The 115,343-nt window shown below is 36.7% G+C and carries 105 protein-coding genes and 1 pseudogene (2 of these 106 running past the window's edge); 54 read left to right on the forward strand and 52 right to left on the reverse strand.

Annotation, left to right across the window (positions count from 1 at the left end; all coding sequences use genetic code 11):
* Positions 1-2,357, reverse strand: partial view of a PKD domain-containing protein gene (locus TYM08_RS16385; RefSeq protein ID WP_422380227.1) — the 5' portion only. Its footprint begins 1,711 nt before the window's first position; only the first 2,357 of its 4,068 coding nucleotides appear in the window; its start codon is at positions 2,355-2,357; its stop codon lies off the left edge, out of view.
* A 268-nt stretch (positions 2,358-2,625) separates the two neighbouring features.
* Here TYM08_RS16385 and TYM08_RS16390 point away from each other — a divergent pair, with 268 nt between their 5' ends.
* Positions 2,626-4,401: a SulP family inorganic anion transporter gene (locus TYM08_RS16390; RefSeq protein WP_422380228.1), complete on the forward strand. Its 1,776-nt coding sequence runs from the start codon at positions 2,626-2,628 to the stop codon at positions 4,399-4,401.
* Between the two features lie 374 nt (positions 4,402-4,775).
* Here the strand turns inward: TYM08_RS16390 and TYM08_RS16395 are convergent, their stop codons facing one another.
* Together TYM08_RS16395 and smrA are read right to left on the reverse strand one after the other, a co-directional pair.
* Complete coding sequence (locus tag TYM08_RS16395; protein ID WP_422380229.1) at positions 4,776-5,057, reverse strand: antibiotic biosynthesis monooxygenase family protein; 282 nt, start codon at positions 5,055-5,057, stop codon at positions 4,776-4,778.
* A gap of 2 nt (positions 5,058-5,059) precedes the next feature.
* Complete coding sequence (smrA, locus tag TYM08_RS16400; protein ID WP_422380230.1) at positions 5,060-5,644, reverse strand: DNA endonuclease SmrA; 585 nt, start codon at positions 5,642-5,644, stop codon at positions 5,060-5,062.
* A gap of 68 nt (positions 5,645-5,712) precedes the next feature.
* Between smrA and dtd the strand changes: the two genes are divergently transcribed.
* The 6 genes from dtd (at position 5,713) to TYM08_RS16430 (ending at position 10,227) form a co-directional block, all read left to right on the forward strand.
* A complete protein-coding gene (dtd, locus tag TYM08_RS16405; RefSeq protein ID WP_422380231.1) occupies positions 5,713-6,150 on the forward strand; it encodes a D-aminoacyl-tRNA deacylase in 438 nt (145 codons plus the stop codon).
* 79 nt (positions 6,151-6,229) lie between these two features.
* Positions 6,230-6,778, forward strand: coding sequence for a hypothetical protein (locus TYM08_RS16410; RefSeq protein ID WP_422380232.1), 549 nt, complete (start codon positions 6,230-6,232; stop codon positions 6,776-6,778).
* Between the two features lie 75 nt (positions 6,779-6,853).
* A complete protein-coding gene (locus TYM08_RS16415) occupies positions 6,854-7,297 on the forward strand; it encodes a YaiI/YqxD family protein (protein WP_422380233.1) in 444 nt (147 codons plus the stop codon).
* 277 nt (positions 7,298-7,574) lie between these two features.
* On the forward strand, positions 7,575-9,692 hold the full coding sequence (locus tag TYM08_RS16420; RefSeq protein WP_422380234.1) for a hypothetical protein: 2,118 nt from the start codon (positions 7,575-7,577) through the stop codon (positions 9,690-9,692).
* A gap of 169 nt (positions 9,693-9,861) precedes the next feature.
* The gene (locus tag TYM08_RS16425) at positions 9,862-9,987 is read left to right on the forward strand and encodes a hypothetical protein (RefSeq protein WP_422380235.1); all 126 of its coding nucleotides are present in this window, start codon (positions 9,862-9,864) and stop codon (positions 9,985-9,987) included.
* Positions 9,988-10,059: 72 nt separating this feature from the next.
* A complete protein-coding gene (locus TYM08_RS16430; RefSeq protein ID WP_422380236.1) occupies positions 10,060-10,227 on the forward strand; it encodes an SEC-C metal-binding domain-containing protein in 168 nt (55 codons plus the stop codon).
* A gap of 203 nt (positions 10,228-10,430) precedes the next feature.
* Here TYM08_RS16430 and TYM08_RS16435 read toward each other — a convergent pair whose 3' ends face one another.
* From TYM08_RS16435 to TYM08_RS16465, 7 genes are all read right to left on the reverse strand, one after another.
* A complete protein-coding gene (locus TYM08_RS16435) occupies positions 10,431-11,525 on the reverse strand; it encodes an ABC transporter permease (protein WP_422380237.1) in 1,095 nt (364 codons plus the stop codon).
* A 32-nt stretch (positions 11,526-11,557) separates the two neighbouring features.
* The gene (locus TYM08_RS16440) at positions 11,558-12,502 is read right to left on the reverse strand and encodes an ABC transporter ATP-binding protein (protein WP_422380238.1); all 945 of its coding nucleotides are present in this window, start codon (positions 12,500-12,502) and stop codon (positions 11,558-11,560) included.
* 13 nt (positions 12,503-12,515) lie between these two features.
* Positions 12,516-13,496, reverse strand: coding sequence for an HlyD family secretion protein (locus TYM08_RS16445; protein ID WP_422380239.1), 981 nt, complete (start codon positions 13,494-13,496; stop codon positions 12,516-12,518).
* Entirely contained in the window at positions 13,489-14,163 is a 675-nt protein-coding gene (locus tag TYM08_RS16450) for a TetR/AcrR family transcriptional regulator (RefSeq protein WP_422380240.1), read from the reverse strand. Before TYM08_RS16450 ends, TYM08_RS16445 begins: the two co-directional genes overlap by 8 nt.
* 271 nt (positions 14,164-14,434) lie before the next feature.
* On the reverse strand, positions 14,435-14,725 hold the full coding sequence (locus TYM08_RS16455) for a hypothetical protein (RefSeq protein ID WP_422380241.1): 291 nt from the start codon (positions 14,723-14,725) through the stop codon (positions 14,435-14,437).
* Positions 14,726-15,028: 303 nt separating this feature from the next.
* On the reverse strand, positions 15,029-16,369 hold the full coding sequence (ltrA, locus tag TYM08_RS16460) for a group II intron reverse transcriptase/maturase (RefSeq protein ID WP_422379593.1): 1,341 nt from the start codon (positions 16,367-16,369) through the stop codon (positions 15,029-15,031).
* 825 nt (positions 16,370-17,194) lie between these two features.
* Entirely contained in the window at positions 17,195-17,857 is a 663-nt protein-coding gene (locus TYM08_RS16465; RefSeq protein WP_422380242.1) for a hypothetical protein, read from the reverse strand.
* 151 nt (positions 17,858-18,008) lie between these two features.
* Here TYM08_RS16465 and TYM08_RS16470 point away from each other — a divergent pair, with 151 nt between their 5' ends.
* The 3 genes from TYM08_RS16470 (at position 18,009) to TYM08_RS16480 (ending at position 21,620) form a co-directional block, all read left to right on the forward strand.
* Complete coding sequence (locus TYM08_RS16470; protein WP_422380243.1) at positions 18,009-19,223, forward strand: helix-turn-helix domain-containing protein; 1,215 nt, start codon at positions 18,009-18,011, stop codon at positions 19,221-19,223.
* Between the two features lie 212 nt (positions 19,224-19,435).
* Entirely contained in the window at positions 19,436-19,789 is a 354-nt protein-coding gene (locus tag TYM08_RS16475; protein WP_422382843.1) for a sensor histidine kinase, read from the forward strand.
* A 544-nt stretch (positions 19,790-20,333) separates the two neighbouring features.
* The gene (locus TYM08_RS16480) at positions 20,334-21,620 is read left to right on the forward strand and encodes a PAS domain-containing protein (RefSeq protein WP_422380244.1); all 1,287 of its coding nucleotides are present in this window, start codon (positions 20,334-20,336) and stop codon (positions 21,618-21,620) included.
* A 548-nt stretch (positions 21,621-22,168) separates the two neighbouring features.
* Here TYM08_RS16480 and TYM08_RS16485 read toward each other — a convergent pair.
* The 3 genes from TYM08_RS16485 to TYM08_RS16495 all read right to left on the reverse strand — a co-directional run bounded on the left by TYM08_RS16485 (position 22,169) and on the right by TYM08_RS16495 (position 23,785).
* On the reverse strand, positions 22,169-22,459 hold the full coding sequence (locus TYM08_RS16485) for a hypothetical protein (protein WP_422380241.1): 291 nt from the start codon (positions 22,457-22,459) through the stop codon (positions 22,169-22,171).
* Between the two features lie 382 nt (positions 22,460-22,841).
* A complete protein-coding gene (locus TYM08_RS16490) occupies positions 22,842-23,411 on the reverse strand; it encodes an HD domain-containing protein (protein WP_422380245.1) in 570 nt (189 codons plus the stop codon).
* Between the two features lie 29 nt (positions 23,412-23,440).
* Positions 23,441-23,785 carry a hypothetical protein gene (locus TYM08_RS16495; protein WP_422380246.1) on the reverse strand — a complete coding sequence of 115 codons (345 nt, stop codon included), beginning with the start codon at positions 23,783-23,785 and terminating at the stop codon, positions 23,441-23,443.
* Positions 23,786-24,189: 404 nt separating this feature from the next.
* Here TYM08_RS16495 and TYM08_RS16500 point away from each other — a divergent pair, with 404 nt between their 5' ends.
* Positions 24,190-24,456, forward strand: a complete 267-nt coding sequence (locus TYM08_RS16500; protein ID WP_422380247.1) for a hypothetical protein — start codon at positions 24,190-24,192, stop codon at positions 24,454-24,456.
* Entirely contained in the window at positions 24,392-26,179 is a 1,788-nt protein-coding gene (locus TYM08_RS16505; RefSeq protein WP_422380248.1) for an NACHT domain-containing protein, read from the forward strand. The genes TYM08_RS16500 and TYM08_RS16505 overlap by 65 nt, the downstream gene beginning before the upstream one ends.
* Positions 26,180-26,508: 329 nt before the next feature.
* Here the strand turns inward: TYM08_RS16505 and TYM08_RS16510 are convergent, their stop codons facing one another.
* The 3 genes from TYM08_RS16510 to TYM08_RS16520 form a co-directional block, all read right to left on the reverse strand.
* Complete coding sequence (locus TYM08_RS16510) at positions 26,509-26,889, reverse strand: hypothetical protein (RefSeq protein ID WP_422380249.1); 381 nt, start codon at positions 26,887-26,889, stop codon at positions 26,509-26,511.
* Between the two features lie 1,349 nt (positions 26,890-28,238).
* Entirely contained in the window at positions 28,239-29,525 is a 1,287-nt protein-coding gene (locus TYM08_RS16515; RefSeq protein ID WP_422380250.1) for a DUF1552 domain-containing protein, read from the reverse strand.
* Positions 29,526-29,537: 12 nt separating this feature from the next.
* Positions 29,538-33,263 (reverse strand): PKD domain-containing protein, encoded by a 3,726-nt coding sequence (locus TYM08_RS16520; protein WP_422380251.1) that lies wholly within the window; start codon positions 33,261-33,263, stop codon positions 29,538-29,540.
* A 268-nt stretch (positions 33,264-33,531) separates the two neighbouring features.
* Between TYM08_RS16520 and TYM08_RS16525 the strand changes: the two genes are divergently transcribed.
* Complete coding sequence (locus TYM08_RS16525) at positions 33,532-34,503, forward strand: IS1595 family transposase (RefSeq protein ID WP_422380252.1); 972 nt, start codon at positions 33,532-33,534, stop codon at positions 34,501-34,503.
* A gap of 156 nt (positions 34,504-34,659) precedes the next feature.
* On the opposite strand, the gene TYM08_RS16530 is transcribed toward TYM08_RS16525, so the two are convergent.
* The 10 genes and pseudogenes from TYM08_RS16530 to can all read right to left on the reverse strand — a co-directional run bounded on the left by TYM08_RS16530 (position 34,660) and on the right by can (position 49,207).
* Positions 34,660-36,396, reverse strand: a complete 1,737-nt coding sequence (locus TYM08_RS16530; protein ID WP_422380253.1) for a hypothetical protein — start codon at positions 36,394-36,396, stop codon at positions 34,660-34,662.
* A 411-nt stretch (positions 36,397-36,807) separates the two neighbouring features.
* Positions 36,808-40,206 carry a hypothetical protein gene (locus TYM08_RS16535; protein ID WP_422380254.1) on the reverse strand — a complete coding sequence of 1,133 codons (3,399 nt, stop codon included), beginning with the start codon at positions 40,204-40,206 and terminating at the stop codon, positions 36,808-36,810.
* Positions 40,207-40,719: 513 nt separating this feature from the next.
* Entirely contained in the window at positions 40,720-41,766 is a 1,047-nt protein-coding gene (rsgA, locus tag TYM08_RS16540; protein ID WP_422380255.1) for a ribosome small subunit-dependent GTPase A, read from the reverse strand.
* 2 nt (positions 41,767-41,768) lie between these two features.
* Positions 41,769-42,899: a mechanosensitive ion channel family protein gene (locus TYM08_RS16545; RefSeq protein WP_422380256.1), complete on the reverse strand. Its 1,131-nt coding sequence runs from the start codon at positions 42,897-42,899 to the stop codon at positions 41,769-41,771.
* Positions 42,900-43,023: 124 nt separating this feature from the next.
* Complete coding sequence (locus TYM08_RS16550; RefSeq protein ID WP_422380257.1) at positions 43,024-43,875, reverse strand: TolB family protein; 852 nt, start codon at positions 43,873-43,875, stop codon at positions 43,024-43,026.
* A gap of 89 nt (positions 43,876-43,964) precedes the next feature.
* Positions 43,965-44,935: pseudogene (locus TYM08_RS16555) on the reverse strand (HPP family protein).
* Between the two features lie 105 nt (positions 44,936-45,040).
* Positions 45,041-46,975 (reverse strand): hypothetical protein, encoded by a 1,935-nt coding sequence (locus TYM08_RS16560; protein WP_422380258.1) that lies wholly within the window; start codon positions 46,973-46,975, stop codon positions 45,041-45,043.
* 104 nt (positions 46,976-47,079) lie between these two features.
* Positions 47,080-47,793, reverse strand: coding sequence for a YebC/PmpR family DNA-binding transcriptional regulator (locus TYM08_RS16565; protein ID WP_422380259.1), 714 nt, complete (start codon positions 47,791-47,793; stop codon positions 47,080-47,082).
* Positions 47,794-47,808: 15 nt separating this feature from the next.
* On the reverse strand, positions 47,809-48,558 hold the full coding sequence (panB, locus tag TYM08_RS16570) for a 3-methyl-2-oxobutanoate hydroxymethyltransferase (RefSeq protein ID WP_422380260.1): 750 nt from the start codon (positions 48,556-48,558) through the stop codon (positions 47,809-47,811).
* Positions 48,539-49,207 (reverse strand): carbonate dehydratase, encoded by a 669-nt coding sequence (gene can, locus TYM08_RS16575; protein WP_422380261.1) that lies wholly within the window; start codon positions 49,205-49,207, stop codon positions 48,539-48,541. Before can ends, panB begins: the two co-directional genes overlap by 20 nt.
* Positions 49,208-49,392: 185 nt before the next feature.
* On the opposite strand from can, the gene TYM08_RS16580 reads away from it, so the two are divergent.
* The 8 genes from TYM08_RS16580 to rpoS all read left to right on the forward strand — a co-directional run bounded on the left by TYM08_RS16580 (position 49,393) and on the right by rpoS (position 55,759).
* Positions 49,393-49,671 (forward strand): FtsB family cell division protein, encoded by a 279-nt coding sequence (locus TYM08_RS16580; RefSeq protein ID WP_422380262.1) that lies wholly within the window; start codon positions 49,393-49,395, stop codon positions 49,669-49,671.
* The gene (gene ispD / locus TYM08_RS16585) at positions 49,664-50,350 is read left to right on the forward strand and encodes a 2-C-methyl-D-erythritol 4-phosphate cytidylyltransferase (RefSeq protein WP_422380263.1); all 687 of its coding nucleotides are present in this window, start codon (positions 49,664-49,666) and stop codon (positions 50,348-50,350) included. The genes TYM08_RS16580 and ispD overlap by 8 nt, the downstream gene beginning before the upstream one ends.
* 90 nt (positions 50,351-50,440) lie before the next feature.
* Positions 50,441-50,926, forward strand: a complete 486-nt coding sequence (ispF, locus tag TYM08_RS16590) for a 2-C-methyl-D-erythritol 2,4-cyclodiphosphate synthase (protein ID WP_422380264.1) — start codon at positions 50,441-50,443, stop codon at positions 50,924-50,926.
* Positions 50,927-51,976 (forward strand): tRNA pseudouridine(13) synthase TruD, encoded by a 1,050-nt coding sequence (gene truD / locus TYM08_RS16595; RefSeq protein ID WP_422380265.1) that lies wholly within the window; start codon positions 50,927-50,929, stop codon positions 51,974-51,976.
* Positions 51,969-52,673 carry a protein-L-isoaspartate(D-aspartate) O-methyltransferase gene (locus tag TYM08_RS16600; protein WP_422380266.1) on the forward strand — a complete coding sequence of 235 codons (705 nt, stop codon included), beginning with the start codon at positions 51,969-51,971 and terminating at the stop codon, positions 52,671-52,673. Before truD ends, TYM08_RS16600 begins: the two co-directional genes overlap by 8 nt.
* On the forward strand, positions 52,657-53,577 hold the full coding sequence (locus TYM08_RS16605) for a DUF368 domain-containing protein (protein ID WP_422380267.1): 921 nt from the start codon (positions 52,657-52,659) through the stop codon (positions 53,575-53,577). The genes TYM08_RS16600 and TYM08_RS16605 overlap by 17 nt, the downstream gene beginning before the upstream one ends.
* A gap of 95 nt (positions 53,578-53,672) precedes the next feature.
* The gene (locus TYM08_RS16610) at positions 53,673-54,701 is read left to right on the forward strand and encodes a peptidoglycan DD-metalloendopeptidase family protein (RefSeq protein ID WP_422380268.1); all 1,029 of its coding nucleotides are present in this window, start codon (positions 53,673-53,675) and stop codon (positions 54,699-54,701) included.
* A 71-nt stretch (positions 54,702-54,772) separates the two neighbouring features.
* Positions 54,773-55,759: an RNA polymerase sigma factor RpoS gene (rpoS, locus tag TYM08_RS16615; RefSeq protein WP_422380269.1), complete on the forward strand. Its 987-nt coding sequence runs from the start codon at positions 54,773-54,775 to the stop codon at positions 55,757-55,759.
* 76 nt (positions 55,760-55,835) lie between these two features.
* On the opposite strand, the gene TYM08_RS16620 is transcribed toward rpoS, so the two are convergent.
* On the reverse strand, positions 55,836-56,732 hold the full coding sequence (locus TYM08_RS16620) for an EamA family transporter (protein WP_422380270.1): 897 nt from the start codon (positions 56,730-56,732) through the stop codon (positions 55,836-55,838).
* 260 nt (positions 56,733-56,992) lie between these two features.
* On the opposite strand from TYM08_RS16620, the gene TYM08_RS16625 reads away from it, so the two are divergent.
* The gene (locus TYM08_RS16625) at positions 56,993-58,024 is read left to right on the forward strand and encodes a hypothetical protein (protein WP_422380271.1); all 1,032 of its coding nucleotides are present in this window, start codon (positions 56,993-56,995) and stop codon (positions 58,022-58,024) included.
* 96 nt (positions 58,025-58,120) lie between these two features.
* Here the strand turns inward: TYM08_RS16625 and TYM08_RS16630 are convergent, their stop codons facing one another.
* The 5 genes from TYM08_RS16630 to TYM08_RS16650 all read right to left on the reverse strand — a co-directional run bounded on the left by TYM08_RS16630 (position 58,121) and on the right by TYM08_RS16650 (position 63,872).
* Complete coding sequence (locus tag TYM08_RS16630) at positions 58,121-58,804, reverse strand: substrate-binding periplasmic protein (RefSeq protein WP_422380272.1); 684 nt, start codon at positions 58,802-58,804, stop codon at positions 58,121-58,123.
* 129 nt (positions 58,805-58,933) lie between these two features.
* Positions 58,934-60,094 (reverse strand): FAD-dependent oxidoreductase, encoded by a 1,161-nt coding sequence (locus TYM08_RS16635; RefSeq protein WP_422380273.1) that lies wholly within the window; start codon positions 60,092-60,094, stop codon positions 58,934-58,936.
* Between the two features lie 17 nt (positions 60,095-60,111).
* The gene (locus TYM08_RS16640) at positions 60,112-60,543 is read right to left on the reverse strand and encodes a MarR family winged helix-turn-helix transcriptional regulator (RefSeq protein WP_422380274.1); all 432 of its coding nucleotides are present in this window, start codon (positions 60,541-60,543) and stop codon (positions 60,112-60,114) included.
* A 258-nt stretch (positions 60,544-60,801) separates the two neighbouring features.
* A complete protein-coding gene (locus TYM08_RS16645) occupies positions 60,802-62,178 on the reverse strand; it encodes a DUF4397 domain-containing protein (protein WP_422380275.1) in 1,377 nt (458 codons plus the stop codon).
* Between the two features lie 221 nt (positions 62,179-62,399).
* Positions 62,400-63,872 carry an AAA family ATPase gene (locus TYM08_RS16650; RefSeq protein ID WP_422380276.1) on the reverse strand — a complete coding sequence of 491 codons (1,473 nt, stop codon included), beginning with the start codon at positions 63,870-63,872 and terminating at the stop codon, positions 62,400-62,402.
* An 85-nt stretch (positions 63,873-63,957) separates the two neighbouring features.
* Here TYM08_RS16650 and TYM08_RS16655 point away from each other — a divergent pair, with 85 nt between their 5' ends.
* On the forward strand, positions 63,958-66,045 hold the full coding sequence (locus TYM08_RS16655; protein WP_422380277.1) for a methyl-accepting chemotaxis protein: 2,088 nt from the start codon (positions 63,958-63,960) through the stop codon (positions 66,043-66,045).
* A 45-nt stretch (positions 66,046-66,090) separates the two neighbouring features.
* Here TYM08_RS16655 and TYM08_RS16660 read toward each other — a convergent pair whose 3' ends face one another.
* The gene (locus TYM08_RS16660) at positions 66,091-66,369 is read right to left on the reverse strand and encodes a hypothetical protein (protein WP_422380278.1); all 279 of its coding nucleotides are present in this window, start codon (positions 66,367-66,369) and stop codon (positions 66,091-66,093) included.
* A gap of 308 nt (positions 66,370-66,677) precedes the next feature.
* On the opposite strand from TYM08_RS16660, the gene TYM08_RS16665 reads away from it, so the two are divergent.
* The 6 genes from TYM08_RS16665 to TYM08_RS16690 all read left to right on the forward strand — a co-directional run bounded on the left by TYM08_RS16665 (position 66,678) and on the right by TYM08_RS16690 (position 69,766).
* A complete protein-coding gene (locus TYM08_RS16665) occupies positions 66,678-67,031 on the forward strand; it encodes a hypothetical protein (protein WP_422380279.1) in 354 nt (117 codons plus the stop codon).
* An 80-nt stretch (positions 67,032-67,111) separates the two neighbouring features.
* Positions 67,112-67,654 carry a GTP cyclohydrolase I FolE gene (gene folE / locus TYM08_RS16670; RefSeq protein ID WP_422380280.1) on the forward strand — a complete coding sequence of 181 codons (543 nt, stop codon included), beginning with the start codon at positions 67,112-67,114 and terminating at the stop codon, positions 67,652-67,654.
* A complete protein-coding gene (locus TYM08_RS16675) occupies positions 67,651-68,391 on the forward strand; it encodes an SDR family NAD(P)-dependent oxidoreductase (RefSeq protein WP_422380281.1) in 741 nt (246 codons plus the stop codon). The genes folE and TYM08_RS16675 overlap by 4 nt, the downstream gene beginning before the upstream one ends.
* A complete protein-coding gene (gene folB, locus TYM08_RS16680) occupies positions 68,364-68,714 on the forward strand; it encodes a dihydroneopterin aldolase (RefSeq protein WP_422380282.1) in 351 nt (116 codons plus the stop codon). The genes TYM08_RS16675 and folB overlap by 28 nt, the downstream gene beginning before the upstream one ends.
* A complete protein-coding gene (gene folK, locus TYM08_RS16685; RefSeq protein WP_422380283.1) occupies positions 68,714-69,460 on the forward strand; it encodes a 2-amino-4-hydroxy-6-hydroxymethyldihydropteridine diphosphokinase in 747 nt (248 codons plus the stop codon). The genes folB and folK overlap by 1 nt, the downstream gene beginning before the upstream one ends.
* A gap of 9 nt (positions 69,461-69,469) precedes the next feature.
* Entirely contained in the window at positions 69,470-69,766 is a 297-nt protein-coding gene (locus TYM08_RS16690; RefSeq protein WP_422380284.1) for a DUF1289 domain-containing protein, read from the forward strand.
* Here TYM08_RS16690 and TYM08_RS16695 read toward each other — a convergent pair.
* The gene (locus TYM08_RS16695) at positions 69,763-70,641 is read right to left on the reverse strand and encodes a LysR family transcriptional regulator (RefSeq protein ID WP_422380285.1); all 879 of its coding nucleotides are present in this window, start codon (positions 70,639-70,641) and stop codon (positions 69,763-69,765) included. The genes TYM08_RS16690 and TYM08_RS16695 overlap by 4 nt on opposite strands.
* Positions 70,642-70,814: 173 nt before the next feature.
* Between TYM08_RS16695 and trxA the strand changes: the two genes are divergently transcribed.
* Entirely contained in the window at positions 70,815-71,132 is a 318-nt protein-coding gene (gene trxA, locus TYM08_RS16700) for a thioredoxin (protein ID WP_422380286.1), read from the forward strand.
* A gap of 313 nt (positions 71,133-71,445) precedes the next feature.
* Here the strand turns inward: trxA and TYM08_RS16705 are convergent, their stop codons facing one another.
* The 3 genes from TYM08_RS16705 to TYM08_RS16715 all read right to left on the reverse strand — a co-directional run bounded on the left by TYM08_RS16705 (position 71,446) and on the right by TYM08_RS16715 (position 73,077).
* The gene (locus TYM08_RS16705) at positions 71,446-72,270 is read right to left on the reverse strand and encodes a mechanosensitive ion channel family protein (protein ID WP_422380287.1); all 825 of its coding nucleotides are present in this window, start codon (positions 72,268-72,270) and stop codon (positions 71,446-71,448) included.
* A 188-nt stretch (positions 72,271-72,458) separates the two neighbouring features.
* A complete protein-coding gene (locus tag TYM08_RS16710) occupies positions 72,459-72,695 on the reverse strand; it encodes a DUF5062 family protein (RefSeq protein ID WP_422380288.1) in 237 nt (78 codons plus the stop codon).
* A gap of 55 nt (positions 72,696-72,750) precedes the next feature.
* On the reverse strand, positions 72,751-73,077 hold the full coding sequence (locus tag TYM08_RS16715; protein ID WP_422380289.1) for a hypothetical protein: 327 nt from the start codon (positions 73,075-73,077) through the stop codon (positions 72,751-72,753).
* A 160-nt stretch (positions 73,078-73,237) separates the two neighbouring features.
* On the opposite strand from TYM08_RS16715, the gene TYM08_RS16720 reads away from it, so the two are divergent.
* Entirely contained in the window at positions 73,238-73,759 is a 522-nt protein-coding gene (locus TYM08_RS16720; protein WP_422380290.1) for a hypothetical protein, read from the forward strand.
* Between the two features lie 21 nt (positions 73,760-73,780).
* Complete coding sequence (locus tag TYM08_RS16725; protein ID WP_422380291.1) at positions 73,781-74,479, forward strand: hypothetical protein; 699 nt, start codon at positions 73,781-73,783, stop codon at positions 74,477-74,479.
* 56 nt (positions 74,480-74,535) lie between these two features.
* Here the strand turns inward: TYM08_RS16725 and TYM08_RS16730 are convergent, their stop codons facing one another.
* Positions 74,536-74,868 (reverse strand): hypothetical protein, encoded by a 333-nt coding sequence (locus TYM08_RS16730; protein WP_422380292.1) that lies wholly within the window; start codon positions 74,866-74,868, stop codon positions 74,536-74,538.
* A 569-nt stretch (positions 74,869-75,437) separates the two neighbouring features.
* On the opposite strand from TYM08_RS16730, the gene TYM08_RS16735 reads away from it, so the two are divergent.
* From TYM08_RS16735 to TYM08_RS16770, 8 genes are all read left to right on the forward strand, one after another.
* The gene (locus TYM08_RS16735; protein WP_422380293.1) at positions 75,438-75,917 is read left to right on the forward strand and encodes an Rrf2 family transcriptional regulator; all 480 of its coding nucleotides are present in this window, start codon (positions 75,438-75,440) and stop codon (positions 75,915-75,917) included.
* 13 nt (positions 75,918-75,930) lie between these two features.
* Positions 75,931-77,145: an IscS subfamily cysteine desulfurase gene (locus tag TYM08_RS16740; protein ID WP_422380294.1), complete on the forward strand. Its 1,215-nt coding sequence runs from the start codon at positions 75,931-75,933 to the stop codon at positions 77,143-77,145.
* 93 nt (positions 77,146-77,238) lie between these two features.
* Entirely contained in the window at positions 77,239-77,625 is a 387-nt protein-coding gene (gene iscU / locus TYM08_RS16745; RefSeq protein ID WP_422380295.1) for a Fe-S cluster assembly scaffold IscU, read from the forward strand.
* Positions 77,626-77,634: 9 nt separating this feature from the next.
* Positions 77,635-77,958 carry an iron-sulfur cluster assembly protein IscA gene (gene iscA, locus TYM08_RS16750; RefSeq protein WP_422380296.1) on the forward strand — a complete coding sequence of 108 codons (324 nt, stop codon included), beginning with the start codon at positions 77,635-77,637 and terminating at the stop codon, positions 77,956-77,958.
* A gap of 159 nt (positions 77,959-78,117) precedes the next feature.
* A complete protein-coding gene (gene hscB, locus TYM08_RS16755; protein ID WP_422380297.1) occupies positions 78,118-78,651 on the forward strand; it encodes a Fe-S protein assembly co-chaperone HscB in 534 nt (177 codons plus the stop codon).
* 83 nt (positions 78,652-78,734) lie between these two features.
* A complete protein-coding gene (gene hscA, locus TYM08_RS16760; RefSeq protein WP_422380298.1) occupies positions 78,735-80,591 on the forward strand; it encodes a Fe-S protein assembly chaperone HscA in 1,857 nt (618 codons plus the stop codon).
* A gap of 64 nt (positions 80,592-80,655) precedes the next feature.
* Positions 80,656-80,994 carry an ISC system 2Fe-2S type ferredoxin gene (fdx, locus tag TYM08_RS16765; RefSeq protein ID WP_422380299.1) on the forward strand — a complete coding sequence of 113 codons (339 nt, stop codon included), beginning with the start codon at positions 80,656-80,658 and terminating at the stop codon, positions 80,992-80,994.
* 192 nt (positions 80,995-81,186) lie between these two features.
* The gene (locus tag TYM08_RS16770) at positions 81,187-81,864 is read left to right on the forward strand and encodes a helix-turn-helix transcriptional regulator (protein WP_422380300.1); all 678 of its coding nucleotides are present in this window, start codon (positions 81,187-81,189) and stop codon (positions 81,862-81,864) included.
* Here the strand turns inward: TYM08_RS16770 and TYM08_RS16775 are convergent.
* From TYM08_RS16775 to TYM08_RS16795, 5 genes are all read right to left on the reverse strand, one after another.
* A complete protein-coding gene (locus tag TYM08_RS16775; RefSeq protein ID WP_422380301.1) occupies positions 81,861-82,583 on the reverse strand; it encodes a glutathione S-transferase family protein in 723 nt (240 codons plus the stop codon). The two genes, TYM08_RS16770 and TYM08_RS16775, sit on opposite strands and share 4 nt — an antisense overlap.
* Before the next feature lie 81 nt (positions 82,584-82,664).
* Entirely contained in the window at positions 82,665-83,351 is a 687-nt protein-coding gene (locus TYM08_RS16780) for a hypothetical protein (protein WP_422380302.1), read from the reverse strand.
* A 37-nt stretch (positions 83,352-83,388) separates the two neighbouring features.
* Positions 83,389-84,888: a YiiX/YebB-like N1pC/P60 family cysteine hydrolase gene (locus TYM08_RS16785; RefSeq protein WP_422380303.1), complete on the reverse strand. Its 1,500-nt coding sequence runs from the start codon at positions 84,886-84,888 to the stop codon at positions 83,389-83,391.
* Entirely contained in the window at positions 84,885-85,706 is an 822-nt protein-coding gene (gene aroE / locus TYM08_RS16790) for a shikimate dehydrogenase (protein WP_422380304.1), read from the reverse strand. The genes TYM08_RS16785 and aroE overlap by 4 nt, the downstream gene beginning before the upstream one ends.
* Entirely contained in the window at positions 85,706-86,245 is a 540-nt protein-coding gene (locus TYM08_RS16795) for an L-threonylcarbamoyladenylate synthase (protein WP_422380305.1), read from the reverse strand. The genes aroE and TYM08_RS16795 overlap by 1 nt, the downstream gene beginning before the upstream one ends.
* A 149-nt stretch (positions 86,246-86,394) precedes the next feature.
* On the opposite strand from TYM08_RS16795, the gene hisC reads away from it, so the two are divergent.
* Together hisC and TYM08_RS16805 are read left to right on the forward strand one after the other, a co-directional pair.
* Complete coding sequence (gene hisC, locus TYM08_RS16800) at positions 86,395-87,450, forward strand: histidinol-phosphate transaminase (protein WP_422380306.1); 1,056 nt, start codon at positions 86,395-86,397, stop codon at positions 87,448-87,450.
* Between the two features lie 8 nt (positions 87,451-87,458).
* Entirely contained in the window at positions 87,459-88,487 is a 1,029-nt protein-coding gene (locus tag TYM08_RS16805; protein WP_422380307.1) for an alpha/beta hydrolase, read from the forward strand.
* A 165-nt stretch (positions 88,488-88,652) separates the two neighbouring features.
* Here TYM08_RS16805 and TYM08_RS16810 read toward each other — a convergent pair whose 3' ends face one another.
* Both TYM08_RS16810 and TYM08_RS16815 read right to left on the reverse strand, forming a co-directional pair.
* On the reverse strand, positions 88,653-89,798 hold the full coding sequence (locus TYM08_RS16810; protein ID WP_422380308.1) for a PilT/PilU family type 4a pilus ATPase: 1,146 nt from the start codon (positions 89,796-89,798) through the stop codon (positions 88,653-88,655).
* A gap of 178 nt (positions 89,799-89,976) precedes the next feature.
* Positions 89,977-91,011, reverse strand: coding sequence for a type IV pilus twitching motility protein PilT (locus tag TYM08_RS16815; protein ID WP_422380309.1), 1,035 nt, complete (start codon positions 91,009-91,011; stop codon positions 89,977-89,979).
* A gap of 169 nt (positions 91,012-91,180) precedes the next feature.
* Here TYM08_RS16815 and TYM08_RS16820 point away from each other — a divergent pair, with 169 nt between their 5' ends.
* The 9 genes from TYM08_RS16820 to TYM08_RS16860 all read left to right on the forward strand — a co-directional run bounded on the left by TYM08_RS16820 (position 91,181) and on the right by TYM08_RS16860 (position 98,387).
* Complete coding sequence (locus TYM08_RS16820; RefSeq protein WP_422380310.1) at positions 91,181-91,900, forward strand: YggS family pyridoxal phosphate-dependent enzyme; 720 nt, start codon at positions 91,181-91,183, stop codon at positions 91,898-91,900.
* A gap of 70 nt (positions 91,901-91,970) precedes the next feature.
* The gene (gene proC, locus TYM08_RS16825) at positions 91,971-92,786 is read left to right on the forward strand and encodes a pyrroline-5-carboxylate reductase (protein WP_422380311.1); all 816 of its coding nucleotides are present in this window, start codon (positions 91,971-91,973) and stop codon (positions 92,784-92,786) included.
* 119 nt (positions 92,787-92,905) lie between these two features.
* On the forward strand, positions 92,906-93,490 hold the full coding sequence (locus TYM08_RS16830; protein WP_422380312.1) for a YggT family protein: 585 nt from the start codon (positions 92,906-92,908) through the stop codon (positions 93,488-93,490).
* A 119-nt stretch (positions 93,491-93,609) separates the two neighbouring features.
* Positions 93,610-94,755, forward strand: a complete 1,146-nt coding sequence (metX, locus tag TYM08_RS16835) for a homoserine O-succinyltransferase MetX (RefSeq protein WP_422380313.1) — start codon at positions 93,610-93,612, stop codon at positions 94,753-94,755.
* Complete coding sequence (metW, locus tag TYM08_RS16840; RefSeq protein WP_422380314.1) at positions 94,748-95,338, forward strand: methionine biosynthesis protein MetW; 591 nt, start codon at positions 94,748-94,750, stop codon at positions 95,336-95,338. Before metX ends, metW begins: the two co-directional genes overlap by 8 nt.
* A 1-nt stretch (position 95,339) precedes the next feature.
* On the forward strand, positions 95,340-95,783 hold the full coding sequence (locus TYM08_RS16845) for a DUF4426 domain-containing protein (protein WP_422380315.1): 444 nt from the start codon (positions 95,340-95,342) through the stop codon (positions 95,781-95,783).
* Entirely contained in the window at positions 95,780-96,406 is a 627-nt protein-coding gene (gene rdgB, locus TYM08_RS16850; protein ID WP_422380316.1) for an RdgB/HAM1 family non-canonical purine NTP pyrophosphatase, read from the forward strand. The genes TYM08_RS16845 and rdgB overlap by 4 nt, the downstream gene beginning before the upstream one ends.
* The gene (gene hemW, locus TYM08_RS16855) at positions 96,396-97,538 is read left to right on the forward strand and encodes a radical SAM family heme chaperone HemW (RefSeq protein ID WP_422380317.1); all 1,143 of its coding nucleotides are present in this window, start codon (positions 96,396-96,398) and stop codon (positions 97,536-97,538) included. The genes rdgB and hemW overlap by 11 nt, the downstream gene beginning before the upstream one ends.
* A 57-nt stretch (positions 97,539-97,595) precedes the next feature.
* Positions 97,596-98,387 (forward strand): M48 family metallopeptidase, encoded by a 792-nt coding sequence (locus TYM08_RS16860; RefSeq protein ID WP_422380318.1) that lies wholly within the window; start codon positions 97,596-97,598, stop codon positions 98,385-98,387.
* An 83-nt stretch (positions 98,388-98,470) separates the two neighbouring features.
* Here TYM08_RS16860 and TYM08_RS16865 read toward each other — a convergent pair whose 3' ends face one another.
* Together TYM08_RS16865 and TYM08_RS16870 are read right to left on the reverse strand one after the other, a co-directional pair.
* Positions 98,471-98,713 (reverse strand): NINE protein, encoded by a 243-nt coding sequence (locus TYM08_RS16865; protein ID WP_422380319.1) that lies wholly within the window; start codon positions 98,711-98,713, stop codon positions 98,471-98,473.
* Positions 98,714-99,022 carry an NINE protein gene (locus TYM08_RS16870; RefSeq protein WP_422380320.1) on the reverse strand — a complete coding sequence of 103 codons (309 nt, stop codon included), beginning with the start codon at positions 99,020-99,022 and terminating at the stop codon, positions 98,714-98,716.
* A gap of 306 nt (positions 99,023-99,328) precedes the next feature.
* Between TYM08_RS16870 and TYM08_RS16875 the strand changes: the two genes are divergently transcribed.
* A complete protein-coding gene (locus TYM08_RS16875; protein ID WP_422380321.1) occupies positions 99,329-100,444 on the forward strand; it encodes an S-(hydroxymethyl)glutathione dehydrogenase/class III alcohol dehydrogenase in 1,116 nt (371 codons plus the stop codon).
* Positions 100,445-100,453: 9 nt separating this feature from the next.
* Positions 100,454-101,284: an S-formylglutathione hydrolase gene (gene fghA / locus TYM08_RS16880; RefSeq protein ID WP_422380322.1), complete on the forward strand. Its 831-nt coding sequence runs from the start codon at positions 100,454-100,456 to the stop codon at positions 101,282-101,284.
* A gap of 455 nt (positions 101,285-101,739) precedes the next feature.
* Here fghA and TYM08_RS16885 read toward each other — a convergent pair whose 3' ends face one another.
* The gene (locus tag TYM08_RS16885) at positions 101,740-102,723 is read right to left on the reverse strand and encodes a transposase (protein WP_422380323.1); all 984 of its coding nucleotides are present in this window, start codon (positions 102,721-102,723) and stop codon (positions 101,740-101,742) included.
* A 233-nt stretch (positions 102,724-102,956) separates the two neighbouring features.
* On the opposite strand from TYM08_RS16885, the gene hrpB reads away from it, so the two are divergent.
* Complete coding sequence (gene hrpB / locus TYM08_RS16890; protein WP_422380324.1) at positions 102,957-105,320, forward strand: ATP-dependent helicase HrpB; 2,364 nt, start codon at positions 102,957-102,959, stop codon at positions 105,318-105,320.
* A gap of 44 nt (positions 105,321-105,364) precedes the next feature.
* Here the strand turns inward: hrpB and TYM08_RS16895 are convergent, their stop codons facing one another.
* The 4 genes from TYM08_RS16895 to TYM08_RS16910 all read right to left on the reverse strand — a co-directional run.
* The gene (locus TYM08_RS16895; protein WP_422380325.1) at positions 105,365-106,690 is read right to left on the reverse strand and encodes a DUF1552 domain-containing protein; all 1,326 of its coding nucleotides are present in this window, start codon (positions 106,688-106,690) and stop codon (positions 105,365-105,367) included.
* Positions 106,691-106,692: 2 nt separating this feature from the next.
* A complete protein-coding gene (locus tag TYM08_RS16900; protein ID WP_422380326.1) occupies positions 106,693-110,031 on the reverse strand; it encodes a DUF1588 domain-containing protein in 3,339 nt (1,112 codons plus the stop codon).
* 706 nt (positions 110,032-110,737) lie between these two features.
* Positions 110,738-111,997 (reverse strand): DUF1552 domain-containing protein, encoded by a 1,260-nt coding sequence (locus tag TYM08_RS16905; protein WP_422380327.1) that lies wholly within the window; start codon positions 111,995-111,997, stop codon positions 110,738-110,740.
* Between the two features lie 23 nt (positions 111,998-112,020).
* Positions 112,021-115,343 carry the 3' portion of a DUF1592 domain-containing protein gene (locus tag TYM08_RS16910; protein WP_422380328.1) on the reverse strand. 31 nt of this gene lie beyond the right edge of the window, so 3,323 of the gene's 3,354 nt are visible here — the last part of the coding sequence; the start codon falls outside the window, past its right edge; its stop codon occupies positions 112,021-112,023.

The following is a 115,343-nucleotide window of genomic DNA, read 5'->3' on the forward strand; positions in this document are numbered from 1 at the left end:
TTCAAAGGACGTCTAAAAGCGCGACGTGCAATACCATCACTGAACCCTTCATCAAAACCTTTCACATTTGCATAACCTTCAGCGGCTGAATAAGCCACGATTTTCTTAGCAATCGATTCAAAAGCATCTAAACGTGAAGAATTCAATGACGTTTGCGCATGGTTAGAGAAAAAGTGAATTTGATCATCGGCAGGTAATAAACCTAAATCCACATCATAATTAAACAATGTTTTCACTGTGTTTACGTATTCAATTGAAGTTAATAAACGCATTTGTCTAGGACCATAATTCACTTTAGATTCTGCATCTAATGTACAAGAAGTATCTTTTTGCACGCGCTCCCAGCTCATCATAAATGCTTCAATATCCGCAGCACATTGATCCACACAATCACCAGAATTTGGCAATGGAGGCATACTTGTATCAATTTTTTCAAACAGATCAGCTTGATGATTTAAGTAACGGTTAATTGCAATTGGCTCAACTGGCGCAGTGCCTTCACCGTAAACTTCATCATCGTCACCTTCATGACAACGCGCACAAAGTTGAGCGTATCGGGTTTCGCCCATTGCTAAATTGCCATTTAACTTAACTTTTGTTGAGATTTCTACAGAAGCCGTGTCAGTTAACTCACCATCAGAAACCGTTAACACAACTGTGTAACGCCCACCTTCTGGAAATTCATGAGATGGATTAACTGTAGTATTAAGCGCAGTTGCATCGCCAAAATCCCAGCTATAAGTTAACGCTTTACCTTCTGGATCAGAAGAAGTTGAAGCATTAAATAAATAGGTTGTGCCTGACTCAAACGCAGAAGTAATGACTGCATTGGGTTTTGTGTTTTCTTGGCTATTTAATTCCTCAACATACAACACCATCGCATCTACAAGGTCGTTCCACATTTTAACTTTGTAGGCCCCTGCTGTTGTGTCAGATTTCAATACAATCACGTGTTCGCCTGTTGCGCCGCCAGTTACTGGATTCGTAAAGTTGTTTTGCCCACCAGCATTTAACCAATCGACTAAACCGTCTTCTACAGATGCTGAAGTTACAAGGCTTGCTGCTCCACTTTTCAAGAACAAATCACCATCTTTAGCTGGGCCTGCCGAATAGTGGCAGTTTGCACATGTAAAAGTTACTCCGCCATTAATAAACGAAGCTATCGAGTTTTCGATCAAGTTTGCACGAGTTTTCTCTTGTGTTGTCACATCAGCGGTTACAGAATGCTCAAGCTCTCCATCACTTACGGTTAAGGTCACAACAAAATCACCCACGGATGCGTAAGTATGAGTTTCTACTTCATCACCCATGACAACTTTACCGTCTCCAAAGTCCCACGTGTAAGTTAAGCTCGCGCCCTCTTCATCAGATGACCCTGCTGCACTTACTGTGATTTCATTAAAATATGTATCCATTTGCCCAATCATCGCTACTGGAGCAACATTGGGTACATTAGATACAACAATCATTCTTTGTGTGGTTTTCACTTCACCTAAGCTATCCGTTACTGTTAATTCAACGTTGTAATTACCCGCTTGAGCGAAGTTATTAGTTGGATTTTCTAAATCGGATGTTTGGTTATCACCAAAATCCCAAGAGTAAGTTGCTGGGGTGTTAACAAGATTTTCCGACACAGAATTAAATGTTAAAGAAAGTGGATTTTGTGCATCACTTGAATATCCGATAAAAACCGAAAAGCTCGATTCATCAATGTTGTCCACAATTACGCTATAAGTCGTACTGATTGTCGGTGCTTTATTGTTTGAATCTTTTATGGTTAATGTAACTGTATATGTTCCATTGGCAGTATATTGATGTTGCACTAAGCCAATAGAAGTAGATCGAGTGTTATTATCACCAAAGTCCCATGTGTATTGAGCACTTGATGTCTCTGGAATAGTAATATTGGTTGCATCAATGGTAACCAAGCCTTTAGCCCCAACAGTTGGCGTAATCAATGTTGAAGGCAGCGTAAAGGCGACATCTTTAACAACGGCATTGGTCACTTTTACAATCAAAGTCACTATTTTACCTGCCGCATTACCATTTTGATCCGTAATTTGAACGCGAACTTCATAATCTTTGTTTTCAGGAAAATCGTGATTCATAAGTGGAATAGTAGAGGTAACTGGATCAGAGCCATCACCAAAAAACCAAGTATAAGTTGGGGATACATCACTTGGATAAGAGATATCATTAATTAAATTAAAGCTAACCTCCCCATTTGAATCTGCAGGTGCCACCATTGTGCTTGGAGCCTGAATCACACTTTTAGTAGTGTCTAATTCCACTTCTCCACCACAACTTGTTAACCCAATTATCACGCCAAGGCTGACAATTAAACTTCGAATATTCATATGCATTCTCTCTTTTTTATGTCACGCAATCACTTTCATGACTGCATTTGTTTACATTTCAAGCAACTTTATACCACTGCAACTAGATGCAATCTGTTCCTTGAATGTAAACAATTTCAAAACTTAGGATTAGTTCAAAGTTTTACAAAGTGATATATAAAAATGCACAAATTAACATGGCGTATTCCTTTTGCTATACTATCCATTCCTTTAACCCCACCTCTGAGCTGTTTTTTTTGACACTCCGGACAACTAATAGAATCCAAGCATGTTTTATCAACTTTTTAATAAACCAAGAAATCTAAAAAATGACGTTTTATCGGGCCTTACTGTCGCCTTAGCATTAGTGCCAGAAGCCGTAGCTTTTGCCTTCATCGCAGGTGTGCCCCCTCAAGTAGGGTTATGGGCTGCATTTATGGTGGGATTAGTGACCGCTGTGATTGGGGGTCGACCAGGTATGATATCAGGAGCAACGGGTGCACTGGCTGTTGTAATGGTTGGGTTAATGGCCAGCGCCAGTTATAAATTTGGTGCCGATGTGGCGATTCAGTATTTATTTGCAACGGTACTTTTGATGGGATTTTTCCAAATCATGGCTGGTGTATTTAAGCTTGGAAAATTCATTCGAATCGTTCCTCACCCCGTAATGCTGGGTTTTGTAAACGGCCTCGCAATTGTGATTTTCTTATCGCAAATTGGACAGTTTAAAACCCCTGACTTTGGCATCAATGAGCTTTCTTCATCTTGGCTTGCTAGCACCGAATTACTTGTAATGGGCGGATTAATCCTATTAACCATGGCTATCATTTATTTATTACCTAAATTAACCAAAGCATTTCCTTCTACTTTGGCAGCCATCCTTATCGTTTCGGGTTTAGCAATTTCATTACAACATTTCGCTAACATCAGTACACCTAATGTGCAGGACGTGTTAGTAAATATGACAGCAAAAACCAATGAAATGAAAGCATTCGAGCAGGAAATCCCTCAAGAAATCAAAGAGCTACAGCAAGCAGGCATTGCATTAAATGATCAACAAAAAGCCAAACTTGCAAGCATTGAAAAAGCCATTGTGGATTTAAATATTTTACAAAACGTACGCGATGACGCTCAAAACAATAACGCCAACACCTTTGGCGCGACGATTGCAGGCTTACCTGCTATTGGCTTACCCGATGTGCCTTTTAATTTCACAACACTTATGTTTATTCTGCCGTTTGCTTTAATTTTGGCTGCAATTGGTTTGATCGAATCATTATTAACCTTAACGTTAATTGATGAAATCACTCAAACTCGCGGTCGCAGCAATCGTGAATGCGTAGGTCAAGGAACTGCAAACGTATTTAGTGGCTTAATTGGTTCAATGGGAGGTTGCGCAATGATCGGGCAAAGTATGATTAATATCAGCTCAGGTGGACGCGGACGCACATCGGGCATCGCAGCAGCAATATTCCTTTTAATCTTTATTTTGTTTGCTTCAAGTTGGATCGAAATGATTCCGGTTGCTGCATTAATTGGTGTGATGTTTATTGTCGTTATTGGCACATTTGAATGGGCAAGCTTACGTTTATGGAAAAAAATTCCAATGTCAGACTTCCTAACGATTTTTATTGTCGCTTCGGTTACCGTTGCATTTGATTTAGCCATTGCTGTATTTGTAGGTGTGATAGTAAGCGCATTAGTATTTGCTTGGCAGCATGCAAAACGCATGAGAGTGGAAACCAAAATGGAAAAAGAGGTAAAAATCTATTTACCAAATGGTCCATTATTTTTTGCCGCTGTGCATAATTTTTCTGAAAATTTCACACCAAATGATGACCCAGATGAAGTAATCATCGACTTTATTAACTGTAAAGTAGTGGATCATTCCGCCATAGAAGCAATTGATTCAGTGGCAGTACGCTATAAAAATGCAGGTAAAAATCTACATTTAAGACATTTAAGTGCTGACTGCAAAGCGTTATTACAAAGCGCAGGGGACATGATCGAAGTGAATGTTTTAGAAGATCCGGCATATTATGTTGCGGATGATAAATTGGCATAACTCTTTAAGTTTAATTCTTTCGTCCATGAAAGAATTAAACGCTTCTATCGGTCATATCGAAAAAGCGTGGTTTTTCTTCATCCCTCACTGCGCTCTTTAAGTTTCATTCTTTCGTCCATGAAAGAATTAGACGCTTCTATCGGTCATATCGAAAAAGCGTGGTTTTTCTTCACCCCTCACTGCGCTCTTTAAGTTTCATTCTTTCGTCCATGAAAGAATTAAACGCTTCTATCGGTCATATCGAAAAAGCGTGGTTTTTCTTCATCCCTCACTGCGCTCTTTAAGTTTAATAAGAAAACTCGACTAAAGTCGGATCTACAAACAAAAAACTCGGCCTATGCCGAGTTTTTTATCTAATAACTAGTGGATTGATTTTAATATTTTAAAACCAACACTCTTTCTTGTTCAATTAACAATGGCTCAAAAAAACTGATCGCCACATTACGCTCCGCTGAGGACGCCCATGCTTCCCAATCATGAGTGCTTTGCCAAGTGGTAATAATCACTCGATGATTGGCTTTACCTCTTACAAACAACTGTTCGCTTGAAATATAACCCTTACATAACAACACAGCAGATAACATTTTTTGTGCTGCCAAATCGTATGCTTGTTCTTCTCCAAATTGAATTTTACGCTCAATCATAACTTTGATCATAACTACTCTCGCCCCTTACTGTAATGCAATTTATTTTCTAATTTTTTTTGATCGCTTTTACGAAGCATAATGTATACCGCTCCGTTACCGCCGTGCTTTGCTTGAGCACTATGAAATGCCAGCACATCACTTAATTGCGGTAACCACGCATTAATGCAGCTTTTTAGCATGGCTTTGACTTCACTATGTGACGCCTTACCGTGTAAAATCAATGCCGACCGCACATTAAATTTAATACAATTTTGCACAAAGTTGAACACTTCTGTTCGAGCCTGCACCACTTTCATGCGATGTAAATCCAAACGCGCTTCAATCGGATACTGACCTAGACGAAATTTTCGAAACACCTGATTGCCAATCCCTTCTCGTTTAAAACTTAGTACATCTTCAGGATCAACCATAATAGTTGGCTGCATTGGCAAATGATTGTCGTCTTTTAACTTATCCGATTGTGCAAGTTCACGTCGAACTGAATGATTTTGTGCATTATTCGACTTTTTAGCCTGCGCTAAGTTCACCTTACCTTTTGGTTGATGGCGAACCACATCTTGCATTTCTTGCAAGAACAGCGACTTATCGTCTTCCATCTTCTAAACCCATTGCGACAATAAAGCGCAAAGAATACCATTGTGTGAAATACAGGGGAATGACAAATATGAACATATTGATCCAAAGAGTCCAACACGCATCCGTAACAGTAAATAATCAAAACATTGCACAAATCCAACAAGGCATACTTTTATTCATCGGATTAGAAAAGACCGATCATGCTGCGCTGATCGAAAAGGCCTGCAAAAAAGTATTAAATTACAGAATTTTTAACGATTGTGATGACAAAATGAATTTAAATGTCCAAGACATTAAAGGCGAGGTATTAGTAGTTTCTCAATTTACTCTTGCCGCTCAAACCTCCAAAGGTCTTAGGCCTGGGTTTTCTGACGCAATGCATCCAGATCAAAGCTTGCCCATGTTTAATAAAATAGTTGAATGCTTTAAAAGTAAATACCCTAAAATACAAACTGGAGAATTTGCCGCCGATATGAAAGTTGAATTACTTAATGATGGACCCGTAACGTTTATGCTGAATTTTTAAAAAAAATAAATAACAATATTCATATCCAAGTCATATATAAGGTATTAAACTACGCGCAATTTTATTGGAGAGAAAAAACATGAAACGTTTAAGCATAATACTTTTAGCCAGCTTTGCACTATTAACTACTAACTGCGCAAGTTTATTAGAAGCAAAATTATTACCCCCAACTTTCAAATTTAACCACTATAAAGTGCGCGATATCACTACCGAACAAGCCGTATTAGAAATTATCGTTGATGTAAACAACCCTAACTCATTTACCATTGAAGGCATGTTAGTGGATTATGACTTATCCCTAGAAGGCCGTGAATTTTTACAAGGCGACGGCATCAATCTTGATTTAATTAGTCAAGGACAGTCAGAATTAATACTGCCAATCACGATTCAATACAGCTCATTAATTCCAGTAATGAAAGGCATAGGATTTTCGTTATTAGAAAAAGAACCAACAATCGACATTAAAACCGACTTACTCTTCCATGGTCAGGTTGCAGTACCAGCGGCTTTAGGCTTAAAACTAAAGACAAATGTAAACCAAGCGCAAACCTTCCAAGCGGACATTCCCATTCCAAAAGAAGCGATCAAAAACAAAGCAGCAGAATTATTAGATATTTTTCTAAATTAAGATTAAAAAACAAACAATCAAAGGGCATTAAGTTGCCCTTTTTTTATCAACAATTTTATAAAACAGAGATTATTTATGGCACTTTGGATCGACGCTGACGCATGCCCAAATCAAGTTAAAGAAATTATGTACAAAGCAGCCAATCGAAAACAACTGCAATTAACCTTAGTGGCCAATCAATACATCAACATCCCAAAATCCCATTTTATTAAAATGACACAAGTTGAATCAGGGTTCGATGTGGCCGATGATTTTATAGTTGAACACGTACAACCTAACGATTTAGTGATTACCTCAGACATTCCCTTAGCCGATGAATTAATCACAAAAGGCGCAAAAGTATTAACCTCACGCGGCGAAGCCTTTACAGAACAAAACATCAAACAAAAATTAAACATGCGCGATTTTATGGAAACCATGCGCTCAAGCGGCATTCAATCAGGAGGCCCTGCTCCATTAAATGCACAGGACATACAACAATTTGCCAATGCATTGGATCGGTATTTGAGCAAGGTATAAACAACTAAGATAGTTTCCAGCAACCCTGTCGTCTAAAAAAACGCCGAATTAGTGAGTTTTTGTCTCTTTTTTAAAATTTCGTTTCTATTTTTTATTTAGTTTAAATCAAACCGATAATCTTTTTGGAATTTATGGAACAATTTAATGAATACTCCGTGTTGTTTTTGTTCTTTGGTTTTCTCGTTTTGCTCGAAAGTATTCTCTTCAGATATCCAGCGCCTTTGATTTTTTTAGACCTAAAAAGAAAAATGAGAAGAAAAATTGGGTGTAAAAGTGGGTGTCTGTTTTGATCGGTGATAGTCAATGTGAGTACGAACAAAATGAACAATTGATTGTGAATTCAGGAACCCCTGTTATTAGTTTATTAGATGCCATAAATAACTGTTTAGTGGACGCGAACTTTACGAATTTACGTAATTGGAGTGAAGCACAATCGACATTAATTTATGAAATAATAGTGGCTGATGATGATACTAATTTTTTAGCTAATTCAATTGCACAAGATTTAGACACTGACTTTGCTGTACTGTTAAAACGAGGTGAATCTGAAGTGGCCTCTGGTTATTCAGTTAACGGTAATTTTGATATTACAGTGCATACGTATCTTGATGCAGGCACTTACACACTTGAAATAAAACATACTCATTCAAACGATATGATTCCTGATGTATATCTTCAAATACTTTCAGAAAACACAATGGTTAGTTTTTTAGAAGAAAAAGCACCACCTGCTATTTTGGCGCAACAACATATTAGCAAAGAGATTGTCTACGAATTAACAGTGAGTGATTCAGCTGAATTTTATTTTGATACAAATTTCTCAGCTAATTATTTTTATTTGGATTATTTAATTGCCAATGCAAAAGGTGTCACATTATTTGATCATTATTTTGATGCGAGTAATTTAAGTAATGTCATAACATTAGATGCGGGTGCCTATTATCTTTATATGCAAGACGTTGATAGCGAATTAGATTTTTTAATTAAATCATTTGTTGATGTAGATGTTACGTTCGCTGAAACTATTAGCTACCCTGAATTAGTGACAAATAAAACAGCACACAGTGCAATTTTAGATACTGACTATACAGTGGCGAATTATACAGCAGAAATCAGTGAATCAAATTATAGTGCGATTGTGGATGCAACAAATGAAAATCAAAATCAAAATTTAAATTTGTTAAATTCATTATTAGTAGGGGAGCCTACCACAACAACAACCACTGAAGGTGCAGTTGAAACCACAACCCGAACATATGCTTGTGAGGTGTCTGGTACGATTAGATCTAGAGTTATATTGACAGATGGCACATTGACTATGCAGGATTATTTAACTGAAAATTGTGAGCAAAATTCAGGCGTTGTTGAATATTATTATCAGTTAGAAAGTGAAGATAATATTGAAGCGGAATATTACAGTTACACCCAAGAAAATGGTTTACATATTACCGTCGACAAAAAAGACTCTTCTAATCATTCACTTTCAAATGAGATATATATTGATTTAGAAGGGCTGGGAAGTTTTTTTGTAAGATCGCCGGAATATTATGATAATGCGAATTATTTTGGGAAAAACGATTCATATTTATTTGTTGGATATTCTCGTGAGGAATTAGTTGATGATAAAATTTGTCACAGTATTACCCTTGCCAAATACGACTTAAACGGAACAAATTTTGATGAAGAAATGAGTGAACAAAATAATTGTGTAGAAGACTTTAATATTGAAGTCACTAATGCTTGGTCACAACCAGAATCAATGTTGGAATTTTCATTAATAGTGGCACAAGACAATACTGACTTTTCAGCTTTCTTTGGTACAACTGAGCAGGATTACAAATTAGATATTAAATTAGTTGATAGTGCTGGTGTAAACATCATTACTCAAAAGGGTTATGGGCAAGATGTAATTTTTGCAGATAATATTTTAGCAGCGGGCACTTATCAATTATTTATTTCAAATACTTATTACGACTATCAAGAAGTGAGAAGTGACGTTTATTTCCAAATTAAAGCAGTGGGTGCAACATTAAATTTCGTTCAAGAATATTTAAAACCAGAGCCTGAAGTGGCTTCAATTTTAGATGTTGAATTGAAAGGTTATGACACCACATCATTTCAAATTGAAGTGACGTCTGAAGCATATTTTACAATTGCTGCAACCGCACATGAAGGCGACTATTTGAGTTTAACAATATACGATCAAAATAATTATGCTGTACTTAGTTCGATTAAATACGGAGAAAATAAAGCAAGTAGTATACTAAAAGTAGGGACATATACATTGTCGCTATACAGTTACAATTCTAATGATGATCTTGTGGATGTTGTTATAAAATCTGACACGGCTGGTTCTGCAATTATTACAGAAGAAGCAGAAGTAGTGATTAATTAATATAAAAAAGCCCATAAAAACGCGCTGAATTTAGCGCGTTTTTTTGCCTGAAATAAACGTTGAACAGGTATTTGAATGTTGATCGTTTTGTTAATCAACGTGGATTCAATTATTATATGTATCGATGCTTTAAAAGCCATTATTAATGAAATTAACAATCGGAAAATATATGAAAATCTTTCAACTAAATCTTAACTCTAGCCGTTTGTTATTAGGTGCATTGCTGTCTAGTTTGATGTTAATGAGTTGTGGTATTGAATTGACTGGTTCTAAAGAAATTAGGGTCAAATCTTAACTTTAGACTTCACGATCTTCGAACTGATGTCCGAAGTCAAGTTTTGAACCCGCTTAATTCATAGGAAATAATATGAATACCCATGTAATCCACGAAACGAAACAAAAACAACCTTGTTGTAGTAATTCAACCTGTTCAATCAATCAGGGAACAATAAAACGTACCGGTGAAAAAATGGGTAGAAATGCTATTTGTCATTGTGGTAGTAATAAAAAATTTAAAAAATGTTGCGGGAAATAAAAGACCGACTACAAAGAGACGATGACTACAAAGGACTACAAAGACACACAACCTAAGCAATAAAACGTCACAAAAATAAAATAGCGTTTTTACCTCCATAAACTATTATTTAACTAAGAAATATTAAATAAATAACTGTCTAAAGTAGGTTTTTTTATGCCAATTGCCTAAAGGCATGACCTACGAGAACCCATGTTTTTAAATCAATCCAAAGTACGCTTATAACGCAATATCGCAACCGTCCCAACCACCAATATAAACACACCTAACGCCAGCATCTCATTTTGCACCTGTGCAAATCCAGATCCTTTTAACATGATCCCTCGGATGATCCGCAAGAAATGGGTTAAGGGCAATACCTCACCAATGGTTTGCGCCCACACTGGCATACCTCGATAGGGAAACATAAAACCCGATAATAATATCGACGGTAAAAAGAAAAAGAAGGTTAGTTGCATGGCCTGCATTTGTGATTTTGCTATGGTTGAAAATGTAAAACCCAAACATAAATTCGCCAGAATAAATATCGACACGCACAATGCTAAAAATGTAATAGAGCCGACAAACGGCACATCAAATAATAATTTTGCTGCCACTAATACCACTAATGTTTGTACAGCCCCCACTCCTACATAAGGGGTAATTTTTCCAATCATTACCTCTATAGGCTTGGCTGGCATGGCTAATAAATTTTCCATGGTGCCTTGTTCGGTTTCTCTGGTCATGGCCATGGATGTGATCATTACCATGGTCATTGTGATGATGACACCCAATAAACCTGGGACAATATTATATTGGGTGATGCCTTCAGGATTGTATTTAGGATGCACCACAATTGAAAACGCGCTGGGTGTGTTTTGCAAATAAGACAAACTGCCTTTTAACTCTTCTGCCAGTGCTTGGTTTAATATCGTGTTTAAAAAACTGATGGCGCCCGATGAGGCTGAAGGATCAGATGCATCGGCTTCAACTAATAACTCTGGTCGCTCGCCTCGTATTAAGTTTTCGCTAAAACCTTTTGGAATAATCAACACAAAGGCGACTTTGCCTTCTGCTAATAATTGCTCAGCTTTGTCGTGATTTAATTCGTTGTATTGCAAATCAAAATATTGAGAGTGGCTCATTGCATGAATTAATGTGCGTACGATTGGGGTTTGTTCTTCGGCGACTATGGCGGTGGGTAGGTGTTTTGGGTTTGAGTTAATGGCAAAACCAAATATCACTAATTGCATGACAGGTATGGCAAACATAAATGCGAAGGTCATTTTGTCACGACGCATTTGAATTAACTCTTTCATAAAGATGGCAAAAATTCTGCTTAGTGCGCCCATTATCCGTGCCCTCTTTTGTCGCCACCAGTTCGTTGTGTTAATGCAATAAACACATCTTCTAACGTGGGTGACACTTCTTGCCATTGAATGTCGTGAATATTTAATTTAGTTTGCGCTTGCTCAATGCCTTGTTTAATAAGTGTCATATCGTGACCACTGACATGTAAGGCGGATCCAAAATACGACGCTTGTTCGATATTGGTATTGTTTTTTATTTCGCTTAATAACGCCCTTACTTGCGAGCCAACGCCTTTGATGGTGACTAATTCTGATTGATCAATAATCTGTTGTACCGAACCTTTGGTGATTAATTCACCATAAGCCAAATACGCAATTTGGTCACAACGCTCAGCTTCGTCCATATAATGTGTGGACACCAAAACAGTCATGCCGTCTAAACTTAAGCGATGTATTTCGTCCCAAAAATCGCGGCGTGCTTGTGGATCCACCCCTGCTGTGGGCTCGTCCAGTAATAATAATTTGGGTTTATGCATGGTGACTGCGGCCAAAGCCAAGCGTTGCTTCCATCCGCCAGACAATGCTCCGGCTAATTGTTTTTGTCGATCAAACAAACCCAGTTTTTTTAAGGTGTCATCAATCACTTGGCGTTTGTTTTTTATTTGATACAGTCTTGCCACAAACTCTAAATTTTCACGAATACTTAAGTCCGACCAAAAAGAAAACCTCTGTGTCATGTATCCGGTTTGTCTGCGAATTTGCTCAGCGTCTTTTTGAATGTCTAATCCTAAACACGTGCCATGACCTTCATCGGCATGCAACAAACCACAAATCATACGAATGGTGGTGGTTTTACCTGAACCGTTAGGACCTAAAAACCCCCATACTTCGCCTTTTTTTAATTGCAGGTCCACAGAGTTAACAGCAATTTTATTTGCAAAGCGTTTAACCAACCCTTGTACGTCAATGACATATTCTTCACTCATAATCATTTCTCAATTAATTAAACGTGACATCTACAGGCAAACCAAGAGGCAAAGACATATCTGGCGATGAAATAATGGCTTCTAATTTAAATACCATTTTTTCGCGTGAATCTTTTGAATAAATAACAGGCGGTGTAAATTGTGCTTTTGTGGCTATATAGCTAATGCTTGCTTCAATAGGCTTAGCGATACCATCGGCATGTACAAATACTTTTTTACCTAATTTCATTTGAGATAACAAAGGTTCTTCAACAAAAAACTTTACACTTAATTCATTATTAGGAACGATGGCAATTAATGGCTGCCTTGCAAAAATATGTTCGCCTTTTTCATAATACACATCAAATATTTTACCGCTAAAGTGCGCCACTATATCTCGCTGTGATAATTGCCAATTTAATTGCGCCAGTTGTTGTTCAATGGCTGATTGATTTGCTAACGCGCTTTGGGTCACACCGTCTCGTGCAGGTAAATTCGCCGCACGTATTTTTGCTTGAATGGTATTTACTCTTGCCTGTGCGGTTTCAAATTCTGAGGAGGCCACATCACCAATGGATTTTGAAATCAATCCTTGTTTTAATAAATTTTGTGTTCGTGTTAATTCTTTTTGTTTTAAATCCACAATGGTTTGAGATTCATTTAACTGCGCTTTTAACGAGTCTATTTCGTCGTCACGCAAACCTTGTTGGCTGTCTTTAACTAATGCTTGCGCTTGATTAATTCGTGCTTGTACTTCTTTTATTTGTAAGTTAATTAATGTTTTATCTAATTCAAAAACAACATCCCCTTCTGACACCACATCGCCTGCTTTAACATTTTGCTTAACAATTAACCCTGCTTGTTGCGAATTAACGTATCGGTAGTCTGCTTCGATATAACCTATTAAAACCGAATCTTTTTCATTAGACTGACAACCTTGTAGCAACACAATCACACAGGCAAACAACGTAACTAATATTAAATGGACAAGTTGTTTATGCTTACATTTATTCATGACTTTGCTCCAAAGGATGTTTGATTCCGTTTAGGAATATTTGTATGTGGGTTTCTAATAATTTTTTTGCGTCTAATATTTGGTTATCTGTTTTTTCAAAAACGGTTTTCCAAATGGCTGTAAATATCATCGGCGCGATCACTAATTTTGCGACCAAGTGGGGGGCATCAATATAAAACTCACCACTGTCTTTGCCTTGTTGCAAAATGCTTTCAATTAATGCGAGTCCTTTTTTAATTAATGACTCACGATACAACGTCACCATATCTGGAAACGCGCCACTGTCTGCAATTAAAATTTTCATTAATTTTGGCAACTGACTACCGTTTAAATGCGATGCAAACTTACTCATAATTTTAAGCATGGCGTCACTTGCGCTGTCAGTTGTGTTGAGCAATTGTTTCATACCCTCTAACTTTGGCTGCGCCATCTCTTCAATTAACCCCACAAACAACGACTCTTTTGAATCAAAATACAGATACAACGCCCCCTTAGTCATGCCCGCCCCTTTGGCAATATCATCAAGCCGGGTCGCTTTGAAGCCTTTTTCAAAAAAGGCATCTAATGCCACATTTAAGATTTCGCTTCGACGCAAAGCCTTTGACTCATCACTTCGAGCCCTTGTATTTACTGGGCTTGTGCTTTTTTGTTGGTTTGATTCGTTCATATATAAACAACTAACTAACTGACTGGTTAGTTAGTTATATTAGCCCAGAAAGGCAAATCGGGCAATTGGATATTTGTGTGTTTTTGCGATTCACAGATGATTTAGGGTTGTTTAAAAATTAGGGTCAAATCTTGACTTTAGACTTCACGATCTTCGAACTGATGTCCGAAGTCAAGTTTTGACCCCGCTTAATTGTTTTGACCCCGCTTAATTGTTGACCCCGCTTAATTTTAGGGTGAATTTTTAAAAGGTGCAGTGACATGAGGTTATTTTAAGTGTCACTGTTTTCCGGCTTATTGAAATGAGAGATTAAGCAACGATAGTATTCACCACCCACATCATTTCGTACAAGACCACTTTCAACAGCATTAATAAATTTTTCTGGCAGGGCACAAATGCCAACTGCTGACATTAAATTTTGTATTTTTTCCATTTTTTTATCTGTTTCCATTTCTATTGCCGATGGCGAGCTTGTGTCACCTCCCCAACCTTTATCATTAAAAATACAAAGACTTTTAACCTCCTCAATTAAACTTTCCTGATCTCTTAAAGAATTCAACATTTATTTCGGTCCTCAAATCACTTATCGTTCTAATAATCCGCACAAAAAAGCGCGGGGGATTTGTGTATTCATCGCGAAAAAAAATTAACGCGACGTGTTTTTCGTCGGTTTTAATTTTTTTATATTTTTTAAAAATAAGTTAAAAATTAGGGTTATATCTTGACTTTAGACTTCACGATCTTCGAACTGATGTCCGAAGTCAAATAGAGTAGAAGACAGCCACATCTAAAAAAACATGACAGCCTCCCCTCATCAAACCGTACGTGCGGTTCTCCCGCATACGGCTTTCCGATATCCTTCTTCTCAAGCATGCACAACTTTCCAACGCGGTTTTACTGGTGGCTGATACAACCCTAAATAACCGTACAAATACTGCCTTGGAAATTTATGATAACTCGCCCCTCTATTTCTCACCTTGTGTCTGTACCTTAGTTGGTGTCGCAGACTTTCTTCCATATAGTATCGGATCTTCTTTATTTTTCGATGACCGTAACCATAATAAAAATAATTGCACCAGCCTCTGACTGTTGCATTTAATTGTCTAACCACTTCATTTATCGGTACTGGATTCATCGCTCTTCGAGTGTAAAATTTAATCTTCTCACTTACTTTTTTCATCGATTTCTGTGACGGCTCAACCATCGGGAATACTTTTCCTGATTGTTTGCTTTTTGCCATTGAAATTTCAAAACCTAGAAAATTAAACTTCTCTTTTAGCGAATCTACCACTTCAGTTTTGTCTCCATTAAGTTGTAAATCTAATTTACCCAAAACTTGTGTTAACACTTTATATGATGCATCTGTTTCATTTTTACAAAGAATCACTAAATCGTCAGCGTATCGGACTATTTTCGCTTTTAATTTAAATGCTAAATTGTGTTTGTCCCATATTCTATCCAATACATCCAGATAGATATTGGCCAATAATGGCGAGATAACACCACCTTGAGGTGTGCCTAATTTACTTTTCTTACCACCTGCAATAACCGTTTGTTTTCCGCTCTTTTCTACTTTGATCACCACCGACTTTAACCATTGATTTAATAACGCTAATACTTTCTTATCAGAAACTCTCAGCGATACTAACTTCATGAGCTTAACGTGCGCGATGGTATCAAAGTATTTCGACAGGTCAGCATCAATCACTTGTGTATGTCCCGATCTTAACGATTGAGTAATACTGTTCATGGCTTGATGAGCCGATCGATTAGGACGAAATCCGTAACTGTTATTACTGAAGCCCGATTCAAAAATTGGTTCAATGACAATTTTAACAGCCATTTGGATGATTCGATCTTCAATATTCGGGATACCCAACGGACGAGTTTCGCCATTACCTTTCGGTATGTCGACACGTTTAATTGGACTGGATTGATAGGAATTAAATTTAAGCTTAGATTGTAAAATATTTAAGTAACGCCACTTTGATATTTCTCGTTCTATTGTTTCAAATGTCACCCGATCTAAACCAGGTTTGCCATTGTTTTTCTTAACAAGTTCGTAAGCATATTGCAGGACATCCAAACGATAAACCTTGTCATAGATTGAATAAAAGCAAAATGTGGATTGTTGTTTGGCTTTTTGAAATAGTTTCCTCTGAAGGTCACCGACTCGTTTTTTCAAACTGGAAGATGTTAATAGCATAATGCAATCATCTGAGCCTTTTCCTCTTTGGTTACATGAATAAAGTAGAGCCACTTCCCTTGGGTGTCGTTATGTTGTCGCTCACCCTCAAACGGTACTATTAGCCCCTCTGACTTCCAATAAAGCCCGTCATCATTTCGCTCTTCGCTTATAAATGACCGTTGATTCTGCAAAAATCACCTTATTGGATCTCCCGTCCTGCACAATGTATCTTCCACCACATACCACTCTTATAACCCCGAAGGACTCTTTCGTTCATGCTCATTAAACATGTTTGTGACTGTCTAAAAAAAAGACAGATCAGAAATCATATTTTTGATTGAAAGATGACAGCTTTCCCCTTCAAAACAGAGAGTCAGCGTCCTTATTTAGTTAACGAGGCTAAACAGATTCACTTGCGTTGCGGTCTGCGGTTTTGCCTTTGAAAAACTTACAGCATCCAATTACTTGAACACTGCTTTTCAGTGCTACCTAGGTGAATGAGTAATTCCTAGGACAGGACTTTAACCTGCTAGATATATTGCCGGTAACGGCGTACGTTTTGACCCCGCTTAATTTATTGACCCCGCTTAATTTATCGAGTTAGGAAATATTGCTGAAGAAAATAATACACAGATACGATCATTTAAAGTTTCATAATAAAATTTAGGTAATTACGTCTTGAAATAAAGATTACTTGATTGAATGCAAAACTGTAATTTAACTTACAAAGCGAGCTATTAAAATAGATTACAGCTTATTTTTTGACATAAACAATTCAACACAAAAACACTATTCTTTTAATTTTATACACCCACATCAAATTTAAGTCACAATTTCGAATTACTAAAATACCCGCTTTGCTATCCATACACGCAAACTAAAATAAACAATACACGCAACAACCAATAACTCAGGTAATTCTAACCATCCACTGTCTTGAAGATATTCTGGAAAATATTTAGCCCCTTGGCCTGTAAAAAACGAACCCACCGCCACAAAATAAGTAAAACCCATACGCCATAGATGTCGGGTGATGTTGTGTTTTCTAGTTTGTAATCGTCCTGAAAGTCGAATTAAATCGAATATTCCCGCTATCAATGCGATGCCCCCTATAAAAGCATAAGCTGAAAAATCGTAACCATAAACCATTTGATTTGGCGATTTAAATGCTACGACAGCCAAACTAATTAAACACAATGCACAACCCCAAACGCTTAATATTAATAACAGGTCTAAATTTTTGAATGGTTGATTATTTTTGCGAAACGCCATAAATGAAGTAATTAATAAGTAGGCAGTTAATAATCCAGCAAAAAAAGTCAGAATTTGGTTCGGGACAATCAAGGCGTATACCATGCCCAAAATAGCCGATACTAACATCAACCCCACATAGCCTTTGCCAAATTGAATGTGCCGTTTACTTCCTTTTGTACTGACCAAACTGATTAATCCAAACAACATAGCTAATATGCCTGTGCCCACATGTAATAAAATAAATCCCCACATACTTTCTACCTGTTTTAAAATGTGGTGTTAAATTAAGTAATAAATTGATTAACTTCGACTTTATTCATCGGTTAGGACAGTTTTTTAGTTGTATTTTGTCTGTTTTGATCAATTAAGACAGATTTTTGGTTATTTTTATTGGAGTCATCTATTGAATCAACAACTCATATTAGCAATATGTTTATTAAGTTTGGGACAAATGCTGTTAAGTGTTTCGTTATTATTAAGCCGTGCTCGTCACTCTCATGTGTATTATTGTTTAGCTGCCTTTATTTTTTTAAATGGATTCATTACAGCCGGTCCTGTTTTTTCAACGTTTGTGCCCGCCCAACAAACCTATTTTATTGCGCTAACTTTACCTGCACTTTTATGCTTGGGTCCTTTTTCATGGATGTACTGCCAAGGGCTAACTTCACAAACAAAATGGCGATTTAAACTTGGTCACCTGTTGCATTTTATTCCTGCTGGCCTAGGGGGATTAGCCGCCATTTGCATGTTTTTATTTTCTTTAGAGACACAACACAACCTATTAATTGGCGAGGTTGATGATGATTTATTAATGTCCATTGAAGGGAATCTGTCGGCCTTAGGTGGATTGGCAATTTTTGTATTTGTGCTGTTAATTTTTTGGCTCGCTCAGTCAGGTGTGTATTGGCTAAAATCTATGAAGCGTTTGTATCAATACCAAAATCAGTTAAAACACTTATTTGCAAGTAACAGCAAAAAAGAACTCACATGGTTGATAATATTAACAATCACTATCGGATTAATTTGGTGTTTGATGTGCCTTAACTTTTTAGCCGATGCAATATTTGAAATCACTTTAATTAATTTACTCAGTTTTAAATTAATGTCACTTGGTTTCATTTGGTCTATCTCAATGTGGGGTTTAAGACAAAAACCCGGCTTTGAAGGGTTGTACAATAGTGAGAAAATTCAACAAGAACTTGCATTAAATGAAAGTGTTGGCAACAACGAAACAACAAACACTAAATATAAAAACTCAGCCTTAACACAACAAGATTTTGAACGAATTGCCAATAAAATAAATACTCTTTTTCAAGAATCCAAAGTGTATTTAGATCACGACATTTCCTTAATGTCGCTCTCTCAAGCCACCAATATTTCGACCCATAATATTTCACAAACACTCAATGCGTATTTAGATATTAACTTTTGTGATTACATCAATAGCTGGCGCATACAATTAGCTAAATCCATGCTTATTGAAAAAAAATTAACAGTTTTAGATATTTCTGAAGCTTGCGGATTCAATGCTCGATCATCTTTTTACAAAGCATTCAAAAAAGAAACCTCAATGACACCCAGCGAATATAGAAAATCAAAATCTAGCGATTGTTACTGATTGGGTTTAGGGAATGATAGTTTATCAGCCATAAAAAAGGCCAATACCTAAGTATTAGCCTTTAATGTGTTTTGGGTGTCTATGTCTATGTCTATCTCAAGGTAATACGCGAACCTATTTCGGTACAATAGTTTCCTTATAATAGATAATGCAAGTAAAATAAAATAAAACAAAATGCAATTTTAAATTTTAAGTCAAATAATTGTTTAATACTGGGGGACGAAAGTGAAATAATTCAAATTTTTACGAATTTAATTGGTAATTCTATTGATGCAAAAAAAGTCAATCAACCGCATGTTACAATAAATATTGAGATGGTTACTCAAGATGATCATGTGGATGTTACTATTTCAGATGACGCAACAGGAATGGACGCTGTTACATTGGAACAACTGTTTGATCCATTTTATACAACTAAAGAAGTGGGTAAAGGTACGGGTTTGGGGCTTTCTATTATTCATGGAATTGTTCAGGAGTTTTCTGGCTCGGTTACTGTGAAAAGTGTACTTAATGAAGGAAGTCAATTTGTGTTGTGTTTTCCATTATATATAGAAGAGAATCCTTAGATACTGCTAAACTTTTTTCATTTTTAATATTCGATCGTACTAATAGCGCGCATTGAATAACTAAGGTTAATTTAGGGCTTCAACAATTCTCTTAATCAAGGAGTGGAATGAATCGATATACATAGGCTGGCAGCAACGTAAAGTCGAGAGTAGGCAGCTTTCTCAAAGGCTTAGCGCTAGAGTCTCTTTAGTCAGTGTAGTCACATAAAACACGGTTACTTGCAAAGATATACGTACTGATGCTTTACACGCTTATAGGGTTACTGGTGTTAGATCTGTGCCAGTAACATAAATGGTGAACAGATAAAACGCGACAATGGAAGTGAAAAGAGATTCGTCATTTCTCTATATAAAATATTGCAATCATTAGTCTCGGTGCGGCTCTCTAGTGGTTCTAGGTTCCTTGAATACCGAATAGCGCATACCGATATACAGGAGGGCGGGGGAAATAGACTTAAAACCCCATGAATGTTGTAAAGTAAAGTAATGCATTGTGAAGTTTGTGCTAGGATAAATAAAAGAACTTAATGCTCAGGCCTGGTTTATGGTTAATAAAATCAATCTTATTGATGAATCAAGACAATTCGATTTAAGCGAACGTTTTTTCTCGATTACCGATTCTCGCGGTGTGATTGAATGTGCAAATGACGTATTTATGCGGGTATCAGAATATGACCCCGATGAAATTATTGACAAGCCGCATAATATTATTCGTCATCCTGATATGCCCCGCTGTGTATTTTATTTGTTTTGGGAGTATTTAAAACAAGGTAAAGTCATAGGTGCTTATGTAAAAAATCTAGCAAAAGACGGTCGTTATTATTGGGTATATGCGTTGGTTTCCTCTTTGGGTGATCGACATATTTCAATACGAATCAAACCGTCGTCTGACATTTTTCCAATCACCAAGAAGCTATATAAAGAACTGGTAGAGCACGAAAATAATTTTTCTGGTAATCGTCAAGATGCCATGATGTCTGCTTATGAATTACTTAATACTCGATTAAATGAGTTAGGGTTTTCAACTTACGACGAATTTATGAATGCAAGTTTAAGAGTAGAAATGAGCGCGCATTCAAATGAAATACAAAAACAAAATACTAGTCTTAATTACCCCAAGCAAGGCAATAACGCCATTGTGGTGGCGCGCTTAATTCGGGTGTTTGCTAAGCTTGATCAATTAGTTGAGTGTGGGTTATCCATCAAGGACAAACAATCTAGTTTTTTATTTATTGATAAAGAATTACATTCCATTGCAACTAATACAAAATTTCGAGCTGCCCGGTTGGGGTCAGACGGGAAATCTTTGTGTGTAGTCAGTGACGAAATTTCGCGTACACGCGTATCAATTGGCATTGAAATAAAACGATTAAATAAAGATATTTCCTCCATTGTCAGTGCCATTACTGGCGCGACATTGCATTCATCGTTAGGTTATTTACAACTACTGACACAGGTAGAATTTAAAAATCAAAAAGAAAATAGTCAAATGAAAGTTGCAGAGCAACAAGTTAATTTTGGCTGGTCATTAGATGCTATGAGTAAAGTGTTATCAAAATGCAGTGATCAATCTTTAAATGATTTCTCTAAAGAAATAAGGCGATTATCTCGGTCCTTAAATGAATTTTCTGAATTTATTTCATTCATAGCTCGTATGATTCAAGTGTTAGATTTTAGTTATGTAACTGGGCAATCGCTCTCTGCATCCATTGAAAGCACTAATGAATTTAGAGACATTCTAGCAGGGTTGAAAATAGTGGCTTCTCGAACAACAAAAGATTTAAATGAATTAAGGAAGTCAGTCTCAGTAGCCATAGATATCATTGAATAAATATAAATATAAATATAAAAAGTAAATGTTGTCGAAGTACGATTTTTTATTGAGGTGTTTTTAAGACGTTATTTGTAAGCCGGTATTATTCATTTAATATCGACTTTTTTTAATAAAATTAGTATTTTAATTAAGGTTTAAGTGTATAAGTAAAGATTCGCAACAAATTGTTTTTTCATCTAATTAAATAAAATCAGTAGACTATAATTAAATTTGAAAATATCTAAGATTACATTGAATATGCATTAAATTTACCTGGGAAATTAGGGTCAAATCTTGACTTCAGACTTCACGATCTTCGAACCGATGTCCTAAGTCAAGTTTTGACCAGCTTCATGTCATTAAATAATCAATCTGTTTTTTTTGATTAGTTTAGTGAGATTAAATCGTTATTTTATTTTTGTGACGTTTTGTTGCTTAGATTGTGTGTGTGTTAATTAGTTCTGTTATAGATTAAAAATAGAGCCGCTGATTGCATAAATAGGATCGGACAAACTTTATGCTGACATAGGGTGAATTGTTAAAAGGTGCAGTGACATGAGGTTATTTTAAGTGTCACTGTTTTCCGGCTTATTGAAATGAGAGATTAAGCAACGATAGTATTCACCACCCACATCATTTCGTACAAGACCACTTTCAACAGCATTAATAAATTTTTCTGGCAGGGCACAAATGCCAACTGCTGACATTAAATTTTGTATTTTTTCCATTTTTTTATCTGTTTCCATTTCTATTGCCGATGGCGAGCTTGTGTCACCTCCCCAACCTTTATCATTAAAAATACAAAGACTTTTAACCTCCTCAATTAAACTTTCCTGATCTCTTAAAGAATTCAACATTTATTTCGGTCCTCAAATCACTTATCGTTCTAATAATCCGCACAAAAAAGCGCGGGGGATTTGTGTATTCATCGCGGAAAAAACAAAATTAACGCGACGTGTTTTTCGTCGGTTTTAATTTTTTTATATTTTTTAAAAATAAGTTAAAAATTAGTAAAAATTAGGGTTGTATCTTGACTTTAGACTTCACGATCTTCGAACTGATGTCCGAAGTCAAGTTTTGACCCCGCTTAATTTTCACGATCTTCGAACCGATGTCCGAAGTCAAGTTTTGAACCCTCTTAATTCACATTTATTCGCCTAACGCCAAATTTTGGGGCGAGCGGCAGCGAGTCCAGTGCCCGCCGCAAAACGGTTTGGCGGGCCGACCAACAATGCCTTGTTAAGCTGGGTCTAACCACCCAGCGTTTACTGCTTTATCTATTTCTACGTACATCCATTTGAGTAATTCGGGAGCAACATCGCCAATAAACGCATTATGTTTTACAACCATAGACCTCGTTATATCCTGTTCCATCCAAGTACGGCCTTCGGATGCTATGTTTAAGAGAAAGGGTAGTAATTTATCAAATACTTTAACCCATTGGCTTTCTGTTGTGACTCCAGCCTCATACTCTTCCCATAATTCTTTGGCATTGTTCCCAAACGTAGGAAACCTTGAACGAAACTCATCCATATATTCAAATTCTTGCTCATACTTACCGCTTGTGTCGTGATATGCACAAACATCACCTGCACCAATTTCACATATGTCGTGACACAAAGCCATTTGGATGCACTTATTTATATCGACATCGGCAGGAATTAAGCTCGAATATCCCATAAGAGCTACAGCTAAATGCCAGCTATGCTCAGCTGAATTTTCATTTCGCGAGCCGTCAGTAATATAGGATTTACGATAAACTGATTTAAGCTTATCTAGCTCTAAACCCAGCAATGCTATTTCATTCATAATTTGTGCTTAACATGTTATTAAAAAAATTAGGGGCAAATATTGACTTTAGACTTCACGATCTTCGAACTGATGTCCGAAGTCAAGTTTTGACCCCGCTTAATTTCTTTGAAATGAGAGATTAAGCAACGATAGTATTCACCACCCACATCATTTCGTACAAGACCACTTTCAACAGCATTAATAAATTTTTCTGGCAGGGCACAAATGCCAACTGCTGACATTAAATTTTGTATTTTTTCCATTTTTTTATCTGTTTCCATTTCTATTGCCGATGGCGAGCTTGTGTCACCTCCCCAACCTTTATCATTAAAAATACAAAGACTTTTAACCTCCTCAATTAAACTTTCCTGATCTCTTAAAGAATTCAACATTTATTTCGGTCCTCAAATCACTTATCGTTCTAATAATCCGCACAAAAAAGCGCGGGGGATTTGTGTATTCATCGCGAAAAAAAAATTAACGCGACGTGTTTTTCGTCGGTTTTAATTTTTTTATATTTTTTAAAAATAAGTTAAAAATTAGTAAAAATTAGGGTTATATCTTGACTTTAGACTTCACGATCTTCGAACTGATGTCCGAAGTCAAGTTTTGACCCCGCTTAATTTCATAAAATAGTAGTTATAATTATTGGAAATTCAAGTGAAGCTAGGTATAGTTTGGACTTCAATCAAATCGACGGTATATTTTAAAAATGACAAATAAAGAAAAATTCCGTCTAATACAATGTTATGATTTTATCTAAATTAGAGGCTATGTGTAGCCCAAAAGGGAATTAATGTTAGAAACTATTACTTTAGAAAGTGCTGTTAAACTTAGTACTCCATTAGCTAAAAAACTTTTCAATGAAAAGCTTAAGCCTATAATTACCGATAAAATTTCAAAGTATTTTAAAAACAGAGCAGACAATAAAACTTTTGAAAAAGAATCTGTTAAATATATTGCAAGGACATCAGGACTGTGTTCAACAATGAACACCATTGCCTTCCCGAACACCCCGAAAAAAATTAGAAGACTTATATATTCCATTAAAAATTATAGGTGATAACGACAATGAGATCGTTATTAATAACGAAGCCGATATTTTTAAAAATAGTAATAAAGTATTAGTAAGTGATACTGCAGGTATGGGAAAGTCTACATTATCAAAAAGAGTGTTTCTTAATATAATGCAGAAAGAAGAGCATATTCCTGTATTTATTGAGCTAAGACAGTTGGTTAAAAAACCTTTAGCTAGTCAAATAACTTCAAGGTTTGGTGTCGATACTAACCAGCCTATTGAATTTTTAAAACAATTACCCTTAGTATACTTATTCGATGGTTTAGATGAAGTTGATATTGAAAATAAAGACTACATAATTAAAGAGATAAGAAAATTCATTGATGATTTAGGTGAACCTAAAATATTAATTACATCTAGATCAGAGTCATATCTTTCCGAATTTTATGATTTTACTAGATTTACAATTACACCTTTAGAAGAAAAAGAAGCATTTAGCCTTCTAGCAAAATATAATCCTAAAGGTGATGTATCTAAGAAATTGATATCGGGTATTCAACGTAGCAGAGACAGGGGGCTAAAAGAATTCTTATCAACGCCTTTGTATGTATCGTTGTTATTTTGTGCATATAGACACAAAACAGTAATCCCACAAAAAAAACATTTATTTTATTCTCAAGTATATGAAGCTCTTTTTGAATCACACGATTTAAGTAAAGAAATTAGTTTCGTACGACCTAAACACTCTAAATTAGACTCTTCAGAATTCCATCTTCTACTTAGAAGACTTGGGTTTTGGTGCCTTAAAAATGGTGGGAAAATTGAATTTCAAAAGGATCAATTAGAAATTATTGTTCAGGAAATTATTTCAACTACAAGTGGTGTAAACACTAGTGCAGTAAATTTTGTTAAGGATCTTACTACAACAGTACCACTATTTGTTAAAGAAGGGAGTAATCTTCGCTGGTCCCATAAATCTTTAATGGAATATTTCTCTTCTATGTTCATTTGTAACGATGCAAAAGAGAAGCAACAAAGCCTGTTACTATATTTTTATAATTCAAATGAATGGTCGTCATACAAGAATATATTTGAATTATGTGCCGATATTGATTTTAGTTCTTTACGTTCATCGGTAGTGAAAAAAGTGCTAGAGGAATATATTAATTATCATAATTCTAATTATAAAAATATTACAAACAAAAGAATAAAACTTGAAGATATAGAAAAAAGAGTCAGCTTGTTATTTGGTAAAAAATATGGATTTAAGATTATTGATGTTGAGGTATTTGATTTCACTGATGAAATTTTTTGGAATGAAAATAATCCAGATGCTCTAGCAGTAAAGAATAATTGCAAAGATAAAAGCACCGAGGTATCTCAAATGATTACTTTTCTGCAGGATGAGGGCTTTGTTTATGGAGTAAGTATTCTAAGTCGAGAAGATATGATAGTTCGTATCTTGAAATATAAACTCCCAGAATTATTTTTAGATAAAAAAGATAAAAAAGAGGAAAGGGATAAAAAAGAGGAAAGGGATTTTTACGTTGAACTGTATAGTTCGAGTATTAAAAAGAATAAATTATACATTGTTTCAGATTCACCTACAGAGCTTATTAATAACTCAAAAAACTTTCAGTTAATTAATCAATTGCTATTAAGCAGTCGATCGTTACCGTTAGATTATCAAAAAGTTAAATATGAGTTGGATATAATAATTGAAGACTCTAGTAATGGCATAGATCAACTAATTGGTGAACTCGGCTAATAAAGAACCATAAAGCCATAAACCAAAAAATCAAGAGGACTGGGGGTCAAATCTTGACTTCAGACCTCAAGAGAGGACTGGGGGTCAAATCTTAGAGAGGACTGGGGGTCAAATCTTGACTTCAGACCTCAAGAGCCTTTTAATAATTTGGCTACCCGATTATATTTCTGTACACCACACTTTTAATTTACGCTTCTTAAACAAGAGGACTGGGGGTCAAATCTTGACTTCAGACCTCAAGAGAGGACAGGGGGTCAAATCTTAGAGAGGACTGGGGGTCAAATCTTGACTTCAGACCTCAAGAGCCTTTTAATAATTTGGCTACCCGATTATATTTCTGTACACCACACTTTTAATTTACGCTTCTTAAAAAATGAGATGTCTTCTGTGCCGTATATATTATCAAGCATTTCACCTAATTCACACTCTTGTATTCTTGACCCAAATGGCAATTTATTATGAGAGCTCGATACCATGCTAATCCGTAATTGCCCAGCTTGATTATCAAACCAACTATAAAATATCATAGGGATATTAGGTTTTTTAGATAAGTACAAGTCTCTACATTCAATAATAAATTGGTTAATTGACTCCGTGCCCCAATCTTTAATATCACGCTCTGAAATTCCAAAAGTATACATATTTTCATGAGCTTCATTATTCAATTCAGTTGAATTAATAATTACTATTTTATTCTTTAATTCGTTCAACCAATTATTTAGCATAAAATCTTAATTCTAGGAATATAACATGTTATTAGTCGGAAAAAATCTGTTTTAAATATTTTAAATAAAGTCCGTCAGTTAGTTAGTTAGTTTAAGGCAACACTATACCCAGTTATTTTCTATTTTCAAAATATTGCTTACTATTTTTTTGAGAAAAATACAGAAAATTTGACATGCAGGGATGCATTAATGCAGTGAGTTAAGGACGTACAGAAACTGCCTGATATTTCTATCGCCTACTTTATTTTACAAGGTGTTGTCTTTGAGCTGGATTTACTATTTTTTTGGCCAATTCTGTATATCCAGTCAGCAATAATAGGGGAAATATGTAATGCGTTTTTTTATAGATTTGAATAGTTTTTCGTAATGAATCACGAACCTACAGGTGAGATTAATTTCTATATCAAGGACGACGTGTGGGTGTTATTTTTTTAATGATTTGGATAGTTTTTTCGTACTGAATCACGAACCTACAGGTATGGAAAACTAGACAGGCATTTTTAGAAATTTGTGCTGAGTTTGTATAATTGTTTTTTGATTGAAGCTGCTGGGTGATGTTTTTCGTATTGATTTAGATAGTTTTTCCGAACGATTGCATGCTCCAGGCACAATTCTAATTAGTCACATCCCTGTGACGATAAATCCGGAACCTACAGGTGAGATTATTTTTTATATCGAGGACGACGTTTGGATGATGTTTTTTTTCGTTTTGTTTTGGATGTTTTTTTCGTAATGAATCACGAACCTACAGGTATGGAAAACTAGACAGGCATTTTTATAATTTTTTGCAGAATTGTATAATTGTTTTGTTGGTTGCAGTCGCTGGTTGATATTTTTCGTATTGATTTAGATAGTTTTTTCGTAATGAATCACAAACCTACAGGTGATATTCATTTCTATATCGAGGTCGATGTGTGGATGATGTTTTCGTTTTGCTTTAGATAGTTTTTTCGTAATGAATCACGAACCTACAGGTGAGATTAATTTCTGCATCGAGGTCGATGTGTGGGTGATGTTTTTTTTCGTATTGATTTGGATAGTTTTTTCCGAATGAATCCGGAACCTACAGGTGATATTAATTTCTGCATTGAGGTCGATTTGTGGATGATGTTTTTTTTCGTATTGATTTGGATAGTTTTTTCCGAATGAATCCGGAACCTACAGATGATATTAATTTCTGCATTGAGGTCGATTTGTGGATGATGTTTTTTCGTAATGCTTGGATAGTTTTTTCCGAATGAATCCGGAACCTACAGATTGGGACAACCCTCTGAAAACTACGATTTTCAGAGGGTTGCGATTGGAGCGTTTTTCAAGCTACGGATGACTTGGAATTATGCTAAGACTGAAGGTATCACACCTGCGCCATTGCCATATTGTGGATAGTCTGGAGCGTCGATATCTATGCCTAATGACACGGCGATGGTATCAAATAATCCATCCCACTTGATGCCACCCATATCCATCACTCGACCTGCGTTTAGATCGTTACCTGCAAGGATAATTGGGGTACGGGTGTTGATGTGGCTTGAGCCGTTGCCCATGTCGGAGGTTAGGTAGATTAATGTGTTATCTAGCATGGTGCGGCCATCTAAATCTGGCTCTTCTGCCAGTTGATTCATTAGGTTCACCATTTTGCTACTGAACCAGCTTCGTGCCACTGGGTTTTTCAATTCGTTACGATAGCCGTGTTGGCAACCGTGCCAGCTTTCATCTACACCTGGCACTAACATTTCAGCCCCCGAATCACCAAAACTGAATGTGATGACACGGGTTAGGTCGCACTTAAGTGCCATGACACTTAAGTCCATAAATAAGTCGGTACGCTGATCAACGGTTGCGCGATCAACGGCATCGGCTGCTAGGTTGGTGCCATCTACGGCTAGACCATCCCAAAATGGACGGGTACAGGCAGCGGAGCCGCCAGAGGCTAATTTTGTGATACGTCTTGAAAGGGCTTCGACTGAATCAGCGTGTAATTGTAAACGCTGGCTTTGTACGCCATTTACTTTGGATTGTAAGTCGTTAAGCATTTGTAGGTTTGTTCCTAAAATGCCCTGGCGTCTTATCGTCGTCCAGTCGGTTCCGCCACCGCCCTGAGGTTGTGGAAATAAGCGTTCGTACACACTTAATGGGTTTAACTCAAAGGGTATGCCGCTTCTGTTAATTCTTGATAAGCCGCCTTGTGTGGCAGCGGCCATGTGCAATGATGCGTATGGGTTGTCAGCGCCTATTATTTTTGAAGCATAAATATCTAGAGAAGTATCTTTGTCGTTACTTACGCAATAATGATGTGGACCGTGTCCGCCTACACCTGTAAAGCCATCAAAAAACAAGCATTTGTCTTTCACTGCCTCAAAAGGCGCACTGCCTTGGGGTAAAGTGAAGTTGTTGCCTTGGCCAGTTGGGTGCCATGTTTCTGGGTGCGCACCGTTGGTTACGTGTATGGTGACTAAGCGCTTTGGAGCGACACCGTCTTCGGCGGCTAATGCGCCACGCGTCCACAATAATCCGGAACCAGCTAAAGGTGCGTTAAGTAAAGCCGAAGAAAAGCCTACTTTGCTCATGTTTTTTAAAAAGCTTCGGCGATTACCAAATACTGAGTGATTTACTTTTTTCATGTCTTTTATTTCCTATCGCTCTAATTCTTTACGGTAACGCACTAATTTAAGTGCACCTAGTTGACGTAGCATCACTTTTGGATCGCCATTTGATTCAATCATGGATTCGTTCATGCCAACAATGCTGCATGAGTAATCTTCAATTTCTTGCTCAGTTAATTCACCTAAGCTTGGGTTGTCTAGATCAATATCTTCATGCCCCACCCCTAACGCATAACGGAACATGTTACCTACAAAACATTCTTTAACGTTTTCTAGATCACCTAATGTGTCTGACAGACCTTTAGAGCCAGTAAAACTTAATGACGTTGAAAAATCGTACATATTTTCAATGCCATATAATGTGCCCGTTGCATCTATAGTTTGGTTGTTTAAGTCCAATGTACGGTATCGGCCAATGGTGTCGTAATCTTCCATACCAAAACCTAAAGGATTGATAATTTCAGCATGACAACTGACACAACCGTCACCCTGAGTTAATAAATGGTAGCGACGCGCGTTGGTCATGTTACCTGTTAACCAATCATTATCTAATTCAGCTTGAGCGGCATCTTCTGCGGCTTCTCGACCTACATTTACCCCTGCTGGAGGAGGGGGAATGTCTTGGCATAATAAACGTTCACGTACTGCAACGGCGCGGTAAATCGGCGACGCTTCATCGGCTGTAGCATAAGTAACATGGAACGCGCCTGTGGTTAATACACCTCCACGTTCGTTTTTGCCTGAAACCTTACTAAACCCATTGCCACTTACTGCATCTAGGTTGTAGTAGCCTGCCAATATGCTGTTTACAAAGGCGTAATCCGCATTATAAAACGACTCAATGCTTTGGGTTTCATCAAAAATAATATGCGTGAATAATTCACGAACTTCTTGTGCCATGGCGCGACGAATTTCATCGGTAAGCTCTGGATAACGATCGGTGTCTTTCGCTTCGGTTAATACATCATCAGTGCCTAACCATTGAGCGGCAAAGTTACCCATTCTTGTGATTGCTTTTGGATTGGCTAACAAACGATCAATTTGTAATGCAATTTGCGCATCTGTTTGTAATTCATTGTTTGCTGCTGCCTGCATTAATTGGTCATCAGGTGTGCTACCTGTATAGGTATAACTCAAATATGAAGCAATTTCATAAGGGGTTAATTCAAATGCGTCTGCATCAGGTGAATTAGGTTTTAATTGCGCAGGGCCATATTCAAATTCATAAAATTCAATTTTGGAATCCGTAGGGGATTTATTAAATGAAAATTCAGATGAATTGGTTAAATCTGGGAAGTAAAAGGAAATTGTTCTGAACTCTTCCCAATCTACTGTAATGGTTTCGTTATAACCACTGGCATTAATTGTGGTCTGAGGGTATGAACCATCTGCACCCAACACTGCACGCATTGACACTTGTACCAATGTACCCTGTCCTGAATAGTTTAAATGCTTACCCATCTTAGCGGGCTGTGCACCATTTGATGGGGTTGCACCAATTACTACGGAACCTGACACAGTTGATAGCTCTGGGAACGATTCACGTATGTCGGTAAAATCTGTTGCCAAATAAGCAGTAGAATTGCCAGCAAACTCGTATTGTCCGCCGTCGATTTCACTGGCCTTAACGGCTTTACCCTGCTCAGACCGATATAAAAAACCAGGAGATGTCAAAACTGATGTCATACCCATTTCAAGGGCTACATTTAAGTCGCCTTCTGTATAGGTATCAGCAAATAACGCACGAATGGCATTAGATTCAACATTGGTTAAAGGACGACGAAATGCTTTTGTTGCAAATCCATTAATAAACTCATCGGCACAGGCCTGAGTGTCCATACCCGAACAATCTGCCACACCTGCAAAGTTATTTTGTTTTGACCAAGCTGCCACTCGTTCTGCGTTAGTCATGTAGCTATCGATATGCACTTCGGTTGCACTGGCTTTTATGTTGTTACTAAACCCATGAATATACGTGTCATCGGGAATATCTTTTGATAAATCAAAATCAATACCGACTAAATCAGTCATTGAGTTTTGGTACTCTTCACGGGTTAATAATTTAATTTGTCGAGCACCGTATGTCAGGCGATCGCCACAGGCTAGCACTTCATGGATAATCGGCTCCCATGTTAATAAATACGCTTCAATGTCAGCGGCACATTGACCGGTACAGGCATCTACATTGCCTACTGGCATTCTTAGTGATACTTCATCAAATATAGATTTTGAACCCACCAGATAAGCATTAATCACTAATGGATTATCACCCTCACCGGTGTCGCCATGACACAATGAACAATTTAATGTCACGCCGTCTTGTTTCACAGTGCCTTCGTATAATGCTTTTCCTCGCTCAATATCACCCACAAAAGCGCTGCCTGCTGATATAACCACGTCTTTACTGACACTATGGGTATCTGCACCGCTGGTTACAGTTAATGTAATGGTATGAGTGCCAGGTTGTGCGAAGGAGTAATCTAAACTTTGTGAGGTATATAACACATCGGCTTGCTCGCCAAAATCCCACGAATAAGTGATATCGCCATCACCCGTTGAGGCAGTGGCATCCACAGATACGGTCATTGCTGTTACTGATGTTGTAAAATTAGCATTTAGTACAACCGGTACTGACTCTACATTGATAGAAATCGAATCAGTGCCTTTGTTGTTAGTTAACTGATTATCCAATACGCTCAATTCAATACTATGTTCTCCTATGGATATAAAGTCATAGGCTACCTCAGAAGTGTTAAAGGTTTTGCCATCAATCAACCAAGAGAATGTCAATGGATCGGAATCCGCATCCGTTGATCCGCTTGCTGATAACATTACTTGATGTCCATTTTGCTGAACTATTTCAATCACTGCTTCTGGTGCATTATTAGCAATATTTAGCGTTTGTTTATCATTATTTGAAAACTCTCCAGCGGACACAATTAACGAAACTATAAAGTCTCCGGAGTCTGAAAACGTATGATCAAAACTGGCCTCTGAGTACATCGATCCATCACCAAGGGTCCAGCTATAAACCAAGGGATTGTTTGTTGTGGTTGAAGACCCTGTTGCATCTAGGCTTACGACTCTGCCGTTAATTGTGCTTTCAAATTTCACTGTAACTTCAGCATCCGTTGGTCCGACAACCGCTGTAAATGCTTGAGTCACCGTTGAAGCAGCTAAGACGCCATTGACATCACTTAAGGTTAAACTGACTGTATAGTCTCCTGAAGCTAAATAGGTATGACTATGCGTGGAGGAATTTGAAGTAATGCCGTCACCAAAATCCCACAGATATTCAACGGTGGTTGAATCATCAAAGGAAGAGTTGGCTGCATTCACCATGATTGTATCCCCTGCTTGTTGCATCGTAAAAGCGGCAACAATTGGATCAACTGTTTGTGTTTGAGTATTGGTCACCATCACTGTTTTTGTTAGTGTGGTTCTAGTTTGACCATCTGTAATGATCAATACCACATCATAACTGCCATCTTCGGCATATTTATGATTTTCAATAGCAGCAGAACCTACAGCGGTTGTTTCATCACCAAAATCCCAAAAATAACTTAATTCACCAGTGGTGCTGCCAATTTGAACCACCTCAAAAGATACATTGCCCGTTGAAGCTTCAACATTTGCCATTACTTGGGTATTAGCAAATACATCACTGCTGTTATCTGGATTAGGGGTTTCTATGGGTGTTCCACACCCAAACAACGCCAAAGACACTGCAAACGCTAGAAGATATCTTCCTATCATGATCAAACTCACTTTCAAATTTTCAAACCTTATATTTTAAAGATATCAGGATTTTAAAAGCGCATTAGTTATCAATCTTGCATTTGATTTATTTGATTATTATTTTTTTGAGACCTGGTTAACACTGTGTCACACAAAAGCATCCTATGCCTCAGTTCTGATATGCTGATTTATGTATTTCAATGGCTATGTTTAACATTTTTGTTGCTACTAGCAAAATTCATTTCACGATCTAACCTAAAGTTATAGATTAACTAAGGGTCGTAATATGAACCGCCAACAATTTCAAAAATTAATTAAACAAGCCGCTAAATTAGATCCGGAACAAAAACAAAAGCTTGTCCAAACACTAACATTGCAAGAAAACCCCATTTTAGAGCGTTTAGCAAAAGAGTGCATTTCTCATGGAAAGTGCATTCACTGCGAAAGTGAGCGTTTGCGAAAATACGGCAAAAGCAACGGCCGCCAGCGGTTTTATTGTAATCATTGTAAAAAGACGTTTGTTTGCACAAGAGGCAGCGCGTATTTTTATCAGCATAAAGCCGATGACTGGCAAGCCTATTTAGAGCACATGTTGGATCAAGACAGCATTCGGGTTTGTGCTAAAAAAGTGGGCATCAGTTCGGTGACGTCTTTTAACTGGCGCCACCGTTATATGAATGCAGCCGAAAACACCTTTGAAGACAGGCTTGAAGGCATTATTGAGGCTGACGAAACTTACTTTCGAGAATCTAAAAAAGGCGACAAACACCTTAATCGGCCAGCGCGAAAACGCGGCACAAAAGCCTCAACAAAAGGGCTTAATAATACAGATTGGGTGGCAGTATTAACCGCGATGGACCGGAATCATCACGAGTTTGATCATGTTTTAAAGCAGGTAACCGGTGACGAAATCGAGATGTATTTAGGCTCAAAAATTGTGGATGAATCCATTTTATGTACTGACGGCCAGCCTGCGTATCATCGAATTTGTGAAAATCATCATTTGCATCATGTTGTGTTAACCAATGCGCGTACTAAAGAAGGCGTGTTTCATATTCAAAATATCAACAATTATCACTCACAATTGAAGCAGTGGTATTTAAAAATGCATGGTGTGGCGAGTAAGTATTTACCGAAATATCTGGGCTGGCTTAGGATGCTGGCTTGGCATAAATATCAGGTGTTTTCTGAAAATTTAAATGAGCAGGAAAAATTGTTAGAATTCAAGCTGTTGCAGATACAGCAACATAATTTTTAAACATAGCCATTTCAATGTAAAAAAAATACAAAACCAATAATTAATTAAAACACTGGCGACTTAAAATTCAACTATTTATACAACCATAAAAAAACCGACATTGAGTCGGTTTTTTAAATTCGTGATTATTAATTTTGAATTAAGCTAAACGCATTTTTACAAGTCGTATACATAATTTGAATCGATTGCATTCACACCTGAGTGCTTAAGTACATTTAGCTTTACGTCTTCAACAGCGTCCAGCACATAGGAATAATCTATGGTGACATTACCTGTTGTCACAACGTTTGGACCGCCATTTAGTCGCTGGGCATCGGTTTCATTGCTCCAAGTGACTGAATCTGCAAAGTAATTACCTGAAACCTCCCAAAAGCCCACTGTATCACTGTCCCAACTTACAATTGGATTTTGGACATTTTCAAAATAATTATTCTCAACACGTAATACCGCCCCCATACGAGAATTAATCCCAGAGCTTTTTATTTGGTTATAGTAGTTATTAAACACATGCCCTTCACCAAAGCGTACCAAAGGCGCCCTTGAGTTAATGTTTTCAAAACGATTATGATGAAAGGTTATTTTTCGCTCTTTGTTTGATGCGGAATCACCATCGTCATGACCATGCAACGTTGCCCCCCAAGAATCGTGAAAATAGTTATAGGAGACTGTAATGTGATGTGCACCGGATTTGGAATCTAATAAACCATCATGTAAGTCTTTTTCAGATTCGTTTTCAAAATTGAACGTGGCAAACAATTCATTGTGATCAATCCAAATATGATGCGTGGTTTCATCTTTGCCTTCAATATCGATTGCATCGTTAGGCGCGGGCACATTGCTAATTGTGAGATTTTGTACAATGACATTATTGGATTTATAAATGCGAATTCCAACGCCATCAAATACACCCCGATCATCAACCCCCACTATCGAAACATTTGCAGTATCTTTAATTAACACTGTTAGTAAACCTGAATTATTAGCAGGAGTCACTGTGCCATCAAGCAAAACAATCACGGGCACATTGTTATCTGCCGCCTCATTTATAAAGCCTTGAAGTTGATCACCAGTAGATGCGATTTTAATTTCTCCACCTGCACCACCGGTCGTACCACTATCTAATGTTGCGTATCCAATCAGTCCTTTGTCCCAAGAAACCCTCTCAATCTGAATCTCAGTATCAGTATTGGTATCAGTGCTTGTTTGAGTGCTTGTTTGAGTGTCGGTGTTATCTACTTCTGTTTGGGTTTGAGTATCAACTGGCTGCGCTTCACACACCCCCGTTGAAGATTGAGCCATTAACATTGCTCTATCTGATCCAAGCGTAATGTAGTCGATATTAGATAAACCATTTATATTGTCTGAAATTAACTCAAATTGCTGAGTGCCTTCAACAATGGATACAGACACTTCAATCTCCACCCAGTTAACCCAAGCTCCTGTATCAGGAAATTCAATAATATGACTCACACCTGTGGCAACCGCCGTACGTGAAGTGCCGCCATTATTGGCGTATCTGATAGTTAATGTTGCTTCACTGTCTGCCTTAGAAGAATAAAAATTCCAACCAATGCCTGAACCAACGGCATTGGTAGCATTTAATGCACCACTGCCTTCAAACCCAGCATGGAACGATTCAATTTCAATATTTTCACAGGCCTGATAATTCAACTCATCTAATTTAATATTGGATAAAAATGCTATGTCAGTCTTTGTTTCTGTATGAGTGTCTGTTAAATCACTGGTTTGAGTGGTAGTTTTAGTATTGTCCCCCATACCAACATCTAGGGTATCTGTACTTGTTACATCTTTTTTATCATCGGTTTGATCAGTGCAGCTTGAAGCAAAAAGCACTAAGATTAAACATGATGTAAGGAGAGATTTTATTTTCATCAATAAACCTGCAATTAAAGATAGGAACAATTTAAACATTGCTTCTTTTTAGTACAAAACACTTCAAGATTACCTTTATATAATCCAAAAAGAACAAAACAGTAACAATTACACATTAAAAAAACAATTAGCAAAACCAATTTAATAGAATTAGTTCAAGTAAATGTTAATGGCATTTTATTCACTGCTCGAATACGCTTTAATTTATCACTTAAAAATAGGCCTTTTAATTGATTGTGCATATTTTTTAATAGTTACAATTCTTAATTGTAATTCTAACTGTGAATTACGCGGCATCCTAGTTAGTTTTTTTAGCACTTTTACATAAAATCTTACATTTTAAAAATATAAAAAACCCGACACTGAGTCGGGTTTTTATTAGCTTTCACTTAAGAGTGAAAGATTTAAATATTAATACATACAAGTCATATCTGCGCCTTTCACTCGATCTACTGACCAAGGAGAGTTAAACGCCCATTCACCTTCATGACCTGCTGTGATTAACACATAATCAACCAACGATTGACCTGCTGGTAATGAGTAAGTGTTAATAAACGATTGTGAATTACCGTTATATGCATTTTGTAATGCTAATGATCCATTACCGTTTGCACCTACAGCTTGAGCCATATCGCGTTCAGTTGACGTTACCAAAGTACAGTTATCGTTATGGAAGAACAACTTAGAACCCGTAGCCGAAATCGTACCGTCATCAAGATCAAACATATCATCACGACGCTGATCTAATGCATCATTAATGTCGTCTTTTTCTTGCAAGCTTTGATTGATCATTAATACGTTATTTTCAAACTGCATTTTTCCGCCTTTTCTTACCGAGTTAATCTCTTTGCGGTAGTTATAAAATACGTTATTGAACATATGCGTGCTACCAAAACGTAATAACGGAACACGACGGCCTGTTGCATAAATGCCATCATCGTATAAATCCGTTTCAGTTAAGAACAGGTTATTGTGCATAGTGGACGTGATTTGTGTGTTAATCGTACGCGAATCACTTGAACCATGTAACGCCGCACGTTTAACGTGTAACAACTTGTTGAATGAAATTGTAATATCGTAAGCTCCTACTTTTACATCAAACGCAGAGTCACCTGTATTGTAGAATGAGTTTTTATGAATCCAAATATCGTGAGACTCACCTGTAGAACGAATCATATCTGGGTCTAAATTATGATCTTCTGTATGACCAATTCCGTAAAAACGTAAGTTAGTGATGATCACGTTTTGAGTTTGATGAGTTGACGCACCGCTGCTGTCTGCACCAATTTTAAAACCACTAAATAAGAATTCAGCATTAGCACCACGACCATCAAAAGTTGTGTTTGAATCGATCATTGGGTTACGAATTGGCAAATCGCTATCATTTAACTTAGTGTTGAAAAACTCGGTGTAACACGCTTCGTTGTCGTTACCTTTTGCTTGGCACCATAAACGGTGATCCATACATTGAGCAGTGGTTGCATTATCTAATGCAGACAATACTTCAGAGTCAGTACAGTACAAACGGTACATGGCAATATCTGTTTTTTGAGCAAAATCATCTTTATCAAACACAACCCAGTTATAAGCAGGGCTACTCATTGCATCAAATATTTGCTGTTCAGGGATGGTTGATTGATTTTTCTTAATCACTACTAAGTTTGAGCTACCGTTAGGGTTGTAACCGCCCGTTGCATTTTGACCAAAACCTACTGGCTTACCTAATGAATTAGCTAAACATTCTACAATTTGTTGATCAGTTGTTAACGTTGGAGATTCATCCCAGTTCATATCAGGATCGTTCACTAAATCGTAACAAGCATCGCCTGTTGCATCGTAATCAACAGTTGTTCCAGTATCGGTATTGGTATCTGTATTTGAATCTGTTCCAGTATCCGTATCTGTTGCCACACTGGTATTGGTTTGAGTATTAGTATTATTTCCACCACCTGGCACCACATCACAAGAACCACCTGCTGACACTAACATACCTTTGTTAGCACCTGCTGCCTGTGAAACCAAGGCAGGCACACAATTAGCAGAATCAACCGAATAGCTATAAGGAATATTTACACCTGTCGTTGTTGACATTGGATTTGGACCTGCTGGGTTATAATCATCTTCAGAATCATCCCAAACGATGTTATCACCGAAGATATTACCCACTAATTCATAATAACCAAGCTCATTGGTATAGAACGTTCCAACTGGGTTAGTTGCATTTTGGAAGTAGTTGTTTTCAATTAACATCTCACCACCAACACGAACGTTAATACCTGATTTATTAATACCATCGAAGAAGTTGTTATAACTATGACCTAAACGACCACGCATTAACGGTACTCGAGAATCCATGTTTTCATACCAGTTATGATGGAATGTAACCGGACCATTTTGATTATCTGAAGCACTTGAACCAACTAAACCACCACGACCTGAGTTTCTAAAGATAGTGTAAGACACCGTCACAAAAGTACTGTCCGCTTTCATATCAAATAATGAATCGTAACCATCTGTTTCAGAACCACTTGCTTCAAGAGTTAAATGGTCAGCCCAAATGTTAGACACACCTGATTCAAGGCCAATTGCGTCACCACCATTTGAGGTAGGAGAGCCAGATTTTTTCACGTTACGAATATGAAGGTTTTGTAAAATGATGTTTGATGATCCACGAATGTGAATACCCAACTCATCAAATAAAGCACCATTACCCACACCTACAATTGTAACGTTACTGATGTCTTTTAATTCAATTAAATCCGCCGCAGTATTACAGCTGTCACCCGACACTTTAGTTGTATTGCCGTGGTTAATTGTACCTTCAACCTGAATAATAATTGGCGTATCACTTGATGCACGAGTACATAATGCTTCGTGGATTTGCGTACCTGTAGTGGCGTAAACAATTTGACCGCCTTGACCACCGGTTGTGCCACCGTTTTCAGAAGCAAAACCGGTTGCTTTGTTTGAACCGACAACTAAATCAACATCAGTTTGAGTTTCTGTATTTCCAGAAGTGTCAGTCATTGTGTCTGTTGGTGTCACACTAGTGTCAGTTTCTGTAGGATTAGTGACAACAGTATCGCAATTACCCAGTGTATTAGGGATTGATAAAGATGCAGATTCAGAAGTGATCTCAATAAAATCAATATTTGCTAAACCAGTAGCTTGCAAAGCAACCATTTCAAAATCATTCATGCCAGCATAAACTGAAACAGGAACCGAAATAGTGGTCCAGTTATTCCATTGAGTTGTTTGAGCAAAATCAACTGAACCCATTACACCTGAAATACTAGCAGGACGACTTACATCGCCTCCATTGGCATAAGTGATTTGCATAGTTGCATTAGAGTCAGATTGATTAGCATTAAATGTCCAGCCGATGCCAGAACCTGTTTCGTTAGTCGCATTTAAAGCGCCAGTTCCTTCATAACCTGCATGTTCAGTTTCAATTTGCACATTGTCACAAGCCAAATAATTTGATTCATTTAATTTAATCGTAGACGGTGTATCGATAACAACGTCAGTTTCAGTGCCACCACCAGTTTGTGTTTCTGTAGGAGTTTCAGTTTCAGCACCACCAGTTTGTGTTTCAGTTGGAGTTTCAGTTGGAGCTTCAGTTTCAGTGCCACTTCCTGTTTCTGTAGGAGTTTGTGTTTGTGTTAGTGTGTTATTTTGGGAGTTATCCACCCCGCCAGTCGTTTGAGTTGCTGTATCTGAAGCCGTTGGCTGAGCACCCGGATCACTGATACAACTTGATGCGACGATCGTTGAGACCATACAGGTCGCAAAAAGAAGTTTAATATTCATTGTTTTACCTATTATTAAAAGAGCAAAACAGTGAAAAAACAGCCATTTTGCTTTATAGAATTTGGATTTTACTTTTGTAATATCCATAGAGTACAAAACAATAACAATTAAACATTACATTTACAAAGCATTAACATCAATAAATTGAATCAGTTCTTCTTTTTTTCAATAATAAATTTCAACAATAAAATTTACACCCAGTAAATAAAAATAAAATAACACTGATATATAAGCTTTATTCTATTTTAAGCTATATTTTAGAAAATAATTTACAACTCATAACGAGAATAAAAATACAAAAACTTTGATCGTAAAAATATATTTTGGATACATTCAAAACTTAATTCGGATAATAAAATCCTTCAATTAATAGACACTAATAACAGACATTTACATTTGGCAAACAATAACATTCAGAAATGCGATGGATGAGCAGTATTTATCCTTATCAGTGGAATATGAAGTTTGAAAACCAAAGTGGCAAAACTCTTCCTTGAGCTTTAAAACCGATTATTATTTTTTATGTTCTTTATACATCATGTGTAATTCACGTTGATGTTTTTTCTCTGCGTATGCGCCTAGCGCTTGTCGTTTTTGAAACGCATCTTCTTTTTGCAGTTTTAAATAATTATGATAATGCGCTTCACCTAATTCACCAGATTCCAATGCAAATTGCACTGCACAGCCTTTTTCATTTTGGTGCTGACAATTATTAAATTTACAACGTTGAGTCAAGCTTACAATATCTGAAAAAGTGTGTTGCAACCCTTGTTCAGCATTAAGTAACTTTAATTCACGCATACCAGGAGTATCGATTAAAATAACCCCTTTGTTATTAATTAATAATTCACGGTGCGTAGTGGTATGTTTACCCTTCGCATCATCTTCACGTATTTGTGAAGTTTTCATGTACTTAATGGCATCATCAGTAAATAAATGATTCACCAATGTAGACTTACCTACTCCAGAAGAGCCAACAAATGCCAGTGTATTTGTTGGCAATAAAAATTCATTTAACGGCTTTAGGGTTTGTTCATCAAATGCATTAATTGCAAACACATAATCTATTTTTAATGTGTTGATTTTATCAATAAAAAAATAAAGATCATCACACTCATCAACTTTAGTTAAAACAATAACAGGACACACATCAAATTCAAAAGCTAAAGCCAAATAACGTTCCAAACGATTTAAATTAAACTCATCGTTTGCACTGGTCACAATAAATAAATAATCCAAATTTGCACAAATTAACTGGCGTTGCTGATTACTTAATCGCTCTATTCTATTATTAGCTTCTAGAATAGTCTCAATCACACAATGCTCATTTGTTTGGCGTGTCACTACCCAATCACCAACCGCTAAAAACTGACTAACCGGTCTAAATTCAACAGGACACATTAAAGTTTTCTCACCCTCTTCACCCAATGCTTTTATAACATCTCGATGAATCACGCTGATTCTAAATAATTGAATATCAGGATCATTCAATAAATTAAAATCTAACTGCTGTAAAAAGAAATTAGACCAACCTAAGGTTTGTAATTTTTGAAAATTCATTTTTAATCACCTACGCTATCTGGAAACTCTTTAATATAAAGATCCGTTTTGCTATATGGTATTTCAATTTTATGTTTACAAAATTCTTTATAAATAATGAGTAATATTTCATGTCTAATTCGACCTCTATCTTCAGGTTTTATAATCCAACCCAGTAATTGAAAATCAAGACTGGACGCACCAAAACCTCTTAATCTGACTCTTGGCACAGGATCTTTACAAAACTCAGGATATTGATCACCTATACTTTGTAATATTTCACACACTTGATCAGCATCCGATCCAAAAGCGACACCCACACTAATTGCAATTCGAATATGTGGTTTACCGCCACCACTTTCATTGACTATTTTAGCGTTTGCGATAATGGCGTTTGGTAATGTAATTTCAATATCATCTCGACTTAATAATCGAGTGCTACGCAATCCTATATGTGTGATACAGCCACGTTCGCCGCTGTCTAAATTAACGTAATCACCTACTTTATAAGGAGAGTCGACCAAAATAAAAAATCCAGAAAATAAATTGGCTAATGTATCTTTTGCTGCAAAACCAACCGCAATGCCAACAATCCCCGCAGATGCCAACCAACCTAACGGATTAATTCCCCAAATTAAAAGTAATACATAACTTCCTAACAAAATTACAATTAATTTTATTAATAAATCTAACAATGGAACCGTTCTAGGTTCAACAACAGGAAATTTATGATGCACACCCGCTAAAATTTTAAGCACTTCACTAGATAAAATAAATGCAGAACGTATCCAACTCACTACCACTAATGACGCAATGACATTCACTAAAAAATCCGTACCAAATGGAAAATTTGCCACTTTGATTCCAAGGGCAATGCCAAACATTAACACCGTAGTAAAAATAGGATTTCTAATGCAATTAACAATAGTATCGTCAATTTTAGTCTCACTGGTTAATGCCAATTTTGTAAAAACACCTATCATTACAAACCGAATTAAAAATGCCAAAACCAAAAAACACAGACAAATCATTAATCCACCAATTATTGGATAATATTCAATTAATGACCAAAAAGGCTTAAACGAAGTGGGCAGCCAATCAATTACATTGGGTAAACTATCAGAAATAGTGGATTCAGTTTGAGTTTCGCTCATATTTTTCTCACAAAATATTGAATTAGTAAATTACACAACCAGATTTAATAACTAAGAAATAGCAAAATTTATGATATGCAATTTTAGAAAAATAACATACCACCTTAATGTGAGTCTTGTTTTTTTATTCAACATAACTCACAAATGCTAATTTAGTTCCGCAAGGTGACCAACTGGGTACGTTTAACGAACCCTGTCCACCATAAAATATTTCAGTGAGTTCAGTTAACTCATTGTTTTTTAAATTCAACAACATTAACTGCACATCTTGACCAAAAGGATGTTTTTGAATTTGATCTTTTATATAACGAATAAACACGACTTTATGACCATCAGGTGAAGGGTGCGCAAACCAATCTGAATGGTTTGATTTCACTAATTGTTTTTGATTTTTACCATCTTTATCCATTTTCCATATTTGCATTTTTCCAGATTGAAATGAATTAAAATAAATCGTATTGCCATCTGGTGAATACTCTGGGCCGTCGTCTAATCCTTGAGTGTCAGTTAGTTGTGTTTCTTCACCGCCGTTAACATTAATACTGTAAATATTAAAACTATCACTATTGGAGCGCCCAGCAACATATAATAACGTTTGGCCATCAGGCGACCATCCATGCCAATAAGAGGGGTACTTTTGTGTCACCTTTTTTGGCATTCCCCCCTCAATTGGTAAGGTATACAAAACAGATTGGCCATCACTTTGCTGATCATGATGACTAACTACTAATAATTTTCCATCAGGTGAAATCCCATGATCATTATTGCAACCTGTTGCAAATTCTGTGTTGATTTTTACAAGCTGATTTGAACCTTCAGCATTGATTTTAAATAAACACCCATCGCGATTAACAATTAAATAATCATCGGTTTGATGCCAATTGGGTGCTTCAAACAAAGTGTGATCTTGATAAATCACTTTTCGTTGTTTGCTGTGAATGTCTATTATTTCTAATTTACTTTTTATCAATGTCATAACTTAATATCCAAGATGAATGATTTAATTCAGTATAACTCATTGAGCCTTTTTTTATTCAACCTAACCCTCAGCCTTTAACCCTCAGCCTAACCTTCAACCTTCAACCATTGCTTATTATCTTGAACCACTTCAAATCTTGCCCAAATCTTAAATTCGCTTCGGGTACAAATTCCAGTTTCATAACCACCGGCGCCTGCTAACACTTTATAAATTACTCGATCTTTTTCGGGATTCTGATGAAACCCCGCATCCACAACTTGGCGCACACTCCATAAATTCCCTAGTTTTCCATTACTGTAAATTTTGCCTGCAATAATTTCATCGGGGTGCATTATATTTTTTTCAGCATGAATTTTTGCCAGTTCTAATAAATCAATTAACCCATCTGTAGTAATATCAACAAAAGAATCCAGTTGTACAATGGCAGCAGAAAAATCTTCCTGCGTTAATTCAAACTGCCGCTCTAATGCAACAGATGCTGTGGTTGGTTTTAACATTCGTGCTAAGTGAGCAGGATAACGCCGCCAATGAAAAATATTATTAAATATTAACGCAACGCTTAAGATAATAATTAAATTCAAAATGATGGGAACAAAGAGAAAATAAAACCCCAACTCATTTATAGTCGCCCCGCCTAAAACCGCTGTTAATGCAGTTGCTCCACCTAGAGGGTGGATACAACGCAAATACGCCATAGCTAATATCGCAAGTCCAACACTTAATCCCGCAGCAGTAAAACCGGTTCCAAATAATTTAACAACGGCCACCCCCACCAAAGCAGAAATTAAGTGTCCACAAAAAACAGACCAAGGTTGTGAAGTGCACCATGAGGAATTGAAAACAGCAACACAGCACTGGCTCCGATCGAAGCAATCACAACATAACCAGACTGAATACTTAAAAAATTAAAATTTACGGCTTGTTGAGAAACAACACACACCATAAATATTGCAATCATACCACCAATTGCAGAAATAATTTTTTCGCCATGGCTTGTGCTGTTCACCCCAAACCCTAAAAGTTGACTGATTGAAATTTTGATATTCTTAAATGCCATGATCGATTCTTGATTAAAAATGAGTTTAAAATACTATAATACTTTTTGGTTCAATATCACAATTCAAACTAATTACACATGTTTATACTAAATTTAGATACTCACCTAATTTATATCTGATTGTGGTGCATGGATTTCCACATACTGTTCACCTAAATAATCTGAGATTATTTTTCTAAAACTTACTTTTTGATTTTCAATTAAAAAGTCTATTAATGCCTGGCTATTTTCAGGATATTGATTTATTTTTTCTCCAATGCGTTCTATTAGTATTTTCTTTTCACTGGTTGGCATTTTTGCATTTAGCATACTCACCAACCATTGGTTCCCAACTTCAGTAAAAGGCACATTCCAAATAAGAGAACCTCTTTGTGATGCATTCAACTCATTCCATTTTTCATTCAAAAACTGCAGGGTAATCTCACCTTTATATGACCTTATATCAAAACGAGGTTTATATTTATTTTTGGAAAGTAACAAGTCCAATTTCTTATAATTAGCTTTTACGATCATATTAGCTGCTTCTTGTTTTTTGATATTCAAATAATTGGATTTATACACCCTTTGCAATTGTGAGATGATGAATTTTTGAGACGCACCACGTTGATCAACAGGCAAATTAATAAGATAATACAATAAATCTTTTAATTGTTTTTCAAATACACGTACCTCATTTTCTATTTCATCCTTATTAAAAGTCAATTTTAAATTTTTAATCACACTATTTTTATTATTAAATTTACTTTCGAATATAGTTGTGAACTCATTCAATTCATGAAATATTGATTCATTAGCACTCAAATTATAAAATTGTTTTATAAATCTCTCAAAAACCAACACATCAAAATCTCGTGATAGCGATCTACTTAAATATTTAAGATAATAGTTGGACTTAATTTCAGTCAAATTATTGTCCAACTCATTTAATGCTTCATTTCTTGTTATTTCAACATCAATTAGCGCATCAATAAGCATTGAAATTTTATTTAGATATTTGCGTTTACCCAATCCTGGACCATTCATAGAAAACAATATAATAAGATCATCCGATGACACATTCTCATTTTCGACATACACATCAAATATTGATTTTAACTTAATTGTCGAAACATATTTATCAATCAGATCCAATTGATTGGATGTTAATTCACCCTTGATATATTTATCAAAATTCACCAACAAATACTCACCCACCGACTGAGTCAATTCTTTTCTTTCAATATTGTCATTTATCAACTCATATTGAGATTTACTTAATATACCTTTTAAAAATTCGGATTCATTATTTTTATAAAACTCAATCACAGAATTTTTAATAATTTTTTTATCGACAAATTTTTCAATCAAATATTCCTGTCTAAATTTTAGTTTAGATGCTGTATAATCTTCTGACACACCTTCATAATAATCTGTAACCAATGCAGAAATATTAAAATTAAAGTTTATTACATTATCGTAATTCGGTTTAAAATCATAACTATCAAAATCATAGCTATCAAAATCATAAATATTGCCCAAATCCTTAATTTCAATAATTGTTTCAAGCAGAGTGCTCTGTCCATTCACTTTACTCTCAATAGTTAATTGATCGATTCCATCATATTCTGATAGTTCAACAGTATTATTTATATTTTTACCACTTACATCAAAAGTAAAAAACTGTTCTCCAAATAAAAATAGAGTGTCATTTTTATATTGGACCCATACTAACAAATCTTCTATGATTATATTTTGCATGGAATCCATTTCCCCGTATTTTATTTGTTTTTTTAATCCGTACTGGTCATACATTAATTCTATTTTAAAATCGCCTTCAGTTTTAATAAAAACATCTATTTTTTGACTTCTACTTCTATTTATACGCTCAAACACAAAATAACGATCTATTTTCATTAATACATTTTTTTGAACCAAATCGATATCGTTAATACTTTTTTTCCATTTAATATCATAGAAATAAGTCTGCTTTCTTTCAGGCAATTCAATTGCTATAACATTAATAGATATCAACATCATCAAAATCAGTATACAAAACTTCATTCAGATAACTCCATATTTCAATACATTCTTTACTGTATTTACAAAAAAACCCGACTAGAACAAACCAATCGGGTTTTATTATTTATTAAATCTGTCAATTAAATTTACATTTCACCATTATGGAAAATATTTTGTACGTCATCAAACTCATTGAGCATGTCGATAAATTTTTCAAACATGGGTAGTGCGTCTTCTGGAATTTCCATCATGTTTTGTGGCACAAATTGAATTTCGTCAACGTCAAAGTCCACGCCTTCAAATGCTTCTAGTAATGCTTGCTTGGCTTTGTTGTATTCGTTATGTGGCGCAAATACGGTTAATTTTCCATTATCATCTTCGATGTCTTGTACATCAACATCCGCTTCCATTAATGCTTCAAGTGCTGTTTCTTCATCGCCTTCAAACACAAAAATAGCACTGTGATCAAACATGTGAGCAACTGAACCTGGTGTACCGATTTTTGTTTTAGTTTTTGTAAAACAAGAGCGCACATCACCATAAGTACGGTTCGCGTTATCGGTTAAACAATCGATAATTACCATTACATTACCTGGACCATAACCTTCGTAGCGTGCGACATTAAAGTCTTCACCAGCGCCGCCTTTTGCTTTATCAATCGCTTTGTCGATAACATGTGCAGGTACTTGCGCTTTTTTAGCACGGTCGATCAAAGAGCGTAATGCTAAGTTTCCATCTGGATCGCCCCCTCCTGCTTTGGCTACTACGTAAATTTCACGACTGAATTTACTGTAAAGTTTAGCGTTGGCATCTGACGTTTTTGCCATGGATTCTTTGCGGTTTTGGAATGCTCTTCCCATTGGTGCTCTCCGGATTTATGGAAACTGTTTAGTTTCTACATCTTGTTTAAATTGTTTGGCGACATCAACAAATGTTTGGCTGACTTGCGCGTATTGTTTAGTAAAAGGTGGCCAGTAATCACCAAGACCAGCGGCATCGTTTATGACTAATACCTGTCCATCACATTCGTTACCTGCACCAATACCAATTGTCGGTATACTGATACTTTTACTTAATTGGCTAGCAAGTGTCGGTTGTGTATGTTCTATGACAAGCATAAACACTCCAGCATTGCAGATATCTTGAGTGTCTTGTTTTAAGCGAATAATATCTTGCTCACTATTGCCTACCTGTTTGAAATTTTTAGCGGTTTGTGGTGTTAAACCTGTGTGACCCACAACAGCAATTCCTGCATTGACAATTCCTTGAATGTTAGCACATTCAGGTCCTTCAATTTTAACGCTATCGGCACCTGCAGCAATTAAACGCTTGGCATTTTGGATCGACATTTCAACGGTTTGCGTACTTTTATATGGCATATCACCAATGATATGAGTATTGGGTGCGCCACGACGCACAGCACCAATGTGGTATTCCATGTGCTCCATGGTGACGTCTTGAGTGGACTCAAAACCCATTTCTACCATTCCTAATGAGTCACCTACCAGTATAATTTCGATGCCTGCATTTTCTAGACACTTAGCCACTGGGGTTGTGTAGGCGGTTAACATGGTTATCGGCGTTTGCCCTTTTCGGGCAATAAAATCACTTACCGTCAGTTTCATTATTATTTTCCAAATCTTTTAAAGCTTGATCATGACGCTTTGCAACATGCTCTGGTTTGCGAACACGAAAGTTTAAATCATTAATTAAACCATTGTGTAAACCGTACACCCAAGAATGGATGCCTACTTTTTGTCCACGCGCCCATGCATCTTGCAGCACGGTAGTTTGAGATAAGTTATACACCTGTTGCATCACGTTAAGTTCAACTAAACGCTTACGACGTTGATGATCGTCGGTTTGATTGTCGATAATTTTTTGATGTTTATCACGAACATCTTTTACATGACGAAGCCAGTTATCAACCAAGCCATTTCGCTGGTCATGCATTGCAGCATGCACACCACCACAACCATAGTGACCACAAACAATAATTTCTTCGACTTTTAAAATGTCAACGGCGTATTGTAAAACCGACAAACAGTTTAAATCAGTGTGCACTACCATATTGGCAATATTACGGTGTACGAATACCTCACCAGGTTTTAAGCCTGTAATTTGGTTCGCAGGCACTCGCGAGTCACTGCAACCAATCCATAAATATTTAGGAGTTTGTTGCTCTGCTAAATCTTTAAAGAATTCTGGATCACGAAGATTGGTGGCTTCTGCCCAGTCTTTATTATTTTCAATTAAATTCGAAAGCTGTCCCATGTCATACCCTTATATTAGCTGGATTCAATTGGGCGCGAAGTTTAACAACTTTTAAATACTTTTTTTAGCAATTTTCACTGCTTTTGCACAAAAAACAGCATTAAAGGAAATCATTCAACTTCTGCACTGGCATCACGTTTGAAAAACTTGCAAAATAGCTCAATTATTTTGCTTGGACTTTATTGATGAAAGTGCTGATTGCCATATTGGTTTTTATGCTCATTGGATTGCAGATTCGCCTATGGACTGGTGAAAATAGCTTAGCGCATTTAAGTACCCTTGAGACACAAATTCAAGAGCAGAAATTTATAAATACCGAACTAAAAGCACAAACTAATCAAATGCGAGCCCTTGTGCACGATTTAAAAACCGGCGATGAAGCCTACGAAGAAATGATCAGACTAAAATTAGGTTTGATCAAAGAAGATGAAGAAATTTACCTATTTGTATCGCCCAATGATTAATTCAACACTTCAAGTTTTTTGGATCGTAATACCCGCATCCGGTATTGGCAGCCGCATGCAGGCTGATATTCCTAAGCAATACTTGAAAATAAACAATCAAAGTATCTTAGAAATCACGTTAAACACAATGGCTAAACTGAAACCTGCGGGAATAGTGACAGCCATATCCAGTGAAGACAGAATTTGGCCAACTCTTACGTTTGATTTTAAAGTCCAACAATGTTTGGGTGGTGAAGAGCGAGTAAATTCGGTCCTTAATGCCTTAAAACACATTCAACTACAAGACCAAAATAACCCCTGGGTTTTAGTGCATGATGCCGCTCGCCCTTGTGTTGATGTGAATGATATTCATCGATTAATTGAATTTTGCCAAACTAATAATCAAGGTGGCATTTTAGCTAACAAAGTAGTCGACACGTTGAAGCAACATATTAACGGTATGACTCAAACCATTGATCGCAGGGATTTTTGGCAAGCTCAAACACCACAATGTTTTCGTTTAAATGAATTGTTAACGGCCATTGAAACAGGAATAGCCAAACACGCACTCATCACAGACGAGGCGTCAGCGATGGAGCTTTGTGGACACCCTGTAGGATTAGTTGAATCTAAACGCTCAAATATTAAAATTACCCAGCCTGAAGATTTAGTCTTGGCTGAATTTTATTTAACACACTGACAGTGGTCCTTGACAAAAAACATGTCGAGGACGGCGGGGAAATACATTATTTAATTCCCGTTCACAACAAATTTAAAAAGAGGTATTAAAGTGGATTTTCGTATCGGCCATGGTTTTGATGTACATAAATTTGATAGCCCAAAAGAGCAATCTGTTGTTCACTTATGCGGCGTTAAAATCGATTGTTTTGCTCCTTTAATTGCGCACTCTGATGGCGATGTTGCACTGCATGCGTTGTGCGATGCGCTGTTAGGCTCCCTAGCACTTGGTGATATCGGTTTTCATTTTCCAGATACTGACGCCGAATTTAAAAATGCTGACAGTCGAGAGTTACTCGCAAATGTCTACAACTTAATTAAAAAAAAGGGCTATTTTCTGCATAATGCCGACATTACAATTTTAGCGCAAACCCCTCAAATAAAGCCTCATGTACTTAAAATGCGCCAAAGTATTGCGGATGTTTTGCACTGTGATATCAACCAAATCAGCGTAAAAGCTACCACCACTGAAAAACTTGGGTTTACTGGTCGCAAAGAGGGCATTGCAGTTGAAGCTGTTGTGTTGGTGAAAGCGTAAATGGGCACTTCAACATTTAAATATCAAAAAGCATTACCCTCTCTTAATTTAAAGGGCGAAATCAAACAAACCAGCGAAGACTTTGTGGTTGAAGAAATCATTTCTTTTGAGCCAACGGGGGAAGGTGAACATTTATTTTTGTGGATTCAAAAGCGTAATCAAAATACAGATTGGGTCGCCAAACAAATTGCACGCTGGGCCGGTGTGAATAACCGTTTAGTGAATTTTGGTGGATTAAAAGATCGTTATGCTGTGACGCGTCAATGGTTTTCAGTACATTTACCTGGCAAAGCCGATCCCGATTTTGATTTGTTTGATATAGAAGGTACGCAAGTTTTAAAATCGACTCGCCACAACAAAGCGCTTAAATCGTCAGCACTTAGAGGCAATCGATTTAATATCACGATCAGTCAATTATCCATTGAAGATCGCACCACTTTAAATGAGCAAGATATTCAAAATATTGAAGAACGTATTCAGTGGATCAAAATCCATGGCGCACCCAATTATTTTGGCGAACAACGTTTTGGCATTGATGGCGGTAACTTAGAAGCGGCTAAACGCCTATTTGCAAATGAAAGTCGTGATAACCCAATGACCCAGCGCATGGCGGTTTCGGCTGCTCGCTCACATATTTTTAACTTAGTGTTAGAAAAACGTATTCAAAATCAAAGCTGGAATCAATACCTTGCCGGCGATGTATGCATGCTAAATGGCAGCAAAAGTTTTTTTGATCCCAATGAACAAGATAAAGCAACGTTACCTGCAAGAATGAACGAACTAGACATTCACCCAACAGGAATAATGATGGGCAAGGGGGCGTTACATATTCATGATGAAGTTGAAAAAATTGAGCAAGAGGTGATCGAACAACAATCGGTTTTTGCTCAAGGTTTAATTTCCAAAAAATTACCAATGGAGCGCCGTGCATTGCGTGTTAGACTGCATGAATTTTCATTTCAGGTATTACCTGATCAAATCCATTTATCGTTTATGTTACCTGCGGGCAGTTTTGCTACAGCGGTAGTGAGAGAAATTATTGATGACTGAACGCTTTAGAGCTTCAAGACATGATTGGCAAGCCTACGAAGGCTCGGGCATGACATCCTTACGTACTCGAAAAAGAATGGTAGAACGTCTTGTCTCTCAAGGTATTAATGATAACGATGTACTTGAAGCCATGACACACATTCCTCGCCACCTGTTTTTAGACCAAGCTTTGGCTCATAAAGCCTATGAAGATGTGTCACTGCCCATTGGTCACGCTCAGACATTATCGCAACCTTATATAGTAGCAAGAATGACTGAGCTATTAATGGGTGGTCAGCGTATTGATAAAGTGCTTGAAATTGGCACGGGCTCTGGTTATCAAACCAGCGTGATCTCGGCTTTATTTCCCATGGTCTACACCGTTGAACGCATTGCCAGTTTGCAAAAACAAGCCCGTGCGCGTCACAACGATTTGTCATTATTAAATATTTTATATCGCATTACCGATGGCGGATTTGGCTGGCCTTCAGCTGGACCTTATGACGCCATTATTTGCACCTGCGCGCCTGATGAAATCCCTCAAGATTTAATTAATCAGTTAAGCGAAGGGGGTCGATTAGTGATTCCTGTTGGTGATCAAACCAAACAAGATTTATGGTTAGTAGAAAAAACAAGCACAGGCGTGCGCAAAACATTAGTTGAGCCTGCGTTTTTTGTGCCTTTAAAAAGTGGAGTAGTCCGTGCAGTTGAATATTAAACAAAGTGTTATTTTAGCCCTTAAATCCTTAGCCATGGGCGCAGCCGACACCGTTCCTGGTGTATCAGGCGGTACCATCGCGATTTTAACGGGTATTTATCAACGTCTAATTTTATTGATCACATCCTTTGATCATCATTGGTTTAAATTAGTGTTTACGGGTAAATTCAAACAGGCCATTGATAAAATCGATTGGGCGTTTTTGATTCCGTTTTTTATTGGTATTGCATCGGGTGTTTTATTATTAGCCAAACTTGTGGATTTTCTACTTGAGCATTACCCTCCTGTGATTTGGGCGGCGTTTTGTGGTTTATTGATTATTTCGTCGATTCATTTATTACAACAATACGCCCGCAAAAACCCAAAAGATTGGATTTTATTTGTGTTTGGAATCGCTTTTGCCGCTTGGTTGTCGTTTCAATCAGGAATCGCTTTAGATTTCTCCAACCCTGTGCACTTATTCTTTGCAGGCTCCATTGCCATTTGCGCCATGATTTTACCGGGCATTTCAGGCTCATTTATATTATTGCTGTTAGGTTTGTATGAACCTGTCATTGAGCGCGTGGCTAATCCTTCACAAATATTAGAGCTGTGGCCGTTTATGATTGGTGCACTTTTTGGGTTATTAAGCTTTTCTCATGTATTAAAATGGCTATTAAGCAAAGCAGAACAAAGCGTGATGATGTTAATGACTGGGTTTATTATCGGTGCATTAGTAAAAGTATGGCCTTGGCAAGTAACTCCTCACCATAGCGTTGAAACCTCTTGGTATTTACCAAGTCAATATGCCCAAGCCACCCAAACATCATCTTTTTTAGTTGCGAGCATTCTTAGTGCGATCGCAACAATTGGTGCAGTTTACGTAATTACTAAATGGTCAAGTAAAAAGTCAAATTCAATTTAAGTATTTTTATGGGTTTTTTAGACAATTTTGTTTTTTGAAAAAAGATTTTCAGACCTTTTTTAAATATAGAGCAATTATTAGATTAAAAGAGAAGCATGATGCATATAAACCTAAGCAAAATTTCTTCAAAATATTGGCGCACTCAATCCCTGCGTGTAGTAATTTGTTCTGGTATGTTTATTTTGGTACAAGGTTGCATTAACCTACCTGCTTATCATTCTTTAGATGATCCATTTACTGCTCGGGCTTGGTATGAAAACAAGCATGGAATCGATCGACATGCTAATCAAATCGGCAAGAACTCGCCTTCAATTCAATCTCAGGTCAATGAATCCATTGCTGAGATTTTACCCATTGATTTAGATGCCCACGAGAAGGTTGACAACCATCAATATAGAGTTAAAAAAAGCGATACGCTTTTTTCAATTGCCTATGGATTCGAATTAGATTATCGAAAATTAGCCACTGCAAACAATATAAACAGCCCGTTTATCATATTTCCCGGACAAATACTGAACATAGATGCGGCAAAATCTATTTCCGATTCTCAAGTTGATAAAAGTATTACCGTTGTGGATTTACCCGAAGATTTTGTAGCTCCAATCATTGAAGAAGTACCTGCTCCTTTGGAGCAAATTGTTATTACCCCTCCTGAAAATTCTAACGCCGTGTCAAAAAACACAGTAGCAGAAATCCCACCCAGTCAAGAAACCGTCAAAAAACCCACTACATCCAACCCCACTATTCATCAGCCTTCCACATGGAACTGGCCTGCCGTCGGTAATATAGTGCGAACATTTAGCGATAAAGGTGATATTAATAAAGGTATTGATATCCAAAGCATAAAGGGGGAATCTGTACGTGTTGCTGCGACGGGTACTGTCGTTTTTGCAGGCACTGGCCCTTTGGGTTATGGCCAGCTTTTAATCGTCCAGCATGACAATCAATGGCTCAGTGCTTACAGCAATTTAAATAAAATTGTCGTAAAAGAGAAACAAATTGTTAAAGCAAGTGAAGTTATTGCCGAAATAGGTAATGACCGCAGCGGAAATTCAATATTGCATTTTGAAATTCGCAGCTTAGGTAAGCCAGTGGATCCTATGTTGTATTTACCCAAATTATAAGAGGTAAACGGCATAGGGGTAAATGAACACCAGCAAAGAGCCGTGCTTTTTGTTAAATTGGAAATAAGACTATGCCTGCAACTAGGGAACTCGAAAACACAGAAACCTTCACTCAAATCAATGAGCATGCTTTTGATGATTCAGACGATTCTAAAGATGAAGAAAATTTTAAAGATGCAGTTGATAATGTCATTGGTGAAGGGGATGAACATTTAAGCAAAAATCTGGATGCCACTCAGCTTTACCTAAATGAAATTGGTTTCTCACCATTATTAACTCCTCAAGAAGAAGTTTACTTTGCTCGATTAGCTTTAAAAGGTGACGAAGCAGGTCGTAAGCGTATGATTGAAAGTAATTTACGCTTAGTGGTTAAAATCGCACGTCGTTATGTCAATCGTGGCTTAACGCTATTAGATTTAATCGAAGAAGGTAATTTAGGTTTGATTCGCGCCGTTGAGAAATTTGATCCTGAACGTGGCTTCAGATTTTCAACTTATGCAACATGGTGGATTCGTCAAACAATCGAGCGCGCCATCATGAACCAAACTCGTACCATCCGTTTGCCGATTCATGTCGTAAAAGAATTAAATGTGTATTTGCGCGCTTCTCGTGAATTAACTCAAAAGCTAGATCACGAACCCACTGCTGAAGAAATTGCTGAATTATTAGAAAAACCCGTAGAAGATGTGAAACGCATGTTAGGGTTAAACGAACGTGTTGCTTCTGTTGATACACCGTTAGGTCCAAATTCAGACAAATCATTATTAGATACCATTGCAGATGACCACGTAAGTGACCCAGCTGATGTATTGCAAGATTCCGACTTACGCGACAATATCAGCCACTGGATTGATGAATTGAGCGAAAAACAACGTGAAGTTTTATCGCGCCGATTTGGTTTACGTGGTTACGAAACCAGCACACTTGAAGAAGTAGGTCGTGAAATTGGCCTAACACGAGAACGTGTTCGCCAAATTCAAGTAGAAGCATTAAAACGCCTACGTGATGTAATGGAAAAACAAGGTTTGTCTAGTAGCTCTATTTTTTCACAGATCTAAACATTTTAAAAAAATCGTTCATCTAATTTCTAATATAAAAAGCCAGCGGTTGCTGGCTTTTTTTGTGGGTGGCTGTTTACAAGAAAATAAACACCACGCTCATTGAAATCAAACCTATCCCTAACCACTCTTGTTTAGAAATCACTTCTTTAAAATAAAAAATTGAAATCAACAACATCAACACAATTTCTAACTGACCTAAAGTTTTTACTATAGCCACTTGCTGTAAACTCATGGCGCTAAACCACCCTATTGAGCCTAATGCACTGGTGATGCCCACAAACCATGCAATAGACTTGTGTGATTTTAATTTTAAAATTTGATCAGGCTCAAACCATTTGATTAATACAAAACAAATAATCGTTTGTAAAATCAACATAAAAACCAATGTCATTGATGCACTAAATATTAATGGTAACTCTAAAACCAAACTGGCTTCTCTTAAACTTAAACTGGTCCAAGCAAATAAAACCCCAGAACCCACACCATAAAACAACGCCGCCTTTGGCATCGTAGATAATTGTTTGATATCAATTTTTGATAACAACACAATACCAATCACCCCCACAACAACAGCAATCCACCCATACATCGATAAATAATCATGAAAAAACACTGTCGCAAAAATACCTGCCATCATCGCTTCTGTTTTAGAAAAGGCGATGGCCACTGAAAAATTGCGGTACGAAAATAACTTAATCACAAACGCCGTTGCTAATATTTGGCAAATACTGGCTACTACCACAAACACCCAAAATCGAGAGTGCTCTATGCCTTTTGATATTTGTACCCAAGGGACTTCTAAGAAATAAAACAAGCCACCCAAATAAATCAAACCGACGGGTAACCCAAATCCATAACGCACAAACGTTACAGTTAATGGTGATAAGTGATTTGACATATTTTTTTGCGCAGCGGTTCTTACTGCCTGCATCACCACTGCCATTATTGTAAAAACGATCCAAATACCCATGAGATCTACTCCTGCAAAAAACAATAGCATGGGGGTTATGTGGATAAACATCCAATGAAAGAAGTTGATGCAGTGCATTACTAAAAGTAATTTGAGTTTATAAGAATAGAAATTTCAGGTATATTCCTTCTCGCATTGATGGCGTAACCCTAGAAACGAGAGTCAAAATATAAATAGTTTAGCGCGTTAAGGATAAAAATTACGTTAAATACATGCACAATTCACTCTACTCAATGATTACACTACACGGATTAAAGATCATGTTTTTACAAATTTTAGGAATCGTATTTTTACTTATCATTTTAGTTGTTGCTTATTACGCATGGAAACTATATCGATTTATCAAAAAACAAAAAGATTCAGATATTTATTTGGCGACTTCTGTTTTACCCATGATGGATTTAGAACTTGAGTCGATCAATTCTGATCAATGGAAAGAAGTTGAACAGCTTAATTACAATGAATCAGAATTGAAAAAAGTGGGCGCTAGTCATTTAGGCTATTTTGCAGCTTATACAGGTATGGGTGTCATCAGAATATCGCTTTGGGATTTTAAAAATCAGGCTGTCGGTGCCATATATGAAGCCTGTGCAGATTTAGATCCTGAAAATGTCACATTTATGTACGAAGTCGGCTGTAAATTAAAAGAAGGCAGTGTGTGTTTAACATCTAATCCACATGCATCATTTTCAAACAGACCAGAGAATCATAAAATAGCGTTCAAAGAATCGAACTGTATTATTGAACTATTAAAATCCATCAACGCTGAATGCCCTGAAGGATTAAAATATCAAAAAATTCAAGATCCAAAAGAATTCTTTATGGAATGTTATGAAGATATGTCTGAATGGTGTTGGCAAGAAGCGCAAATCAGAAACAATAAAACCCAGCAAACATTGTCATCAATTGGCATTGAAGTGACGGATGAATTAATTGATGAGTTAATTGAAATGGGTGAAAACCATTGCGTAGATGTCAATATAAATCGAGCGCGTAAAAAACTGGCGAACCATTCAAAAATCAGTGTTAGCCAATGGGAAAAAATAAGAGACGATTTGGTATTTATCAACAACACCATGAAGACGCACCACATTGTTAGTGCTATTTATGATTTAGCCGGAGATCTTACTGAGCAGCAAGAACAAGTCATTGAAGGGTTTGAGCAAAACAGTAAAGAATTAGTTGACCCAATTGAAGCGTTTCATCTTTTATTACAAACTTTAAATATACAAGCCAAACGTGTTACCAGTATTGATACCCCTGTTAAAACAGAAATATTTTTACCAGTCTAAATATTTAAAATTGCACTTTTTATTTAAAAATTAACTTTCTATTTAAAATGCACTTTCTCATTCATTAAAATGAAAGTGCATATTTATTCAATCAATTTATTTTGGCACTAACTGAAAATACCCTTCTGCTTTCATCTCTCTAAATATTTTTGAAAGCTCAGGTTCTAAATAACTGTATGATTCATGTAAATGATGGTGAGTGGTAATCACATCAAGGGGTTCATTATTTAATTTTATAAAATCTTTGGTTAATTCTTTTGAAATAAATACGTTTAAAATTTCTCCACTCATTACAATAATGTCTGCTCTACCTGATTTCAATGCTTTAACTAATATCTCGAAGCTAGGGGATTCAAAGGTTTGTAAATTTGGAACGATATTGGTAATTTTTTTCTTAATTTGCACGCCTCTTGGAAATGCCACCACGTAATTTTCAAGATCTTGATACTTTGTAATATTACCCAAATCTTTTAAGCTGTATGCATTTATATGATGTGACAAATATATCGATTCTTGCACAGGTATTAAATTAAAAAACACATCGGGATTTAAAAACCTAGCATCAAGTGCTTGATAATCTCCTTTTATACTTTTTTGAACCGCTCGCTCACCTGGAATCACTTCAAATACAGCATCTATTCCTAATCGGCGATAGGCTTCGGTTAAATCATCAATGATGGCTACCCCTGTTTCCTTTACATAGTTTTCATCTATTGCAACTTTATACTGAGCCAGACTTAATAACGGCATTAAACCAACAATAACTATTAGTAGCTTCATTAACAACTCTCACGAATTCCAGTAATTCAAAATTAAGTTTAGCTCAACTTTTATGGACAAAGTCATTAAAGTAGTAAGGTTTATTATTGAACTGTGAAAAAATGTAATACCCTATTTTTAAGTGACAGATTAAATCTTCCAAGCTTGAGACATTGCTTGTGCCATTTGATTGTAATCGGATTGTTTAGCCTGTGCATTTCGTTGTTTGCAGTAATTTTGATCATCATTAAAAATGGACGATGCTAAGAATCGACCCGATTGCATAATTGAATGGGTTTGAACAATTCTACGCTGAGTGAATGTTTCAAACACAGCCCCTACCTTATTATTCCCTACCTTATTAAGTGTGGATTCTTTTATTAGCGTTGAAAACAACCAAGCATCCACCAATGCCTGACACGCTCCTTGACCTGAAGTAGGTAATGGAGCATGAGCGCTATCACCAATTAACAATAGATTATTTTTATGCCATAGTTTAATGGTGTCATGATCGTGTACAAATATTTTTTTGATGGTTTTCTGGTTTGTATTTTTAATTATTTGTTTTATTTTATCTGGAAAATTTTCACTTAGTTTCAATAATTGTTGTTGATTCATATCTTTATTTGTTTGAGTATTTTCCTTTAACCCCATAGCCCAGTAACACGTTTTATTGGAAATGGGTACTAAACCAAAACGCGAACCGACGCCCCAAAAATCTTGTATGGTTTTTTCATCAAACAATAAATCCTCAGATTCACAAATACCCACCCAATTACTAAACCCTTGATATTTAGGTTGGTTATTTCCGCTTACGTATAATCTTGCTTGTGAATGCATTCGTCCATCGGCACCTAAAATGATATCTGCCGTTTTATACTGATCATTTGAAAATCGAACCATTGCTTTATTGTTTTCTGTTTGGATATTTTCGACTTGGTGATTAAACTTGAATGTCACTGAAGCATCCAATGCAGTTTGATATAAGCTATTCACTAAATCTTTTCTTAATATTGAATAACTAATGTCATTAAGTGTCTCGTTTATTGTTGAAATATTAATACTACCTAGGCATTCATTATCACTGGTTAGGCGTGTCATTTCTTTTACTGGGTTTCCATATTTTATTAACTGGCTTTCTAAATCAAGTTGTTTTAAAACAAATGTAGCATTTGGCCAACATACAATACCTGCTCCCATTGTATTAATACTGGACTCACGTTCATAAACGGTGACATCAAACCCTGCTCTTTTTAAAAAAAGAGCCGAACTTAAACCCGCTATTCCTGCACCAAGAATCATAATATTCATAAGAACACCTTTTTAAATTAACACTCAATTTTACTAAGTATTGTTGATAGCTTTTTTAATTCGGCATCTGTCAAGGTTTTCATACACGCCATGGATTCATCCATTTTTTCTTTACCTTGGCACATTATTTTTTTGCCTGACGCTGTAATTTTCACATACACAATGCGCTGATCATCTTGATCTTTAATTTTTTTAATCCATTGTTTATCTAACAATTTATTTAATAATCGAGAAACGTTTGAATTGGGGTCCAGCATATTCGCTTTAATTTCATTAACGGTGGATTGTTGATTTTCAGACTCAAACACTATATGCAGCACTTTAAGTTGTTGAGCGGTTAACTCTAGAGGAGCTAGATTTAATGCAATATTATGCTGTAATCGACCTGCGGTTTGTAATAGTAATATGGCGGTTTGAGTAGTCATAGGTATGATAAGTTTTAATTTCAACCAATATATAGTCCATGGATTATATATTCAAGTAAATATATAAAACTATTAAATATACGTCATCATTTATATTTATTTTTTCTTCGGGAAGATTGTTGTTTAATTTAAAATAAACCCATTCTAAATTTTCACAAACCGGTTGAATAAAAAGTCGCTAACTGACTTTGAACATTTATCTTTAATCAAATATTTTATTTCCCTAAAATAAAAAAACCGCCATTAAATGCGGTTTTTTATTTGATTAAATTGGATTAAAAATTAGAATGCAATAATACCAACACCATCTAGGTTTTCGTTATCTCTTGCTAAGTAATTATAAATACCACTATTTTCAATTGATATTTCAACTGGTCCTAGCGCTGCTGTTTTTGATCCTGCTTGTGTAATAGTGACATCGTATAATCCTGCGCTTAAAGAAATATACCCGCTATCATCTTTAAATTCAAAATCTGAAATTGCTGGGTTGATACCCGTTAGCACAGCATCCACTGCAGTGACATATACATCAACATTTCCTGCTAGCGTTGATCCGTGAATCACTCTAACTTGGGCATTGGTTGCGATTGCACGAGGATTATCCAGTAGAACTAATGGGGCAATTGTTTCTAAGTCGCCCATTGCGTAAACAGAATATACACCACTATTATCTAAGGTTAAATCTGCATCGATTACACTCGTTTGCGTACCAGCAACCGCTACTTTCACATTGTAATCATCAGCGGGTACATTTAAATATCCGGCTACATCTTTAAATGCCAAGTTACTCACCAAAGGAGAAGAGAAATTATCGTTAGCAACAACATCTACTTCAGGTGCGTCACCCACATTATGGATCACTCTTAATTCAGCCCCGTCATTTGTTGAGTATATTAATGCTGCTGCAGCATCATCGGCACTCACAGCCAATACAACAGGAGATTTATTGGCACCTGAATTAGTAATGGTTTCGTTTTCAATCGCAGCAATAAAATAATCGGATCCTGCACTTAAAGGCACCACACCACTGTCATAAATCACTTCTTGAGGATTACCTGCAAGTGTAATTCTAATGTGGTAATCACCTGAATCCACTTCCAAAGGACCCGCTGTGTCTTTAAATTCAAAACTGGTTAATACGGTATCTGCAGATAATACGGCATTAGGAGCAGTAACATGCACATCCACTTTTGGCGCGTCATCTGCTGCATGCAATACAGTCACTCGAGATTTAGTTTCATCAAACATGGCAGGTCTTGAAACAATGATCGGCTCAATACCAGCTACATCACCTGCGGCAACCACTTCATAAATAGTATCGGCCATTAATTTTTGACCAGGTGCATCAATGACAACTGCATTACCACTAGGAATAATACCTTCGACGGCTAAATCATAAGTCGCTTGATCTAATGCTAAAAGAGATGAGCCCTCTGTGTAATCTACTGAAGGTAAAGCAACTTCACCATTAACCCAAACATTCACTTCTGGTGCATCACTGCTTGCATGTAACACTCGAAGATGCGCTTTACCCGCTACCATTTCAATTGCATCATTTTCGGTTGTTTTTGAATCTGAGTCGTCTGAATCGTTACATGCCACCACTAATAGCGAAGTAGATAATAATAAGCTCGTTTGTAAAATTGATTTAGATTTCATTTTTTTGCCCTTAGGTAATATTTATTTTTATAAGCAGGTGTCTGCTCAAGTGATAAATTCTACGGGGGACTTTTTATTTTGGATTTTATATTTTTATTAGAAAGTTACAAAACATTACCAATGTCATGTTTTGTAACTTTAAGTTTTTATGGGTAATCCATTTACCTATTTTTATCGTATCGCACACGCATGAAAAGTAGCGGTTTAAAAAAACACTTTAATTACGCCAACACCGCACGCTCATTTGCCCATTGTCTTAACTGTTCTATTTGCTCTTTCATGGTCACACTTAATGGCATGGTCGATACAATAGAATGCACAATGTGTTCGTCTTTTAATAAAGAATCTAACGAACGCGAATGGTAAATGGCGCTCACAATCGCTTGCTCTAATTCTGCACCACTGAAGCCTTCACTGTTGTCAGCAATATATCGCGCATCAAAATCTTCTAAATCGAACCCACGTTTTTTCAAATGAATTTCGATGATGGTTTGACGTGCTGATACATCGGGTAAATCCACAAAGAATATTTCATCAAAACGACCTTTTCGTAACAACTCAGGCGGAAGTTTTGAAATATCGTTACTGGTGGCCACCATAAATACTTGACTGGTGCGCTCTGCCATCCAGGTTAATAATGTGCCTAATACACGCTTGGCGGTCGCGTCTTCGTGAAAAGATTGTGACAGTCCTTTTTCGATTTCATCTAACCACAACACACAGGGCGAAGTTTGGTCAGCAAGTTGAAGCGTCTCACGGATATTACGCTCGGTTTCACCTTGAAATTTATTAAAAATAGCCCCCATATCTAAGCGCAATAGTGGCACCCCCAAACAATGGGACACGGCTTTGGCTGCCAGTGATTTACCACCACCTTGTACTCCTAAAAGTAGCAACCCTTTGGGTACATCCATTTTGGCTTCGTTGGGTTTTAAGAAATATTCACGACGTTGATTCACCCAGTTTTTAAGGTTATCTAATCCGCCAATCTCTTCCATATTGGTTTTGGAGTGTTCAAAATTTAAAATACCATCAAGGTTCATCAACTCAAACTTAGCTTCTGTTGCGCTTGGCATGTCGTCATCGTTAATCATTCCGTCGTCTATGGCGTTGATAATGACGCGCCTTGCATCTACTTGGGTTAAGCCTTTCAAGTTACGCACAAACTTGCCTAATGTGTCTTGGTCGGTACGTACTCGCCTTCCATTGTTGCGTTGCATCCACTTGTCAGCTTCTTCAAGCACGATGGATTTAAGACCGCTTTCATCTGGCAGTGACAACCTAAAGTTTGCGCTATATCGCTTTAAAGCCTCTGGCGCAACTACGTTATGACCAATAATAATCACGGTTGACTGCGTACGCTCATAACTTAATGCCATATCTTTTAGATAGCGGATATTTTTAGGTTCATTCAAATAATACTGCAAATCACATAACGCAAAGATGCACGGGGTTTTAATAAAGCGAATATGGTTTAACGCTTCTTCTGGTTCTAAGTGCTCAGGATTAATTTGCGGATGATCAATACTGCCGTGTACTAGTCCGTCTGTCGCGGTCCATGTATACAGGCCTTTTTCATGCTTGATGGCCATTTGTGTCACTAATTGTAAAGCTCGAGTTTCCTCAAACGTATCCACAAAAATGATTGGAATTTGCGTGCGTAATATTAATTCTAAGTCTTTTACATCTTGCATAACTTGTACTTCTCCTTTTATTGCCTAAAAGCTTGCATCATGAATATCGTTATCTACACTAATTGTATAACTAACAGGCGAATTTATGAATAAGTCATCCAACCAGCCAATCAAAAAATTGAAGCTGCCATTAAGATTTGGGATAATTGCCAGGATTGCGGTAGGATTCATCATCGTGACAGCATTGTTATTGTTAATAACAGCACTGTCTATGTTTAACAGTCAAAAAGTTGAAAATCAATTTAATCAACTGGCCAATGTCACAACACCATATGCTGAAGATTCACAGCGCCTTTCGCAAAATTTCTTAGTACTTGAAACACAAATGCGCTTAATTGCTGCAGCAAAAAATCTCGAAGACATGCAAAAGTTTAACGAATTACGAAATGCAACCTCAGAACAAATATTAATTGATATAGAATCACTTAAATCCAAAAGCTTGAATCAACCACAAAATTTAGAAAACATTGAGAATATTTTCACTCAATTAGAATCACTCCAAACCATTGCAAATAATATTGTAATCGCGCGCTCCAATAATCTTGAAGTTGAACTATTAACTCAAGAAATTACAGCGGAGCTTGAATCTTTTACTAATTTGTTTGAGCCTATGTTTGATGAATTATTGTTTGATTTGGAAAACTGGCGCGAAACTGAAGTCATTTTATTTGAAGTAAAATCCATTGTTATTAGTGGCTTGTTATACGTTGAACAAATAAAATCATCCAACAACAAACGAGACATTCAAGATATATCAGGAGGGAAATTAATTACATGGATGAGTGATATTATTCCAGTAGCTATAAAATTAAAAAACAAAGAAAACAACGAACAAACCGATCAATTTGTTAAAGAAGTATTTGCAATTACTGAAAAAGTACTCGAAAAGGTCCGTGGTTTAGGCGGTCCGCAAGATGCCAATTTTGCTCCGGGTTTAACCCAACAAAAAGTCAGAGGCATTACATTAAATGAGGAAATCGAACAGCATTTAATAGATTATAATAATTCCGTCCAATTGATTTCTGGGTCAATTTCATTGTTAGTTCAATCCAGTAAAAAACAATCTAAACAAATTGAACAATCGGTTAAGCAACAGTTTGAGCAATCTAGATTGGTAATGATTGTAATCAGTTTAATTGGGCTAATGATTGCGATTTTAATTTCAACGATCATCACCCTTACTTTCAAGAAAAGTTTACGCCAACTTAAAGAAATTTTAGGAAATTTAGCCCAAGGGGATTTAACAAGTAAATTAAAAAACCCTAAAAATGATGAAATGGGGGATTTAGAGCGCTATATTGCAACGGTATCACAATCCTTAAAAGAACTCATAGGTGATATTCAACATACATTTGAACAAGTTGAACATTCCGTACAAAACAGCCGAACACTTTCAAAACAAACACGCGAACATGTTGTCACTCAAAAAGAGCAATTAGAAAGTGTATCTAGCGCATTATCGGATATGAACACTACTTCGGCCGAAGTGGCTAAATATGCAGAACAAACTCATGAACAAGTTGAACATGCCGATGAATATGCCATTCAAGGAACACAAAAAGTAAGTAACAACCAAGCGTCAATTCAATCCGTCAGTGATCATTTTTCTCAAACTCAAGAAACCATTGTTGAACTTGATTCTGGTGTGCATCAAATCGAAGGTATTTTACAAACAATTGGCTCTATTGCTGAGCAAACTAATTTACTTGCATTAAATGCAGCAATAGAAGCAGCTAGAGCTGGCGAACAAGGTAGGGGGTTTGCCGTTGTGGCCGATGAAGTTCGATCCCTTGCAAACCGCACTCAACAATCCACAGCCGAAATTCAAGCCATGACAGGCAAAATGATCAACGGCTCTAAACAAGCTGTGCAAATGATGAAAGAAAGCAACCTACGAATTAACAAAAGTTTAGATTTAGCTCAAGAAGCAAACGACACTATTAGTGAATTTAAAGGTATTATGGATGGCATACGAAACATCAGCCATTTAATTGCAACAGCCGCAGAAGAGCAGTCCCTTGTATCTAATGAAGTGAGTGGCAACATTAAACATGTAGCAGAACTTGCAGAACAAACTGAACATGCCGCAATTGAATCTACCGATTCCGCCAAACAACTTAAACAGTTATCCCATGTATTAACTCAAAAATTAGGTAAATTTAAAGTAGAATAATCAAAATTCTTACTATAACCATATATTTTTTATAAAACCGAATTGCTAGGGTTTGGTTCCCCAAATTTTTGCAACAGATCGGTCTGTGCCTACCAAACCTATAACACAACTCAATATTCCCCCACCTCCAAATATAAGGACAGGTAAAAAATAACCAAACTCATCTTTAGGCATCAAAAATAGGACACTCACACCAAGACCAGTAAACATTAACCCCATAGCGATTAAAATTTTTCTATGCGAAGGTTTGTATGCAAAAGGCTCATTTCCAGCCTCCAGCGGTGTTAAAATAAAAGAAAAAATGGATCTGAATAACTGTTTCATACTGACATACCTATATTTAACGAAATTTAAATCATACGCTTTACGACACTACATAAATAAAACCATATTTAACTTTTAAAATTGGTGCATTTATAGCTTGTCCATTTATAGTTAGTGCATTTTCTATAATTGTTAAAATTATGATTGTTTATTTTATATTAATAAGCATAGCGCCTTTAACTTTGTCCAAGTATATATAGATTGTTACCTTACAATAAACTTAATACATAAATAGGATGAATTAAATTTGCATTATTCACCTGACTGTAATAAAAAGGTGATCCAATTCACAAAAAAGTATTGAAACTATGCAGTATTCAAAATCTATGATTGAGTTGGTGATGCAAATTCGCAAGTGGATGCCAAGTGATTTGAAACCGGAAGTCAAACTCGCCAACCCCGATTTATTCCAAATTTTAGCCAATCATTATCACGATAACCCACAAATAATCGTACAAGCCTTAATCAAAGAACTATTTAGTCTAGCCGGGGAAAACTGGAATGACTTACTGGTGTCAACTGAAATTATGGCACCGCAATCCACAATGCGAGTATATCGTGGTCAGATAAGCATTGAACCAAAATCAGATCAAGGGTTACTTTCAGATGACGCTGCCAAAAAGCCTGTACGTTATTATCGCGGCGCGCCAATCTATTCTTAATCGCATTAAACGACACTTTTGATTTTGAATGCGCCTTTAAAATAACGTATGATGAGTTATTTTGATCAGTGCAGGTTAATATGCAAAAAGAGTTCACTCAAATCCTTACCCAGTTAGGCGAAGACCCGACCCGCGAAGGATTACTAGACACACCAAAACGCGCCGCAAAAGCAATGGAGTTTTTAACTCGTGGTTATAATCAAGATCTAGACACTGTTATTAACGGCGCCTTGTTTACTTCTGATTGCGACTCAATTGTTGTACTTGATAACATCGAATTATATTCACTTTGCGAACATCATATGCTGCCATTTACTGGCCGTTGCCACATAGGCTACTTGCCTAACGGAAAAGTATTGGGACTATCAAAACTTGCCCGTATTGTTGATATGTTTGCACGGCGTTTACAAATTCAAGAAAACCTTACGCAACAAATTGCCCAAGCAATTATGGATGTTACTGGCGCAAAAGGTGTGGGCGTAATTGTTGAAGCATCGCATCTATGCATGAGAATGCGTGGCGTTCAAAAACAAAATTCCGAAATGAAAACTTCTTGTATGCTTGGCTCGTTTAGAACAGATAAAGATACCCGCGCCGAATTTTTACATTTACTTAAATCATGAATGAGTCTGGCTGGGCATTAGTCACTGGAGGCTGTATGCGTGTAGGCGCGTACATAAATGAATATTTAGCCGCTCGAGGCAAAAATTTGGTTTTACATTTCAACCAATCCTCCCAGCCAGCTTTAGCATTACAAAAAAAACTAGAATCCACCTACTCCATCAAAACAGTTTTATGGCAACAAGATTTATCTAAATGTCATAAAATCACCGAGTCAATTGAGACTTTATTAAAACAAATTGATTATATCGATTTATTAATAAATAATGCTTCCATGTTTGAAGTTGGCTCAATACAAACAAGCTCGTTGGATTTAATTCAAAATAACTTAAGTGTTCACTTAACTGCCCCATGGTTATTAACCCAATCCATTGCCAAACAAAACAAAGCTGCTCAAGTGATTAATATATTAGATGCCAATTTATCTCATCGATATACATCTAAAGCCGCGTACTTTATCAGTAAAAAAGCCCTAGAAACGTTAACTGAATTATCTGCAATAGAACTTGCGCCCCATATACGCGTCAATGGTATTGCTCCTGGTTATGTGTTGCCGCCAAACCAAGCAAGTGAAAGCATTAAAAAAAGTGATATGAACTTAATGCACACCCCCATTGCTTTAGATCAATTCACAAATACAATTGAATACTTACAAAAAAATTCATCCATGACCGGTCAAATAATCCATTTAGACGGAGGGAGTCATTTATCATGTCCACCATATATGTTGAAAAATTAGAAATTTATACCATTTTAGGTATCAAACAAGAAGAGAGAGAAAATAAACAAAAGCTCTTAATTGATTACTGGATCGAAACGGATATATCCAAAGCAATGTTAAGTGATGACATTGAAGACTGCGTCAATTACCGCACGATCAATAAAGAAATTTTAAGTACTGTTGCCAATTCAAGCTTCAACACCATTGAGCGATTGTTAGGCGTACTTTTAGACATCATCATGCAAGAAGCAAGTATTGAAAAAGCCACAGTAAAAATCGCAAAACCCGGCGCACTGCGCTACGCTAAAAATGTATCCATTACTGCATCAAGAGAACGTTAATGACTCGTTATATTGTATCTGTAGGCTCAAACATCAACGCCGAACAAAACGTAGATTTAGCGTTTAAGCAGATACAATTAATTGATTCACATGCACACATCGCCTCACTGTTACGTACAAAAGCCCAAGGCGACACCACACAACCAGACTATATTAATACAGCATTTTTATTTCAAACAGATTTAGACAAACACGCTTTAAAATTAAAATTACTAGACATTGAAAAACAATTAGGCCGAGTTCGCCAATCCAATAAAAATGCGGCAAGACCCATTGATTTAGATATTACTCAAATCGATAACAACATCGTTGATGAAGACTATTATCGTTATGATTTTGTCAAAAAAAGCGTAGATGAATTAAATTCAAATAATAGTTTTAATAATTTATTAGAAACAATCCAAAAATTTGAGCAAAGCATAGAAAAACAATTAGCTCCTTTAGATTTAAATTATAAACAGGTTTTATTGCTATTAAATATTAAAAACAAGAATATGAACTTAGGCGATAACGACTATGCTTCCATTCAGTATTTATTAGTCAAAAAATGGATTGCAGATTCAATAAAAAATCAGCCTGAAAATAAAACCAACCAAACTTCAGACACATTAAGCATCACTCCAGAAGGAGAAAAGGTACTAACCTGTGCATTAAACAAGCTTGAGACGTTTGAAAAGCGATTATTTCAAAATCAAAAAATGCAACATTCATTACTCACGCAACTAAATAAATTATATGGATTTTAATGAAACAAGATGAAACAAATTGAATTTTTCCACATCGAAAACCCTTGTAAAAACATCTGCATAAATGGTGAAAAAGGCTTATGTATAGGCTGTTTTCGTACAAGAGAAGAACGACAACATTGGAAAGATTTAGATGACTTCACTAAAAAACAAATCACTCGCGCCTGTGTCATGCGAAAAAGACGCTTTGAACTAATCAAGAAAAAAACCTCAACGCAGACTATTGAAATTACACAACTTGATATCTTTGATGAAGGTAAAGATGAGGTTCAAGATGAAGATGAAGATCAAAACCAAACGAATTAAATAGGTAAAAAACTACTTAATCGGCCAATTTCTGATTGGAAATGTTCAATAAAAGCCTCTGCCCTTTTGGGTAAATACTGACCTTGATATAAAATCGAATAAGTCAAAGCCTCAAGTGGTTGCATGGTTTTTAATTTAATTAACGCCCCACTTCTTACATAAGACTCAACTTGGTTGTCTACTAATTTTGCAGGCCCCATCCCCATTAAACATGCCTCTAACAACATTGCATGACTGGGTAATTGAACATTCCCTCCCACAGCCACTTTTCTTGAATTAGGTCCATGACCAAAATACCAATGAGGCTCGTTATATAAAGTTAAGCAAGTAGTTAAATCCAAATCATTATTAAATCGATATCGTCTAGATGCACCATATACAGATTGTGAGACACTCATTAAGCCTCGAGCTATAAAATTTGAATCTGGTAATGCGCCAGAATGATGCACAAAGGTTAAATCAAACCCGTCTAATGTTGTTGGATAATTTCCCGAGTATTGTTTGACCTGTAATTTAATCTTACTATTTTGCAACATAAATTCATTCATCACTTCCATTAAACGATGATCAAAAAAGTCCATTGGAATCTGTAATGAAAGCGTTCCAGACACTAAACTGCCTTTATTGGCAAAATCATCCTGCAACACCGCTAATTGATAAATCAACCCCTTTGAGCGCCTAAGTAATTCGCTGCCATCGGCTGTAAGTAATACTTTTCTCGTGGTTCGATTCAGCAACACAACTCCAAGCTCTTTTTCTAATTGCGCCAACCTTCTACTTAATGTCGATTTAGGTATTTTTAATTTCTGTGACGCAATTGTAAGAGATTGCGCTTGCGCGGTTACAACAAATAACTCGATATCATCTAATTTCATTAAAAGCCCTTATTGCTTCATATATTGAATATTATAGGATTCATTATTCCATAAATGGGACAATATAATGTGAACTGTGCACTATTTTGAAAGTTTAAGAGGGGTATGATTCGCTTCAGTTAAAAAGCACTGACTTCAGTGTTCACATTTTCAAAACAAGAAGAGAACTAATTATGTTAAATATCACAGATAATGCAGAATTTGAAAAACAAATCGAATCAGGTTACACATTAGTTGATTTCCACGCACAATGGTGTGGTCCATGCAAAATGTTATCTCCAATCGTTGAAGAAGCTGCTGAAGTGTTTGAAGGCCGCCTAAACATCGTTAAAGTAGATGCGGATGATTGTGCTGAATCTACAGCGAAATTTGGTGTTCGTGGTATCCCGACACTGATGATTTTTAAAGATGGTCAACCAGTTGCTACTAAAGTAGGTGTAGTGACTTTAAAAGTATTGTCTCAATTCATCGAAGACAACATTGAAGCATAATTTAATTTTTAAATTATAAAAATAAAAGCGGGCACTTACAAAAAGTGCCCACTTTTTCAATTAAGGTTTTTCATTTTAATACATGAAAATTATGAATTTAAAAATAAAACGCCTTTTAAATTTACGTGAATGCCCACCTATTCAAACTTTAAACTAAATTCTAATAAGTCGATTAGCCCATCAAATTCAACACATTTATCATCGCTTTATTTTCCACTTCGAAATGCATCTCCCTCATCTTTTCAATTTAAATCAGCTTTAAATCCTACCAATTCTGTTCAACCTCTGGACAGTTATGCCACTTATCATTGTGCTATTCATCAGGATTAATTGGTTGTTTACTGGCTTCAACTAAATTAAAAAAATACTCCGTTAACTTTTCTTCGATTTCAAATGATTTTTCAGTAGGGCAAAAAATCACGAACGTTGTATTAATTCTACCCATTTGTGTCGTGGTAATTGAAATTTCTGGTTCAGGACCAGGAATTGTCACATCCAAACTTCGCTCAATAATTGCATTATAACGCTCAGCTACTGTTTGAAAATCTTTACAATATTTTTTTGCAACCTTTAATAATTTTGCTTTGTATTTATAGGGTTGATAATCGCTGTTCATAGTTATGGTAAAGCTATGACTGACATAGCGCTTTAGAAAGTTTAAATTTTTAATCGGCGATGTAATTAATTGATTATTAGGAATAAATAAGGTTTTACCCGTATAGCTATAAGTTGCAATATCCACCTCAAGCATTGTCAATTTTGCCCAGTCTGTTGAAATCACTTCACCACAATGATCTTTTGTTTGCACCCAGTCCCCAACCCTAAATGGATTAGTACTAGTGATATATAAAAAACCGATAAAACATTGAATAAATTCTCGTGTGGCTAATACAATGGCCACCATAAATGCAGCAATAGATATTGCAAAGTCTTGCAGCTCTGGCGACCACAAATAAAACAGCAATATTAATACGGCTAAGTTTGAAATATTTTTGATTGCATTGGTTAACGAACGATGTTCTTTTTGTTTCTTTTTTGCACGATATCGAATCAAAACAATTAAATAATGTTTAGACAAAAATGCAAAAATAATAAACGCAAAGGAAGTTAATAATTTATATTCTAACAAAATACTCATGAAGGGATTCTTATTCGGAAAAATTTCTAAAAATAGGCGTATGTATTTTGTAATTATAGAGGATTGAGCTACTTTCGACATCCTTGTCTTTGGAATTAATTTAGATTAATTCAATCTAGCGTAAAATTTTGAATTAAAAACATAAAATTATTTAATTTCCTGATCAATATCTACACGATTGTTTTGAGTTATTCCAATTTTGAAGCCCATATTGCAAGGCGATGTTTCATAGATAATTGTGATATTTGATCTTGAGGCAAAGGTTGGATTACTTTGTCATGCACTAACAACCGATAGATATATTCAATTTTTTCAGTAGCAGAATCCGTAGGTTCAAACTCAACGACACCACGCGCTTCACCATATTTTGTACCTGCTTCAATGGCTTTTTTTACGAGTTCTTTTTCATTTTTAAGCTTCTTCATACTTTATTCACCTTAAAATCACGCTTTTTTTACAAATAATATTGTTCTTAAGTTTTTAGCTTAATTGCGACACATCAAATATTTGCCCAACCTCTACACTGCCACCTGCTAATAATACAGGGCATTGTTTTGCAATAATTGTCGCCTCATCAAAAGAGTCTGCTTTAAAAATACCATAGCCAGAAATTGGATTACTCCCCCCATCTTTAGTAACCGAACCATCGCTTAACACAGTAATATTCGGCCCCACTGGATTACCAGCATCCACGATATTTTTGTCATATTGAGTCAACCATTGCTCCCAAGCTTGCATCATGGACGCAAACTCTTCAGGTCCGTCTGGGTCTTTTCCACCGTGATAAGCAAATAGGAAATTAGCCATTGTTCACACCTCTTTGAATTAGTAAATGATTATAGACATGTAATAAAACCTTTGTATATTTATCAAAACATATAATATGCAATATTTCAAAAATTGAATTGTTATAAAAAAAGGACAAACATGAGATAATTTCATATATCGTTTTATATTTTAGGTTTTTATGCGTATTTTATTGTTGATGATATTAACATTACTTACTTTTTATTCATTTTCATTTGAACCAAAAAAGAGTAATTACAATTTTGCAATTCAAACATCTATATCCAGTTACGCTGGTGATGAATCCAATGGAATAAGATTAGACTATCAATTATTTAATCATTTGATATCCATTGACTACGACACGATTTATGACTCATCGTTAAAACAACAAAGCTGGAAAAGCTATCAATTTATTGGATTGAGTTATGGCTATATATCTAATTTTAATCACTCAAATACCCAATCTTATATTCGAACCGGAATGGGCCAGTATTTTAACATTCTACATTCACAAGCCTCTCAATCTGATTTGCAACTATTTACATTATTTGGCATCAAACACGACTTAGCTTTAACTCGCTGGGGGAAACTGGGCGGTTATATTGAAGCCGGATCAATTGGCAAAGGTTTTCATTATAAAAATCAATATGAACTAGGTCATGGTTTTTTACAAAAAATAGGGATTTTTTGGGAATTTTAAAAAATGAAAAAAATGAAAAAAATGAAAAATTTGATAATTTTTATAAGCATTACATTTAGTCATCAAGTATTAGCACAAAATGGCTGGTACGTAGATTTTGGTATTGGAAATGCCGTGAACAAAAAACAAGACATTAACATTTATCAAGTAAACCATGATGATATTTTACTAAAAGATGTCCAATTCTCATCTCACGGATTTCAAGCACCTATTTTGTACACAATTCGAATTGGCAAAGAAAATATAGGTCTTAAAAACTATTGGGAGTTAGAGCACATTCATCACAAACTATATATTGATGACATTCAATCCATCAATTCAAAATTAACCAAGTTTGAAATAACCGATGGGTACAATCTATTTTTAATCAACAAAGTATTCGAACACACTGAAATCAAACACGCCATGTTTAGACTCGGCATTGGTACGATATATACGCATCCTGATATTCATTTTGACGATGACCAGGACGGTCAAACCGATCGCACAAATTTTGAACGAGGCAATGGAGTCTTTCCGACAATTTGGAAAGATGGATATCATTGGGGCGGCTACGCAATACAAGCAAGTATCGCCAAACAATGGAAAATAAAACAATTTAGAATCGCCGCCGAATTAAAAGCCTACCATGGTGCGGCGAATATTCCAGTTGATGATGGTCATGTTTTTGTTCCTACTACTAGTGCCAATGCATCTTTGGTATTGGGTTATAGCTTTTAAACAATTTTTTAAAAATCATTTTAAAGTATGAATCAAAAACCAAGAAAAACTAACGATTAGTGTACATCGTCCATTTCAGGTAAATAAGTATTAAACGGACCATACCAAATTGCGCCAGTGGATTGTAACTTCAATAAATCTTCGTTATCGGGCAAGCCGTCTTCGAGCGTGTCATAATCCACTTCATCCAAATCTAAACTAAAAGCAGCATAGGTTTGAAAGGGTTTATAACAGTCCTCTAGCAATTGCGCTTCCACTAAATCAATTGCCTCACGAATATTGTCTGCACCAATATAACAATTCACAAACGCACCTGCTGCATCATCAGGTAATTGCGTACCACTCATTGGAATCACCTCCACTTCTACTCTAAAAATAAACGCTTTCATATTTGCCTTGGGTAAATTGGTTTGTATGGAGTTAGTTTATAGAAGATTTCAGCAAATCCAAAATAGCATTTTTTTTGGGATTGGATTGGTTAGTACTATTTGTAAATGTAAACATCGTAGGCTCGGGATTCATCGTCACAAGGATGTGACTTATTAGAATTGCGCAGGAGCACGCATTCGTTCCGAGAGAACCTCCTGTTTTGTTTGTTTTTTCGGAATAAATCCCGAACCTACAGGGTTATCGCTTGTAATATCAATACCAAGGTCACATAAAACTAATAATGAACACATGGATGTGTCATTCGCCAAGGCAATATTCAAGAAAGGCCCCCTTTTGCCAGAATATTGTCTTGGCTTTTAATTTCTTCAGGGATGAAGGGATTAAACTTAACAGCACATGGATGTGCAATTCGCCAAGGCTATATTCAAGAAAGGTTTCCTTTCGCCAGAATATTGTCTTGGCTTTTAATTTCTTCAGGGATGAAGGGATTAAACTTAAAGAGTACTTGACTAATTTAGTCGGGTACTCCAAAATTCACTTAAATTAAGACCTGATTCCTTGAGCCAATATGAAGCTTACTACCAAAGGCCGTTATGCGGTCACTGCGATTTTAGATTTAGCCTTGCATGAAACGCATGGTCCTACGACGCTGGCTGATATTTCTGTGCGCCAAGGCATTTCTCTTTCCTATCTTGAACAATTATTTGCTAAAATGCGCCGCTCAAAACTGGTGGACTCTACTAGAGGCCCAGGTGGCGGTTATCGCCTAGCTCGTGCTAAACATGAAATATCCGTTGTAGACATCGTTGATTCGGTCAATGAGTCGATACAAGTCACTAAATGTGAAGGTAAAGGCGGATGTGACAATGGCGAAATGTGCCTAACTCACGAGCTTTGGAACGATTTAAGCGAGCAAATCAATCAGTATTTACTAGCAATTACTGTTGAAGATTTAATTAAACGACCAGAAATTTTATCACTTTCGGCTAAGCAAGATCAGCGAGTATTAAAAGCCGCTGACGCGATCCCCGTGAGTGAACGTATTTAATGTGGAGCAATACATGAAACTGCCTATTTATTTTGACTATTCAGCTACTACCCCAGTAGATGAGCGCGTTGCCAAGAAAATGATCGACTGCCTAACTTTTGAAGGCAACTTTGGTAACCCCGCTTCTCGTTCTCACTTTTTTGGATGGCAAGCAGAAGAAGCAGTTGAAAATGCTCGACGCGATGTTGCTGACCTAATTGGCGCCGATCCTCGTGAAATCGTTTGGACATCAGGTGCAACTGAATCAAACAACCTAGCGATTAAAGGTGCAGCGCATTTTTATAGCAAAAAAGGTAAACACATCATTACAAGCGCAATTGAGCATAAAGCCGTATTAGATACGTGCCGCCAATTAGAGCGTGAAGGTTATGAAGTAACGTATTTAAACCCTAACTCTGACGGCATCACAACAGTTGAAAGCGTTAAAGAAGCGGTTCGTGAAGATACCATCGTTGTATCGATCATGCATGTAAACAACGAAATCGGCACCATCAATGATGTGGCTTCAATCGGTGAATTCTGCCGTAGCAAAAAGATCATCTTCCATGTCGATGCTGCGCAATCTGCAGGTAAAATCGACGTAGACGCTAAAGCGATGAACATTGATTTATTGTCTTTATCAGCACATAAAATGTACGGACCTAAAGGCATCGGTGCATTATTTGTTAACCGTAAGCCACGTGTTCGTTTAGAAGCGTTGATTCACGGTGGCGGCCATGAGCGTGGTATGCGTTCTGGTACGTTAGCGACTCACCAAATTGTGGGTATGGGCGAAGCGGCTAAAATCGCAAAAGCGGAAATACCTGCTGAACAAGTTAAATTAAAAGCACTTCGTGATCGTTTTTGGAATGGTGTTTCGCACATCGAACAAACGTTCATTAACGGCAGCCCAACTAACCGTGTACCGGGTAACTTAAATGTGAGTTTCAACTTTGTTGAAGGCGAATCATTATTAATGGCTTTAAAAGACCTAGCGGTTTCTTCTGGCTCTGCTTGTACTTCTGCTTCATTAGAGCCGTCTTATGTATTACGCGCTTTAGGTTTGTCTGACGAACTAGCGCACAGTTCATTACGTTTTGGTTTTGGTCGTTACACAACCGAAGAAGATGTGGATTACGCGGTTAAGCAAATTGAAGTGGCTATTACAAAATTACGTGACCTGTCTCCTTTATGGGACATGTTCAAAGATGGCGTAGACCTTAGCAAAGTAAAATGGGCTGCCCACTAATCAGTTTTTAATTTTTGAAAATCGTTTTTATGTAAAAGCGATTTCTAACCCCGAATAAAAAATGGTGTGCAACCACACCGCAGGAGAATAAAAATGGCTTATAGCGAAAAAGTAATCGATCATTACGAAAACCCACGCAACGTTGGTAAATTAGACGACACTGACGAAAATGTTGGTACTGGCATGGTCGGCGCACCAGCATGTGGTGACGTGATGCGTTTGCAAATTCAAGTTGGCGATGACGGCATCATTCAAGATGCTAAATTCAAAACTTACGGTTGTGGTTCTGCCATTGCATCAAGCTCGTTAGTAACTGAGTGGATGAAAGGCAAGTCAGTTGATGAAGCAGCAACTATTAAAAACTCTGCAATTTCTGAAGAATTAGCATTACCGCCAGTTAAAATTCACTGCTCTGTATTGGCAGAAGATGCGATTGCTGCTGCAATTGCTGACTACCGTACAAAGCAAAGCAACAAGTAAGGTAGTTTTATGGCTGTCACAGTAACTGAACCTGCTGCGCAACATATTCAAAAGCAAATAAGCTCGCGCGGCAAAGGCATTGGTATTCGTCTTGGTGTAAAAACATCAGGCTGTTCGGGTATGGCTTACGTACTTGAATTTGTGGATTCCACAAACGACGAAGACGAAGTATTCCAACAATATGGCGTACAAGTAATTGTTGATAAAAAATCCCTGTCTTATTTAGACGGCACGCAATTAGACTTTAAAAAAGAAGGTCTAAATGAAGGGTTTGAATTTTCAAACCCAAACGTTGCTGGCGAATGTGGATGTGGCGAAAGCTTTAGCGTCTAGGGGCGTAACTATTTTGCTTGCGCCCAATTTTGCGCATGACTTCGTTAAAAAATAATCACTTACCTTTGTAAGCTTTTATTTTTTGACTTGTTCTGCACAAAATTAGTCGCCATCTAAATAGCCACTAATTAGTCTTAGTATTACTTTTTAGGCAATGTAATGAATAGCCAGAATATTTTAAATTCGTCCAACTACTTTGAGTTATTTGAATTAACCGAAGGTTTTGAGATTGATATCAACGAGCTTAATGCTCGTTTTCGTTTTTTACAAAAGGCGGTTCACCCAGATCAACACGCAATGGGTACCAGTAAAGAACAACTCTTAGCGCAACAATTAAGCGCTAAAACGAACGATGGTTACCAAACTCTAAAAACGCCTTTGTTGCGTTATCGTTATTTATTATCCCTTAAAGGGTTAGAGTTTAAAGAGCACACGCACAAAGATGCAGGCTTTTTAATGTTGCAAATGCAACTGCGCGAAGACTTAAGTGAAATAGACATTCACGCCAATGATGTCGACGCTAAAATCGATGCATTTAATGAGCAATTGCAAAACATGATCACCAATCAAACCGGTGCATTTAAAAACGCATACCTCGCTCAAGATTATAATGGCGCTTACAACGAAGTGGTCAAACTGACTTTCTTTGAAAAGTTAAAACAAGATGTAGAACGTCTTGAAGACCAACTTTAACCCTAATGATAAAACGTAAATCATTAACCGTTGTCACGACCAAAAATTAAATATTCAAAATTAAAGAGCAGAATTAGATTCCTATGGCTTTACTACAAATTGCAGAACCCGGTCAAAGTGCAGACCCACACCAACACAAACACGCTGTTGGTATTGATTTAGGTACAACTAACTCATTAGTGGCTGTCATGCGTTCAGCGACAGCAACCGCATTGCCTGACGAACAAAACAGAGTGTCACTCCCTTCTGTTGTGCGTTACCTTGAAAATGGCGAAATTGTTGTGGGCTATGATGCCAAACAACAAGCTCAACTTGATCCACTAAACACATTAGTGTCGATCAAACGTTGTATGGGCCGAGGCCTTGAAGACGTAAAAGATATGCCATACGAATTTGAAGACAGCCAAGAAGGCATGGTTCAAATTAAAACCGTTCAAGGTAATAAATCACCTGTTGAAGTCAGCGCACAAATATTAAAAGTATTAGCAAAACGCGCAGAGCTTTCTGTTGGCGGCAAGCTAGATGGCGTGGTCATTACCGTACCTGCATATTTTGACGAAGCACAACGCCAAGCCACAAAAGATGCTGCAAAAGTAGCAGGTTTACATGTTTTACGTTTAATTAATGAGCCAACGGCTGCTGCCATTGCTTATGGTTTACAAAGCCAACACACTGGCCACATTGCTGTTTACGATTTAGGTGGCGGTACATTTGATGTGTCTGTTTTAAATCTAAACGCAGGTGTGTTTGAAGTATTATCCACAGGTGGCGACACTGCACTGGGTGGTGACGATTTTGACTTAGCACTTGTTGAATACTTCAAGAAAAAAGCAAACATTGGCGAAAAATTAACCCCAAGTGAACGCAGACATCTACTTACTGAAGCATGCCGAGTAAAAGAAGCATTAGGCTTTGAGAAAAAAGTACTAGCGCGCTTTTCAACAACTCAAGGTAGCTGGCAAGGCCATGTAAGCTTAGAAGAATTTAACGAATTAATTTTACCATTAGTTGTAAAAACCATTCGTACCATTAAACGCGTAATAAAAGATTCGGGTTTAAGCAAAGATCAGATTGATCAAATTGTAATGGTCGGTGGTTCAACCAGAACCAAATTAGTACGCGAAAAAGTCAGCGAGTTTTTTGAAAAAGACGTTTTGACAAGCATCAACCCAGACGAAGTGGTTGCATTAGGTGCTGCTAAACAAGCAGACTTATTAGTTGGTAACGCAAGCAGTGACGAATTATTATTACTTGATGTGTGTCCACTTTCATTAGGTATTGAAACAATGGGCGGTTTGGTTGAAAAAATCGTTAACCGAAATACAACTATTCCCGTTGCCCGTGCTCAAGAATTTACGACATTTAAAGACGGCCAAACTGCTATGGCAGTTCATGTTGTTCAAGGCGAACGTGACATGGTCAGTGACTGTCGCTCACTTGCACGTTTTGAATTACGTGGTATTCCACCGATGGCTGCGGGTGCTGCAAAAATTAAAGTCACCTACCAAATTGATGCCGACGGCATTTTAACGGTCAGTGCAGTAGAAAGTATCAGTGGCATATCAAGTGAAATTACAGTAAAACCTTCTTTTGGTTTAGACGATGACACCGTGATTCAAATGCTACAAGACTCGCAATCCTTTGCTGACGAAGACAAAGACGCGCGCCAACTTGCTGAGACTCGTGTTGAAGCAGAACGCGTGATTGAAGCGATCAGTGCAGCGCTTAAAAAAGACGGCAAAGCATTATTAAATGAAGAAGAATTTAATAACTTAGATTTAACCGTTGCTGAATTAAAAATGGTTTTGTACAAGCAAGATGAAAAAACCATTCGCCAGAAAATGGATCAATTAACCCATGACAGTGACGAATTTGCACAACGCAGAATGAATGCAGGCGTAAAAGCAGTGCTAACTGGAAAGTCAGTAAACGAAATTTAAACACCCTATTATTTAAACTAATCCGTTTTTTAAAACAGATTAAAAAATTTATAAGAGAATCAACATGCCAAAAATCGTATTTTTACCTAACGAAGATCTTTGCCCTGAAGGTAAAGTGATTGAAGCAAAACCCGGTCAAACTATTTGCCAAGCCGCATTAGCCAATGACATTGATATCGAACATGCCTGTGAAATGTCATGTGCATGTACAACCTGTCACGTTGTTGTACGCGAAGGGTTTGATTCATTAGAAGAAGCGGACGAGTTAGAAGAAGATTATTTAGACAAAGCTTGGGGCTTAGAGCCAGACAGCCGTTTAAGTTGTCAGGCGATTGTTACTGATAAAGACTTAATTGTAGAAGTACCAAAATATACTATTAACCAAGTTAAAGAGAATCACTAGTAAGTTTAATTTCATCATCCTTGATGAAATTAAAAGCTTGATGAGTATCCTAGCGAAAGGGAACCTTTCTTGGATACTCAGTCGCTAGCTGCACATCCTTGTGCTTTATAGTAAACACAAAATTCCTCCTCCCCTTTTCACCCCCTCATCGTTTATAATCACCATCAATTAAAAAAACAATTTGCTTAATTTATGAGTCGCACCCATCTTTTATTTCAGATCACACAAATCATTCGCAGTCGAAAATTTACAACCGCGCAATATTTAGCAGATCGACTAAATATTTCCACACGCAGTGTGTATCGTTATATAAATGAATTAAGTGTGTCGGGCATTCCTATTATCAGCCAGACAGGCAAAGGTTATTGGATAGACGAAAATTTTAACTTAACGCCTCTGCACTTATCAGAAGATGAATTAATTGCCCTTAATTTAGGCGCTAAGCTAGTAAAAGCGATTGCTGACCCGTTTTTAGCCGATGCAGCACAACAACTATTAGACAAAATACAATCCGTGACACCCAAGTCTAATTTACATTTAATGAGCCAATCTAAAATTCATGCGCCATTGCAATTAATCGAACCGCAAACTGCAGAGTATTTATCCATCATACGCTTAGCGGTGGATTCAAAAAACAAAATAGAAATTGAATATTCAGATCAACATAATAATTCAACAACCCGAATATTCTGGCCATTAGCGTTGGCATTTTGGGGAAAAGATTGGACCGTGGCAAGTTGGTGTGAAACTCGCCAAGATTTTAGAGCGTTTAGAATTGACCGTATTCAAAGTCTTAAAAAACACAAAGCTACTTTTTTGGTTCAACCTGACAAAAACTTAGAAGCCTTTATTGAACAACAACGGTATTAACTAAATATTTCAAACTGCTCTGCATTTGGCCAAACTGGTTGAAGTTGTTGATTCACACGTTTTAAATATTCTTTTAATTCAGGTTTATTCTCTGTCACGTTTGATAATTGAATCTTTAAATCGCACTGCATAAACTGACTTAATATCGCCCAAATAGATAAATCATAATGAGTCATTGCGTCTCCACAAATAAAATCCTGCTGGCTAAGCACTTCACTTAAAGCGTTCAAATCCTGTTCAATTCTGGCCAATATCAACTTATTTGACAAACGCCCCATTCCTTGACCTTTTAAGGCTGACTTTGCCTGTTTGAACGCTGAGTTAACAATAAAAGGACGTACAAAAAAAGGAATCCCACCAAAAAAAGCATCGCGTAATTTAGGCCAAACATCTTGATCCATCCATCTAAAATAGACAATTGCCCAATACACATGTTCTTCCATCATTCTAGAAAATGCATGGCCTTTTGCTAAGTCTAATGATTGGTCATAAACGATGTGATTGTCTTTTAATAACAAATCAATAATAAAAGAAGAATCACCGATGCGTGTGCCTTTATATTCAACAAAAGGCACTTTTTGAAAAGGGCCTTGGTTTGGAATCGCGAATTTAGAGGTAAATTTAATAGACTGCCAATGCATGAAGGCTTCTAACTTCAAGCAAAATGGGCTGGCATTGGGAAGGCCAAATAAAGAGTTGGGTTGGAATAGAGTAATCATGTGTTTGCCTTAGATAAAAAGAAAACACATAGTATTTGAAAGCTACTGACAACAGGCTGTCAGTAGCTATAAATATATCTTTTAAAAAGACTCATTAAAATAACCAGGCGGCACAATAACATGAGGCTGATCGGTGTATTTTTCTTCTGTCCATATTGATCCATCTTCATCAATATACGTTTTAAATTCGCTTGTTGATTCTACTAAAAAATACCAATACGACTGCCCATCTACAAAATAATCTTCAAACACAAATCCATTTGAAAATCGATAAGGTAAAAATTCACTGTATTGACTATAGCTTTGGTCATCGTGAAATAATTCGACACTTTCAAATTGATATCCATCAGCTTGGTAACTTAGCAATTGACTATTTTCATAATCACCATCATTTGTGTATAAAAACCACTGTCCAGACAATTGATTAGAATCAATGTTGGCAGGTCGCTGAAATTTGAGTGAGGCGTTATCACTTAAAGTAATCACTAATTGGTTTTGTACATCAAGCTCAGCTTTAAATTTATCTCCAGTATAGCTCTCAGGCTCTAGTGAGCCGAATCGATTTAAAATTAAATCACCATTAGCTAACAACTCTATTACCTGCCCTGTTTCAAGTGAAAGCCAGAACCCTTCTTTTTTCAAAGATTGTTTTGGTATCGATGTAAATGTATTGTCCTGAGGCTTAGGATATTGTTTTTGCATACTGACTTGGCAAGATGCTGTCATGAAAACAAGTATGGCTAAAGTAAATATTTTAAATAATGTCATATGTGTACTCCTTAATTTGTAGAAAAATTTAATCTAATTATTCGGCAATAATAATATGCCACTTAGGACGTTTCCAACTTTTTATAAAAGAGGCTTCGTCAGAAAAATAAGACGCTTTATCGGATTCATTACCATCTAAAAACACAACCAAATCAAATTGCTGTTTATCTGTTTGATATTGTTCTGAATACAATTTTCCAATTTGATTAGCTGGCATTAATAATCGTCCAGCGGTTAACTTCAATGGAAATTCAATGCCTTTTTGATCATGCCTTGGTAAATACGATTTCACAATTAATTCACTACAGACCAATGCATCATCTGTAAGAAAATCAAAGTTGTAATCATACGGCAACCCTTCAAAATAAAATGAGTTATAGATCGCTTTTGCGCGTTCTAGCTTAGTTAATCTTGGTCGTAATACAGCAGCGGAGTCTGCTGCAAATGATCGCTCTAATGATGTAAAAATCACACCTTCTGCTAAGGATTCAATCACTCGAATATCAAAACCTTCTTCTTGTTGCGTACTTTTAATAAACGCAGAAGGGTAATCTCGTTTTAATAATTCACTAAAACGTCCGCTATGAATCCCCTGTCTTTTTATCCATTGCGTGGTTTGTTCATCATCAAAAAATGCATCTCGTTCGAACTCGTTTCCAATAAACATGGCTGTGTGAGTCCAAAAACCTGGAATACCAATATTGGTGGCTTGCCACTCACGCCTTTCTAACAACACGTCACCAGGTTGCATTATGGGTAAAACTTTATGCACGTCTTCAATACTGATTAATGATTGTCCATTTCGCCAAAATTTAATACTGCCCATAGTATTAGCAATGCCTTTTTGCACAGGAAACCAAGCTTTAAATGTCCCAGACTTCACAACATCCAAAGCATTAAAAAAACTCATTTTTACACCTTTATCTTTACCGTATTTAACTATTTGTTCACGATCTTCATCAATAATGGATTGAATGATACTAGGTGGACGCACTTCATAAGTTTTATAAGTTAAATATAATGCACTATATCGCGTGGCAAGCGTTACATCTAAAAAATGACGTTTGAATTTTTTATAGGCTCCATCTCCAAGACCTAAGTCTTCATTTGATTGATCTAAAATTTTTCTAAGTGAATCATCCTTTTCAATCACGTCAATAAAATCTAAAGCAAAATGATAAGCAGAGGACATCGAGGTAAAATGCAAATAAAAATCTTTACTTCGCTCTTTTTGCTTAAAAAAGTAATACCCCTCTTTAGATTGACTCAATGCCTCTAATGCAATGGTGTATTCGGCAACTGCTTGCCAAATATCTAAAAGTTCTTGTTTTTTTTCAAAATTTAATAATTTAACTTCACCGGATTTATTTGATAAAAAATCAGTTTGATTTGTCTGTAAATGTCGAACGACTGTTTGTAAATGCTGACGCTGAATCACAAACTGCCCCACCTCTACAGAGTCTTCAAATCCAAACAAAACGCTTGGAATCAGAAAAATCAACCATACTGATTTTTTTATAAATCGGGTAAACATCATTTCATACTGTCTCTTATTTGTTGCATAACCGAATCGGTTTTAGGTGTAACACCGCGCCACAAATAAAACGAAAAGGCGGCTTGCCCAACTAACATTCCCAAGCCATCAATCACTTTTTTGGCGCCTTGTTGTTTTGCCCAAGTGTTAAAAACAGTATCGTCTTTGCCATACATCATGTCGTAACATACTGTATTTTCATTAATGATATTTGGATTAATACTTAATGACTGCCCTTGTAAACTAGCTGAGGTCGCGTTGATTATCACATCAAAGCAGTCTTCTATTTTTTCTAATTCAACTGCATTGATCGCCTTATAATAAGGTAAAAACTGCTCTACTAAAGATTGTGCCTTACTAAATGTTCGATTCACAATTGTGATGGATTGTGGCACTTGTTCAATAATAGGCAATAACACACCTTTTGATGCACCGCCTGCTCCAATAATTAAAATACGCTTATCTTTTAATTGGGTAGATTGTAATAAATCATTCACAAGCCCTGCGCCATCGGTGTTATCACCTGTAACTGTCCCGTCTTTATTGAGTATTAAGGTATTAACGGCTTGAGCAGTTTTAGCACGATCACTTAACTGGTGAGCATAAGCAAAAGCTTTTTCTTTAAAAGGTACGGTCACATTTAAGCCTTTACCACCATTTTCAAAAAATTCATTTATTGTTTGTTCAAATAATTCTGGCTCAATATCAATGGCAGTATATTGCAATGACTGGTTAGTGAGATGTGCAAATTCAGTATGAATCGCTGGTGATTTACTGTGAGATATGGGATGACCGACTACGGCATATTGATCAATAGACATTAACGAATTCTCTTTTGGGTGGCTAAATGAATGATTTGACTGGGTGACGTGTTACCTTGAATATCACCTGGAGCAATAAAATCAACCTGGTTATAAAACTGTTTGGTGGCCACAAATTTATTACGCACGGTATCTTGCCCGCTAACATTGGCAGAAGTAGACACAATTGGGTGTCCTAGTTGCGCGCAAACCTGCTTGATCCAAGCATTGCTTGAGCGCCTAACGGCCACTGTATCAAATACACCTGTAATCCAACTGGGTATCAAATCATGATGATCAATCAAATAGGTTGTGGGCTCCAATGTGGGATGATTTAAGCGCATTTTATCTTGCGCGGGCAATTGTTCAAATAACTGCCCAAGTTGCTCCCATTGACCAACTAGTAAAATCAAACCTTTATCCACATTACGCTGTTTGATATCTAAAATGCGCATAACCGCATCGTAATTAAAAGGTGAGCACCCTAAGCCCCAAACCGTCTCAGTTGGATAGGCAAATACAGCACCTTGTTTAATTGAATAGGGATAAAATAAGTTCATAATTTCTAACACAAAAGGGTTCAAGCTCCATTGTAAACACTCTTTGCAACAGGGCAACTATTTCAATTTTTCAAACCACTCTTTTTTGAAGCAATTCACCTAACAATACGTTAAAATTTACTTTTTAAAGCGTTTATAAAGGTACCACAATGAGCCAGTTTTGGAGCGACATCGTAAAAAACCTCACCCCTTATGTTCCGGGCGAGCAACCACAAAACCGCGAATACGTTAAATTAAACACTAACGAAAACCCATTTGCGCCGTCCCCTAAAGTCATTGAAGCAATTGATCACTTTGATCGCACCTTATTAAAACGCTATCCCGATCCAGAAGCGACAAAATTACGCCAATCTATTGCTGATTTTTACAACAAACCGCTTAATCAAATTTTTGTGGGCAATGGTTCGGACGAAGTGTTAGCGCATAGTTTTTTCGCTTTCTTTAAAAAGGCAAAACCAATCGCATTTCCTGATATTACTTATAGTTTCTATCCGGTTTACGCCAACTTATATAATATTGATGCCATTGAATTTCCAGTACAGGATGACTTTTCAATCGATGTGAATTCAATTTCAGAAAACACTGACGGCATTATTCTTCCCAATCCTAATGCACCCACCAGTAAATATTTAGAACCTGCTGAAATTAAAACACTGCTTAAAAAACATCCTAATAAAGTGGTCATTATTGATGAAGCATACATTGATTTTGGCGGAGAAAGTGCAGTAAACCTAGTTGACGAGTTTGAAAATTTATTAGTCATTCAAACCTTTTCAAAATCTCGCTCATTAGCGGGGTTACGCATCGGTTTTGCAATCGGTCAGCCACATTTAATAGAAGCCTTACAACGGGTTAAAAATTCATTTAATTCTTACCCAATTGACCAATTAGCTATTGTTGCTGGCCAAGCTGCCATGCAAGATGTGGATTATTTTCAATCTTGTTGCGATCAGGTAATTCAAACAAGAGCGTGGACACACACACAATTACAAGCGCTTGGGTTTGAATGTATTGAGTCCAAAGCAAATTTTATTTTGGCAAAACCGCTTAAACACGATGCTGAAAAAGTATATTTAGATTTAAAAGAAAATGGTGTACTCGTTCGATATTTCAAAGACTCTAAAATAAGCGATTACTTACGTATTTCAATTGACACTCAAAGTAATATGAAAACATTAATAGACGTTTTAAAATCCGTTTTATAGTGAATATTTTGAGTACTAAACGGCTAGGATGGCTAATTTTAACAGGATTAATTACGTTTAAATCTTTCGCATTTACTAAAGAGGACATTGCTTTTTTAGCAAATACGATTGATTTAAACCCTGTAAATTCGAGCTTTTCCATTCCACAAAATCCTCCTTCAAATGAATTACGATTATTAAGCCAAAAATATTTATCTTATTTTTTTTATGACATAGATTTTAATTTAGCCAAACATTATTTTTACAAATTTAGTGTCAATCAATATGAAATTGCAGCTCAAGTATTTTTACTCGATTCAAAATTTGAAACCATCATTCTCAGTCATGGCTATTTGGATCACGCTGGTTTCAATCATTTATTTATACAATTCCTGTTAAGTCAAAATTATAATGTCATTGTTTTTGATCAACCTGGTCATGGATTAAGCAGTGGAGTTAGGTCTCAGATCGATAGCTTTTCTACCTATCAAATTATATTACTTACAACATTTAATCATTTTAATGCATTTTTTACTCAACCCATTCACGTCATTGGTCACAGTACTGGCAATGTGGGTATCATTGATTTATTAGCAACTCAATCTACACCCTGGTCTGGAAAAACAATTATGTTAGCGCCATTAATCCGATCTAAATTATGGGGCACATCTAAATTTTTTTATAAAATTGGTGGGTGGATATTACCGAGTATTCCAAGAAAATTTCGCAATAATTCACACAATAAAGCATTTAAAAAATGGTTAAAAAAAGAACCGTTTGTAATCAAAAAACTGTCCAAAAACTGGGTAGAGGCTCATCATGAATGGGAAAAATCAATCAAAAAATATGGGGTTTATAAACAAGAATTTACAATTATCCAGGGTCAAAAAGATAGTATTGTTGATTTTAAGTTTAACCAGAATTATTTGATTGAGCATTTTTCAAATTTAAATTTAATTAAAATACCCGAAGCAAACCATCATTTAATTAATGAATCTGACACAATTCGAAAACAAGTATTCGACACTGTTTTAGGTGTTTTACAGGATAATAATTAATTAGATTGTTTCACTTAAGGAATCTCTGATTTAGAAAGATAAATCTTGCTACATCAGAGGTTTAAACATGTAAACTTGTTTCTAAAAACGAAAAAACCGAATATAAAGTCATTTATATTCGGTTTCTAATTTCGATTTCAAAACTGGGGTTTTAAAATTGGGATTTTAAAAATTATTTTCAAATCCGCCATCATCACCTTGCAAAGTTAAGCCTTTAGTTCGTGCATTCAATGCTTCACCACTTCCGCCTTCTTGATCAAGTTTGATCATTAAGCGTAAATCATTACTTGAGTCAGCATGTGCAATGGCATCTTCATAAGTTATTTCACCATCAACAAACAATCTAAATAACGCTTGGTCAAAAGTCTGCATACCCGATTCACCAGATTTCGCCATTAAGCTTTTTAATAAATGTACTTCGCCTTTGCGAATATGATCGGCAACTAATGGTGTATTAATTAACACTTCAATCGCAGCGCGTCGGCCTTTGCCATCTGGTGTTGGAATTAGTTGCTGAGCAACAATTCCTTTAAGATTTAATGATAAATCCATCCACAACTGACGCTGCATTTCAGTTGGAAAAAAATGCGCAATTCGATCCAATGCTTGGTTAGCGTTGTTAGCATGTAACGTTGCCAGACATAGGTGTCCGGTTTCTGCGAACGCAACTGAATAACTCATTGTATCGCGTGAACGTACCTCACCAATCATAATCACATCAGGTGCTTGACGTAATGTATTTTTCAATGCAATTTCGTAGCTTTCCGTATCAATGCCAACTTCGCGCTGGGTCACGATGCAGCTTTCGTGTTGGTGAATAAATTCAATTGGATCTTCAATTGAAATAATATGACCACGAGAATTACGATTACGATGACCAATCATCGAGGCAAGGGATGTGGATTTACCCGCTCCAGTTGCCCCAACAAAAATAACCAAACCACGTTTTGTCATGGCTAAGTCTTTAATAATTGGTGGTAGATTTAATTCTTCAATTTTAGGAATGCGCACTTCAATACGACGTAAAATCATACCCGCAAGATTTCGTTGATTAAACGCGCTCACACGAAAACGACCAATACCCCGCGCGCTGATCGCAAAGTTACACTCAAGGGTTTCTTCAAATTCTTTACGTTGTTTTTCAGTCATTACTGACAACGTAAGCTCTTTGGCTTTTTCAGGGCTTAAAGGGGCTTTGGTCACTGCAACAATTTTGCCGTGAATTTTCATTGATGGTGGCACGCCTGCGGTGATAAACATATCCGAAGCGCCTTTTTCTACCATCAATTTAAGTAAGGTATCAAATTCCATTGTGGAAATTCACTCTTAGTCAAATGTCTATGGAGTTTACCAACTCTATATTTGGCAAACGGCTAATCTAAAACTACCATCCGATGGCTTGCTTATTTATAAACTTAAAAGGCTCTGTTTGAATCTTAAAAACCATTTCAAGATTCAAACAAAAGCCTAATTTATATTTTCTCAACTATTAAAATGACTCAGGCTGCTTAGCTTTTGCACGCGCCGTTTCAACTGAAATCACGCCTTTTTGCACTAATGTTTTTAATGCTTGATCTAATGTGGTCATTCCAAGAGATGCACCGGTTTGAATGGCAGAATACATTTGCGCCACTTTTGCTTCACGAATCAAGTTACGAATCGCAGGAGTACCAATCATAATTTCATGAGCAGCTACTCGTCCGCCGCCATTTTTCTTCAATAATGTTTGAGAGACAACAGCCTCTAATGATTCAGACAACATCGAACGTACCATGGATTTTTCTTCAGCTGGAAATACATCCACAATACGGTCAATGGTTTTTGCAGCACTGGTGGTGTGCAACGTGCCAAATACTAAGTGACCGGTTTCTGCAGCAGTTAAAGCCAAACGAATGGTTTCTAAATCTCGAAGCTCACCTACCAAAATCACATCGGGATCTTCACGCAGTGCTGAGCGCAATGCTTCGTTAAAGCCTAATGTATCACGGGCAACTTCACGCTGGTTAACCAGACATTTTTTTGATGTGTGAACAAATTCAATCGGATCTTCGATGGTTAAAATATGGTCAAAGCGATGATCGTTAATATAATCAATCATGGCTGCTAATGTAGTAGATTTACCAGAGCCGGTTGGTCCTGTTACTAACACAATACCACGGGGCACACTGGCGATTTTTTTGAACACTTCCCCCATGCCCAAATCTTCCATAGTTAATACTTTTGATGGAATAGTACGAAATACACCACCGGCTCCACGGTTATGGTTAAAAGCGTTTACACGAAAACGCGCCACACCAGGAATATCAAATGAGAAATCAGTCTCTAAGAATTCTTCGTAATCCTTACGCTGTTTGTCATTCATAATGTCATAAATTAACGCATGTACCTCTTTATGTTCTAAAGCAGGTAAATTAATGCGTCTAACTTCACCGTCGACACGAATAAGTGGCGGTAAACCTGCAGATAAATGCAAGTCGGAAGCATTTTGTTTTGCACTAAATGCTAGTAATTCTGTAATGTCCATGAGCAGCCCTGTGTTTCGCATCTACTGTTGGATGCCTAAGTGATGTCATAAAAGAAAATTTAGGATTCGTAATTTTTGCCAAGTAAAATATTTAGCAATGTGTACAATACCTTTTAAATAAGGCTTTATACCTACTTTTTCTCATTTGTTCTGAAAGATAATGCACAATATGAACGACCGAATCAAAAATATTCTTGATCTGATCAAGAAATACGCTAAAAAACGAATATCTCATCATCACACCGTTCAATTATTAGCCGTTAGTAAACGTTTTCCCGCTCAAGCCGTTGAAGACGCTTATGCATGTGGATTAACGCAATTTGGCGAAAATTATGTTCAAGAAGGCGTTGATAAAATACAACAACTCGCCCACCTTCCGTTAACTTGGCATTTTATCGGACCGATTCAATCAAATAAAACACAATTAATTGCACAAAATTTTGATTGGGTTCAAACCGTTTGCCGTGAAAAAATCATAGCACGATTACAAGCACAACGCCCTGAGAATCTTGCCCCGCTGAATATTTTAATTCAAGTTAATATAAGCCAAGATCCTGCGAAATCAGGGGTTATTGCTGACTTCATTAACGATAATCGAACAATATTAGAACAACCCTTATACATTCAAATTTACAAAATGGCACAATTAATCCACAAACAATCGCGGTTATGTTTCAGAGGGTTAATGACAATCAGCGAAAAATCGCTCCCTACTGAAGAGCTTGCCTTGCAATATAAGCAACTAGACCAAATATATCAGCAACTTCAAAAAGATTTTGCTACGGTAGATTGCTTGTCTATGGGCATGAGTCAAGACTTTGAGACCGCTATATTAAATGGTAGCACTCAAGTTCGAATTGGCACCGCCATATTTGGTCAACGAGACTAAATAGCACAGGTCAAACAAAAAATCTTTTCATTTAAAAATTAAACCAACAGAATTAGGCAGAAACTACATTATGAAAATAGGGTTTATAGGTGCTGGCAACATGGCTGGCGCGATCATCGGCGGATTAGTAAAACAAGGTTTTGATCCTCAGGATATTTTTGCAAGTAATCGTAATAAAGAAAGACTCAATAGCCTTAAAACGTCATTTGGCATTCAGTTATGCGAGAACAATCAAGATTTAATAGCACAAGCTGACGTTATAGTATTGTCTGTTAAGCCACAGGGCATGAAAGTGTTATGCGATGAAATATCTCAATCTGTGCAACAGCATAATAATTTAGTCATTTCCGTTGCAGCAGGTCTTGAAATCAAAACAATTGAGCAATGGTTAGGTGGCAATATTCCAATGATACGTTGTATGCCAAATACGCCATCGCTTGTTCAAACTGGTGCAAGCGGGTTACATGCAAACGCACAAGTGACACAGAATCAAAAAGATTTTTCCAAAAAATTATTTGACGCCATTGGCATTAGCGTTTGGGTTCCAAGTGAACATGACATACACGCGGTGACTGCAATAGCTGGTTCTGCTCCTGCATATTTCTTCTTATTTATGCAAGCCATGCAAGAAGCTGGAGTTAAACAAGGACTTAGCGCAGAAACGGCACGAGCATTAACTGTGCAAACTGCCTTAGGTGCAGCTAGAATGTTAGATCAAACTGACGAAACGGCTGAAGCACTTCGCAAGAAAGTGACCTCACCTGGTGGCACTACTGAGCAAGCCATATTAAACTTTCAAAAGAATCAGCTTTCAGATATCGTTGAACAAGCCATGCAAGCCTGTTCTGACAAAAGTGTTGAATTATCGAAAGTTTTAGCAAAATAATTATATCTATTCAGTACAATCGGTAACTTTTCAAATTTGGATGTGAGTTGAAAAGTTACAAATAATTAAACATTTAGAAATAAACTTAAATTAAAACTAATAAAGAGAACGAGGACACTATGCAAGAATTCTCAATGATATTGGTCAATCTTCCGGCAATGTTTTTATGTATTGCTTTTGCCGCACGATTTTTAGGGCAACTTGGCCGTGCGGATTTTTATAACCCTTTAGGTCAAACCACTCTTTCAATCACGAATTGGATTATCAAACCACTTCGTAAAGTTGTACCAAGTATTGGGCTGATGGACACATCCTGTTTAGTGGCTATTTATTTAACCCAACTTGTATTTGGCGCATTGGTATTTGCAATAACAGGTAATGGGTTTTATGTGACTACGCCCCAGTTTTTCTTAGCAGCTTTATTGGCAGTTGCAGGAGCGCTAATCACTGTTTTAAGTTTTTCAATGTTTATTGTTGCGATTGCTAGCTTTTTGCTTGCAGGTCAATACAACCCATTTATCGCATTTATTACTCAAATCATTGAGCCATTTATAGGGCCATTTCGAAAACTTAATATTCAAGTAGGCATGCTAGATTTATCATTTTTACTGGCGATTTTGGCACTGCAAGCTATTAAATATATAGCCCTACTTCCAGCAGGCGCTTTAGTTGGATATCCAGGCGGATTGTTCTTCGGTTTTTAAGTCACTCGACTGCCTTTAATTAATTAGAGGCAGTCAATTTTTATCCCCTTCTTTTTGTTGTTTCGCATCCTTCCCCATACGTTTATAATTCACCTCTTTTAAATTTTACGGTATTTGCCATGTCATCCAATGACGTCGAATCAATCGGCAACGTTGTTGCACAAACTGCGCACTTTGATGAGCCTTTGCTACTACGTAGCGGACGCGAAATTGCACAGTACGATATTGTGTACGAAACCTATGGTACGTTAAATGACGATGCATCCAATGCATTGCTAATTTGCCACGCGCTAAGCGGCCACCATCATGCAGCAGGCTTTCACGAAGGCGATGCAAAACCTGGCTGGTGGAATGAATGCATCGGTCCAGGTAAAGCCATCGACACAAACACCTATTTTGTTGTGTCATTAAACAACCTTGGTGGCTGTCATGGATCTACAGGCCCTACAAGCATCAATCCTGAAACAGGCAAAGTTTACGGTCCTGACTTTCCCATTATGGCAGTGCGCGATTGGGTCAAAAGCCAATATCGCTTAATGCAGCGTTTGAACATTCCACATTGGGCTGCTGTTGTTGGTGGATCTTTGGGTGGCATGCAAGTGATTCGTTGGAGCATTGATTACCCTCAGCTTGTTAAAAAAGCAGTGGTCATTGCCAGCGCACCTAAACTGACTGCACAAAACATTGGTTTTAACGAAGTGGCGCGCCAAGCGATTTCGTCTGACCCAGAATTTCATGACGGTCATTATTTAGAAAAAGACACCTACCCTAAACAGGGTTTGATTCTTGCCAGAATGCTAGGTCACATTACGTATTTGTCTGACGATGCCATGCGTGAAAAATTTGGTCGTGAATTAAAGACAGGCAAATTAAGTTTTGATTTTGATGCTAACTTCCAAGTAGAAAGTTATTTGCGTTATCAAGGCGAACAATTCTCTTCTCGTTTTGATGCCAACAGCTATTTGTTAATGACCAAAGCATTAGATTATTTTGATCCTACATGCGATCACGATGGCGACTTAGTAAAATGTTTAAGCCAAGCCACTGCAAAATTCTTAGTCGTTTCGTTTTCTACCGATTGGCGTTTTCCACCATCTAGAAGTGAAGAAATCGTACAAGCATTATTAGCCGCACGTAAAAGTGTGTCGTATTTAGAAGTCGACGCCCCTCAAGGTCATGATGCCTTTTTATTCCCAATTGATGATTACGTTAATTGTTTAACGGCCTTTTTAAAAACAGACACTAAGGAGCAAAATCATGCGTAAAGATCAAACGTTATTAAGCCAACTTGCTCCACAAGGTGCACACGTTTTAGATTTAGGTTGCGGTGATGGTGAATTATTAGCCCATTTAATCGAACACAAAAACGTCACCGGTTACGGCGTTGAAATTGATCCTAAAAAAATCATCACCGCGGTTGAACGTGGAGTGAGCTGTATTCAAAAAGATTTGAATGACGGCGTAGGATATTTAGGTGCCGACAGTTTTGATTTAGTCATTATGGCGCAATCATTACAACAGTTAAAACAACCTGACCAAATGATCGAAGAAATGATGCGCATATCCAAACAAGCCATTGTGACTTTCCCTAATTTTGGTCATTGGACAACACGTTTTTATCTTGGCTTAAAAGGTAAAATGCCAATGTCAGAAGCGTTACCACATAAATGGTTCGACACGCCGAACATCCACCTTTGTACGTTTAAAGATTTTGAAGCGCTGTGTGTGTCCTTAAATATTAAAGTAAAAAAACGATTAGTTGTTAACGAAAATTACGAATCCACTTGGCGCTTAAAACTGTGGCCAAACTTCTTTGGTGAATACGCCATCTATTATTTGGAGCGATAAAATGCGTTTAATTTCAATTTTTATACTTTCTTTAGTTACCACTTTTGCAATGGCCGCCGAGCCTGATTTTTATAAAACTTTTGGCGAATACACCATTCAATATACAGCCATTAATACGACGGATATTAATCCGGATGTTGCCAAACAGTCTGGTTTACCCCGCTCTAAAAATATTGGCCTATTAAATATTGTAGCCCTTAAAAATAATGAATCTGGTTTTGATACTTCCTTTGAGCCTCATTCAATTAAACTGTCTGCGTTTAATTTATTAGGCCAAGAAGTGAATTTAGATTTAATCATTCACAAAGAACAAACAAGTGTGTATTACCTAGCCACCTTTCGTAAATACGAAAGCGACAACTACTGGTTTAAAATAGACATTCAATTTGATGAAACCTCAAAACCAGAGTCTTTTAAATTCACCAAAGAAGTATTTATTCAATGAGCACACAAACAAGCGATATCAAATGGGTTTTGGCATCAGGCAACAAAGGCAAACTAAAAGAGTTTTCTGATTTACTTGCACCATTAAACATTCAAATGATTGCGCAAAGTGAATTCAATTTTGACGGAACCATATTTGAAGAGGCAATAGAAGACGGTTTAAGTTTTGTAGAAAACGCCATCATTAAAGCAAGACACGCATGCAAGCACACAGGTTTACCCAGTATTGCAGATGATTCAGGCATTGAAGTTGACGCACTAAATGGCGCACCGGGTATTTATTCGGCACGTTACGCAGGCGATGCGTGTGACGACAAACAAAACCTTCAATTATTACTAGACAACATGCAAGGCAAAACCAATCGTGCCGCGCGTTTTGTTTGTGTCATTGCATTTATGCGTCACGAAACAGACCCTACACCTATTATTTGCCAAGCAACATGGGAAGGCGATTTATTGCTAGAGCCTATCGGTGAAGGCGGATTTGGGTACGATCCAATATTTGAAGTACGCGATTTAAAAAAATCGTCAGCACTGTTGAGCAAACAAGAAAAAAATGCGATTAGCCATCGTGGTCAAGCCATTGCGATCTTACTTGAGCGACTAAAACACCTTGGATACTAATCAAGCTTTACCTATTAACGTACCATTAAGTTTATATGTTCACTTACCTTGGTGCGTTAAAAAATGCCCTTACTGTGATTTCAATTCTCATACTTTTGATGAAATTCCAGAAGCGCAATATCTCGAACAATTAAAAAAAGATTTCATCAGCCAAAAACCCTCAATTCAAAATCGACCATTACAGTCAATATTTTTTGGCGGCGGCACACCGAGTTTGATGTCGGGACAGTTTTACACCGATTTAATTGTGTTCTTAAAAAACAACATTGAATTTAAATCAGATATTGAAATCACATTAGAAGCCAACCCAGGCACCTTTGAAAAAGAAAAATTTGCAGATTTTTACCGCGCTGGTATCAATCGATTATCTCTTGGCGTACAAAGTTTTCAAGATTCATTTTTAAAAGATTTGGGCAGAATCCACAATAGCGATGACGCCATTAACGCCATTGAACACGCAAAGAAAATTGGTTTTTCAAATTTCAACATCGACCTAATGTATGGTTTACCCAATCAAAGTATTGACGATGCACTGTTCGATTTAAAACAAGCGGTACAATTAAACTCAACGCATTTATCGTGGTATCAATTAACCATTGAACCCAACACCGAGTTTTATAAAACCCAGCCGGTTTTACCCATTGACGATGCTTTGTTTGACATACAACAACAGGGACAGGCATTTATTAAAGAATCAGGCTTTGATCAATACGAAATTTCAGCCTATGCCAAAAATAATCTAGTATCCAAACACAACATGAACTACTGGCAATTTGGCGACTACATCGGCATTGGTGCAGGCGCACACGGCAAAGTGACACTCAACAAAACCATCAACCGAACTCGCCGCACCAGACAGCCAAGTAATTACTTAAACCAACCGCTTCAATTAATAAATGAGCCTGTTGCAACAGACGAATTATTATTTGAATGCTTAATGAATGGCTTTCGTTTAAAACAAGGCATCAGTTGGCTCCAAATTAAAAATAATAGTTTTTTAAACAAAGAGGATGTGATTAATCGATTACAAAAATTTATTGATCAATCTTTGGTATTGCATAATAATCAATCAATATGGTTAAGTGAAAAAGGTTATTTGTTTTTGGATGGTATTTTGGAAGAGTTGGTTTAATATTAAAAACAAGGTAACGTAACCAAACTAAATAACTCAACATAGCTAGGAGAAAACATGTCAGACTCATATAAATACCAACCACCCGCATCCGAGGATGCTGATATTAAAAAAATGAAAATGTATTTGCTTATATTTTTTAGCTCTGTTTTTTCTTTAGTATTATTGATAATAATATTTGCACCTACACTAGCCAAAATAGTGCCTTTTTCAGCTGAAAAACAATTTGTAAAACCTTATGAAGTATTATCTTCGAAATACTTATCTGATGATGTTATCCAAAACGAAACAAGCGAATATTTAATTAAACGAGTGAATATATTGCTGAAAAATGCTCAAATTGATCCTAAATTTATTATTTCAGTGCATTTAATAGATAGCAAAGAAGTGAATGCGTTTGCAACTTTAGGTGGACACATATTTGTATTTCAAGGACTGATCGATAAACTAGAGCATGCAGAATCTAAAACTTCTCTTGATATGGTATTAGCTCATGAAATATCTCATGTGATTAATCGAGATGCTATTGCAGGCATGGGGCGCGGACTGGCAATACAGTTAATTTTTTCGTTTATTGCAAATGATTATTCTCGTATTTCAACGCTGTCTGATTTAACTAGCCAGTTAAGTTTACATTTTTACAGTAGAGATCAGGAATTAGAAGCAGACAAAACAGCACTAAACATCTTAAAAGCGACACATAGCAATATTGAAGGTTACGACTTGTTTTTCCAAGAAATGAAAAACGATACAGAAAGTACAGCAGATATCGATGATGAAATAACAGGCTGGTTCAGTACACACCCTGAAATTGACGAACGCTTAGAACAGTTAAAAGAATTAGAATAAAAATATTACGCCTATTATTACACCCATTATTAAGCCTATAAAAAAGGCGCTTTCGCGCCTTTATATAAGTAATTAATACTAAGTTAATCAGCTTTAATTACCGCACCATTTTTATCAGTAAACTTTTGAATAGCGATAAATACAAAATCAATAAGTGTCCAGATTCCTAATCCACCTAAAGTTAATAACATTAAAATACCAGTACCGACTTTACCAACATAAAATCTATGAATACCAAAGCCACCTAAAAAGAAGCAAAGTAATAAAGTGGGTACAAAGCCTTTTTCGCTTACTGGTAATTCAGCGCCGCTTGTCATTTCAGTCATTTAAAATTCCTCATTATATTTAATTTTTTGTCCAGGATAACAAACCAATTTGCCATCCCCATCTTTTATCGAACCTGTCAAAAGCATAATTGTCACAACAAAAGTGTGAATACCATCAACAAGAAAGAATAAAACTGCTAACCAAATCTGTCCCGTGTAAAAGAAATACATACTCAAAACAAACATTGAAAAATCGATAATACCTTCGATATATCGACCTAAATAAAAGTGATGCACGCCAACCACGCCAAATATTCCAGACAGGCAAACAGCAACCCCATAACTTTTATTGGATGGTACTGTATTCATACAAACTCCTTATAAAATTAAAATCATTATATTTAACTTAGTGTTGAGTTACAACGTACGAACTATTAATTTATCAATCAAACTAATTCAAACAAAGGATTATATTGTAATAATGAGAATTACTTACCCCAATTTAAATATCACGAAGGTAAATCAATTTACCTAATAGCTTTTGAAAACCAATTAATCAAAGTTTTTTCATTTATGTAACCACCACTTTTGCCAATCATACATTATTTTAGGATTACACCAACAACAATTACTGGTATAAATGCAATACATTCAAACTAAAATAGAGAACTCAATATGAAGTCACGCGCAGCGGTTGCTTGGGGTCCAGGCCAACCATTAACGATCGAAGAAATTGACGTACAAGATCCACAAGCAGGCGAAGTGTTAGTTCGCATTGTGGCAACGGGAGTTTGCCATACTGATGCATTCACATTATCAGGTGACGATCCTGAAGGCATATTTCCTGCAATTTTAGGACACGAAGGTGCTGGCATTGTTGAAAAAGTAGGCGCGGGCGTGACGTCGTTAAAAGCCGGCGATCATGTAATTCCTCTTTATACGGCTGAGTGTGGCGAGTGTAAATTTTGTTTGTCTGGTAAAACCAACTTATGCCAAGCGGTACGTGAAACACAGGGCAAAGGTTTGATGCCTGATGGTACAAGTCGTTATAGCTTAAATGGCGAGCCTATTTTTCATTACATGGGCACATCCACCTTTTCTGAATACAGTGTGATTCCTGAAATTTCATTGGCTAAAATTCACGTTGATGCACCTCTTGAAAAAGTATGTTTATTAGGTTGCGGCATCACAACCGGTATTGGCGCAGTATTAAATACAGCCAAAGTTGAAAAAGGCGATACTGTGGCTGTCTTTGGATTAGGCGGCATTGGTTTATCGGTGATTCAAGGTGCACGAATGGCAGGTGCGGGTAAAATTATTGCCATTGATATTAACGAATCTAAATTTGAAATGGCCAAAGAATTTGGCGCGACAGATTGTATTAATCCTAAAAAGTTTAGCGATCCTATTGAGCAAGTGATTGTGGATATGACCGACGGCGGCGTTGATTATTCGTTTGAATGCATTGGTAATGTTCAAGTGATGCGCCAAGCATTAGAGTGCTGTCACAAAGGCTGGGGCGAATCCATTATTATTGGAGTAGCCGGAGCCGGACAAGAAATCACCACTCGACCATTTCAATTAGTAACCGGACGAGTCTGGAAAGGTTCTGCTTTTGGTGGCGTAAAAGGTCGCAGTCAACTACCAGGATATGTTGAGCAATATATGAATGGCGAAATTGAAATTGATCCGTTTATTACTCATACAATGGGATTAGAAGACATCAACAAAGCATTTGATTTAATGCACGAAGGTAAGAGTATTCGCTCAGTCATTCTTTTCGACAAATAAGGTAAGCTAATGGAATTATTATCCAGCACAAAAACCTTCGGCGGTTGGTTAAAACGTTATCGACATGCAAGTACCAGTGTAAAAGGCGACATGGTTTTTTCAATCTTTTTACCACCGCAAGCAGAAACCAAAAAAGTACCCGTACTTTATTGGTTGTCGGGCTTAACTTGCACTGATGAAAACTTCACGCAAAAAGCAGGCGCATTTAAAAAAGCCGCGCAATTAGGTTTGGCGATTGTGTGTCCTGATACTAGCCCTAGGGGCACAGACTACCCAAATGAACACGACAGTTATGATTTTGGATCCGGTGCTGGATTTTATATTAATGCCACGGTTGAGCCTTATGCTCAAAGCTACAACATGTATGATTACGTTGTAGATGAATTACCCGCATTAATTAGCGAACACTTTCGAGTAAACGATAAAAAATCAATATCAGGACACTCAATGGGTGGGCATGGTGCATTAATTTGTGCACTTAAAAACCCAAACACCTACCAATCTGTTTCTGCATTTGCACCTATTACTAATCCTACAAACTGCGCATGGGGTAAAAAAGTGTTTACGGGATATTTAGGAGAGGATGAATCATCTTGGCAACAATGGGACGCAACCTGTTTGATTCAACATGCAACACAGCGTTTAGAGTTGTTTGTTGATCAAGGTGATGCGGATGATTTTTTAAGTAAACAGCTTAAACCTGAATCATTAGTAAAAGCCTGTTTTAAAAACGACCACCCAATAAATTTACGCATGCAATCGGGTTATGATCACAGCTATTATTTTATAGCGAGTTTTATCGACGAACATTTAGACTATCATTTTGATGCTTTAAAATAATTTCACGTCACAGCCCATTAAACCACTTGATTTAATGGGCTAAGAACACAAAGCCTAAAGCCTTAAAAAAAAACAAAAACAATATAAAATAAATATTTATAAAAATGACTCCCACTTTATTCAATAATATAAAAATTATAAAAATGACACCCACTTTATTCAATTACATAAATAAAACAAGGGCCTTTATTTGTTACTTCAAAAACATCACCATTATTAATTTTAAAATTACATTAGCTCCCTACCTAATAGTGACACCCACTTTATTAAATCATACACACAATAAAATACTTCACTTTATTTAGATTATTTAAAAAACATATAAGTAGCGCTCAATTCAAATAGTCCATTTAAATTTTACATTCAACATCGATAATACCACTCCAATACTTAACTTATAAAAAACACCTACCGACATTCAACACAAATCGAACATGAAAATTTAACATCATCCATTAACTTCCAAACAAGCTCATCGCAAACTTACTACCTTTTGATTTTTTAAGGTTTAACACTTTCATTGCAGAATAAATATTTTCAACACAACCAATCAATCGATGGAATTTACTTTCAAAATATTGTGCTGCATTTACAAACTCATAAGCATCAATACTCAATTCTTCTAATATTTTTGGCGAGTCCTTTTGTAAATACCCTTTTTTATCTTTTCGAATTTGTTTACCTGTCCACTCAACTAACTCAAAATACGAAGTAAGCTTAATTGGGATATCATTCTTCTTAGAATCTGAATAACCACCTGTCAATTTACTCAACCTTTTTTCTTGTTGATTAATATGATTAGGATTTTTTACTTTTTTAGCTTTGTTAATTCTTAATTTAATCGAAGTGAAATCAGAATTTTTTAATTCGTCATTCAAACCTGCACGAATTGGGTTCAAATCAATATACGCCATACAAGTTAACAATGCCTTTTCATCCAACAACGCCTGTGATTTAAAGCGTGACTCCCAAAACCTCCCTGTACACCCATCTTCTTTATTAGCAATTCGCGCTAACGGTTCATTGATATTGCGCATAAACCAACTAATATCGAAAAGCTTTTCTCGGCAGATTTCAGCAAAATCGTCTACAATATCCAACTCTATTTCTGACAAATTATCACCATTCAAATATCGTCGAGATAACTCAGTTCCTTTGTAAATTTTGCTCCATCGAGTTAGCACTTCAAGTTTACTCCACGATTTAGCTATAGATTGGTGTACATTCAGTGCAACATGGTAGTGATTTGACATCACAGAATAAGCACACACATCAATTGAAAAAATCGTTGTTAAAAATAGTATACGGTCTTCAATCCACTTTCGACGATCAATCCCCTTTTTAGAATTTAAGATAAACGCCTTGCGCACCGAGCGTGTACAGCAGCTGTACATACTGGTTACCGATAAATCAATTTGAGCAGATCTCTTAACAGCCATAAAAAACACCAATATTTTTAGAGTTATATTAAATTTAGGTAACCATTTCAAATTTGTCAGATAATTTTTCGTAAATTTTTGTTACTTAATAGTGGGTGTCTATTGAAAGCTCGGGGCTTTGAGTGGGTGTCACTATATAAAAAAGGGATGAGCGTTATTGAGTAGAAAGTGGACTCTTTTGCTTGAGACTATATACTGTAACCACTTTTAGTATTTATGTAATATTTCCTTTTATGATCACTCTTCCCATACACGCCTGCAAACAAGATTTTCAAACCGCTTTGTTTGAGCATTCTCAAGTTATTTTGCAAGCGCCTCCTGGTGCAGGTAAAACAACCACAGTTCCGTTATGGTTACTTGAAACGTTAACAGCGGGCAAAAAAATCTATTTGCTTCAGCCTCGACGATTAGCCTGTTTAAATAGTGCTAAACGCTTGAGTCAGTTAGTGGAAAGTGAAGTGGGAAAAAAAGTAGGTTATCGAATTCGTTTTGAAAACAAAACATCTAACGACACTCAAATAGAAGTTATGACGTTAGGTGTGTTTATTAATATCTTACAATCTAATCCAGAATTGTTAGATGCAGACTGTGTGATCTTTGATGAATTTCATGAACGCAGCATTGAAAACGACATTGCGTTTGCTATGACCCTTGCTTGCAAAGAATATTACAACGATGAATTAAAAATCGTCATTATGTCTGCAACGCTCAATACCGAACTATTACAAAAGCATCTTGATTGGCCGTTAATAAAAAGTGAAGGCAAGTTATTTGATATTCGTAAGGTTTATAATCCAGCGGTTAATTTTGCAGATCAGGTTGATTATATTTTACAACGCCAACAAAAAAGTGCGGGGCATATTTTAGTATTTTTGGCGGGTAAAAAAGAGATTAGACATTTCTCGAATGCAATTCCCTCTGCATTTATTTTACACGGCCAATTAAATTTAGAAGAACAACAAAAAGTATTTAATTTAACCCAACCTAAACAAATTATTTTATCAACTAATATTGCCGAGTCCAGTTTAACTATTGACGGTGTTCGTGAAGTCATTGATTTTGGCCAAGAACGTTTTTTACAGATTAACAATAAAGGCCAAAATACCTTACTCACCAGACAAATCAGTTTAGCCAGCAGTCAACAACGTTGCGGTCGTTCGGGCAGACAAGGCGAAGGTCATTACACCTCTATGTGGAGCAAAGACCAAGTGTTAGTGGCACAAAGCCCAAGCGCCATTACTGAGCAAGATTTTAGTTTGTATTATTTACGACTTAAATTATGGGGTTTAGATTTAGACGATTTAGTCTTATTAGAAAAGCCCAAACTGTCTGAAATCAATCGATGCAAATCATTATTAACTCAATTAAAACTGATAGATGACAACCAACAATTTGATCAGGCACTTGCAAAACGCTTAGTGAAATATGGCTGTTCACTGCCTGTTGCCATGTTATTAGATTTAGCAGGCAATAACCCTAATAATGCAACGTTATTACGCTTAGCCAGTTTTATTGAAGAACAACAAAGTACACAAAACAATCTGGATAACGATTTAAGAAAATTTACCTCTTACGTGAATCAATTAAATAACCATCACCCCATTAAAAAACAGCAACAACGCTGGAAGCAACAATTAAACTCATATAAACGTGAGGACATTCATTTAGACCAAGCATTAATACACGCCATGCCAAGTCAAATTGCATTCAGACAAAAACATCAATTTGTTAATGTTCAAGGTCAGAGTTTTGATAGCGCTAATATAAATGAGTCCATTCAATGGATTTTAATTTTGGATAGCATTTCGTTTGGTAACGGCCATGACGGTAAAAACAAAATCAGTAGCTGGGTGTCGTTATCATTTACAGATATCGAACCGTTATTGGTTGAAAAATTAATTACAAGTAAAGATGGCCTAAAAGGATTTACTCAAAAAACATTGGGTAAAATTATCGTAAGCCAGCAACCCGCCAAATTAAATAAAGAGCAATTAACCCAGGCATTATTAGAAAACTTCAAACAAAACGGTATTGATATTTTATTATCAACTGATGATCAACAATCGTTTTTTAATCGATTACAGTGGGCGGTAAATAATCATAATGCCTTTACTCAATTTAATAAAAACGAACTTGAGCAAAATTTAAGTTGGTTATTGCCCTATTTAGAAAACAAAAAATCCATTAGCCAAATCAACTTAAAAGAAGCATTAACCAGTTTAATTGGGTTTTCGTTGATGCAAACATTTGATCAGTTATTTCCTTTAAAATGGCGCATTCCATCTGGTGACAATGTGTCATTAATTTATAAAAAAGATCACATTATTTTAGGCGCTAAAGTTCAGGGTTTATTTGGCTTAAAACAAACGCCATCTATTTGTAATAATAAAATCCCGTTGTTGATTCAATTATTATCCCCTGCTGGCAAGCCTGTTCAAACCACACAAGATTTAGTTAGTTTTTGGCAGGCGGGTTATTTTGAAGTTAAAAAAGAAATGAAAGGCCGTTATCCAAAACACCCATGGCCTGATGACCCAGCGAATGCCGTTGCAACCTTAATGACTAAAAAGCGTTTTGAAGCTAACCAAAAAAAATAGAAAAAAAGCCACATAACTATGTGGCTTTTTTATTTAATGAAACATTAGATTGTCAATTCGCCTTCGTTATAATCACCAAAGCCCGTTAAATTTGCACCGTATGCATTGGCAATAGTGGTTAATAATTTAGCATGAGTTTGTTGCGAGCCTTGTTGTATAAATCGACCAGTATTGAACCTACCTTGTAACGACCCTGCACTTACAAACGGGATATCTTCACGAGTATGGCTGTTGCCTTTGCCTAACTCATTACCCCAAATCACATAAGTGTTATCTAATAAACTGCCTTGACCTGAAGGATCTGGTGTGTCTTTTAATTTTTGCACTAAATACGCAAACTGCTGTGCATACCAAATATTAATTAATGTGATGGCTTCTTTAGAAGTAAACAATGAATCATCATCGTGAGACAAATCATGATGTGGTGTTAAAATATTTAAAAAAGTAAATCGAGCTTGGCTGACTGCACGTGTCCATTGTAATGATGCAACACTGGTTTGGTCACAGGCAAATGCTGAGACAATCATATCCATAAACAACTTACCGATTTGTGGAATATTTTCGTCTTTGTTGATGTCTACCCTTGCGCCTAATGTGGGCACGTAACACCCCCCAGATAAATCAGGAATTTCTAAGGACTGTTCAATTTGTCGAACAAACTCAGTGTGGTTTTCAAGTTTTACACGATCCTCAGCTGATAAATATTTACGCACTGACGATAAATCTGTTTGCACGCCATCTAATACGCTTTTTAAACGTACGGCACGTTGTTCTTGCGCACCAATGTCATCTGGATTTGCACTGCCATACAAGCGGTTAAATGCAACATAAGGATCCATCTCTGGTTCGATCGGTACGTTTCTATCTAAATAACTCATGCGTGACCAAATTTGAGCACTACCACAAGCCACACCATATTCTAAAGATTTAAAACGACTCTCAGCACCAATTTGATTTGCAATTACTTGGTCAAGAGAAATGCCTCCTGCCCAATCCACTGGAATATCACCGACATTACCGCCTGCCGTTGAACCTTCGGTTAAATGTTTGGCTGTCCACAATCCACCCATACCAATTTGATGCGCATCACCTGGCTGCCCCATTTTACTTTCTAGGCCTTTGTAAACAATCACATCGTCTTTTAGGCTTTCAAGTGGTGCTAATATTCGATTGAAACTAAAATTATTTTCACTGCCTGTTGGGAAAAATTCTTCAGGCATGGTGCCATTTGGCGAAAATATATTTATGAATCGTTTTTTAGGTGTCGCGGTTGCACCAAAACTTGGCAAGTGATGCAAAAACGGTAAAGCAGCTGCAGTTTTAACAGTATTACGTAATACACGACGACGACTATTTGAGAAATTTTTCATAGTTATTCTCCCCCTACTGAATTGGTTTTTTTATAAAGGAAGACAGGTGTTTGTGTCGCTTCAATTAACATTTGTTTGATATTACCGTTGTTGTTATCTAATTGATCAACTAACCAATTGATTGAACTACGCTCATTAGCACTAGGCACTCGACCTATTGCATAGGTTAGGTACTGAGAAACAAAACAATTTTTGACGCTATTTAATGAGGCTAAATATTCATTTAATTCTGCTAAACCATTATAAGTGCCATCAATCACACCGGTAGTACGCGAGTATATTTGTGCACTGGAATCAACCAACACATCTAAGTCATCGGTTAAACGTGAACGACCTAATGTATCAAAGTTTTCAAACGTTGCTCCAACTGGGTTGATAAATTTATGACACTCTTTACAGCCATCAACATCTGTTAATTCATCTAATACCGCGCGTGAGCTTTTACCGGTTGTATCAATGCTGTCTAATGTTGGCACATCTTCAGGCGGCGCAGGGAAATTTGCACACATGAATTGTTGTGACACAAACACACCACGATGCACAATTGAGGTTGTACTAGCATGACCTAATAACGACAACATTGCTGGCTGTCCTAAAAGTCCTGTTCGTTGATCGCCATTTTCAGCCGCGGTTTCTTGCATACTCATATCACTTGAGTTGGATGCAATATTGGTAATAGAAGCAAGTTCGTTATTGGTTGCCACTAATGGTGCGGTCAATAACCCTTCTAATGTTGAAGGGGTTTGATCATCAAATACAATTGAGTTCATGTAATGATCCATGGCTTCCAACATAACCGGTGACAACATATCAAAATCGATGCCATCAACTGCTTTTTGTGTGGTTTCTAATTTTTCTAGTGTTAACCATTGACGATAAAATAATTGAAATCCGCGTTTTGCTTTTTCGTCTTCAATCATTCGGGTGGCTTGTGCTTTTATTTGATCAGGCGTTGATAACTCGCCACGTAATGCAGCGGATATTAATGTTTGATCTGGCATACCTGCCCATAATGTATTTGATAAACGATACGCCATTGCTAAACCCGTGACAGGCACTAATGTACCCTCTGGCATATTCGCGCCGTCACTTTCAAACTGATATAAAAAGTCAGGAGACAATACTAAAGTTTCTATCAAACCATGGATCGCGGCTTCTTGACCTAACTGATCGTTTATCACCCAGTACACATTATTTAAGTTTGTGATTTGAGCTTGAGATGGCGTTGCACGTAAATACTCAATCGCAATTTTTGTAATGAATTCATTAATACAAGCTGAGTCATCTAACTCACAAGTTAACGATGCAATTAAATCAGGTGCAATACTTTGCGCATAAAGCTCAGCTGCATTAACGTATTTTTCGATGCTTAATGCAGATGTATTTAAACCCACTTCATAGCCGATACTTGTGTCGTCTTGAGATAAATTAAAGTTTAAATCCGTTTGATTAGACACATCACTTAATTGATTTTCAAACACAAAACGATTTATTTTCGATAATTTTTTCTCATCCACTTTTGGATTAATACTGACTTGAGAAGAGTCAACTTGAACAGGCGCATCAACATCAACGACTGCTGTGCCACCAAATTTAGTTTCAGTATAATCAGTCACTAGTTGCTGATTAATTGTAAAACCACTGATCTCAACATCTAATGGTGAGTCACCATAGTTTGAAGACAACGCAACACCCACAAATAATGAATTAGGCACAGAGCGTGTTTGCTGTGTCACTTCTACCCAGTCTTGCCCTGCTTCTTTTGCTGAAATAGTAAATGCTGTACCAGAACGTTCAAATCGAATCCGTACAGGTAAACTTGCACCCCCTCCTGCTAACCAATTTGTTTCAGCTGCTGCTGACAATCGTGTGGATACTTCCATACCGTCGTTACCGTTGAAGTAACCAAATAAATGCGCGGAATCATCGGTTAAGGTTTCGCGTGCCATTAATCCAATTTTACTCCACTGGCTTGCGTCACTTCTTGAATGAAGGGTAAATTCAGCAACAAAGTTACCTGACACATTTTTATTTAAAAAGAATACGCCATCAGTCTCGCCCCATACTGCGCCATTATCGACTGTAATTTGAGTTGCGGATGCTTGACCATAAACCGGTACAGACGCTACTGAATTAGTAAGTGCATATAAACGATACATACCAATACTGTTTTGAGTGTCTACAAATGAAGTTGTATTTCCAGACTCATATAATTGAACATCCCATTGCTGAGTCGTTTCATTTAAACGCTCTAACAACCAAAAATCAGGTACATCTGAACGTTGTGACCAGCTAATCGTTAATTGATTATTTGCAAAAGCAAAACTCAACTCACCATTTGCATTTAAGTTTTTATAAGGAATATCAACCACACCTTCGTATCCAGAAAATTCTAAACGCATGTATTCGTTTATTTTAGTGGCACAGGTAACGTCACATGATGCACTTTTACCAAACGGCATGGTGTTTGTAATTTTAGTAATAGTGGCTTGTTCATCTGCACAAACCGAACAGGTTGCAGGGATTAATTGTACCTGTTCAAAGCCTGTTGTTTGTTCGCCATCGCCATGACAGTTTTGACACAATCCTTCGTATAATTGCTGGCCAGTTAAATTGTCACCATATCCGTCAAACTCTGCCAATACATATTTTGCGACTTTGTTTGAGCATGTATTATCACAATCTGCTGCACTTCCTTTTGGCATAGTGGTTTCAATTGTATTGGTTAACGTATATTCATCAGTGCATGTGTCACATTGAAATTTAGTTAACGCACCACCAAAATCTGCATTTAAACCTTTACTGTCACCATGGCATCCTTGGCAATCTTCTATGTAAATTTCTTCACCCGTTCTGTTATCGACAACTGAATTTTCAGGACAACCATTTGCGGTATTTGCAAAAATTGTAGGACATGCATCAGATTGATTTGGCACACCATCATTATCATCATCAGTTAATGGCTGTCCTTCACCTTCACCTTCACCCTCAACAACAACCGTGAAGTATTCAGACACACTTTTATTATTCGAGTTTGTCACTGTCAATTTATATTGGTAAGTTCCAGGTTCAACAAGTAAATCAAGCATAACTGGAGTTGTTGAAACAACTTTATTATCAAACTCCCATTTATATTGAAACCCACTACCGCTTTGATTGGCATTAAGGTTTAAAGAATAAGGAGAATCTACAGTTTGCTGAGGCATTCCACTGACTTGAATAGCCGGACTTTGAACAATTGTATCTTCTTCAACAGGCTGGCATGCTGTACTAAATAAAACAGCAACCAACAACATTAAATTTGTAAAACGTAGTTTAGAAAAAAACAATGCGCTATTCATTAAGAACCTCTTTGAATGGATGAACTATTTTTAGTCTATCTTTTAAAAAATAGTAAAAATAGAGAATGGCAATTTTAATTATTTTACACACTTTTAAGTTGATAAAAGGTTAACTGTTACCTATAAAAACAGGGATTTTGAATTTTAAGGAAACAGTCACACTAAACATGGAACAGGTCTATCATTTACAGGTAATTACAACAATTCACTAATTTTTAATTAACATAAAAGGTACACAAGTTCTCAACTCGTCATTAACTGAGATATGTTTTAAATTGTTGTTGCTGTTTAAATTTAAAGCGTTTACTTAGTGGATTTTGACCAAACAGACGCCACAAAACCTAAAATTGATATAAATTATTGAATTAACTAAAAGCTATTTAAAATCAGATAGTTACATTACCTGCAACACAAATTTAAAACATAGCTTTTCCTATCAGTTAAAATGCGAGTTTGATTACCTGATATTTTTAATTTTGTTACTTTTAACTTCAGACTTATAGCCAAAATCATAGTGAAGCAAATTACAGAATTTTAGAATAATTGAATTTAGAAAGAGTATTAATAAAATTTAGATGGATTGTAAAACCTGCTTGAAATCGGATTTTACTATTTTTTGAAGAAATAATTGAAGCGAGTAAACATTTAAATAATGCTTTAAAATTAAGTTTAAGCAGCCCAAAGCAGGCTGCTTAATCACTTTAAATTATTTTTTTAAAATTCCTGCGAATTCGCCATTACTATATTTAGGTACAGAACCCTCAACACCAAGCGCAACAGAGACCGTATCTAACAAGTCGAATCCATGAGGAATCGACATTGAACGACCAACAGAAACTTTACTACCACTTGCTATAGTAAACGGAGCATTTGCTTGGTTATGCGCATCACCATGACCCATACAGGTTACTTGGAGCAACAACGTTGTTTCTAATAAGCTTTCTTGGTTTTCATCCAATGTGTCACGTAACAACTCAATCATATAAGCTAAACGTTCTGTAAAATACGCACGATACTGTGAATACTCTTCAGGCTTACCTGCAAAATTATGCACACCTGTATGATATGTTCCAATTTCAGAATGTTCAGACACTGTAAATTCTGCCTGATGATTCCCCAAGTGCAAGGTAGCTATATTGGTTAAGCCACATTTAAATGCAGCAACAATATTTTCACATTGCATATTCGAAATCTTTGTAAATTCTCCAATTTCGTTACCGTTCCAGCTATAGGTTTCTTGGGTTGGATCATCACAACCTGGCAATGGATCTTTTGATTCTTCAAAGTTTTTAATTACTTTTTCAATTTGAGCTTGATGTTCTTCTAAGCGTTGTAATTCAAACGTACCTAATTTAGCTTTAATCGCTTCTAATTCAGCTTTATTATGATCCAAAGCAGATTTAAATCGTTTTTCTTCAGGCCCACCTGTAGCAACCCCACCTGCAAACAATCGCTCAAATACAGTAACTGGGTTGTCGTTATAAATAATACGTTCTCCGCTTCGCATACCAATTGCCACATCTGCGTTAGATTCAACACCAATATGCAATGATGGAAATGGCGTATTGCCGCCCAATACTTTTTCTAAATGGATATCAAATGTATCTCTACCAATACCAGAATGCGCACCACCTAATGTGCCCATACCGCCATCTGAGTGTCCATTACCACCTGTAGTACAGTCTTCCACCAAAATTATATTGTCTTTTACACTTGCAAGTGGCAAAGATGTTGGACCTAACGAGCCGTTATTCCAAACGTATTCACCAGGAGGCGAACCGTCTGGAATATAAAAGAACACAATGCGTTTTATGCCATTTGGCCCCGCCGCCATACCAGCTCGACTTGCCATTAAACTTAAGCCTAATGTACTTGCTTTTAATGCAGATACTGCAATACCAGAGCTCGCAACTGTTTTTAGAAAATTACGGCGTTGAACTTCTTGTGGAGTTTTTAATTTTTTCATTTTTATATACCTCTATAGCCGTATTAACGATTTCTTTGTTTTCTAAAACGCACGATATCTGAAATACCAAATTCAATAATAGCGGCTTTAGGGTTATCGCTATTTTGATTCATTTTTGAAATCATTGAATCGGTGGTACAAACATAATCTTCACGCTCACTTTCAGTCATAACCACAGCTTCAGTATTAGCATGATCAAATTCATCAGGACCAGTTCCCATCATAAAACGGAAGCTCATTTCAATCATGCATGCTTTAGTCACATCTTCAGTTGCAAGAAGCTCACCCAAGCCTTCTGCACCTTGGAATACTCTGAATTGAGTTGAGTCATACATATCATCAATTCCATAAAATACTGAATTATGATTAGCTTTTTCTGGTTGGAATCCTGTGAAATTAACAGATAAACCCACAGAACCATCATCATTTATATAATTCGTTCTTGGCAAACCTACAGCATCAAAATCCTCAAGCCCAACGCCCAGTGGATTAATAATATACTCGTGACACGTTTTACACTGTGCTACATCTGTATTAATAAAATCCAAATGCGACTGACGAATCACACCATTATTTTGTGCTTTGACACGATCCACTTCAGCAGCTTGTTCATTACGTATTTCACCTAAATCAATATTAGAAGGGAAAGGCGGTAAATGCTGACATAAGAAGCGCTCTCTTAAACGTACGCCGCGCAGAATTAATTTAGATTCAGTTGGCGACGTCCATGCACTTAAAAAAGCACCCGATGTCACTAATCCACCACGACCTGGCGCGGTTGTTTTAACAAAACCATCACCTGAAACACCGCCAAGTCCATAAAAATCAGCAAGTGTACTGTCTACAAATGTATAGGTTGAATCGTATAAATAAGAGAAAGGCGCTGTATCGTTAAATAAAACATCGTTAAAGATTTCACGAACTTCTTGAGCCATTGATTCACGAACCGCATCAGTATAATCAGGATATTTAGTCGCATCCTTTTCAGAAACTAACACTGCATCGGTTGTTAACCATTGCGCGGCAAAATTACCAAAGTGCGTTTTTGCTTTGTCAGTTGCTAATAAACGCTCTATTTGAGCTTGAACTGCCGCATCGGTAAATAACCCTTCATCTGCTGCACTCATTAAAGTGGAATCAGGTGTTGTGCCTGTATAAGTGTATGCAATGAATGTTGCCATTTCGTAAGGAGTTAATGCGTAGGCGTCATCATCCATTTCAGGGATTTCAAATTGAATTTGTTCAAATTGCGCCACTTGTACCGAATCAATAGTTAACAATCGAGAATTGCTTTGTGGATGGTTCGATGTTGAGTTTTGAATAGAAATTGTCTGATTTCCAGTTACGGTAACTGGAATCAAAACAGTAGTGGCTGCTGGTGGTATATTTTGCTCAAATAAAGTCGCACCATTTTGAATACCAACTTTTAATGTAGGCCATGCATCACTTTCTTGAGTGTCATTGTACCCAATTGAGTTTGAACCTACTGAAGTTATTTGAATTTGTTCTCCGCCTTGGAAGTCATAACTAAATTGTGTACTTCCATAAACATCAAGCTCACCACCTGCTATAGATAAATTAATATCTTGAGGATTACCAATTGGACGATAAACAGGTGGCGCATTTTCATTAAAATCAATAAATTCTGCTCGAGTCATGCCCAACTCAGAACGATATAAAAAATAAGGAGACATCAACATAGTACGAACTGCCAAACGCATACTCTCTAGAGCATCACCAGAAGTACCTGCATCGGTTGAATCAAACAACCCTAAATAAGCGGCTTGCTCAGTAGCATCTAAAGGACGTCTGTAAGCATTTTTTGCAACATTAGTAACAAAAGCATTTGAACAATCGCCACTAGCAACACAAGCCCCTGCGCCTTTTACATTTACAAAATTGGTTAAAGCGGCATTATCTGCAATGATTGTTGCTAACGCTTCATAAGATTTAAAACGGTTAAAATCAACAGCAGTTTTTACCTGATTATCAAACTCATGAATTTGAGCATTCGCAGACAACTTTGACTTATCCACATCATAACCAAATAAATCTTTCACGGTATTTGCATACTCATCGATAGTTAATAAACGCATTTGACGTGGGCCATATTTCGTTGCATCTATTTTTTCAACTGGACAGCTATAATTTGTAATATGGCGCTCCCAACTTAACATATAAGCTTGAATATCCGCAGCGCATTGCTCGACACACTCTCCAGATTTGTTTTGCGGCATAGTGGCTTCAATTTTATAAAATAAATCATCAATTCCATCGATATAACGATTAATAGCAATTGGTTCATATAACCCAGAAATACCCACACCGAATTCTTTGTGACAACTATCACATTGCTCGTTATACAACGCTTCACCCGTAACTGGGTTACCTACTAACACCTGTTTTGTAGAAATAATTACTACCGCCACATCGTCTTTTTTGCCATCTGACACTGTTAATGTCACGGTATATCGTTTATCTGCAGCAAAGGTATGTGAAGGTTTCATCAAATTGCTGATTACACTGTCGTCGCCAAAGTTCCAGCTATAAATCAAATCAGCCCCTTCCGGGTCACTTGAATCAGAGGCATCAAATAAATAAGTGTGGTCACTTACTAATTCAGATTTAATGACAGCATCGGGTTTTAAGTTCGATTGATCCGCTTGGTCTTCAACATACTGAACCATTGCTGCAACTAAGTCCGTCCACAATTCTACGTTCGCCGTTTCTGTTTCGGGCACTAAACTAAATTTAGTAATATGGTTAGTTCTTGCAGGGTCTATTGGATTAAGATAATTCGCATTACCACCTGCTTCTACCCAGCTAATTAAGCCAGACTCAATAGAAGCTTGAGTCAGTTCCGCAGAGGCTGATAACTTGAAATTTAGATTAGTATTAGCTGAACCAATGTAATGGCAATTAGAACAAGGGGCTTTAAAGCCGTCTTTATCTGAAATAAAAGCATCCATCGCTTGTACTAATAACGAAGTATACGGCTTAACCGCACCAGTATTATCAGATGCTGTTGTGACATTGACTTTGATATTAACTGTAACCGGCTGAGCTTTACCATTTTTATCAGAAATGACCAATTTAACATTCTGCTCACCATTTAGCGTAAATTGATGCGACATCAAAGCAATGCTTGAAGTACTTGTCGTGCCATCTGCAAACGTCCAAGTATACAAATAGTCAATATCCGACTGTTCAGTAATGTTAGTGAGTAAATTAAACTCAACCATACCATCAGCTTTCACTACTGGGGCATTTGTGGTGGTTGAAACATGTATTTTACTAGTTGAGTCATTCGTTTCAGGACCACAACTAATAAACCCAAGGACCAAAA

This window comes from Marinicellulosiphila megalodicopiae (genome assembly GCF_045862395.1).
GTDB lineage: Bacteria > Pseudomonadota > Gammaproteobacteria > Pseudomonadales > Natronospirillaceae > Marinicellulosiphila > Marinicellulosiphila megalodicopiae.

Excerpts from the sequence above, each read along its gene's own strand:
- TYM08_RS16390 (WP_422380228.1), top strand. The coding sequence starts at position 2,626 with ATGTTTTATCAACTTTTTAATAAACCAAGAAATCTAAAAAATGACGTT.
- TYM08_RS16395 (WP_422380229.1), bottom strand. The coding sequence starts at position 5,057 with ATGATCAAAGTTATGATTGAGCGTAAAATTCAATTTGGAGAAGAACAA.
- smrA (WP_422380230.1), bottom strand. The coding sequence starts at position 5,644 with ATGGAAGACGATAAGTCGCTGTTCTTGCAAGAAATGCAAGATGTGGTT.
- dtd (WP_422380231.1), top strand. The coding sequence starts at position 5,713 with ATGAACATATTGATCCAAAGAGTCCAACACGCATCCGTAACAGTAAAT.
- TYM08_RS16410 (WP_422380232.1), top strand. The coding sequence starts at position 6,230 with ATGAAACGTTTAAGCATAATACTTTTAGCCAGCTTTGCACTATTAACT.
- TYM08_RS16415 (WP_422380233.1), top strand. The coding sequence starts at position 6,854 with ATGGCACTTTGGATCGACGCTGACGCATGCCCAAATCAAGTTAAAGAA.
- TYM08_RS16425 (WP_422380235.1), top strand. The coding sequence starts at position 9,862 with ATGAAAATCTTTCAACTAAATCTTAACTCTAGCCGTTTGTTATTAGGT.
- TYM08_RS16430 (WP_422380236.1), top strand. The coding sequence starts at position 10,060 with ATGAATACCCATGTAATCCACGAAACGAAACAAAAACAACCTTGTTGT.
- TYM08_RS16435 (WP_422380237.1), bottom strand. The coding sequence starts at position 11,525 with ATGAAAGAGTTAATTCAAATGCGTCGTGACAAAATGACCTTCGCATTT.
- TYM08_RS16440 (WP_422380238.1), bottom strand. The coding sequence starts at position 12,502 with ATGAGTGAAGAATATGTCATTGACGTACAAGGGTTGGTTAAACGCTTT.
- TYM08_RS16445 (WP_422380239.1), bottom strand. The coding sequence starts at position 13,496 with ATGAATAAATGTAAGCATAAACAACTTGTCCATTTAATATTAGTTACG.
- TYM08_RS16450 (WP_422380240.1), bottom strand. The coding sequence starts at position 14,163 with ATGAACGAATCAAACCAACAAAAAAGCACAAGCCCAGTAAATACAAGG.
- TYM08_RS16455 (WP_422380241.1), bottom strand. The coding sequence starts at position 14,725 with ATGTTGAATTCTTTAAGAGATCAGGAAAGTTTAATTGAGGAGGTTAAA.
- ltrA (WP_422379593.1), bottom strand. The coding sequence starts at position 16,369 with ATGCTATTAACATCTTCCAGTTTGAAAAAACGAGTCGGTGACCTTCAG.
- TYM08_RS16465 (WP_422380242.1), bottom strand. The coding sequence starts at position 17,857 with ATGTGGGGATTTATTTTATTACATGTGGGCACAGGCATATTAGCTATG.
- TYM08_RS16480 (WP_422380244.1), top strand. The coding sequence starts at position 20,334 with ATGGTTAATAAAATCAATCTTATTGATGAATCAAGACAATTCGATTTA.
- TYM08_RS16485 (WP_422380241.1), bottom strand. The coding sequence starts at position 22,459 with ATGTTGAATTCTTTAAGAGATCAGGAAAGTTTAATTGAGGAGGTTAAA.
- TYM08_RS16490 (WP_422380245.1), bottom strand. The coding sequence starts at position 23,411 with ATGAATGAAATAGCATTGCTGGGTTTAGAGCTAGATAAGCTTAAATCA.
- TYM08_RS16495 (WP_422380246.1), bottom strand. The coding sequence starts at position 23,785 with ATGTTGAATTCTTTAAGAGATCAGGAAAGTTTAATTGAGGAGGTTAAA.
- TYM08_RS16500 (WP_422380247.1), top strand. The coding sequence starts at position 24,190 with ATGTTAGAAACTATTACTTTAGAAAGTGCTGTTAAACTTAGTACTCCA.
- TYM08_RS16515 (WP_422380250.1), bottom strand. The coding sequence starts at position 29,525 with ATGAAAAAAGTAAATCACTCAGTATTTGGTAATCGCCGAAGCTTTTTA.
- TYM08_RS16520 (WP_422380251.1), bottom strand. The coding sequence starts at position 33,263 with ATGATAGGAAGATATCTTCTAGCGTTTGCAGTGTCTTTGGCGTTGTTT.
- TYM08_RS16525 (WP_422380252.1), top strand. The coding sequence starts at position 33,532 with ATGAACCGCCAACAATTTCAAAAATTAATTAAACAAGCCGCTAAATTA.
- TYM08_RS16530 (WP_422380253.1), bottom strand. The coding sequence starts at position 36,396 with ATGAAAATAAAATCTCTCCTTACATCATGTTTAATCTTAGTGCTTTTT.
- TYM08_RS16535 (WP_422380254.1), bottom strand. The coding sequence starts at position 40,206 with ATGAATATTAAACTTCTTTTTGCGACCTGTATGGTCTCAACGATCGTC.
- rsgA (WP_422380255.1), bottom strand. The coding sequence starts at position 41,766 with ATGAATTTTCAAAAATTACAAACCTTAGGTTGGTCTAATTTCTTTTTA.
- TYM08_RS16545 (WP_422380256.1), bottom strand. The coding sequence starts at position 42,899 with ATGAGCGAAACTCAAACTGAATCCACTATTTCTGATAGTTTACCCAAT.
- TYM08_RS16550 (WP_422380257.1), bottom strand. The coding sequence starts at position 43,875 with ATGACATTGATAAAAAGTAAATTAGAAATAATAGACATTCACAGCAAA.
- TYM08_RS16560 (WP_422380258.1), bottom strand. The coding sequence starts at position 46,975 with ATGAAGTTTTGTATACTGATTTTGATGATGTTGATATCTATTAATGTT.
- TYM08_RS16565 (WP_422380259.1), bottom strand. The coding sequence starts at position 47,793 with ATGGGAAGAGCATTCCAAAACCGCAAAGAATCCATGGCAAAAACGTCA.
- panB (WP_422380260.1), bottom strand. The coding sequence starts at position 48,558 with ATGAAACTGACGGTAAGTGATTTTATTGCCCGAAAAGGGCAAACGCCG.
- can (WP_422380261.1), bottom strand. The coding sequence starts at position 49,207 with ATGGGACAGCTTTCGAATTTAATTGAAAATAATAAAGACTGGGCAGAA.
- TYM08_RS16580 (WP_422380262.1), top strand. The coding sequence starts at position 49,393 with ATGAAAGTGCTGATTGCCATATTGGTTTTTATGCTCATTGGATTGCAG.
- ispD (WP_422380263.1), top strand. The coding sequence starts at position 49,664 with ATGATTAATTCAACACTTCAAGTTTTTTGGATCGTAATACCCGCATCC.
- truD (WP_422380265.1), top strand. The coding sequence starts at position 50,927 with ATGGGCACTTCAACATTTAAATATCAAAAAGCATTACCCTCTCTTAAT.
- TYM08_RS16600 (WP_422380266.1), top strand. The coding sequence starts at position 51,969 with ATGACTGAACGCTTTAGAGCTTCAAGACATGATTGGCAAGCCTACGAA.
- TYM08_RS16610 (WP_422380268.1), top strand. The coding sequence starts at position 53,673 with ATGATGCATATAAACCTAAGCAAAATTTCTTCAAAATATTGGCGCACT.
- rpoS (WP_422380269.1), top strand. The coding sequence starts at position 54,773 with ATGCCTGCAACTAGGGAACTCGAAAACACAGAAACCTTCACTCAAATC.
- TYM08_RS16620 (WP_422380270.1), bottom strand. The coding sequence starts at position 56,732 with ATGGGTATTTGGATCGTTTTTACAATAATGGCAGTGGTGATGCAGGCA.
- TYM08_RS16625 (WP_422380271.1), top strand. The coding sequence starts at position 56,993 with ATGTTTTTACAAATTTTAGGAATCGTATTTTTACTTATCATTTTAGTT.
- TYM08_RS16630 (WP_422380272.1), bottom strand. The coding sequence starts at position 58,804 with ATGAAGCTACTAATAGTTATTGTTGGTTTAATGCCGTTATTAAGTCTG.
- TYM08_RS16635 (WP_422380273.1), bottom strand. The coding sequence starts at position 60,094 with ATGAATATTATGATTCTTGGTGCAGGAATAGCGGGTTTAAGTTCGGCT.
- TYM08_RS16645 (WP_422380275.1), bottom strand. The coding sequence starts at position 62,178 with ATGAAATCTAAATCAATTTTACAAACGAGCTTATTATTATCTACTTCG.
- TYM08_RS16650 (WP_422380276.1), bottom strand. The coding sequence starts at position 63,872 with ATGCAAGATGTAAAAGACTTAGAATTAATATTACGCACGCAAATTCCA.
- TYM08_RS16655 (WP_422380277.1), top strand. The coding sequence starts at position 63,958 with ATGAATAAGTCATCCAACCAGCCAATCAAAAAATTGAAGCTGCCATTA.
- TYM08_RS16660 (WP_422380278.1), bottom strand. The coding sequence starts at position 66,369 with ATGAAACAGTTATTCAGATCCATTTTTTCTTTTATTTTAACACCGCTG.
- TYM08_RS16665 (WP_422380279.1), top strand. The coding sequence starts at position 66,678 with ATGCAGTATTCAAAATCTATGATTGAGTTGGTGATGCAAATTCGCAAG.
- folE (WP_422380280.1), top strand. The coding sequence starts at position 67,112 with ATGCAAAAAGAGTTCACTCAAATCCTTACCCAGTTAGGCGAAGACCCG.
- TYM08_RS16675 (WP_422380281.1), top strand. The coding sequence starts at position 67,651 with ATGAATGAGTCTGGCTGGGCATTAGTCACTGGAGGCTGTATGCGTGTA.
- folB (WP_422380282.1), top strand. The coding sequence starts at position 68,364 with ATGTCCACCATATATGTTGAAAAATTAGAAATTTATACCATTTTAGGT.
- folK (WP_422380283.1), top strand. The coding sequence starts at position 68,714 with ATGACTCGTTATATTGTATCTGTAGGCTCAAACATCAACGCCGAACAA.
- TYM08_RS16690 (WP_422380284.1), top strand. The coding sequence starts at position 69,470 with ATGAAACAAATTGAATTTTTCCACATCGAAAACCCTTGTAAAAACATC.
- TYM08_RS16695 (WP_422380285.1), bottom strand. The coding sequence starts at position 70,641 with ATGAAATTAGATGATATCGAGTTATTTGTTGTAACCGCGCAAGCGCAA.
- trxA (WP_422380286.1), top strand. The coding sequence starts at position 70,815 with ATGTTAAATATCACAGATAATGCAGAATTTGAAAAACAAATCGAATCA.
- TYM08_RS16705 (WP_422380287.1), bottom strand. The coding sequence starts at position 72,270 with ATGAGTATTTTGTTAGAATATAAATTATTAACTTCCTTTGCGTTTATT.
- TYM08_RS16710 (WP_422380288.1), bottom strand. The coding sequence starts at position 72,695 with ATGAAGAAGCTTAAAAATGAAAAAGAACTCGTAAAAAAAGCCATTGAA.
- TYM08_RS16715 (WP_422380289.1), bottom strand. The coding sequence starts at position 73,077 with ATGGCTAATTTCCTATTTGCTTATCACGGTGGAAAAGACCCAGACGGA.
- TYM08_RS16720 (WP_422380290.1), top strand. The coding sequence starts at position 73,238 with ATGCGTATTTTATTGTTGATGATATTAACATTACTTACTTTTTATTCA.
- TYM08_RS16725 (WP_422380291.1), top strand. The coding sequence starts at position 73,781 with ATGAAAAATTTGATAATTTTTATAAGCATTACATTTAGTCATCAAGTA.
- TYM08_RS16730 (WP_422380292.1), bottom strand. The coding sequence starts at position 74,868 with ATGAAAGCGTTTATTTTTAGAGTAGAAGTGGAGGTGATTCCAATGAGT.
- TYM08_RS16735 (WP_422380293.1), top strand. The coding sequence starts at position 75,438 with ATGAAGCTTACTACCAAAGGCCGTTATGCGGTCACTGCGATTTTAGAT.
- TYM08_RS16740 (WP_422380294.1), top strand. The coding sequence starts at position 75,931 with ATGAAACTGCCTATTTATTTTGACTATTCAGCTACTACCCCAGTAGAT.
- iscU (WP_422380295.1), top strand. The coding sequence starts at position 77,239 with ATGGCTTATAGCGAAAAAGTAATCGATCATTACGAAAACCCACGCAAC.
- iscA (WP_422380296.1), top strand. The coding sequence starts at position 77,635 with ATGGCTGTCACAGTAACTGAACCTGCTGCGCAACATATTCAAAAGCAA.
- hscB (WP_422380297.1), top strand. The coding sequence starts at position 78,118 with ATGAATAGCCAGAATATTTTAAATTCGTCCAACTACTTTGAGTTATTT.
- hscA (WP_422380298.1), top strand. The coding sequence starts at position 78,735 with ATGGCTTTACTACAAATTGCAGAACCCGGTCAAAGTGCAGACCCACAC.
- fdx (WP_422380299.1), top strand. The coding sequence starts at position 80,656 with ATGCCAAAAATCGTATTTTTACCTAACGAAGATCTTTGCCCTGAAGGT.
- TYM08_RS16770 (WP_422380300.1), top strand. The coding sequence starts at position 81,187 with ATGAGTCGCACCCATCTTTTATTTCAGATCACACAAATCATTCGCAGT.
- TYM08_RS16775 (WP_422380301.1), bottom strand. The coding sequence starts at position 82,583 with ATGATTACTCTATTCCAACCCAACTCTTTATTTGGCCTTCCCAATGCC.
- TYM08_RS16780 (WP_422380302.1), bottom strand. The coding sequence starts at position 83,351 with ATGACATTATTTAAAATATTTACTTTAGCCATACTTGTTTTCATGACA.
- TYM08_RS16785 (WP_422380303.1), bottom strand. The coding sequence starts at position 84,888 with ATGATGTTTACCCGATTTATAAAAAAATCAGTATGGTTGATTTTTCTG.
- aroE (WP_422380304.1), bottom strand. The coding sequence starts at position 85,706 with ATGTCTATTGATCAATATGCCGTAGTCGGTCATCCCATATCTCACAGT.
- TYM08_RS16795 (WP_422380305.1), bottom strand. The coding sequence starts at position 86,245 with ATGAACTTATTTTATCCCTATTCAATTAAACAAGGTGCTGTATTTGCC.
- hisC (WP_422380306.1), top strand. The coding sequence starts at position 86,395 with ATGAGCCAGTTTTGGAGCGACATCGTAAAAAACCTCACCCCTTATGTT.
- TYM08_RS16810 (WP_422380308.1), bottom strand. The coding sequence starts at position 89,798 with ATGGAATTTGATACCTTACTTAAATTGATGGTAGAAAAAGGCGCTTCG.
- TYM08_RS16815 (WP_422380309.1), bottom strand. The coding sequence starts at position 91,011 with ATGGACATTACAGAATTACTAGCATTTAGTGCAAAACAAAATGCTTCC.
- TYM08_RS16820 (WP_422380310.1), top strand. The coding sequence starts at position 91,181 with ATGAACGACCGAATCAAAAATATTCTTGATCTGATCAAGAAATACGCT.
- proC (WP_422380311.1), top strand. The coding sequence starts at position 91,971 with ATGAAAATAGGGTTTATAGGTGCTGGCAACATGGCTGGCGCGATCATC.
- TYM08_RS16830 (WP_422380312.1), top strand. The coding sequence starts at position 92,906 with ATGCAAGAATTCTCAATGATATTGGTCAATCTTCCGGCAATGTTTTTA.
- metX (WP_422380313.1), top strand. The coding sequence starts at position 93,610 with ATGTCATCCAATGACGTCGAATCAATCGGCAACGTTGTTGCACAAACT.
- metW (WP_422380314.1), top strand. The coding sequence starts at position 94,748 with ATGCGTAAAGATCAAACGTTATTAAGCCAACTTGCTCCACAAGGTGCA.
- TYM08_RS16845 (WP_422380315.1), top strand. The coding sequence starts at position 95,340 with ATGCGTTTAATTTCAATTTTTATACTTTCTTTAGTTACCACTTTTGCA.
- rdgB (WP_422380316.1), top strand. The coding sequence starts at position 95,780 with ATGAGCACACAAACAAGCGATATCAAATGGGTTTTGGCATCAGGCAAC.
- TYM08_RS16860 (WP_422380318.1), top strand. The coding sequence starts at position 97,596 with ATGTCAGACTCATATAAATACCAACCACCCGCATCCGAGGATGCTGAT.
- TYM08_RS16865 (WP_422380319.1), bottom strand. The coding sequence starts at position 98,713 with ATGACTGAAATGACAAGCGGCGCTGAATTACCAGTAAGCGAAAAAGGC.
- TYM08_RS16870 (WP_422380320.1), bottom strand. The coding sequence starts at position 99,022 with ATGAATACAGTACCATCCAATAAAAGTTATGGGGTTGCTGTTTGCCTG.
- TYM08_RS16875 (WP_422380321.1), top strand. The coding sequence starts at position 99,329 with ATGAAGTCACGCGCAGCGGTTGCTTGGGGTCCAGGCCAACCATTAACG.
- fghA (WP_422380322.1), top strand. The coding sequence starts at position 100,454 with ATGGAATTATTATCCAGCACAAAAACCTTCGGCGGTTGGTTAAAACGT.
- TYM08_RS16885 (WP_422380323.1), bottom strand. The coding sequence starts at position 102,723 with ATGGCTGTTAAGAGATCTGCTCAAATTGATTTATCGGTAACCAGTATG.
- hrpB (WP_422380324.1), top strand. The coding sequence starts at position 102,957 with ATGATCACTCTTCCCATACACGCCTGCAAACAAGATTTTCAAACCGCT.
- TYM08_RS16895 (WP_422380325.1), bottom strand. The coding sequence starts at position 106,690 with ATGAAAAATTTCTCAAATAGTCGTCGTCGTGTATTACGTAATACTGTT.
- TYM08_RS16900 (WP_422380326.1), bottom strand. The coding sequence starts at position 110,031 with ATGAATAGCGCATTGTTTTTTTCTAAACTACGTTTTACAAATTTAATG.
- TYM08_RS16905 (WP_422380327.1), bottom strand. The coding sequence starts at position 111,997 with ATGAAAAAATTAAAAACTCCACAAGAAGTTCAACGCCGTAATTTTCTA.